Genomic DNA, 113,916 nt, shown 5'->3' with positions numbered 1-113,916 from the left:
GATCGGCAGCATCGATGATTCCGGCACCGAGCAGCTTCCCTGGTTGCCCCAACTTGCCCAGCAGTTCACCGATGTGAGCGTGGACCCGCGTGTGGTGCTCGGTGCCACAATGAAGCTGCATTCGGCCCGCAAGGATTTTGCGGACTCGGCCGACGGCGAGCAACAAAGACACCAGCTCGAATCCCAAACCGTTCAAATGATCCGCGGCGAACCCAAGTCGGCCCGCAAACATATCGGCGATCTCATCGCCCAACTCAAAGCGGGCAAACGCCCGCTCAAAGCGTTACTCGACGAGGTTGGGCTTTTCCGCCGCGGAGTTCGCAAGGGACTAATTGAGTACCACCTTCGTGTCCTGCCCTCTCAAGCTGAGGTCATCGAGTCCTATTTTGCGGCTCTGGCCAACCCTTCGACGCTGGCCGGCAACCGGGACGCCCTAGCTGAAACCGAGGCTGCTTTCACCGGCGAGCACACCGCCGACTGGGATAACGAATCCACCAAACCCGACTGGGCCAGCGAAGAAACTGATCCGGAACACGGAGTCGGAGAGGATCCAGCCCCGGAAAATCCCGACACAGCCGAGCCGCCAGATCCTGATCCGTTCGACCCGGATGAGACCCCGCCGGCACCTCCTCCTGCATGGGAAGACCTGAAGCCCGAACGTCGGCGACTGATCGGACTGATGGCATTGTTGATGGCCGATCATTCGGCCAGCACGGCGGGCACGACCGGCACCACCGGCACCAACGGCACCAACAAAAACCGAGCCGGTTTGGCAACAGGTCAAGTCAGCATCATTTTGGACGACGAGAAAATGCTGGCCCGCGCCCCAAGCTACGCGGTAACCTCATCAGGCTTCGCCCTCTCACCCGGCGAGGTGCGCGCAGCGATGTGCTCAGCCGGAATCTACCCGGTGATCCTTAATGGCGACTGTCTACCGCTGGATTTGGGCCGCGCCCAACGCTTGTTCTCCAAGGCCCAGGGCCGAGCCCTGCGCGCAGCTTATCGCGGCTGCTCCTATCCTGGCTGCTCCATGCCTGCCGCGCGCTGCGAGCTCGACCATCTGGATGCGTGGGAAAAGGGCGGCTGCACCGACATCACTTCGGCCGCGCTGGGCTGCCCGGTCCATCACGTGGAGCGTCACTGCGGCCTGTTCCACGCAGTGAAAATCCCGGGATGTCGACCGATGGTCTTACTGCCACGTTCGGTAGACCCAGAACAAAAATTGCGGGTCAACACCTATTTCATGAGCCCCGATGAGGCGATCAAGGCAGATCAGCACGCCGATCGCATGACGGAATTATGGAAAGCGGGCAAACTCGACGTGGAAATCGTTGCCCCCTAGCTGGCCGTACCCTCGGCATTACAGCGCATGCAGATGCCCGCGAGCAACCTCACCGGCATCGCGCTGGTTCTCACCGGTCAGCAACACAAAGGCCTGCCCAAAAGTCAGCTCGTGAATATGCCGCTCGGTCAACCCTAATTCGCGGGCGATCCGGGCAGTACTGGCGCGGTGATCGAACTGCAGTGAGGGGAAGACCAGCGAGAAAACGCGCGAGCACTCCGCCTGGCCAGCCCTGGCCGGCTCCAACTGCATCTCTTGGGACAGCCACGTGTAGGCGTTTTCGCCTAGTGCGCCGCAAGCGCGTGCATGAGCCAGTATTATCATCGCCGGCACCCCGTAATGTTCTTCGAGCGCGAGCAGTTGCGGGATCTGCAATAGGTCCGAGACGCGGATCTGCAACGAGACCGAAGGCATGAGAAGGTGCGCAGCAAATTGATCGGCTTCAAGTTCAGCGTGGGCGATCTGCTCCGCATGATGCCCCAAGGCCGAATGCAGCAAGAGGTGCCCCAACTCATGGGCCAGTGCGAAGCGCTGTTCAGCAGCTGATCCGTTGGCAAGGAAAATGAAGGCCTGGCCTTCCTCCCAGAAGCTAAAGGTTTTCACCGTCTGAAGTTCTGGGGGCAAGCTGAGCACTCGCACGCCGTGGGACTCCAACAGGTGCAGTACCTCGGGCACCGCGCCGCACCCCAAATCCCAGTCCAAACGCAACTGCACGGCGGCATCGGCCGGGGCATAACCAGTTAACTCCGGCACCTCGGTAGTAGGCAAGGCAAAGTTTTGTGTGATCAGGCGGTAGAGTTCCACCCCGGTCCGACCAGCGGCGGCCGCAGCCAATTTCTGCGCATTACTAGTGCGCCGCGGACTGCGGAAGAAAATACGTTCGGCGTCGATGCCGGAGGCGGCAGGAAGCCGGAAAAATTGCTCGGCACAGCCCAGCGTCTTGGCCAGGGCAAAACTCAGTTCTTCCGGGGCCTGAGCAAGCTCTCGCTCGCAGACGCCCAGTGACGCGGCCAGCGCTGACCGGCTCAGCGCTACACGTTCGCGTGCGAGCCTGATCCGAGTCGGTTCCAGAGTCATGAGGTTCCTGCTTCCAAGGCGATCTTGATCGTCCTAGACCACAGACTAGTGGCCTATGACACAAAGCACCAATTGAGCGACAAAGCATGAAGATCGACCCTGCCAGATGACGCTGACATGCAGATTTATGGCCCGTGGAACTTCCCACGGGCCATAAGTGCTAGATCTTGTTGGCGGCCTGACTCAGCACGTTGCGCAAGATGGATTCGATCTGGTCAAATTCGGGCTGACCGATGGTGATCGGCGGGGCCAATTGGATCACCGGGTCGCCTCGATCGTCGGCTCGGCAATACAGCCCGGCCTCCCACAAGGCGGGGGAGAGGTAGCCACGCAGCAATCGCTCGGACTCTTCGTCGTTAAAGGTCTCTCTACTCGCTTTGTCCTTAACAAGTTCGATCCCGTAAAAATATCCGGCCCCGCGTACATCGCCCACGATGTCCAGATCCTTCAGTTTCGAGAGCGTCGCCTTAAACGCGTCTGCATTGTTCTTAACGTTCTCGTTCAAACCCTCGCGTTCAAAAATGTCTAGGTTGGCCATGGCTACGGCAGCTGCCACAGGATGCCCGCCGAAGGTATAGCCGTGGTAGAACGTCGTATCGCCCTTAGCAAAGGGTTCGAAGAGTTTGTCTGACACCACCATCACGCCCAGTGGGACGTATCCGCTAGTCAGCGCTTTGGCGGAGGTGATGATGTCGGGCACATAACCAAAGTCGTTGCAGGCGAACATCGAGCCGATGCGCCCGAATGCGCAGATGGTCTCGTCGGAGACCAGCAGCACATCGTATTCGTCGCAGATTTCGCGCACCCGATCGAAGTACCCCGGTGGTGGAGGGAAACAGCCGCCGGAATTCTGCACCGGCTCTAGGAAGACCGCCGCCACGGTATCGGGTCCCTCAAATTCGATGGCTTCGCGGATTCGCTCAGCGGCCCAGAGCCCGAAGTCTTTCTCATTTTCAGCGAACATTTCCGGCGCGCGATAGAAGTTGGTATTCGGCACGCGGAACGTGCCAGGTACCAGCGGCTCAAAGGGCGTTTTCATATCCGGCAACGAGGTGATGGCCAGCGCGCCCTGTGGGGTGCCGTGGTAGGCCAGCGCACGAGAGATGACCTTGGTCTTGCCCGGCTTACCCTTGAGTTTAAAGTGTTGTTTGGCCAGTTTGAAGGCGGACTCCACCGCTTCACCGCCGCCGGTGGTGAAAAAGACACGATTCAGGTCGCCCGGCGCGTAGCTGGCTAGGCGTTCAGCCAAGTCAATTGCCGGTTCATGGGCGTAGGACCAGAGCGGCATGAAGGCGAGCTTTTCGGCCTGTTTGGCCATGGCCTCGGCTAGTTCGGCCCGGCCGTGACCGGCGTTAACCACAAACAGTCCGGCCAGCCCGTCGAAGTACTCACGGCCGGCATCGTCGTAAATTTTGTGCCCCTCGCCGCGCGCAATGATCGGCACATGGGCGCCATCAAGAATCGAAGAGTGTCGGGCCATATGCATCCAAAGGTGATCGCGGGCAGCTTGCTGGCGATCGGTACCACGTGGTGTGTTCATCGGGTTCCCCAGTTGTATTCCTGTTTTTTCAGCGAAAGGTAGGTGAAGGTGTTGGTGCTGAGCACCCCGTCGATCCCGCGAATGGTGCCGATGACGCGCAGTAGATCCTCGTCGTTGGAGCAGATCACTTCGGCGAGGATATCGGCTGTACCGGTGGTGACTACGCAGTAATCCACTTCAGGCAGTTCGGCGATCCGGTCCGCTGCGCCGCTGATGTCTTGATCGGCCACGACAGAAATCATCGCCTGGCGGGTGAAGCCCAGCTCCAGCGGGTTGGTGACGGCGACTATTTGCATCACGTGACTCTCGACCAGCTTCTGCACGCGCTGGCGCACAGCGGCTTCACTCAGGCCAACTGCCTTGCCGATGGCGGCGTAGGAACGTCGTCCATCCTCCTGCAATTGTTCGACGATCTCCTTGGAAATGTCGTCGATCACCGGCGCTGAGTTCGAGGGTAACGTCATATCGACCTCCTTGTTCTGTTGGCTTTGAACCGACCCTACAGGCACTGAATCAGTTGCGAAAGAGGTATTTTTGTAAGTTTCTCGTTTCCAATTGGTTAAATTCGCGGGGAATCTTTTGTTTAACTCTTGTTTGCCCCTTGTTGAGCTGACAGGATGAACGTCATCAGTTTCCTATGTGGCCGATCACATTTTTGATGTAAGGACGGATGCCATGTCGCACTCGCAACGACGACTACCGCAAGATCCACAGATCCGCGCATTGGTTCAAGCCATGGGCCAACGCAGTTTCTCCCGACGCTCCGTGCTCGGTGCCGCGGGGGCCTTGAGCCTTAGCGGATTGTTGGCCGCCTGCGGCACCGGGGGTTCCAAATCCGAAGCATCCAAGCCGGCCGTGAATGATATTTCAGCCGAAGACCAAAGCTTGAACTGGGCAAACTGGACCCTGTACCTAGATTACGACGACAAAAAGAAGACCTATCCGACTCTGGATGCCTTCACCAAGAAGACCGGAATCAAGGTCAACTACGCCGAAGATATCGATGGCAATGACTCCTACTACGGCAAAGTGCAGGGCCAACTGAAGTCCGGCCAGGACATCGGCCAAGACATCGTTACGCTCACCGACTGGATGGCAGGGCGGCTGATTCGTCAGGGGTACACCCAGGAGCTGAACCGCGATAATATCCCGAACGCTGCCAACCTGCTGCCAAGCCTGCAGAACGTTGACTTCGATCCAGGACGCAAGCACTCGCTGACCTGGCAGACCGGCTACGCGGGCATCGCCTGGAATAAGAAGGCATTCCCGAAGGGTCTGAAGAGCGTTGAGGATCTGTGGGATCCGGCGTTGAAGGGCAGGGTGACCGTGCTGGATGAAATGCGCGACACCATGGGGCTTTTGATGCTGCAAAATGGCGTGGATGTGGCCGGGCAATGGGGCGAATCCGAGTTCTCGGCGGCCACCGAGGTGCTGCGCAAAAACATTGATAACGGTCAGATCCGCCAGGTCAAGGGCAACTCGTATAAGCAGGACTTCATTTCCGGTGACGCGATCGCCGGCATCGTCTGGTCCGGGGATATGGTGCAGATGAATTTTGAGAACGATGACCAATGGGAGTTCGTGATCCCAGAAGCCGGCGGCACTCTGTGGAGCGATAACCTGCTGGTGCCGGTGGCCTCGCCGCGCAAGACTAACGCAGAGAAACTGATGGACTTCTATTACGATCCGGCCGTCGCCGCGCAAGTTGCCGCGTACGTCAACTATATCTGCCCGGTCACAGGTGCCAAAGAAGAGATGGAAAAGATCGACCCGGAACTGACGGAGAACCCGCTAATCTTCCCGACCGACGCGGACCTGGCTAAGGCGCACGTGTTCCGTTCGCTGGATGCCGACGAGGAAGCGACCCTGGCCAGTGCGTTCCAAGACGCGATCGGCGCCTAAAGCAGATGTGCAGGCAAAAAAAGGACGTGATAGGGGCATGACCACCTTGGCAGAACAAACTCAAGCTGAACGAACCTCCGGTGCTGACCTGTTACTTTCAGGAATTACCAAGCGCTTCGCGGCCTTCACCGCGGTGGAAGATCTGGACCTGCTAGTTCCTTCCGGAACATTTTTTGCGTTGCTGGGCCCCTCGGGCTGCGGTAAATCCACCACATTGCGCATGATCGCCGGACTTGAAGCGCCCAGTGAGGGCAGTATTTCGATCGGCGGTGTAGAGGTGACCTCGCTGCCAAGCCACCGGCGTGAGGTCAACACCGTTTTTCAGTCCTACGCATTGTTCCCACACCTTTCGGTGCTGGAAAATGTGGCCTTTGGGCTCAAGCGCAAGAAGGATAAACAGGCCATTCAGAAGGCTAGGGCCGGGTTGGAATTAGTCGAACTGGCACACCTGGCCAATCGAAAACCAGCCCAACTCTCCGGTGGGCAGCAGCAACGCGTGGCCCTTGCCAGGGCGCTGGTCAACCGCCCACAGGTGCTCTTACTTGATGAGCCGTTGGGTGCGCTGGATATGAAACTGCGTCGCCAAATGCAGCTGGAACTGAAGAAGATTCAGACCGAGGTAGGGCTGACCTTCATCCACGTCACCCATGATCAGGAAGAGGCCATGACCATGGCCGATGTGGTCGCGGTGATGAACGGTGGGCGGATCGAACAAATGGGTCCGCCGCGCGAACTCTACGAACTGCCACGCACCGCGTTTGTGGCCAATTTTTTGGGCAAATCCAATCTGATGCGCGGTACGGTGAGCGGGCAGTCCGACGGAATGCTCAGCGTTGATGTTGCCGGGCGCACCATCTTGCTGCCGGCGCAGCGCGCGGTGCACACCGAGGGGGAAGTGGTCCTTGGGGTACGCCCGGAAAAGATCACCATCGATCGTGCGCCATTAGCCGGCGAAAATCAGCTCTCGGGCACCGTCGTGGATGTTTCGTTCACCGGTACCACCACCGAGTATCTGGTGCAGGTTGAGGGGATCGGGCTGATCGGAACCTTCTCACAGAATCGCGGACAGCAGCCGGCCGCCGAAGGTGACACGGTGTTCCTGGCCTGGGAGGCGGAGCACTCGTTCGGGCTTGCGGGGGATGAAAGCGTGAACGCCGGGGTGCCATCATGAGTTTGGACCTGCGCAGCAAAGCCGAGCTGCGGGCCGAAAAGCGCAAGAACCGCACCGGGGTTTATCTCGTTTCCCCGGGACTGTTGGTCCTGGCACTGTTTTTTGCCCTGCCTGTCGTGATCTTGTTGGCGATGAGCTTATACGTGAAACCGCCAGGCGCGGAGGTCGGCGAATTTGTGCCGGGCTTCGAAATTAGTAATTATGGCACGGTGCTGACCGCCTATTGGCCAGAATTACTGCGCTCCTTCTTCTTTGCGCTGATCGCCACGGTCTTGGCACTACTGATCGGATTTCCGATGGCCTACCTGGTGGCCGTGCGACTGCGCGAGAAAACACTGTTGCAAGGCATTTTGCTGGTGCTATTGATCGCCCCGTTCTTCTCCAGCTTCATCCTGCGCACCCAAGCGTGGAAGCAGATCCTGGCCGATGAAGGGTTTGTGGCGCAGGCGCTGAAATTCATTGCGATCCTGCCCGCAGACGGTCACCTGACCGCCACGCCTATTGCGGTGGTGGCCGGTCTGACCTATAACTTCCTACCTTTTATGGTGTTGCCGATCTATGCGAACCTCGGCCGACTTGATACGCGGTTACTGGAAGCCTCTGGAGACTTGTACGCCTCTCCGATCGTCGCTTTCACCAAGGTGACGCTACCGATGAGCGCGCCGGGCGTATTCGCAGGCACCTTGCTCACCTTTATTCCGGCGGCCGGTGACTATGTGAACTCGGCACTGCTGGGCAATAACCGCGACACCACGATGATCGGCCAAGTCATCGATTCGCGGTTCTTCAAAATTATCGATTACCCCGGGGCTGCGGCGCTCAGCTTCGTCTTGATGATTTCGATCCTGATCCTGGTCACCATCTATATTCGCCGCTTTGGTACCGAGGAGTTGATGTAGCGTGAGGCAGAAAATTGGACGCTGGCTGATCCCGGTGATCGGCGGGGCTGCATTTATCTACTTGCTGGTGCCGATCGCCTATATTTTTGTCTTCTCCTTTAATGACGGAGGCCGAGCCAACCTGCAATGGCAGAGGTTCACCATGGATAACTGGTTGAATCCCTGTGGGGCGCCGGCGGTGTGCGAATCGTTGGGGCACTCACTGCAGATCGGTGTGGTGGCGACGGTTATCGCCACGGTGTTGGGCACGGGGATCGCCATCGGGTTGGTGCGCTACAAGTTCCGCTTCCGTAAGCTGACCGACGTGCTGATCATCTTGCCGCTGGCCACCCCGGAAGTGGTGCTCGGCGCATCATTGTTGGCGCAGTTCTTGAATCTGGGGTGGGAGCTTGGCTACGGCACGATCGTCATCGCGCACGTGGTCTTCTGCATGTCTTTTGTGATCGTGACAGTTCGAGCTAGGGTTTCCTCCCTAGACTCGCGACTAGAAGAAGCTGCCGCGGATCTTTATGCCTCGCCGGTGGCTGCCTTCTGGAAGGTGACCTTCCCACTTCTGCTGCCCGGGATCATTGCCGCGGCCTTGCTCTCCTTCGCGATGAGCTTTGATGATTTCATCATTACGAACTTCAACTCGGGGGCCTATCAAACCTTCCCGAAGTTCATTTATGTTTCGGCCACCCGCGGCATCCCCGCCCAGGCCAACGTGATCGGTTCGGCGATGTTCATCGTTGCCCTGTTAGTGGTGGTCACCGGCCAGGTGATCAGCTATCGGAAGAATAAGCAGTTAGAAAATTCCTAAGCTATTCAAGGCTTGCACCACAAGGTGAAAGCCTTGAGTTTTCCCCTTGAAATCTTCAGGTTCCGGCCGGTTGCTTGCTCGACAATGTATCCTCTAACCCGTTGATACTCGCATTTCCTGCATCGCAGGCGACGAACGATTGGACATTTGATGAGCGACGAGCCAGTATGGCTGAACCAGTCAGAACGTGATGCCTGGCTGGGACTACAAACAGTCATGACCCTGCTCCCGTCGGCATTGGATTCCGATCTTCAAGGGCTCGATGGCATTACGCTCTTTGACTACCACATGCTCGCCATGCTTTCCGAGGCGCGCGATCATCAGATGTCGATGACGGACCTGGCCTCACGTACAAGTGCCTCGCTCTCTCGGCTGTCGCACGTGGTCAAGAAGCTAGAAACTCGAGGATGGCTGTTGCGGGTGCAATCACCGGACGACGCACGTGTGAAAATCGCCTCATTAACGAATGCTGGCTACCAAGCTGTGGTCAACATGGCGCCGCATCATGTGGCCTCGGTTCGAGCATTATTGTTCGAACCCCTCAATGACAAGGACGTTAAGGCTCTGGCCAGGGTGACGCGGAAAATTACCGCCTCGCTACAGAAGGATCATTGGATCTTAAAACCGGGTGCCACCGATTTGGAAGACTGAGGAATTCTCGATAAGCTAGGTAGGCGTTAATCGCGTGTGTTGTTGTGCCGTTGGACGGTGAAACAACTGCGCGTTGCCCGTAATACCGAATATCGTGACCAACTGAGTACGGGGACATTGCTCGACCGGTTACGAAGTTCACCGACTTACATACTTTAAGGCTCTTCGGTTGGTTCTCACCCAGCCTGGTTACCTTCCTAGTGTGCAGTATTAACGGTGTTTCACTGGTTGGCGGGACTCATAACGCACTTATGCGGTGCTGATATTTAGGTATGGGCACTGTGCGCGAGTACCGCCGAATTTTACTACTAACTAACTGAGGAGTGATCATGGCAGCTGTTTGCCAGGTAACCGGTACTACTCCGGCCTTCGGACATAGCATCTCCCACTCGCATCGCCGCAACAAGCGTCGTTTCGATCCGAACATCCAGAAGAAGACCTACTACGTGCCTTCGTTGCGTCGCAAGGTGACCCTGACCCTTTCGGTCAAGGGCATCAAGCTTATCGATGCTCGTGGAATCGACGCTGTTGTAGCAGACCTGATTGCGAAGGGTGTGAAGCTCTAAGATGGCAAAGAAGGATAAGGACGTACGTCCGATCATCAAGCTGAAGTCCACCGCTGGTACCGGTTTCACTTACGTAACCCGTAAGAACCGTCGTAACGACCCAGACCGCATGGTTCTGAAGAAGTACGATCCAGTAGTCCGCAAGCACGTCGAATTCCGAGAGGAGCGCTAAGACATGGCCAAGAAGTCCAAGATCGCAAAGAACGAACAGCGCAAGGTCATTGTCGAGCGTTACGCTGAAAAGCGCCTCGAACTGAAGAAGACCCTTGTAGATCCAAACGCTACCGACGAGGCTCGTGAAGCAGCCCGCGTAGGCTTGCAGAAGCTGCCACGCGACGCTTCCCCGATCCGCGTTCGTAACCGCGACTCGATCGACGGTCGTCCACGCGGTACCTTCCAGAAGTTCGGTATCTCCCGTGTTCGCTTCCGCGACATGGCACACCGTGGTGAGCTTCCGGGCATCACCAAGTCTTCCTGGTAAGAGACACAAGTCTTCTGACTTAGCAAAAGCCGCCTTCCTTTGGGAGGGCGGCTTTTGCCGTTAAGTTTGTTGTTAAGGCATGCCCGGCTTTGAATTGCGCTGCCACCAACGACGCTTGGTAGGTGGGTTGGGCGGGAGTTCTTCGGTAACGCGGGCGCGACGATTTTGCCATGCCAATACCTCAGCGGTGGCATCACGAAGCGGCGTAATCACCGGAGGTCCGCCCAAGAGCTGACGACGGGCTTCGATGATACGGGAGTTAAAATCCTCGATATGCTCTCGCACCGCCCGCTGCGTGGGCAAGCGGTCTAGGGTTTGCGCCAATTGTTCGTCTTCCACCCGCAAGGTCAACGCCGGTGGACCCAAACCAGTTATCTGCTCGCGCCGCATCATCGACTTCAGCCACCAGTCGGGGTCATTGTTGCTGGTCAGGTGGTCAATCTTTTGGCCGGCTAAGGCCAGATGCTCAAAGTCGCCACGGGCGAAAGCCTCATCGAGCGCCGAGTTGGCGACCTCCCACGCCTCATCCTCAGCGTGTAGCTGGAGGGGCGTCTTTTGCTTTTGGACAGGTGCCATGCCGGTGGCTTGGGCGTACTCATCCACCGGTAGGGCAATATCCTCGCTGGCCTTGCCCATGGAGTAGCGCGCAGCATTCAGCGCAGCGTCGTCTTTCCGGTCTTTCATACTCCTATGGTCGCACTACCGGGTACCTAGGACAAAGACTTGGTGAAGGGCAGGTGCCCGATGCTTTCTGGGTCGGCGTTAAGATCAAACTGGGGTGCGTAGCCCGCGTTGAGATAAAGCTTAAGCGCTTCAGGCTGACGAGGGCCGGTGGTGAGGTAGAGCTGTGCATAACCCAGCTCGATAGCTGCCAACTCTAACTCGTGCAGAACCCGGCGGGCCAGGCCTCGGCGGCGGTGATCCTCATGAGTCCAAATGCGTTTGAGCTCCGCGGTGTACCGATCGTAGCGACGCAAAGCACCGCCTGCCACCGTCTGACCATCCTCCTCAAGGATCACAAAACGGCCTAGTGGGTCAGTAAATTCGTGGGCGGGGAAGCGGTCGAGCTCCTTGGCAACACCGCCATCACGATCTCCATATCGCGTGGTGTATTCCACGGTGAGCCCGGCAAAGAGCGGGGCAAGACGTGGATCGCCGATCAGTACGGCATGCGCGGTGATCAGCGGGGATTCTTGCTGTGTAGTCATATGTGGCCTCGTTATGCGATGGACCGGTGCGAATCTGCGATGGCCCTGGCCAATTCCCAATGGCTCATGGTTGCTGGCGCGGAGAGTATTTCACGGGCCAACGCGTCTGAATCGGCAAAGGGCGCGGAATTGGAATTCGGCCGGGAGAAAGCGCCAGCTTGGAAACGTCCCACCGTGGCTCCAACGGCAAAGAGCCACCGGTGGATGTTGCCTCCGCGGCCGATGACCTGGCGCAGTGAAGTAATGTGCATTTTTCCTGAACCTCCAGGTTCGTCGGTGATTATTCCTCGGGCCAGCAATGCCGCCAGCAGGGGATCGGTGCTCGTGGAAATGGTGGTGTGTGGAAGTCGGGCTTCGATCAACCACGGCGCGTGCACGGGACCGGCCAAGGTCTGAGCCCTGAATAGCTGACGTTCGCGGTCAAAATCGAAGCGAGTTTCTGGTCCCAAAAAGTCAATGAACCCAGCCTGATGCAGGGCGAGCAATTCACGCAGGCGATGCGCCGGTGGGCCGGAATCAACAAAGCTGAAGAAGCCCTGCCACCAGGCGGCCTGTTGAGCTTGCCCGGCGAGGCTGAGTTTGTCGTGGATCTGCGGCAGCAGGACGTAGGAGCGCAAGAGCCCAAAAAACAGCGCCTGGAATTGTGGATGATCCGCTGAATCACGAACCCTTAAGTCTTCTTCGATGTGCTCACGCACCAAGGCGCCAAGCTGATCACGCGATCCTTGTAGAGACAGTGGACGAACGATGGGCAACGGGAATTCGAGATCCTCAAATTCCAACCGATCTTTGGTGGCAATAAACCTGGCCACCAAACTGGTGCGTTCGGGGCTGTACCAGTCGAGGTGGTCGTAGGCTGACTTGAATTCTTCGAAACTTCCGCGCACCGCTTCGGGATGCGCGGCGAAAAGTTCGCGGTAGTAGAAAAAGCCGGTTTCCTTGGCCAGCAGCGGCCACACGTGAGCGAAGAAATCCAGTTCGCCATGCTGCGCGTAGAGCGTGTTGATGCCCTGCTCGGTGAAGTAGGCGGTCGTCAACTCGGCGGTAGTAGTGCTGCGAATCTTGCTGTGATAAGGAACGCCGCGGCGAGAACCGGCAAGAAGTCGTGGCTCCGCACCGCTGGGCACATAGCGCAAGCCGCCATGCTCGGCCGGTTCAAATCGACCTCCGCGCCCCTCGAAGAGCAGAACAAAAAGGTCGGTGAAAGCCAGCCCCATGCCGGAAACCAAAACCTCGGTCCCGGGTCGCAGGGCGCTGAAATCGATGTCGTTGGTATAGCCCGGGGCAACGTAGCCAAGGTTTTTCCCGGCCGCGGCCTGGGCTGCCAATTCCACTGCCCGCGGATCGGAAGGCAACCGGGCATCGAGGTGGCCTTGGGCCATTACCACCTGATCGGCGATGATCTCACGCCCTGATGCCAGCAGCACCCGATGCGATGGCGATTCATCGATGAGATCGACCGCGGTGTCCTGATAAATGGTGATCGTATCCGGGGCGGTGATGCTGGCCTGCACGCGAGCAAAGAACCAGCGCAGGTAGCAGGACTGCAAACGACGGGTGGGGAAGTCACCAGCAGCCAGCGTGGCGATCTCTTGTCGCAGTAGTGGGTCGGTGTGCACCAAGGACGGTGCATCGGGCAGTTGAGAATCGCGGATCAGCTGCACCCACTGATCAAGGGCCGGGCCATGATGGGCCGGGCCCAAGCACTGTACCGAATCGTCGGTGAACATCGTGACATCGGCGGCCCGGGAATTGAGTTTGAGCAGCGGGCTTTGATCTTCGCGCCAAATTCGTCCGGCACCCACCGGAAATGGATCAACCACGTGAAGATGTAAGGCGTCTTGGGCCAGCTGGTCCCGGTTGGCGTTGATGCGCTCCAGAATCATCGCGGTGCGTGGCCCGCCACCGATAAAAACGATGTGCCGCTCGCTCATTTTTCTCCTTTACGCAGCTGGCCTGTGCAGGCGTTCAATGTGGTGTTAGCGCCAGATTAGGAGTGCGAAGTGGGAAGAAGCGAGGCGAAAAGTCGCGGAAAGTCGCATTGGGGGATCGAGTCACCGCACAGGAAATATTTCGACTTATGCGCAGTGAAAATCCACGTCACGAATCGTCATTGAGGCGTGGCGTGACTTTTGGTGAACCAGGGTGAATATCCCAGATGCGCCAGCTGGTTGATCGGCTCTAGCGTGATGCCCAAGAGCAACGAACTTTTCAAGGAGCAGCGCAATGCCGCCGATCACCACCCCGGTCACCGACGCAGAACCCGATCAGCACCCAGCACCCGAACAGGGGCAGCCTCAAACGAGGCAGCAGGGGCACAAGCCGGCGGAGAACAGCCTGGCCGCACCTAGCCAGGAGCAGCTCGCCGACTACAAAGTGGTCGCAGCGACGCACCCCTGGCGGTGGGTCGGCACCGTGATTGTCGCGGCCATCGCCGCCGGCATCCTGTATTCACTACTGACCAACCCGCGGTGGGAATGGGGCGTAGTTGCCCAGTGGTTTACCGCCGAATCCATCCTTCGCGGGTTGGGACAGACGTTGAAACTGACCCTGATCTCCGGTGCACTGGGTTTTGCTTTGGGCTTCATCTTGGCGCTCATGCGGTTATCTAGTTCGCCGTTATTCAGCTCGGTGTCGTGGACCTTCTCCTGGATCTTCCGCTCCACACCATTGCTGGTACAACTACTGCTTTGGTACAACCTAGGTTATCTCTACGAGACCATTCGTTTGGGCGTGCCTTTCACCTCGATTACCTTCGCCGAATTTCAGACTACGAGCCTGATTAGCCAGTTTGCGGCCGCGGTGCTCGGACTGACGCTGAATCAGGCGGCCTACAGCGCGGAAATTATCCGCGGCGGCATCCTCTCGGTAGACCAAGGTCAGATCGAAGCGGCCACCGCCCTGGGCATTCCGCGTTGGCGCCGATCCACCAGGATCGTACTCCCACAGGCCATGCGAGCAATCTTGCCAACCGCCTTCAACGAGATCATCGGCCTGGTCAAGGGCACCTCGATCGTTTACGTCTTGGCTTATTCGGAGCTGTTCTACACCGTGCAGGTGATCTACAACCGCACCCAACAGGTCCTACCGATGTTGCTGGTGGCCACCATCTGGTACATCGTGATCACCTCGGTGCTCAGCATTGCCCAGTACTACATTGAGCGTCACTACTCCCGCGGGGCACTGCGCACCTTGCCACCGACCCCGCTACAAAAACTCCGTCGCTTCTTGGCCACCCACGCCGTGACCAAGACTGCCGCCACCTCCCCGAAGGGACAGTTATGAGCCTGGCAACCATTGAAAAAACCACCCGCGGAGCGGTTGCCGTCCGTTCGGTTGATAAGAGTTACGGCACCCAACAAGTTTTGCACGAGGTCAATCTGGATGTGGCCGAAGGTGAAGTGTTGGTAGTCATCGGGCCCTCGGGTTCGGGAAAATCTACCTTGCTGCGCACCATCAACCATCTGGAAAAGGTCGATCGTGGCACCATCAGCCTGGATGGCGAACTGATCGGGTATAAGGCCCGCAATGGCAAGCTGCATGAGCGCCGCGAAGCAGAAATTCTGGCGCAGCGCACCGAAGTGGGCATGGTCTTCCAAAACTTCAACCTCTTCGGGCACCTCACCGCCTTGCAGAACATTATTGAAGCGCCGATTCATGCCAGGAAGATTCCCAAGGCCAAGGCGGTAGCCCGAGCCAAGGAACTTTTGGCCCGTGTCGGGCTGGCAGATAAGGCGGACGCTTACCCGCGACAGCTTTCTGGCGGTCAACAGCAACGTGTAGCCATCGCACGGGCGCTGGCCTTGGATCCCAAGGTGGTGCTCTTTGATGAGCCGACCAGCGCACTAGATCCCGAGCTGGTCACCGAGGTCCTGGAAGTGATCAGGGACCTGGCTAAATCCGGGACCACACTAATTATCGTGACCCATGAAATCGGGTTCGCCCGGGATGTGGCTGACCGAATCATCTTTATGGATGGCGGGCGAGTGGTGGAGCAGGGGACTCCCACCCAGGTCCTGGGCAATCCGCAACACGAACGCACCAAATCGTTCCTTTCCAAGGTCATCGAACCAGCCTTCAATATCTAAAAGCAGCACACTCAAGGACTCGCATCATGAAGAAGTACGCAGTAGTTTCAACCCTTACCGCCCTAGGCCTACTCTCCTTGGCAGCTTGCGCCGACCCAGGAGCCGCCGCACCGGAAGCTTCCACTTCTACCGAAACCAGCAACGCTGAAGGCAGCACCTACAACACCTCACCTGAGCAGAACCGCATCCGTACGAAGGTCGATCAGAAGCTTGCCGACGCGGTACCAGAGAACATCAAGAAGGACGGCAAGCTGACAGTTGCCACCACCGCCGGATCGGTGCCACTGTCCTTCCACGCTACCGATGAAAAGACCGTGATCGGCACCGAAGTTGATCTGGCCCAATTGGTGGCCGACAATCTCGGACTAGAACTGGACCTGCAGATCACCAGCTGGGAAAACTGGCCGTTGAAAACCGAGTCCGGAGAATTTGAGGCGGTCTTCTCCAACGTGGGAGTGAACGCGGACCGAGTCAAAAAGTTCGACTTCGCCACCTACCGGGCTGCGTACATGGGCTTTGAAGCGAAGGCAGATAGCGATATCACCGTGAAGGGCGCCGCGGACATTGCAGGCAAGAAGATCGCGGTGGGTTCGGGAACCAACCAGGAAAAGATCTTGCTGGCATGGAACAAAGAGCTTGAAGACAAAGGTCAGAAGCCGGCTGAGTTGCAGTACTACTCCAGCGAAGCGGACACCATCCTGGCGCTGTCTTCGGGACGTATCGACCTGAATATCGCCCCCTACCCTTCCACGGTGTACCGCGAAAATCAGCGCGATGATCTGAAGGTCGTAGGCAAGATCAACGCCGGCTGGCCCAATGAAACCCTGGTGGCCGCCACCACCAAAGCCGGTAACCATCTAGCCGAACAGATCACCGCCGCGTTCAACGAGACGATCGAAGACGGTAGTTATGCCAAGGTACTGGACCGCTGGAACTTGAGCGAAGAAGGCCTCAAGAAGTCCGAAACCATCACCGCGTCGAACTACAAGGGTAAATAATGCGCTTTCAAGTTCTCGACATCATTCCGCATCAGGATGATCCGATCACCGGGCTTCAGGTAGATACCGCGCAGCGCTTTGAACAAGTGATTGAATCCGCAGTGCGCGCCGAAGAACTCGGTTTTGATTCTTTCTCCGTAGGCGAGCGTCATGCCGGGGCGTTCATCTCTTCCTCGCCGGCGGTAGTCCTCGGAGCGATCGCAGCACGGACGAAGAAGATCCGTCTGCATACCGGGGTCGTTGTACTTTCCATTCTTGACCCGGTTCGCGTCGCCGAAGACTTTGCGACCGTAGATCAGCTGAGCAACGGCCGATTGGAACTGGGGATTGGCAAAGGCAACGAAGTAGCTCACTTCCCACTGTTCGGTAAAAATGTGGATGACCAATGGGATCTGCTGGAGGAGAACTACGAGTTGCTTGCCAAGCTCTTTGGCCGGGCACCCGTGGATTTCTCCGGACGCTTTCGCACACCATTGGAACAGTTCACCACCAGCCCGCGTCCGTTCCAAGAAAAGGTTCGGATTTGGCACGGTTCGGCCACCTCACTGCGGTCGGCCGAGCTGGCGGCCAAACACGGTGACCCGTTGTTCTCGGCTAATGCGATCCAGCCCAAGGAAAACTACAAGAAGCTGATCGACCACTACAAAAATGCCTATGAGCAGGCGGGACACGATCCTGCGGCCAGATACGTGGGTTCGGGCAGTGGAGCCGGCGGGGTCTACCTGGCCGACAGTACCAAGGCAGCGATCAAAGAATTCGGCCCGGTTTACGAGGCACTGACTAATCGCCGTGACGTGCCGGGGAACAACACCCCTTACCGCAGCATCGAGCACGCGGTGCAAGAAGGTCCATTGCTGGTAGGCAGCCCAGAGTTTGTGGCCGCCAAGATCCTGGACTATCACCAAAGCTTCGGGCACGACCTGCAGTCCATCTCGCTGCCGACCACCCAGCCCTTTGCCGCACAAATTCAGACCCTGGAACGCTTCGCCAAAGAAGTCATTCCCCTGGTGAATACCCAAACCACCCTGTGGACCGATAAGGATCCGCAGTTTAAGAACACCTTAGAAAAGGAGTATGCAGTATGAGCGAACGCTCCTTGTTGCTGGCCCTGAACCTTGATGGCGCCGGTAATGATCCGATCGACTCGGCTACCTATGCACAACAGGCCGAGGAGGCAGGTTTCCATGGGGTGAGTTTTTCCTCTGACGGGCTACTCGACGCGGTACAACGTGCTAGCTTCACAGCGCCGAAGACTAAGAAGATCTCACTGATTCCGGTGATCGATGCACTGTTCACCGAACCGTTCCATACCGCCACCCAGCTAGCGAGCCTCGATATTATTGCTCAGGGCCGTGCCGGGTGGATTCTGGAAACGCTCAATGACTCTGTGCAGGCACAGGCCGTGGGACGCGAAGTTTTGGCCGAAGAAGAACTAAGCGACGAAGCCAAAGATGTGGTCACTACCCACCGTCGACTCTGGGATAGCTGGGAAGACGACGCGGTGATCCGAGATCAAGAAACCGGACGCTATCTGGATGCCACCAAGTTGCACTACGCGGATGTGGAAGGCAAAAACTTCTCGGTCAAGGGTCCATCCATTACCCCGCGGCCACCGCAAGGACAGCTTCCAATTATCGCCCCGGCGCCTCTTTTCACCGAGCACGGTTTGCAGCACTGTCGGTTGAACGGTGCCGATGTTATCAAGGTGAACGCCGCAAGCCTCGATGAGCTGCTGGCCCAGGCCAAAACGGCCAGCCCCAAGGGCGCGGTAGCAATCGACGTGGATATCTACCTGGACACTGCCACACAAACCGGGGCGCAGCGTGCGGCAGCGCAAGCAGTTCAGCGCACTGAACGTGCTGAATTCACCGGGAGTGTGCAAGAACTTATTGCCTTCCTTGGCCAGTTCGCACAGGCCACCGCCAACCCGGCAGACCAGCGCCGTCACCTAGTTCACCTGTACCCGGGAGATCTAAAGATCGACTCGGCGGTGTTGATCAATGAAGTAATACCAGAATTGCAGCGCAGCAATCTGCTTGCACCCATCGGTGACACCCTACGCGAGTCCTTCGCATTGCCAGTGGCACAAAATCGCTTCCAGGAGGCATCATGAGTACCCAGCACCAACTACGATTCGGCGTCTTCTTCCAAGGCGTGAACTCATCGACCGTATGGCGTAGCGTCCTATCTGGTTCGCAGACCGATTTTGCCTCCTTCAAGCAACTTGCCCAGACCGCAGAGCGAGGCCTGTTCAGTGCGTTCTTCCTCGGCGAAGGATTACGTCTACGAGAACACCTCGGCAGTATCCACGAGCTGGATGTGGCCGGCCGACCAGATGCACAAACCATGCTTGCCGCCTTGGCTGCGGTGACCAACAAGATCGGTTTGGTCGCAACCCAGAACACTACCTATAACGACCCGGCCGATTTGGCTCGACGGCTCTCTTCGCTGGATCTGATCTCAGAAGGTCGTGCGGCATGGAACATCGTCACCACCCATAACGCATGGACTGGCGCGAACTTCCGACGTGGGGGCTATCTAGAACACCACGAACGCTACAGCCACGCAGAAGACTTTGTGCGTACCGTACGTCAGATCTGGGAAGGCTCACCGGTGCATCACCGAGGCAATCACTACAACGTTGATTACACCGGGACCATCCCGGCCAGTGCGCAGCACCGCCCGGTACTCTTCCAAGCCGGTGACTCGGCGGAAGGCCGTGACTTTGCAGCACGCCAGACCGACGTCATTTTCTCAGCCCACGTCGGTTTGGACGATGCGCTGGCCTTCCGTCAGGACATCAATGTGCGTGCAGCGAAGGTGGGACGCGCCGAAAACTCGGTAAAGATCATGCCAGGTGCCGAGTTCATCGTTGCCGAAACTCCTCAAGCAGCCGAAGAAAAATACCACTGGGTGCGTGAACACCAGATTGGGCCGCAGCAGGCGTTGGCGTATCTCGAGCAATTCTGGGGCACCCGTTTAGAAAGCGTGGATCCTTATGGACCATTGCCGGACTTTGACCCCGTAGTCGAAGAGAGCTCGGTGACTCGTGGCAGTGGCTTCCAAGGCGCCAAGTCCCTGGAATTGGCCAACGCATGGCGTGCCGAAGCCGCAGATAAAGGACAGAACATTATTGAATTTGTCCGTTCGCGCTCTCACCGCGCCGATCACACATTCACCGGCTCCTATGACCAGATCGCTGACCGGTTAGAACAGTACGCACAAACTCGTGCCGTGGACGGCTTCAACATCACACCGTGGCTGGTTCCTACCGGGTTGGACGACATCGTCGACCATCTGGTACCTCGTCTGCAGGAGCGTGGCATCTACCCCGAGACCTACGCAGATACCTTGCGCGAAAACCTCGGCCTAACCATTGATGAAAACCATGAACAGCAGGCGGTCAAGCGCCTTGCAACAGTGCAGGAAGTGTCATGAAAACCCAGAAAACCCGTTACACCTTCACTGCTCTAGCGCTGGTCGGTTTGGTAAGCCTGAGCGCTTGCGCTGACCCGTCCCAGGCCAAAGAAAGCAAAGAATCTCAGGCACCGACTGATGCTGCCACCGCTGCACTCTCAAGCCCGGACCAAGAACGCCCGAAAGTCGCAGTCAACAAAAAAGCTGAGAAGCTCGTTCCGGAAAAGATTGCGGCCGATGGCAAACTTACCGTGGTCACCGCCCCGGGATCGGCGCCCCTGAGTTTCTATGCAACGGATAACACCACACCGGTAGGTAATGACGCGGACCTCGCCGCAGCGCTCGCCGACGCACTGGGACTGGAGCTAGAACTCGTTCCAGTGTCATGGGCAGACTGGCCATTGGGCATTGAATCGAGCAAGTACGAGGCGGCCATTAGCAATGTGACGGTCACCGAGGAACGCAAGAAGAAGTTTGATTTTGCCACCTACCGTGAGGACCTGTTGGGCTTCTACGCCGATAAGGATTCAAAGATCAGCTCGATCAAAAAGGCAGACGATGTTGCGGGCCTGAAAATCATTGTTGGTTCGGGGACTAACCAGGAGAAGATCTTGGTGGATTGGGATAAAGCCAACCAAGCCAAGGGGCTGAAGCCGGTGGACTTCCAGTACTACGATGACGACTCGGCCTCAACCCTTGCACTGCTTTCTGGGCGCGCCGATGCCAGCTTCGGACCCAACGCATCGGGTGCCTACAAAGTAGCCACCGCCGATGAGCTCAAGCAGGTCGGTTCCTTCCCCGGTGGCTGGCCCGATACTGCACAGGTAGCGGTGACGACCAAGAAGGGTAATGGTTTGGCCAAGGCGGCTGAGGTGGCTATCGATGGGCTGATCGAGTCGGGCGCCTACGAGCAGATTTTGGATAAGTGGGGTCTGAGCGAAGAGGGAATTACCGATTCCAAGCTGAACCCACCAGGTCTGGCGGACTAAGGGTTGTAGTAGCGTTGGTGGCATGAATCGTGCAGTGCGTTTGGGTTCCTTAGAACAGTTGGGGCAGTCGGTGCCCGAAGCCAATATTCATGCCAACTTTGAGCGTTGGAAGTCGTTGGGCGAGGGGAAAACCGCGATGGTGACCGGCGCCAACGCCGGCCTGGGATTCTTTGCATCACTGGGGCTGGCCGCGGCTGGTGCCCACGTGATTCTGGCTTGTCGTAACCAGTCACGCGCCGAAAAGGCGATGGCAGCGATTCAAGCCCGGGTACCCGGAGCCAGCGTCGAATTCATGCAATTTGACGCTGGCTCGATGCTCTCAGCCATGTCTTTGGCTGCCGAACTTCGTAGCCGACAGCTCGATATTCTGGTGGCCAATGCCGGAATGATCCGCACCCCTGCCCAACGTGAGGAGGGGGCGTTGGGCTATGAGAAAACCATGACCACTAATGTGCTTGGACACGCCCGACTCATCGGGGAATTGGCTGAGAAGTTCAAGGTAGGAAACTTGCGACTGATCAGCTTGGGATCTATGTCGACGTTGCTGATGCGCACCGATCCTTCCAACCTTAAACTTGAACACGACTACAACCCGTACCGCGCCTATGTTCAGTCCAAGGCTGTTCTGCAGAGCATGGGGATTGGTTTGGATCATCGCCTGCGTCAGCTTCAATGGCCGGCCAGATCGGTTGCCGTGCACCCGGGCTACTCGATTTCCGGACTTACCCCAGAGATCGAGGGAATAAACGAACCAGACTTTGCCCAACGCTTCGCGGGCCGATTGCAGGGCAGTTTCGCGCAGGGCAAACACGAAGGTTCGGTGGCAATTGTCGAAGCAGCCTTGAACCAAAGGCTAGACCGTTGTGCACCCGGGGTGTTCTTTGGTCCGCAATGGACCTCCAAAGGCAGAATTTCGCTAGCCAGACCCGCAAATGTCACCCGTAGCAAGGTACTTCAGGATGCGGCGTGGGAGATATTGATACAGGCGAATGAAGGACTAGATCCATTCGCTTTGTAGAGCGATGGTGAAGTTTCACACCATGAATCTTGGCGAAAATTGAGCAGATTCCGCATGATGATGCTCTTTTTGTCGCCAACAACTGGTAAGTTCAACACTGATAAGTCCGTGCGACCGTGCGGCATTCGGAACCCGAACCCGGGTTTTGAGTCACTAGTCCAGGAGGACAATACATTGGCTATGAACCGTAGCGAACTTGTTGCTGCTGTTGCAGCGAAGACCGAAAACTCCCAGGTTGCCGTTAACGGTGTTCTGGATGCTGTATTCGAAGTTTTCGTCGACCAGATTTCCCAGGGCGAAAAGGTAACCATCCCAGGTTACTTGGCTGTTGAGCGCACTGACCGTGCAGCTCGCACCGGTCGTAACCCACAGACCGGCGAAGCAATCCAGATCCCAGCTGGCCACTCGGTCAAGCTGACCGCTGGTTCGAAGCTGAAGGCTGCTGTTGCCAAGAAGTAAGCTTCTTTAGAGCTTGAACATGGCCCATCTTCCGACGCCGGAGGATGGGCTTTGTTTCTTTAACGGACGTACCAGAACTGGGCGTTGAACCCAAAAATGGTGCCGTTAGCCCAAGAATTCTGTAAGAACATGAAAAAATCCCGGTATTTCGCCTGTTTTCGGGCATTTCGGGGCTCAAGGTTTGATATGTTCTCACTGATAAGTCCGTGCGACCGTGCGGCATTCGAAGTCCGGAACCGGGTTTTGGATCACTAGTCCAGGAGGACAATACATTGGCTATGAACCGTAGCGAACTTGTTGCTGCTGTTGCAGCGAAGACCGAAAACTCCCAGGTTGCCGTTAACGGTGTTCTGGATGCTGTATTCGAAGTTTTCGTCGACCAGATTTCCCAGGGCGAAAAGGTAACCATCCCAGGTTACTTGGCTGTTGAGCGCACTGACCGTGCAGCTCGCACCGGTCGTAACCCACAGACCGGCGAAGCAATCCAGATCCCAGCTGGCCACTCGGTCAAGCTGACCGCTGGTTCGAAGCTGAAGGCTGCTGTTGCCAAGAAGTAAGCTTCTCTAGAGCTTGAGGTAAGACCCGATGTGTAGTCCGGAATTTTCTGGACTACACATCGGGTCTTCTTCTTTTCTAGCGTTTGAGCGTGTCTTCTACTTCGCGTAGAATCAGGCGTGCTCGACATCCATCATTGAGGAACAGGCTGCCCATCGTGCCACACAAACCCGCAACCCGCGTAATACGCGGATGGTTGGCGGCCAGCGTGTGTACTTGGACAGCCTTTGCAGCTCACGCGCATAGTGCGCCAACCAAAATGTCGTTGGTGGCGATGCTGCTGATCACTTGTGTTTCAGCCGTGATTGCATTGCTGTTGATAGGCAAAAAGTTCTCCCTTTGGGCCACCAGCCTGGTGGTACTTGCCAGTCAAGGTTTATTCCACGTGGGATTGTCCGTGATGAGCCATGGGGATTCTGGTGTCTCCGGAATGGAACATATCCAGCACACCGGGCGCAGCCTTGAGCTGGCCCACGACATCAGCGCCCATTACGCAGATGTGCATTCAGAGTCGATGCTTTATGCACACGTGCTTGCAGCAGTGGTCAGCATCCTTGTGCTCAATCAGGGCGAGCGGTTGCTAAACCTCTTAGGTTCTTATCTCACCCTGTCCTCGGCTCGGCGAATCCTTTCGTTGATCCGGGTGCAGGTTCCTGAAGCCCCGGTCCTTCCGGCGTACTTCCCCTTGCGTTTTCAACTCAAGCTTGCGCAATTGGGGAGATTGCCAGAGCGCCGCGGCCCTCCTTGCTTCGTTCTTGCCGCCTAAGACAAAAACGAAGTTCCCCCGCTTTTGGGGGATTGGAAGGAAAACAATGAAGAGCATGACCTTATCCGCAACGACCCTGACACGTATGGTTGCGGTGATCGCGCTGTCGATCTTGGCACTATTCACCTCCGTGAGCGCTGCCTCCGCCCACGATGAGTTGGTGAGCTCCGCTCCGAAAGACGGCGCAAGCTTAAAAGAAGCGCCTAAGAAACTGACCCTGGAATTCTCCGGTGAACTGCAAACCATGTCGGGCGTGGAATCGACCAAGGTAGTGCTGAAGCAGGACGGCGAAGAGGTGGACGCTAAGGCTGACACCAAGGGAACAACCGTTACGGTCACCCCTAAAAAGCCGCTGGAAGATGGTGCATACGAATTGGTCTTCCGTGTGGTCTCTTCTGACGGACACCCGGTAGAGAACAAGCTGGATTTTTCCATTCAAAGCGCCGCGAAGCCAACCCCATCGATGATCAGCGCTCCTAGCGAGTCAGCACAGCCAAGCGAGTCAGCACAGCCAAGCGAATCAGCGCAGGCCAGCGAGTCAGCACAGCCAAGTGAGTCGGCACAGCCAAGCGAATCAGCGCAGGCCAGCGAGAATCCGGTGCAGGCCGCAGGTAGCTCAATGAACCCGCTGATGTGGGTAGTCATTGGCGTTGTCATCCTCGGCGCAGTGATTGCCGTGCTGGCCAAGTTCATGCGCAATACAAAGTAGTAGCCACTTTATTCTGGTGCGCCATCGGGCCACCGTGGCCTTTGGCGTGCCCGCACCTCGTGTGCGCACACCACGAAAGCTTGAGACGATGAAAACAAAAATGACCACCTCCCTGTTGCTCGGTTCCGCGCTGCTTCTAACCGGCTGCGCCCAAAGTACCGATGCTTCCAGCCAGAGCCCCGCAGCCTCATCCTCCGCGGAACAAAAGAGTACCCAAGCGCAGGGACTCACGACCAGTGATACCTGGGCCAAGGCCGCTGAATCTGGAATGAGCGCGGCCTTTGGAACCCTGCACAATACCTCGGATATTCCCTTGGAACTGCATCGGGTGACAAACGCGCAAGGGGATGAAATTCAGCTACATGAAATGACCGGAAGCGGGCAGAACATGAGCATGAAAGAACTCGAAGGAGATCTCGTAATTTCTCCCGGCGCTGATGTAGAACTGGCACCCGGTGGAAATCACCTGATGTTCATGGACCTGAAAAAGCCGTTGGTGGCTGCCCAAACCGCTACGTTGACCCTGGAATTTTCCGACGGTTCGAGCACCAACGTGGATTTTGCGATCCGCAACTTTGACGGTGCCAAGGAAAATTACGATGAGCATGCCGGACACTAGCGTTCCTCGCCGCCTGCTGCTGGGCAGTACCGCTGCCGCCGCAGCAGGCGGTCTGCTCACCGGTTTTGGCGCTGGAAGGATGCGTGCTCAGGCGGCAACAACCGAACAAGCACCGACAGGGCCGGGCTTCCGCTCGTTCCACGGTCAGTACCAATCCGGGATTATTGATGATCAGCAGCAGCACGCGGTATTTGTTGGGTGGGATCTGAACTGGCGTGAGGGCTCGAAAAAACAACAGCTACAAGCCTTGCTACAAATGCTTTCAGATGATGCTGCCCGGCTGATGAGCGGTCGGGGAGTGCTCGCGGATACAGAACCGGAAATGGCACTGCCACCGAGCGAACTGACGCTCACGGTTGGACTTGGCCAAAGCCTGCTCGATGTGACCGGATACGGAAAGGTCGGGGCAATGCCGGCTTTCGCCGGTGATGAGCTAAAGGAGCAGTATCCGCAAAGTGATCTGCTGATTCAGTTCTGTTCCCAAGATCCTACGGTGCTGCATCATGCGGTGCGGGCGGTATCTAAGAACTTGCGCGAATTAACCAGCCAACGCTTTGTGCAGACCGGATTTATGCGCCCGATGCCTGGAAAAGAAACCTTCAGGAATCTGTTTGGGCAGGTAGACGGCATCAACAATCCGGCCGATCAAGTCCGTGAGCAAGCGGTATTTGGCGACGGACAGAATAGTTGGATTCCCAACGGGACCACGCTGGCGTTGCGCCGATTCGAAATGGATCTGGACCGATGGGATGAGGTGGATGTGGCTGGCCGTGATTTTGCCTTGGGCCGACGGCAGAGCGATGGCTCACCGCTATCGGGCAGCAGTATCGATGATGCGGTAGATCTGAGCGCAGAGAACGAGTTGGGTTTGCCGAGCATCGCCGCCAATGCCCACGTGGCCTTGGCTAAACCTGGCCATGGGGGAGAAACGATCCATCGTCGAGGCTATAACTTCGATGATGGGCAACACTCCGGATTGCTGTTTGCCAGCTACCAGCGCGATGCGCGCAGTAGTTTCATCCCGGTGCAGCACCGGTTGGCGGCTGCCGATGCCTTGAACACCTGGCTCACACCGGTAGGTTCGGCCCTCTATGCGATCCTCCCGGGTATCGCCGAGGGTGGTTATCTGGGTCAGCAACTGTTCGGTTAGTACCGGGTATCACCTCGCTACGGTGTGAGATGCACCGTAGCGGGGTGGTCCTGGCCCCTGATATCTGACGGGGCGGGGCAAAAATGAGATGATAAGTAGGATATGGATACAGCACAGCGCACGGTTTCAGTTACCCGCTTCATCCTGCCCGGACTGCTCGCTTCAGCGGTAGTTTTCTTGGCTGCGGTGATGTTCACCGGCATCGCTCGTCCGGCCGAATTGGCCGACCCGGGTGCCTTTGTGCGCTGGAGCCTTCCGATCGCCCGCGCGATTCACCATAGCTCCATGTCGGTGGCCATTGCCGCGCTAGTTTTTGCTGCCGTAATCCTACCGCGCAGCACCAAAACTACCCGCGACGTTCAAGGAGCCGATCATCCGGCCTTTAGCCGCGCGATGAATATCGCCGCCGGGGCAGCGGTGTTGTGGACCTTGTCCGCAGCGACCGTGATGGTACTGACCTTCTGGGATCTGGCTGGTCTTCCCATCAACCTGGACGCACAATATTCGGCGGCGATCCTTGATTACATTCTTTCCATCACCACCGGCCGGGCTTGGGCCTGGATGGTGGTGATTGCCGCGGTGATCAGTTCCTTGGCCTTGGCGGTACGTTCCAAAACTGGGGTGGGCGCCACCGCGTTCTTATCCCTGTTTGGCATCCTGCCCTTGGCCTTCATCGGACACGCGGCTGGGGGAGATGATCACTTTGCCGCGGTGAACTCCATCGGCCTTCACTTATTAGCAGTGGTGCTCTGGTTCGGCGGAATCATCGTCTTGGCGTTGTTGGCTCCTACCTTGGAAGGTCAAGCACCAGGACGCAAACGTGGCCAGGTTCTGGCCGGCGTCGTGTTGCAACGCTATTCGGCTCTAGCCGCCTTCGTGGTCTTTTTGATGATCGGCTCGGGGCTAGCTTCGGCGATTATCCGCATCACCAACTTCTCCCAGTGGTTCACACCCTATGGCACCTTGGTGATCGTCAAACTGCTGATTACCTTGGCACTGGGCGCACTGGGACTGGTGCACCGTCGCAAAGTGATCCCGCAGTTGCTGGCCGGTAAGTACTCGGCGCTGCGTGCTGCTTGGCAGGTTGTGCTGGTAGAGGTCATCTTGATGGCTTCGGTGATGTCAGTAGCTACGGTACTGGCTCGAACCGCCCCACCAACCTCCGATGAGGCCCCAGCAAAAACCACCCCGGCGCGCCTTTTGACCGGTTATGATCTGCCACCAGCTCCGGACACCGCCAGCTGGTACACCACTTGGCGGATGGACTGGATCTGGGTGGCAGTATGTCTCTTCGGTCTGGCTGCCTATCTCTTTGCCTTCATCAAGCTAGCTCGGCGCGGGGATAAGCCCAGCGTACTGCGACTAATCAGTTGGATCGTTGGCTTGTTCGCGCTGTTCTATGTCACCAGTGGTGCTGTGGCGGTATATGGCAAGATCCAGTTCTCCACCCACATGGTCGATCACATGTCGCTGACCATGATCGTGCCGATCTTCTTGGTGCTCGGCACCCCGGTGACGCTTCTGCTGCAGGTTCTGCCAGCCCGCGTTGACGATACCCGCGGGCCACGCGAATGGATCCTCTTCCTGGTTCACTCCCGCTATTCGAAGGTCATCACCCACCCAATTTTTGCGGCGGTGAACTTTGCCGGATCGATCGTGATCTTCTACTTCACCCCGATCCTCGAACCAGCCATGCTCTACCACGCGGGACATGAGCTGATGAACCTGCACTTCCTACTCACCGGCTACCTCTTTGCGCTGTCGCTAATCGACGCTGATCCGGTGCCGAAGCGTTACCCATACCCGATGCGCCTGGTGGTGCTGCTAGCCACCGTGGCCTTCCACGCCTTCTTCGGCGTGGCCCTGATGAGTACCGAAACCCTGCTGGCTCCGGACTACTTCGGGAACATGGGTCGCACCTGGGGCGGCACCGCGCTGGAAGACCAAGTGGTGGGCGCCGGAGCTATGTGGGCTATCGGCGAAGTACCAACCTTAGTCTTGGCCATTTTTGTGGTGCTCTCTTGGCTCAAACAAGACAAAAAAGACACCAAACGTTATGACCGTCAAGCTGACCGCGACAATGATGCGGAGCTGGAGGCCTATAACGCGATGTTCGCCAAATACAAGCAGGCCGATAAGAGGAACCCGAATGCCTAAGAGAATTAAGCTGATCAGTGTCCCGCTGCTGTTGGTCACCGCTTTAGCTTTGAATGCCTGCTCCTCGGGACAGGCAGAAATGCCGCAGGATCAAACGCACAAGATCGCCTCCGAAGCGACGGCCAGTGCCAGTGCGAGCCCCTCTGCCTCAGCAGAAGAGCTGACCACAGCACAGCTGGCTACGGCCGCAGGCTCGGTGATTGCTTCGCAGCTTGGCTTCCCGAGCAGTGCCAAGATCCAAGGCAAAGACCTTGAATCCTTGGCCACCCCGCCCACCGATACGCTTAAGGGCATTGTAGTGTTACCTTCCCAATGTTCGACTCCGATCAACGACCTGAACTGGTCGCCGGTGCAATTGGGTACCGAATCTGCGCGCACTGACTTCACCAATGATTCGCAATCCATCACTGGGTCGGTAGAAGTAGCTAAGTTGGGTTCAGACGGTGCGAAATCGACGGATCAGCATACGAAGAATGTGAAAAGCATTCTTTCTGAGTGCAAGAGCGTGAAACTGAACACCAGTGAGTACACCGAAACTTTGAAGTTCTCCGATCCCGCGGTGGACTCGGTTGATTCGGCGCTGTACTACTCACGCAATGGCGAATATGCACAGAACTCCTTAGTGCTGATCAAGAAGAGCAAGGAGTATGTAGCGATGGTTTCTTTCGTCTCGGCCAAGTCATTAAAGGATGAAAAGTTCAACAAGGTCGCGACCAGCGTTATGGACGCAGCATTGTCCCAACTGCCGTAGCGATTAAATTCAGGAATAGATCTTCGGTGCAACAGGTTGCACCTCAATGTTCCTTAACACCGTTTAGTACTGCACCACGCCGTGGCCGATAATAGAGATCTACCTGCCGAGCCGCGGCACTTGCGAAAGGATGAGCATGAGCGCAACAGAATCCGTACGCACCAATTACAAGGTGCGTGCCAGCGAGCTTGAGGGCCGCAACTGGCTGAATACAGGTGGTCAACAGCTGGACCTCGAAGCGTTGCGTGGCAAGATCGTGCTTCTGGACTTCTGGACTTTCTGCTGCATCAACTGCCTTCACGTCCTTGATGAGCTGCGCCCGCTAGAGGAGCAGTACTCGGATGTGCTGGTTACCGTAGGTGTGCACTCACCAAAGTTTGAGCACGAAGCTGACCCAGATGCTTTGGCTGCGGCCGTGGAACGCTACGAAATCCACCACCCAGTACTTGATGATCCAGAACTCGTGACCTGGCAGGCCTACGGTGCTCGCGCCTGGCCAACCTTGGTGGTCTTGGATCCAGAAGGTTACATCGTTGCTCATCTTTCCGGTGAAGGTCACGCACAGGGCTTGGGCTCGCTGGTTGAAGAATTGATTGCCGAGCATGAGGCCAAGGGAACCTTGCACCGCGGCGACGGCCCTTATGTTGCACCGCCTGCCTGCGAGGGCGATCTGCGCTTTCCGGGTAAGGCTACGGCGCTGTCTAACGGGAACTTCCTTATTGGGGATTCCGGCCATCACCGCCTGGTTGAACTGGCACCAGATCTCTCCACCGTTGTGCGCACCATTGGTTCAGGAACCAAGGGTTATGCCGACGGTGAGGTACAGAGCGCACAATTCAACGAGCCACAGGGCCTGACTACTTTGCCAGAAGACGTGGCGGCCAAGGTGGGCTACGACGTGATCGTGGCCGATACTGTGAACCACCGCCTGCGCTCGGTGAACCTAAGCACCGGGGTAGTGGGCACCCTGGCAGGCAACGGAATCCAGCGCCTGTTGGATACCGAAAGCGCCCGGCAGCAGACTCAGCCAACCGAGCTGGGTACCGACGCGTTGAACATTTCCCTATCCTCCCCATGGGATGTGGTGTTCCATCCATCGGGCAAGGTCATCATCGCTATGGCCGGCACCCACCAGATTTTTGCCTTTGACCCACTGACCAATGCGGTGTCGGTCTTTGCCGGTACCGGGTTGGAAGGTCTGAACGACGGCAAGGCCGATGAAGCGTGGTTCGCCCAGTCTTCAGGCTTGGCACTTGATGGTGACAACGTATGGATCGCTGACTCCGAGACCAGTGCGTTGCGCTGGATCGAAGTTGAAAACGGTGAAGCAAAGAGCGTGAATACGGCTATTGGTACTGGCCTGTTCGACTTCGGCTTCCGTGACGGTGACGCTGAACAGGCACGTCTGCAGCACCCACTGGGTGTAGCGGTGCTTCCTGACCGTTCCATCGCGATTGCTGACTCCTACAATGGGGCGGTTCGCCGTTATGACCCAGCAACCAAGACGGTTTCCACCCTGGCTAAGGGCCTGAAGGAATCGGCTGATGTTCTGGTTGATACTTCGGTTGAAGGAGATCCAGTACTCCTAGTAGTCGAAACCAATACCCATCAGCTGGTGCGTGTACCTATTCCGGCCGAAGCCTTAGTTATTGATGAAGGCGCAAGCCAGACTCAGCGACCTAAAACTTCGGTGAAGGCAGGTAACCATGAGATCGTGGTTCGCTTCGCTGCTCCTAAGGGACAGAAGCTAGATGACCGTTGGGGTGACCCAACCCAGCTGAAGATCTCCTCCAGCCCAGAAGACCTGATTTTGGAGGGTGGCGGAACTTCGGTGGGGCTCAAACGAACCTTACAGCTGAACCCCGAGATCGCTGATGGCGTGCTACACATTACCGCTCGTGCGGCGGCATGTGATGGTGAGCCTGGTGGAGAGATCCCAGATCATGCGGCCTGCCACCTGTACCAGCAGGACTGGGGCATCCCGGTAATCCTAGATCCAGAAGGCGATGATGAATTACTGTTGGACCTTCGAGGCGTCAACTAACGAGCAGAAATTCTTTAGACGTCGCTGATACATAGCTTGAACCTCACAGCGAGGAATGCAGAGGAAACCTCAGCATTCCTCGCTGTGTCGCATTAGACTGAAATGCGGGAGGCATCGGAGAGATCCGGTAGATGTTTATGGCAACGAAGATGTTTAGGGCTCTGGAAATACCCAACTACCGTTTGTGGATCGTGGGTGCTCTAGTTTCCAACATCGGAACGTGGATGCAACGAGTGGCCCAGGACTGGCTGGTGCTCACCGAACTCACCAACCATGACGCAGTAGCTACTGGTATCACGACCGGCCTTCAATTCCTCCCCGTTCTTGTACTTGCCCCGTATGCGGGACTTATCGCCGATCGCTTTAACAAGCGCCACGTGCTCATGGTGACCCAAAGCTTTATGGGCTTGTGCGCCCTGATCCTAGGGCTACTAGTGGTTATCGACTCCGCACAACTCTGGCAGGTGTACGTGCTGGCCGGCCTTTTAGGAATCGGTGCCTCCTTTGACGCTCCAGCCCGACAGGCATTTGTCTCTGAAATTGTGCCGGGATCTCATTTAGCCAACGCGGTGGCGTTGAACAGCGCCAACTTCAACCTTGCACGGTTGGCAGGTCCAGGGGTTGCCGGTGCAGTCATCGCGTTGGTGGGCACCGGTCCGGCCTTCTTACTCAACGGCGCCTCATTCCTCGCAGTTATCACCTCGCTGGTATTCATGCGCAAAGACGCGCTACATCCATCCACTCCAGTAGTACGTGGTAAAGGACAAGTCAGGGAAGGATTTAGTTATGTCAAAGGACGCAAAGATCTGCTTCTGATCTTTTTCTTGGCATTCATTATCGGAACCTTCGGGCTGAACTTCCAACTAACTAACGCATTGATGGCTACCGAAGTGTATGGCGTCGGAGCAGGGGAGTACGGAATTCTTGGCAGCATTATGGCCGTGGGTACCTTCGCCGGTGCGCTCTTAGCTGCACGACGCTCAGCACCCCGATGGCGCTTCTTAATTGGTGGCGGTGTGTTCTTCGGGCTAGCCGCATTGGCCAGTGCGTGGATGCCTAACTACCTGCTATTTGCGCTCATGCTCATTCCAGTGGGGCTGGGGGCGTTAACGTTCCTAAACAGCTGCAATACGATGGTGCAGATGTCCGTGCCGGCGCAGTACCGTGCTCGTGTGTTGGCCTTGTACCTGATGGTTGTCCAGGGTGGCACGCCTATAGGTTCACCAATGGTTGGCGGGTTTGCTGAACTGTTTGGAACGCAGATCGCCGTGACTATCGGCGCGGTGCTGTCCTTAGGGGCAAGTTTGTTGGCACTGTTTATGTGGCAGAAGTTCAAGACCAATGCGGTACCACTGCGCAGTCAATTTCGAGAACTGTTAGGACGCTAGCAGAAATCTACTGGGCTACCTGTTGCCCACCGGCCACGGGAACGACAGTGACATCATTGGTGCTCGTGGTCAGCTGCGCGGTGAAGGAATAGGTGTCCTTGACGGTCTTCTTTTCTTTGGCACCGGTACGCAGATCCTGCTCGGTAAGCGTGAGTGAAGCGGAGGTCTTCAGCGGGGCGAGGACCCACGATCCGTTGTAGTAGCTGACCTTGATGCTCGGGTACCGGGTGATTGCCCAGTCAATGGTCGACGAATCTACGCGGGCCGAGGTGTTGTACGAGAAGGGGCAGCCCGAAGGCATAAGTACCTTTTGGCTAGCACAACCATCAAGGTACTTCTTGACCTTGGAATTGATCGCCGAGATGAAAGCCTGCGTTGGTTCAGTCTTCAGCGAGATCTCTACCGGCTTTTCGGCAGGTTCTGTGACTACCACGCCACGGGTGTCAGCAGCGAAGTTCTTAGTGCTAAAGCTTGCATCGAGGACCGAAGGATAAAAAACCGGGAGAGTAGAAACGCCAGCTTCCAACGGGATCTTCTGTTCGTTGACCGTGACCTCGTTGACGGTGTTGGCCTTGATTTTTACGCTTGGCAGCGTAGAAGGTTCAAAGGCCCAATTGTCAAAGAAAAGCCAAGATTTGCCGGTGTGACGTAGCGTGTAACTCGACTGCTTATCAACACCATCAACCTTGTAGCGTGCGGTAACGGTGCGCAGTTCCTCATTGCCCTTCACCGGCTCGGCCTTCTCGGTGGTGAAGTCGCTAACGCCCTTTTGGGTACGCTTGAGAACTTCGCCATCTAAAGCGATCGCATCGCCTTGAGGAACGGTAGCTTGCATCAGGCCAAGAGCTTTGGCGCCCTGACCGTCAGCTAGCTCGCGCTGAAGCTCTTTGACTTGATGCGCAGCGGAGAACACGGTGCGGTTAGCAATCATCACGCCGGCTACGGCCACAACGAGCACCGCCACCGCGGCAACGGTCCATCGAAGGGCCAGGGCGGTGGCGGTGATCGGAGTGGAGTTATGAGTCTTCATCAGTAGCTAGGCTATCTGGTTTCGGGCTCTAAACTCTAACCGAACGGTGTTTGGTGGCGGGTATTACCAACGGCGGCGACGCTTACGGTTGCCAAACATGCCATGGATGAGCTCGCGACCAATCATGGTGGCAGCATCAACAGCCATATCCATCATCGGGTTCTGCTCTGCCTTAGGCGCACGCTGCTGGCGTGGTGCTGATTGCTCATGCTGTTCGGCCGGTGCCTGCTCTGGAGCACTCTCCGGAGTCGCGGCAGGAGGAGCAGCCTTGGCATCTAGCATTTCACGAGCGGATTCACGATCCACGGCCGCCGCGTAACGAGCAGCAAGCGGCGACGCTTTCAGATTTGCATCCAGTACCTCAGGCGAGGCAGGACCAATATTTGATCCTGGCGAGGACATCTTCGTCCAAGCCACCGGAGTCGGTGCGCCCTTTTCGCCCAGTACGGTAATGACCGCTTCGCCTACACCGGCCTGAGTCAGCGCCTCCTGCAGATCAACACCGTTGGTCGGGAAAGTCTGAATAATCTTCTTCAGCGCGCTTTGATCCTTGGCAGTGAAAACGCGCACGGCGTGTTGAATGCGGTTACCCAGCTGCCCCAAAACCTCGTCAGGTAAGTCAGTAGGGGACTGAGTGATGAAGAACAGGCCGACACCCTTGGAACGAATCAAACGTACCGTATTGATGATGGAGTCAGTAAAGGCCTTGGTGGCGTCCTTGAACAGCAAGTGCGCCTCATCAAGGAAGAACACTAGCTTTGGTTTGTCTAGGTCGCCAGCTTCAGGAAGATCCTCAAATAGGTCAGCCAGAAGCCACATCAGGAACGTCGAGAACAACATTGGCTGCGAATTCACTGAAGGCAGTTCGAGCACGTTGATCACGCCACTGCCATCTTCACGCACCTGCAGGAAATCTGAGGTATCAAATTCTGGCTGGCCGAAGAACTGATCCAAACCCTGAGACTGCATGATGGTGATGCCACGAAGGATGACCGAAGCCGTAGCTGAGGAGACTCCGCCTAGGTTCTTTAGAGCTTCTGCGCCCTGATCGCTAAGCAGGTAGCTGATGACTGATTTAACATCACTCAAGTCATCAAGTGGGAGCTTGTTGGAATCGGCATAGTGGAAGATCAGTTGCAGGCATTCCTCCTGAGTCTCATTGAGCTCCAAGACGCGAGCGAGCAAAATCGGGCCAAAGGCATCCACGCTGGCTCGTACCGGAGTACCGTGCGTTCCTTCGCCAAGGGAAAGGAACTCGACCGGGTTAGCACGTGGTTCAAATTCTTTGCCCTGCTCGGCCAAGCGTGCAGTCAGCTTCTCAGAGGCAACTGCTTCTTGTGCCAAACCGCTCAAGTCGCCCTTGATGTCAGCGAGGAATACTGGAACTCCAGCCTTGCTCAGCTGTTCTGCCATGAGCTGCAAGGTCACGGTCTTACCGGTGCCGGTAGCACCGGCGACTAATCCGTGACGGTTGAGCATCTTCAGTGGCAAGCGAATCGGCGCGGTGGGTTCTACCTTGCCATCAATGAGGGCCACGCCAAGATCTAAAGAATCCGAAGTGAAGTTATAGCCCTCGACAAGGCTGGTCAGCAATGCATTTGTATCCTGGGTCATACCATTACCTTATGCTTTCTAGAACGGGTGCAAAAGACGTTGAACAAAGGCTTGCGTTCGGGGATTGGTGGGAGCGGACAAAACTTGGGCTGCTGGCCCGGTTTCAACCACCACTCCGCCGTCCATGAAAACCACCGTGTCGGCCACATCCCGGGCGAAGGCCAATTCATGAGTCACCAGAACCATTGACCAGCCTTCTTGGGCTAGTTCCTTAATGACAGTGAGAACTTCGCCAACCAATTCTGGGTCCAACGCACTTGTTGGTTCATCAAAGAGCAACAAGTCGGGTTGTTGCATCAAGGCGCGCACGATGCCCACTCGCTGTTGCTGACCGCCGGAGAGAGAATTCGGGTACGCATCGGCCTTGGCCGCCAGTCCAACTCGGTCTAACAACTTGCGAGCTTCAGCCAAGACCTGATCTTTAGCTCGTTTTTGCACCTCGATAGGACCAACAGTCACATTCTGCAACACCGTCAAGTGAGGGAAGAGGTGATGGCCTTGGAAGACCATGGCTGAACGTTCACGCAATACTTGTGCGGTCTTCGGCTTGGTTTTCGCTTCGAAACTCACCGATGGTCCACCGTCAAAACCGACGGTTCCTGAGTCAGCGATTTCTAGTCCATTCAGGCAGCGAAGTGCTGTGGTCTTGCCTGAGCCGGAGGGGCCAATCAGGGCAACTACCTCACCGGAATGAACGGTGAAATCAATGCCCTTGAGCACTTGATTCTCGCCGAAGGCTTTGTGCAGGGAATCGACACTGAGCAAAGTCGTGTTACTTGGTGACATACTTTTCAAGCCTTCCTTCAACGGAGTTCTGTAGCGCCGAGAGCACCAGGCAGATGATCCAGTAGATTGCCGCTGCTTCGCAGTACAGAAGCATGAACTCATACGTTGAGGCGGTAATTTCCTGCGCCTTGCGGAACATCTCCGTGACCAGAATGGTCGAAGCTAGCGAGGTGTCCTTCACCAACGAAATGAAGGAGTTAGACAACGGTGGAATAGCGACGCGGGTGGCCTGCGGCAAGATCAACCGGTAGAGACTTCGTGTGCGAGACATGCCCAGCGTGTAGCCTGCTTCCCACTGTCCTGCCGGGACCGAGAGAATGGCCGCTCGGATAATTTCCGCAGCATAGCCACCGATATTCAAGCTGAACGCAATGATTGCGCTGGGCCATGGGTCAATGGTGATGCCTAGCGAGGGCATGCCATAAAAAATGACAAAGAGCTGCACCAAGAGGGGTGTGCCGCGAATGATGGAGATGTACACACGCCCGATGGCTGAGAGGACCGGGTTCTTGCTGATGCGCATCAACGCAATGAACAAAGCGATCACCAAACCCACAATGAAGCTAATCAGTGCTAAGGGAATGGTCGCGGTGATTGCACCCTTGGCCAGAGGCCACAGCGAATCAAGTAATAACTGCCAATTCGAATCCATGAAGCTACCTTTGAGACAAACGAGACTGGCTCCACGCTGGGTGCGTGTGGAGCCAGTCTACTGTTTCACTTGGGGAAGTATCGGTTATTTGCTGACGTCTTCGCCGAAGTATTTCTCGGAGATGGTTGCCAGTTCGCCGTCCTTGCGCAATTCATCCAAGGCGCCATCGATGGCTTCTTGCAGATCTTCAGATCCCTTGCGCAGGGTCACCGCCGACTCAGACTTGTCTTCGGACTCTGCCGCGATCTTGATGCTGTCGTCCGGATTGGTCTTCTGCGAGTCCAAGAACGTCAGCTTGTCATTCACGGTTGCGTCGACACGGCCTTGCTTGAGCAGGGTGACCGACTGGGCCCAACCCTCAACTGGTTCGATGGTGGCACCGGCTGCCTTGGCAGCCTCATAGAAGCTACTGGTCAGTGACTGTGCAGTTTTCTTTCCCTTGAGGGAGTCGAAAGAGGTGATGTCGTTGTTATCGCTCTTGGTGACAACCACTCCAGTGGAAACGGTGTATGGCTCGGAGAAGAGGTACTTCTTTTCGCGGTCAGGGTTGATGGCCACCTGGTTGGCGATCACGTCAAAACGACCCGCATCAAGACCGGCAAAAATTGCATCCCACTGGGTTTCTTGGAACTTGACATCTACGCCCATCTTCTCGCCGACGGCCTTGATGACATCCACGTCGTAGCCGGTCAACTCGCTTCCTTCGTGGAAGGAGAAAGGACGGTAAGTGCCTTCGGTACCAACGGTCAGCACACCGGCATCCTTGACCTTCTGCAACGCCGAACCGCTCTGAGTGGAGCCCGACGCAGAGGAATCACCGGAGCCGGAGGAAGATCCACACGCGGTCAGGGACAGGGCAAGAATTGCGGCAGATGCCAGTAGGGGTACGGTGCGCTTCATAGTGACCTCATTCAAAAAGGGGTTGATAATGCTCTAGTCCTAACAACAGTCTAGAGACATCCACTTATTCCGAAGCCCAAAAGTTACACTAAATTCCCAAAAATAGTGCCAGCACCATCATCAGTGGTATGGCGCAGATGGTGGTGATCAGGACCGTATCTTTGGCTACGATGACACCTTGTTCATAGCGCGAAGCACTGACAAAGACGTTTTGTGCCGTGGGCAGACCAGCCATGATTACCGAGGCCACCAACATCTCACCACGCAATTGGAAAGCGAAGTAAGCCAGCGCCCAAGCGAGAGCAGGATGTAGAACCAATTTGGCGATAGATCCGATCAATACGTCGGCGCGTCGCCCTGATTTCTTCTCCAACGGTTTGGAACCGACCAACGAGATGCCAAAGGCCATGAGCATGCAAGGGATGGAGGCGCCTGCGATCAGTTCGATTGGTTCTAACGCTATCGCTGGCACCTTGAACCCGGTCAGTGCCACCACCAAGCCGAGCATGGAACCGATGATCATCGGATTTTTCACCGTGGTCAGCAGCAAAGCCAGCGGGGTGGTGCGGTGACGTGAAGTCGTGGCGTCGAGCATGGCCAAGTTGATCGGCTGGTAGAGCGCGAGCTGGAACAGAATGATCGGAGCCGCGTAGGAAGCATCACCCAAGACATACAAGGCGATGGGCAGTCCGAGGTTAGCCGAGTTCACGGTGGAAGCCGACATGGCAGAGACGATGCGTTCGGAGCCGGAGCGTTTGAGCCAACCAGCGGTGACAGCGTGAAAAGCCAAGGCGGTCAAGGCAGCCGAAATAGCGGCGACCCACAGTAACGGGCCGAGCACCGAGGCAGGATCGGAATCTGCCAGCGTGGTGAATAGCAGTGCTGGGCTGGCGACAAAGAAGGTCACTCGGCTAAGCACATGGCGGCCTTGCGGACCCAGCACGCCGGTGCGCCCAACAAGGTAGCCGACGGCGATAACCACCCAAATGATGGAGAACCCTTCGAGGACTCCGGTCATCGTGCTCCTTGGGTGTTAGCCTGACAAAACTAAAACGTCGGGGCACCTGGTGGTACCCCGACGTCAGTGCGAGCGGGCGACGGGAATCGAACCCGCGTATCGAGCTTGGGAAGCTAGCGCTCTACCATTGAGCTACGCCCGCAGTGCTCCGAGCGGCCTATTGACGGCTCGGGCATCAAACAGCATATCTCACGAATTCGACGCTTCGTTAAACGGCGCGAATAATCGTGGGAAAAGTTACGCCTGATCATCCTTTTTTTGCTTGAGCATCTGTTCCTGCAAGATGACCACGCCATCGGCAGGAACCTCGAAGCTCAATTCATCGCCAGGATTCACCACAAAGCCGGTCTTATCCAGAGCGCGCACCACGGAGGCTCCCTGAACCTTGATACCAAAAGGCGCCTGATCGATGTAGGTGGAAGGAATGCGCTCCAAGGACGTGAAGAGTGCGACAACTGCTTCACCGCTAGGGTTGGTCAACAGCATTGGCTGAGCATTCTTGTTTCCTTCCGTAACCTCTTCGCGGGAGAGGAAATACACTTCGGTGCTCATAAAGGCACCGATGACCGAACCCGAGAGCTCAGGCTTGTTCAGGCCAGCTTGCAACATCATTTCGAAGTGCGTTTTAGGCTTGGCGCGGTGCTGGTCCATCGGAGTTTCGATGATTGCGTGTGGCCCCTGGGCAGGATCTTGTCCATCGTTTGCTGCCGGGGTGTTCTCGGTGCTCATGTACTACAGCATGTCGCGATAAAGCCGCAGGTGCAAACGGCGAATGCGAGTTTTTGGGGTCAAAGGCATAAACTGGCAGATGAGCATCCACGATTGAATCAAGGACAGAGCATGCCTGAATTCCGTTATGAGGATCTTCTGCCAATTGGCGAAGATACAACCCCATACCGCAAGATTTCCTCCGAAGGCGTCGAGGTCGTCGCCGGTCCGGATGGGAAGAACTTCCTGAAGGTCGCCCCCGAGGCACTTGAGCAGTTAGCCGAAACTGCCCTGCACGATATCTCGCACTACCTTCGCCCGGCCCACCTGCAGCAGCTGCGCAACATCCTCGACGATGAGGAAGCCAGCCCGAACGACAAGTTTGTGGCACTGGATCTGCTGAAGAACGCCAACATTGCTGCCGGTGGCATCCTGCCAATGTGTCAGGACACCGGTACGGCCATCGTTATGGGTAAGCGTGGCCAGCGTGTGCTTTCCGAAGAGCAAGATGAAATCTCGCTCTCGCGCGGTATCTACAACGCGTACACCAAGCTGAACCTGCGCTACTCGCAGCTTGCCCCTCTGACCACGTGGGAAGAAAAGTCCACTGGCAACAACTTGCCAGCACAGATCGACCTGTATGCCAATACGAAGGACGGCGCTGACACCAGCTACAAGTTCTTGTTCATGGCCAAGGGTGGCGGCAGTGCCAACAAGTCCTTCTTGTATCAGGAGACCAAGGCCATCCTCAACGAGAACTCCATGTTGAAGTTCCTCGACGAGAAGCTGCATTCTTTGGGTACTGCTGCGTGCCCTCCGTACCACCTGTCCATCGTCATCGGTGGTACCTCCGCTGAAATGGCGTTGAAGACCGCAAAATACGGGTCGGCTAAGTACCTGGATTCGTTGCCTACCGAAGGTGCGATGACCGGTCGTGGCTTCCGCGACACCGAGCTAGAGGACAAGGTCTTGGAACTGACCCGTCACTTTGGCATCGGTGCACAGTTCGGTGGCAAGTACTTCTGCCACGACGTACGTGTAGTTCGCCTGCCGCGCCACGGCGCGTCAATGCCAGTAGCCATCGCAGTGTCCTGCTCGGCTGACCGCCAGATGCTGGCCAAGGTCACCGAAGAGGGACTATTTGTTGAACAGCTGGAAACTGATCCAGCACGCTTCATGCCAGATGAGAATCACCCTGCCATCGCAGCTCACGATGACGAGACCGATGGTGTCTCGGGCACCGGCGGTAGCTCGGTAGTGAAGATTGATCTGAATAAGCCAATGGATGAGATCCTGGCTGAGTTGACCAAGTACCCGGTCAAGACTCGCCTGTCTCTCACCGGTCCACTGGTGGTAGCTCGCGATATCGCGCATTCCAAGATCAAGGAACGACTGGACGCCGGCGAAGAGATGCCACAGTACCTCAAGGACCACCCGGTCTACTATGCAGGTCCTGCTAAGACACCAGAGGGCATGGCTTCGGGCTCGTTCGGCCCAACTACTGCGGGCCGTATGGACTCCTACGTGGACCAGTTCCAGGCGGCCGGCGGTTCCATGGTCATGCTGGCCAAGGGCAACCGTTCAAAGCAGGTCACCGATGCATGCAACAGCCACGGTGGCTTCTACCTGGGTTCCATTGGTGGCCCGGCAGCACGCCTGGCGCAGGATTGCATCAAGAAGGTCGAAATCCTTGAATACGAGGAATTGGGCATGGAAGCAATCTGGAAGATTGATGTTGAGGACTTCCCAGCATTCATCGTGGTTGATGACAAGGGTGAGGATTTCTTCGCTGAAACACTGAAGCCAACGTTTACTGGCATTCCGGTTCGCGCTAAGTAGTCTTTGCAACGCACTACCAAAAACCGTCAACAGATAGTTCTTTTATGGAGCCGATCTGTTGGCGGTTTTTTGTAATTCTTAGGCGATGCACAGGCGCAGCCTTGGGCAAAAGGCCATGTATCGGTGGCTTGGTTCGGTAGAATTTTTGGTGCCTTGCACGCTTGGAGGCGCAAGGCTGGATTAAGGGGAACGCTGTGAGACGACTAGGCGTTGTGAATCTTCTGCTCGGCATTCCCGGAATCATTTACTATTGGATGCTTTGCGTAGTTGTCATGGGGAACCCGATCAGCTCATGGGGTCGAAGTGTGCGCGACCTGTTGGAAGAAAGCTCGATCTTCCCATTACAAATGATTCTTGGTCCGCCCTTGGCCATTGGAACCATCATTTGGGTGATTGCCAATGTGAATCTGATCTACCGCAGGAAACGTGCCGGAGCCTGCCAGAAGACCAGCAGCAAGATCACCCACTGGGTGATTGCTTTGGGCGCCTCGCTGGTTCCGTCCTTGATATTTCTCGGCGTTGCGAGCTTCTTCTAAAACGTCAGAGAGTCGTTCAAAAGCTATTCGGTGAAGCCAAAGCTCCAGTCCCGGTACGGCGGTAGGAAACGTAAGACCAGTAAGTCTTCTTCCTTGAGCACCCCATGGCCGGTTTTCTGAGAGCTGATCTCGGTGCCGTCCTTAGTGGACTTTTCCTCCACCGCGTCAACCTTTGCCTGCTCCTTAGCAGCTGGCGTTGCTTCGGTCTTCTTCTCTTTCAACGACTCGGCAAGCATTTTGACGTACTCTTCGTAGGTGTCGGCTCCGGATTCGGCCAACGCCTTGGCATGCTCTTTACCGATGTAGCGTACGTGCCATGGTTCGTACTTGTAGCCGGTGATCTCTTCTTGGCCATCGGGGTAGCGCACGATCAGCCCGTAATCCACCGCATGCTCCGCGATCCAGATGCCTGCTGGAGTCTGCCCGAATGAGGCCTTCAATTCGGAGAGGCTATTGGTGTATCCAAGGTCTGCCGCCAAACCCAACTGATGTTCGCTGGTACCTGGGCGGGCAGAAATTCGTTCGGCATACGCCGTTCCATATTTACCTTGGTACTGATTGAATAGTGCCGCCTGACGATCATATGAACGGTAAGCGCTGAGAATCTTGATTGAATGTCCAGCCGCCCGAGCATCAGCAAGCAGATCCTCGACGGCTTGAGCCGCTTCACTTCGTAGCTGCAGACCGGTCCCGGCGACGTCGACCAGTTTGGAGGGCGTGTAGTTTTCTGGAGAGAGCTTCGTGGTGGGGTTAATCAGCGCCAACATGCTCGAAGCCTCGGTAAGCTGTGTGCTACTAACTTCTGGGAGGTCTTTAGTCGGTGCGCCAAAAGCTGCTGGAACAGTGGAGAACAGCAGTGCCGAAGCAAGTACGGTGCCAGTCAGCGCAGTGGCAAGACGCATAATATAAACCCTTAACAGATGAAGCGATGAACGAGAATGACTCCCTCTCTAACGATAACTGCAAATCTGGGGAAAATAATGGGAAGTGCATCACCGCCTCGAAGAGCCAAAATGAACTTATTTGCCCACGGAGTTCATTCCGAGGCACTTCACACGATAAGTTTGTTCACGTGTTGTATTCAGATGGTGACATTCGTCGAGAAATAGCGTCCGGAGAGATTGGGCTCGAGCCCTTCGACCCGAACATGGTCCAGCCCGCCTCAGTGGACGTTCGAATCGACCGGTTCTTCCGGCTCTTCGACAACCACAAGTACGCGCACATCGATCCTTCGGTGGAGCAAGATGAGCTGACTCGCCTGGTCGAGGTCGCTCCAGACGAACCGTTCATCCTCCACCCTGGTGAGTTTGTGCTTGGCTCCACTTACGAAGTAGTTACTCTGGGACACTCCGTGGCAGCACGACTTGAAGGCAAAAGCTCGCTGGGACGTCTGGGCCTGCTCACGCACTCCACCGCTGGTTTCATCGATCCGGGCTTCTCTGGACACGTGACATTGGAACTTTCCAACATGGCGACCTTGCCGATCAAACTGTGGCCAGGTTCGAAGATTGGCCAGTTGTGCTTCTTCAAACTCACCTCCGCTACCGAGCACCCCTATGGTTCGGGTCCTTACGGAAACCGCTACCAAGGTCAGCGTGGCCCCACAGCCTCGCGCAGCCACCTGAACTTCCACCGTACAGATATCGACAGCTAATAAGTTCTAAATAGTTTGAGGACCAGCCCATTGGGCTGGTCCTCAAACTATGTGCGCTGGGATTCTCAGATTTCTTAGCGCGATTCCTTTCGCGGTGAACGAATAGGCAGGAGCAGTACTAGTCCAAGGGCCAGCACCACCAAGATGCCCAGAATGCCAAATCGCTGCGCACCCCCGGAAGCAACGAGGGGAGAGGCGATAGCAATGGCGGCACCAAACAGTGCTGGAGCTAAGAACGAGACCGCTCGACCCGTCGTGGCATACAGCCCGAAGAGTTCACCTTCGCGGCCAGCCGGAATAAGCCGGGCTAAATAAGACCGTGAAGCCGCTTGAGCGGGGCCAACGAACAGGCACAGCAGTAAGCCGAAGATCCAGAAGCCGCTGGCACCAGGGGAAAGGAAGACTCCCGCGCCGGCAATCAGCAATCCAACTAGCGAGCCACAAATCACCATCTTGGGCCCCAGCACGTCATCGAGCCGACCACCAATGACTGCACCGGCGGCCGCTACGAGGTTACCTACGATGGCGAAGATAATGACTTCGGATGCTGCAAAACCAAAGGTACCGGCAGCAATGACGCCGCCGAAGGTGAAGATCGCGGCCAGTCCATCACGGAACACGGCCGAGGAACAGAGGAAGAAGAGTAGGTTGCGATCGTTACGCCACAGATTTTTGATGGTTGCGAATAAGACCTTGTATGAGTCCTTGAGCGGGATCTTCGTCGCCGTAGCCGGTGGGGCTTCAGGAATGATGAAGAATAACGGCAACGCAAATACCAGGCACCACACCGCGGAGAAGATGGCAATCAGCCGAAGATTTAGTGATCCCTCGGTGCTAGCACCTGGCCACTGAACAATAGGTTCTACAAATCCGAAGAGAACCAGCGCGAGGGCGAGAATGCCACCGACATATCCCATGCCCCAGCCGAAGCCGGAGACTTTGCCGACGGTAGCTTTGGTTGAAATCTGGTTGAGCACGGCGTTGTAGTTCACGCCGGCAAACTCACTGACCACCGACATGAGCGCTATGAGTATGGCGCCGAGCCAGAGGAACTTGGGGTCTGGGTAAACAAAGAAGCACCCGGCGCACACGAGGACCAAGATCAGCGTATTGACCACGATCCACAATTTCCTGCGACCGGCTGCATCGGCACGCATCCCAGTGACGGGTACCAGCAGTGCAATGGTAAGTCCACCGACGGTGAGTGCTTGGGAGAGCACTAACGAGGCATGGTCTTTGTCTCCGAAGAGGTCACTGGTCAGATAAACGGTGAAAACGAAGGTGATCATCACCGCGTTGATCGCTGCCTGCCCCCAATCCCAGCTGGCCCAAGCCCAGGTGTACTTGTTGAGCCACTTGTCACGGGCTGGAACAGACGCAGGTCGAATGATTGACATGCTCGAATCGTACCCGGAAGAAAGGAACTGTGAGTGAACCCCAAAACGAATTTTTGATAATCCTATGCAAAACCGGAAAATCAGCTGATCGCGGAAACAGAAGAAAATATTCCTCCAAAGACACATTGCGCGAAAGGCTGGAGAAGCCGGCTGATAAAATAGCTACTGCGGACTATTTTTGTGGTCAACGCACTCTGCCCAACCATCAGTCGACAGAGGAGACAAGTGCTAGTAATTCTCACTGCGCTGTTTGTGACCGCCCTATTGTGCCCGCTTTTGTTTCGGGTACTCAAACGAAACGCCTTCTACGTGGTGGCCGCTGTCCCAGCAGTGGGATTTATTTGGTTGTTGACGCAGTTGCCGGTGGTTCTTGCTGCCGATAATTCGCTGGCCAATGGTGCGCCTAATGCACCGCCGTCCATAAATTTTGAGTGGATCTCTGGTCTTAACATCGGATTGAACTTCCGGATGGACACCTTATCCGCCACAATCCTTCTGTTAATTCTTGGCGTGGGCGCGCTGGTCCTATTCTATTGCGCGAGATACTTCAAGAACGATGATCCTCAAATTGGTGGCTTCGCTGCCAAGATGGTGGCCTTCGCTGGTGCTATGACCGGATTGGTCACGGCAGACGACGTGATCATCATGTTCATCTTCTGGGAAATTACCAGCGTCCTTTCTTACTTGCTCATCGGCTTTAACCAAGCCTTGATTACCGCACGCCGTTCGGCCATGAATGCCCTGATCATCACCACCTTGGGTGGCTTGGTCATGCTTGCCGGAATCTTGATGATCGGCACCGAAGCCGGCAGCTACCAACTTTCCGAGATTCTCGCTGCGGCAGACCACCTCGTTTCACTCGGTGCCTACACTGACGTAGCCATCGCGCTGATCATTGTTGGGGCGATTTCTAAATCAGCACTGGTGCCGTTCCATTTCTGGCTACCAGGAGCCATGGCAGCCCCGACGCCGGTCTCGGCCTATCTTCATGCTGCGGCCATGGTTAAGGCAGGCGTCTATTTGATTGCCCGCTTGGCTCCAGGATTCGCTGAAACCAACCTCTGGGTTCCGATGACCGTGGGCATCGGTATCTTGACCATGATCATTGGTGGATACCGAGCACTGAAGCAACATGACCTCAAACTGATTCTTGCCTTTGGTACAGTTTCTCAGCTGGGTTTCATCATTGCGATTTTCGGCTTTGGAACCCCGGACGCTGCCTTTGCTGCCCTAGCAATGACATTGGCCCACGGTTTGTTCAAGGCAACCCTGTTCTTGAGCGTCGGCATCATTGACCACAACACGGGTACTCGCGACATCCGCAAACTTAGTGGCCTGCGCCGTAGCATGCCCATCCTGACCACTACCGCGGGCATCGCTGCAGCATCGATGGCCGGTGTGCCACTGACCTTTGGGTTTGTGGCCAAAGAAGCCGTGTACGAATCTGCCTTGCACCTAGAAACTGGGTGGGGCATCTTCGCCCTGATCGGTCTGGTACTGGGAGCCGGCTTGACTATGGGCTATTCGCTGCGCTTCTTCTTCGGCGCCTTTGGGGTCAAGAAGCATTCGGTACCACCGCTGACCTGCAAAGCGCCAACCCTAATCTTCTTGGCTCCATTGCTGGTGCTCTCGATCATGACTCTCACCTTGGGTCTCTACCCGCAGTTTGTCGAACCATTGATGCACCAGTGGTCCGCCGAACAAGGTGGACCAGGGAAAATGCATCTATTGGCCTTTGCTGGCCTAAACCCAGCATTGGGTCTTAGCGCCATTTCCATCAGCTTGGGCATTGCCTTCTACTGGATCCGTCGCCGAACCGATACCGGTGCTCGTCCACGAAACCTCATGATTTCCGCTGAGGAAATCTATCGTATGTCGGTCAACGGTCTAGACATGGTTTCCATTTGGATTACCGGTCGAACCCAACGTGGTTCGTTGTCCTTCTACTTGGGCGTAATTCTAGGCGTCGTGCTCGTGGTGCCATTAGGCATTGCGTTGACAGTAGCTACCCCATGGCCAGATAACTGGGTGGTCGCTGACCACCCAGCCCAGTTGCTGATCGGCGCGTTGATCATTGCCGGCGCGCTGGTCTCAGTGACTGCTCCTAAGCGTTTTATGGCTGTGCTGATGGTTTCGGTCACCGGCTACGGCATGGTCGCAATTTTCGCGCTACAGGGTGCGCCTGACTTGGCGTTGACCCAGTTACTAGTGGAAACCATCATTTTGGTCTCCTTCGTTTTAGCGCTACGCGCGCTGCCTAAGCGTTTGTGGGGAGGCGTTGCCAAGATCAAGTGGGGCCGCGCAATATTGGCAATTGCCCTAGCCGTGATGGTGATTTACATTGCCATCGCGATGATGGCTGCCAGGGACCAAAGCAGAATTTCTCTTGCCTGGCCGGATCTGGCCTACTACGAGGGCTACGGCAAGAACATCGTGAACGTTGCCCTCGTAGATATGCGTGTTTGGGATACCTTCGGGGAAATTACGGTGCTGGCGGCTGCTGCCACAGGCGTCGCCTCGTTGATCTTCGCTGGTCGTAGCTTCGGTAGTCGAGTGCGCGTGCACGAAGTAGAGCCGGGCAGTATCGATTCTGGTTCCGAAGCCATGGGTGGCAAGGATTCAAAGGACGTTGAACTACGAATTGCCCGTCGCTTTGCTATGAGCGGTAATCAAGACTGGCTGATGGCCGGAAGCACCCTGGTTGCCGAACGCCGTTCCATTATCTTTGAAGTGGTCACTCGCTTGATGTTCCACTCGGTGTTGATCCTTTCGGTGTACACCCTGCTCGCCGGGCACAACACTCCTGGTGGTGGATTCGCCGGCGGTTTGATTGCCGGACTGGCCTTGACCATCCGCTATCTTGCCGGTGGCCGCGTTGAACTCTCAGAGTCGCTACGCATCGCCCCTGGCTTGCTGATCGGTGGTGGCATCGCGTTGGCGGGTCTGGCCGGAATTGTTCCGTTGTTAATGGGCGATGAAATTTTCACCATGTACGCCGTGGAATTCTGGTTCTTCGGCGATCAGAAGTTCGTGACGTCTACGATCTTCGACATCGGCGTGTATCTGGTGGTCTTAGGACTGGTACAGGACGTGCTGCGTTCACTAGGTAGCGAAATTGACTCACTTTCCGAAGGACGTAGCCCAGTGGACCGACACGACTTTGTAGAAGCATCACAGACAGGAGTTGGCCGATGAGCGTGAACATCACCTTTCTCGTGATTACCGGAGTGCTGCTTGCCTGCGGTTTCTACCTGGTCCTTGAACGAACCCTGACTCGTGTCTTGCTTGGCATTATGCTTCTAGGTAATGGCGTGAATCTGCTGATCTTGACCACCGGTGGTCGACGCGGTGTGGCACCACTATTCCAGTCAGGACTGGACCCTGAGGAATATTCGGATCCGTTGCCTCAAGCGCTGATTCTGACAGCTATCGTGATTACCTTCGCGGTGACAGCATTCCTGTTGGCAATGATCTATCGTTCATGGACGCTGACCAGCGCCGATGAACTAGCCGATGACACCGAAGATATTAAGGTGTCGCAGAAGACCGCCTACGACGAAGAGGAAGACTCGCCCGTGGCAGAGGATACGACCGAATTCGTTGACGAAGAAGGCCGCCCAGTGCGAGAGGGGGAAGAGTGAATTTTCTAGACTTAGCACCCTTGGCTGTAGTCCTTCCCATCATCGGCGCCGGAGCAGCCTTCCTCGCCCGCCAACAAGTCAAGACGCAGCGACTGATCACCATCGGTATCCTGTGCCTGACCCTGTCATTGGAAGCAGGAATGGTGGCCGCCGTCTGGGGTGGAGAAAGCTACGCCATCCACATCGGCGGCTGGGAATCGCCGTTCGGTATTTCATTGATGGTTGACGGATTTAGCTCCTTCATGTTGCTGATTTCCACCTTGGTGTCACTGGCTGTGTTGCTCTTCGCGACGAGCCAGGGTCTAGCAGATGGTGATGAACCCGGCCCGGTCTCGGTTTTCCACCCTGCTTATCTGATTCTGCTCGCTGGAGTGTCCAACGCGTTCTTGGCCGCCGACTTGTTCAACTTGTACGTCGGTTTCGAAATCTTACTGACCGCCAGTTACGTTCTTCTCACCTTGGGTGGGACTGCTGAACGTATCCGGGCTGGTACCACCTACGTTGTGGTTTCGGTGGTTTCCTCGGTGATCTTCTTGATGTCTATCGCCATGATCTATGCAGCGACTGGAACCGTGAATATGGCGGACCTTGCGGTGAAGCTGCCCGAGCTTGATCAAGGGCCACAGCTAATTTTGCATGTGATGCTGTTGATTGCCTTTGGCATCAAGGCTGCTGTGTTCCCTCTATCATTGTGGCTTCCAGACTCTTACCCAACCGCTCCTGCACCGGTCACCGCTGTGTTTGCTGGCTTGCTGACCAAGGTGGGTGTGTACGCGATTGTGCGTACGGAAACGTTGCTCTTCCCTGGTGGAGAAGTCAGTGCGGGTCTGATGGCCGTTGCAGCACTGACCATGGTGATCGGTATTCTGGGTGCGCTGGCGCAGACCGACTTCAAACGTATGCTCTCCTTTACGCTCACCAGCCACATCGGCTACCTGATTTTTGGTGTTGCTATCGGTAGTCCGCTGGCCATCGCGGCGACCATTTACTACGTTGGCCACCACATTATTGTGCAGACCTCTTTGTTCATGGTGGCTGGTTTGATTGAACGCCGTGCCGGAAGCTCAAATGTCACCAAGCTCGGTTCGCTGGTCAAACTCTCCCCGGCTCTTTCGATCCTCTTCTTCATTCCGGCAATCAATTTGGGCGGCATCCCGCCGTTCTCAGGATTCTTGGGCAAATTTGGATTGTTGCACGCCGCAGTTCAGAACGCTGGTCCACTGACCTGGGTCGTGGTTGGGGCCGGATTGCTCACCAGCTTGCTAACCCTGATGGCCATCATTCGTGTCTGGGCTCGTGTATTTTGGCGCCGTGCTGCTGATGCTGAAGTTCCTAACCAGGAGTTGGTTGATCAGGCAGCATCTGTGGCAATTGAGAACGCTGCCGGCGGCGCGCAGAATCCTGCGTTAGGCCTGAAGCTAGCTAAGGAACTTGAGGCTGAGTCATTGCCTTGGGGCATGCGTTATTCCACTGCGTCGCTGGTTATCGCCGGTATCGCTTTGACTGTATTTGCCGGACCGATTTTTGAATTCTGTGAACGGGTCGCCGCCGAGCTTATTGCTCGTGAACCGTATATCACTGCGATCTTGCCTTTGTGATTGGAGGGGACGATGCCAACTAAGAACATGAAACATAGAGATCAACGTATCGACGATGCGCTTGATACATCTGGCGTGCGCCACCGGGCGACACTCAAACAGGAATGGCCGCTTCTGGCGTTGCTGATTTTTGTCTGGGCAGCACTTTGGCAAGATTTCTCGCCGGCAAATCTGATTTTCGGTGTCATCGTTGCTCTGATCATTGTTACGCTCTTTCCACTACCGCCGGTCGTCCTGTCGGGCCGGATAAACATCTGGTTCTGCTTCGAATTGTTCATTTGGTTCATCGGCCAAGTATTCGCGGCGAGCTTCCAAGTGGCTGGTTTAGCGATCTTCAGAGGAAAGAAAACACGTAGTGGAGTCATAGCTGTCGAGCTGCGCACCGATTCGGATTTGATCGTTACCGCTGTGGGCCACGCGCTGACGTTGATTCCAGGATCTTTTGTTATCGATGTGGACCGCCGCTCATCAACTCTGTACTTGCATTACATCAACATTGAATCGCAGACGGATATGGAACGAGCCCGTGAAGCGGTGCGAGACATTGAACGTCGAGTGATCATGGCTATCGGTAGCCACGATGAATTTGAAGCGATCAAGCACGAATGCGGTCCGATACTTGGTCGAGTAGGAGGCAAAAAATGATGAACATCGTGATGTGGGTTTGCGGAGTCATGTTGGGGTTGGCGACCGTGGCGTGCCTGATTCGAGTCGCCAAGGGGCCTTCTATTCTCGATCGCGTGTTGGCCTTGGACGTCATGTTGATCATTATTTCTGTGGCGTTGTGCTTAGAAATGGTTTACAACCGACATTCTGACTACCTATTGTTTGTGGTCGTTGCCTGTACCTTAGGGTTCATTGGCTCGGTCACGGTTTCGCGTTACGTTTCCGATCAGAGGAATGCCTGATGGATATGTTCCTCGATGTTCTTGTAGCCGTCCTGCTGATCACAGGCTGTCTCATGTCGCTGATTGCCGGTATTGGTCTGCTGACTTTTCCGGATATGCTCACGCGAATGCACGCGGCGACCAAACCTCAGGTATTGGGCTTCCTGCTCATTTTCACTGCAGTAGCGATTCATCTACGCAGTTGGAGCGTCGTACCTCTGTTGTTCTTGGCATGGGGAATGCAGTTGCTGACCGCACCAGTATCAGCACACATGATTGGACGCGCCGGATACCGAACAAAGCACGCAGTCAAAGGATCTCTTTACGACGATGAACTGCGACAAGTTGTTGATACGGTCACCAAGAAACAGGCCGTTGAAACCCCAGAAGTCCCAGCTGAGCAATCAAAAGATTCAACGTCGTAAAGCACCATAGATGCACACAGCAAAAAGGAGCAGCCCACCACTGTGGGCTGCTCCTTTGCTATTAGCTACTTGCTAAAACGTGCGACGACCTTGTTGGTGCCGCGGTCAGCCAAAACCTGAATCGTGGCGGCAACAATAGATGAGAAGATTGCGAATCCGAGTGCCTGCCGGAATGAAGCCTCTGCAGCTTCTTCGCTACCCTTGCGGGGAGCTTTATTTCCGGTGAAGCCCTTCCACAACTGATCAACTAGCTTGCTACCGACAAAACCGGCGCCGATCGAAATTCCGGTGGTGGCAAGTTTCTGTACTGTGTTCATTTTTGCCCTCGCTTCAACGTCGTGACTTATCGTTCCTCTGCCCAGCATACCTGCGGTATGGTAGGTGAGCAGTAATTTTTCCGACAGGGGAGCGTCAGACTTCAAAAATGAAGTCCAAAGACGCTGAGAGTGCGATAGATCGCAGACCCTCGAACCTGCTCCGGCTAGTACCGGCGAAGGAAGTCGAGCATCTCGGATGCGGACAGGTGTGGCACTATGCCCATGTGGTCCGTACATCTCCCCTCCTAAATATAGGGGGACCATCAATGAACCAAGCAGTCGCACAACAACGAACCAGCTGGCGCGTTGTCGACATCGTCGTCGCCTCAGTGATCGCAGTTGCTTCCGGTGTCATCTTCTGGGCGTGGAGCGCTGGGTACGGGCTCTTCTCCCTCGCATTCGTAGCCTTCCCGCCAGCAGCAGCACTGCTCACCGGCGTATGGCTGTTCCCAGCAGTGCTCGGTGGACTGATCATCCGCAAGCCGGGCGCGGCACTGTACTGCGAATTGCTGGCAGCAGTCATTGAAGCTTTGCTCGGATCGCACTATGGGCTGACCGTCTTGTTCTCTGGCCTCGTCCAGGGTCTTGGCGCCGAACTGATCTTCGCAGCAGTACGCTACCGTAAATGGAACTTGGGTGTTTCATTGCTCGCTGGGTTGTTCTCCGGTCTTTTTGCCGGCATCTCCGAAGCCTACATTTTGGCTTACTACGTTGAGTACACCCCAGCGTTGAAGCTGTTCCACGTGATCGCGACCGGCGCCTCGGGCTTGATCGTCGCGGGCTTACTGTCCTGGTTTGCCACCCGGGCCCTGGCAAAGACCGGCGCACTGAGCGCACTGGCCAGCCGCCGGGCTCACCTTGAGACCGGGAAACTGGCCGGCAAATGAGTTCGCTGGCCAATCGTGGTGCTGAGGCACAAGTTCAGCGTGGTGCGGAAATTTCTGCGCGAGGTTTTGGCTGGCAGCATGCCGATAGGACAGCCCCGGCCGTTGCTGGTCTAGATCTTGAAATTCAGGCTGGCCAAAAAGTACTGCTGGTTGGTCCTTCGGGGGCAGGAAAATCGACGTTACTGCATGCATTGGCCGGATTGTTGGAAGTAGACGACTCCCAGCCAATGCTCGGGGAGCTATTGATTGACGGGGCAGATGCCTTTGCACGTGAGCGTCCTGTAGGACTCATGCAGCAAGATCCTGAGACCCAAGTGGTGCAGAGCCGAGTATCTGATGATGTTGCTTTCGGCGCAGAGAATCTCGCAGTAGACCCAGAAAACATTCGCGCCCGCATCCCTGAAGTTTTGGATGCTGTGGGCTTGGGGATGTTATCTTTTGATCACCGGACCCAAGAACTCTCCGGTGGACAAAAACAGCGGCTAGCCCTGGCGGGTATTTTGGCCATGCGTCCGAGTTTGATGCTGCTTGATGAGCCAACGGCCAACGTGGATCCTGAAGGTGTTGGCCCGTTGCGTGATGCTGTGCTCAACGCGGCTACGCTCAGCGGCGCCACCTTGCTGGTCGTTGAACACCGGCTGGAAGTATGGGCGCAGCATATGGACCGCATTATCGTCCTTGAACCAGGTGGCGGGGTCGCCCATGATCTAGCCCCGTATCAACTCATGGAAGACGACAAGCTGCGTGCTGAACTTGCCGAGGCCGGACTATGGATCCCCGGCGTCCTCCCACAGGTTCGCCAGGTCACTGCCCAGCCCGGCGCTATCTTGCTTCAAGCCACAGGCTTGGTCAGCGCCCGAGGTAAGCAGGCGCCGCGTACCCGATCCGTAGACTTGCAAGTGCGCGCGGGAACGGCAACGGTGATCCGCGGAGAAAATGGTGCTGGCAAGTCCACGCTGGCTTTGACCCTTGGCGGACTACTGACTCCTGCTGGTGGACAGCTTGAAGCCAGCGAGGAACTGGCCAATGGGCTGAACAACTCCCCGTTTAGTTGGAAAGCCGGTGCCTTGATTGGCCGGATTGGTTCAGTGTTCCAGGAACCTGAACATCAGTTTGTAGCGCAAACGGTCCGTGAAGAATTAGCATTTGCTCCGTTACGAGCTAAAGCCAATGCAGGCCAGGAACTGAAATACGATCCAGATGAAGTTGATCAGCTGGTGGAATCGTTATTGCAACGATTGGGTCTGCAACATCTGGCTGAGGCGAACCCCTTTACCCTTTCTGGTGGGGAGAAACGTCGACTCTCGGTTGGTACAGTTTTGGCGGCCTCTCCAGCGGTGTTGATCCTCGACGAGCCAACCTTCGGGCAGGACGCCAACACCTGGCGAGAGCTGGCCCAGTTGCTGGTGGAACAGTTAGAGCATCAAACCGCCATTATCGCTGTCACCCATGATGAACACCTAGCCAGTGTTTTGCAGGCCGAACAAATTCATTTGTCCGCATCAACTGGCGGAGAAAAATCCGAACCAAGGGGGCCAGTGCTTGATGCCCCTGTGGGGCACAGTTGGTTAGCTCAGGTGAATCCCTTGGCCAAACTTGGTGCGGTCGCCGCAGCGACGTTGCCGTTGATTAGCACCTTGGATGCGGTCTCTGCCTCGGTCATTATCGTTTTTACCGCTTTGATCTTCCCGCTGGCCGGGCTCAGCCCGCTGAAGTTCTTCAAGCGTGCATGGCCGCTTCTGGTAGCTGGTGTTTGTGCGGCTTGGGGTATTGCCCTGGTCGGTCAAGATAGTGGTGCGGTCTATGCTCAGCTGGGCCTGTTCAGCATCACCGAAGGGTCTGTGCAAGGTGGTATCGCAACCGGGCTTCGGGCCTTCGCCTTAGCTATTCCTTGCATTTTATTGCTGGCGACGACAAACCCGAGCGACTTGGGCGGGGCACTGTCCCAGCAGCTGAAGGTCCCACATCGCTTTGTGCTCGGCGCCTTGGCCGGCATGCGGTTATTGGGTTTGATGATTGAGGAGTTTACGACTCTCACCTTGGCTCGAAGAGCACGTGGTGTCGGAAACTTTGGCACGCCGCTTCAGCGGATCAGCGCAACCCTTGGGCAGAGTTTGGCCCTGTTGGTGCAGGGGATACGTCGTGCTGGCCGGCTGGCAACAACTATGGAAGCCAAGGGTTTCGGGACAGCCAAGCGCACCTGGATCCGCACCGCAACCTTTAGCAAAACCGATGCCGCGGTGCTGCTCGCGGGCCTTGTTATAGGTGCCGCTGCCATAGGTGCGGCCCTGTGGGCCGGCACCTACAACCTCGTCTGGAATTAGCGAATTGCTTCGCTCAGGGCGCTGAGTTCTTCATGGAGCTCAGCGTCCAAGCGCAACGGCTTGGCATCAAGAGTGCGCACCGGGGTGAGTAGACGAATCGAAGAGACTAGCCAAACGCCGTCGGCCTGGTAGAGATCTTCAGGGCGCAATGGACCATAGCCCAGCTCCCAGCCATCCTGGGCTGCAGCATCAAAGATCGCGCTCTGCGTGGTGCCGGGAAGAATCCCGGTCTCCAGCATTGGGGTGAGCAGACGTTTGGTCTCACCATCGCGCTGGGCCACTAACACGGTGGAGGTAGGGGCTTCCAATACGATGCCATCAGCGGAAGTGAAGATGACGTCCTGTGCACCGTGCTTGCGGGCGTAACGTAAAGCGGCCATATTGATTGAGTACGACAGCGTCTTCGCGCCCATCATCAACCACGGTGCACGTTCGGCAAGCTTGGAGTCGTAGCCACGATCCAATAGAAGTACGTCCACTCCGGTTTCACGCTGTTCTTTGCCAGCTGCAGGAGCAGGAGTCACGGTAACCCAACAGATCGCCGGATCATCATCGTGCTCACCACGGGCAGCGATCAATTTGACCACGGCTTCCTCGGCGCCGCCGGTGGCGTCAAAGTCAGCTACAGCAGTATCAACTGCCGCATACCAGGTGCGAGCATCCGGGATGATCAGGTCTGAAAGCTCTGCCGAGCTAGCAAGGCGGGCCAGATGCGCCTCAAATTTGCGAACCGCTTGGTTGGTGTAGAGCATCGATTCGAAGATGCCGTCTCCGCGGGTGACTCCCTGAACGGTGACTGGAAGTTGTGGTGCGGAAATGTCGGCTAAATAGCCCGCCGGATAGGCCGGATCCAAGAATACAAGAGAACTCATAGTTACAGATTATCGAACCTATAGCCCATGTGTGAGCTTTAGACCGGGTGGAGTTCAGACATCTTTGTAAAACTTAGATAAGCTAGGCGAAGGAATTTGAGCTGTATTACGCAGATCAGTGCCGGAATTTTCGACCATCATCATGCGTAACGAAGAGGTGTGCCACAAATGTTACCGAGTAATGAAGTGCTAATGCAGATCGGTAGTGTGCTGTGGAGCATTCTTGTGGCCATTGAATTGGTAGTTCGGTACTTCATGATCGGCATTGTTCCCGGAAACCGACGACCCACCACAGCGATGGCGTGGCTTTTGGGAATTTTCTTCCTGCCTGTAGTCGGTCTGTTGGCGTACTGGCTCTTTGCCAACCCACGCCTCTCGCGCAGCCGACTGGAGAAACAGCAACGTGCTCGTGAGCAAATCATGGATGCAACCAAGCACCTGCAGTTGCCCGAAGAATTTCACTCGCAAGAAGAATGGGTTGAATCTGCGGTCAATCTGAACCGCAATTTGGGCGCCATGCCGTTAGAAGGCGGCAACAGCGTTGAGGTCATTTCTAATTACCGTTACTCCATGGAGTCGATGCGTCGAGAAATCGACAAAGCAACCCGTTACATCCATATCCAGTTCTACATCATGGGCGACGATGAAGAGTATGTGGGCCCAGTCCTTGATGCTCTAGAGCGCGCCGCAGACCGCGGGGTGCACGTGCGTCTGCTCTTTGACCACCTGGGTACCTTGCGCGTCAAGGGCTACCGCGATCTGAAGAAGCGACTGAAAAAGTCAGGCATCAACTGGCGCCCCATGCTACCTATCGACCTGATCGGTCGTCGCTGGCGCCGCCCAGATTTGCGTAACCACCGCAAGATTTTGGTGATTGATGGTGAGGTCGGATTCACCGGAAGTCAGAACCTGATTGAGCCTGGTTACAAGCGCAAGTCTTCACATAAGGTCGGACGCGAGTGGGTCGAAATGATGCTGCGCGTTGAAGGTCCGCTGGTACGAAGCTTAGACGTAACCTTCGCTATCGACTGGTGGCAGGAAGAAAACGACGAAGAAGTACTGATGGACATGAACGAGGCCAGACACCCACTGGCCTATGAAGAACGTCCAGGTTCAACATTGGCTCAGTTGCTTCCAAGCGGTCCGGGCTTCGGTAAAGAGAACAATCTGCGACTGTTTAATACACTGATCTATTCGGCTTCCGAACGCCTAGAAATCACCAGTCCATACTTTGTACCCGATGATTCCATGCTGTACGCGATCACCACTGCAGCCCAGCGCGGGGTAGAGGTAGAGCTCTATGTCTGTGAAGAAGGGGACCAGTTTTTGGTGCACCATGCACAGCAGTCCTACTATCAGCAGCTGCTCGAAGCAGGGGTGAGGATCCACTGTTACCCGGCTCCGATGGTTCTGCACACCAAGTGCTTCACCGTCGATGATGACGTCGCGGTGGTGGGCTCCTCAAATATGGATATGCGCTCGTTCAGTTTGAACATGGAAATTTCGGTCATGCTCCTGGGCAAGGACATGGTCAATGCAGTCAACGACGTGCAAAACCATTACCGAGAAATTTCCACGGAGATCACGTTGGGTCAGTGGCGTCGTCGTCCGCGCATGCAGCGCTGGATCGATAACGTGGCCCGACTGACCGCTACACTGCAGTAGTCGTGTGCGGGAAGCTTGCTCCGAGGGACTGGAGCACTCCGCGAGATTTGGTAATGACTTCATCCCATTCGTCCTGCGGATCCGAGTCGGCAGTAATCGCTCCACCGAGCCCAAGAGATAACCGCCAAGACTGATCTTCGAGCCGGTCACAAACTAACGTGCGGATCACTACGGAAAAGTCGGCCGCGCCGTCTGCCCCAAGATAACCTACAGCGCCCGAATACAGGCCACGGGCTCGATGCTCTTCAAGCTCATCAAGGATATTCATCGTGGAGAGCTTCGGAGCGCCAGTCATTGAACCGGGCGGGAACGCCTCGCGCAGAGCCGCGGCAGCCAGTTGAGGATCGCGCAGCGTGGCATCAATAGTGGAAACCATCTGATGAACTGTGGCGTAACTTTCCACCGAACACAACCGCGTGACCCTCACCGATCCAGGGACTGCGAAATGTGAGAGATCATTACGCAGAAGATCTACGATCATGATGTTCTCTGCACGGTCCTTTGGATGCGTTGCCAGATCATGCTTGAGCGCTAAATCGCTGTCTTCATCCATGCCACGTTTTCGTGTGCCCTTGATGGGTTCGGCACGAAGTTGCGCATCTTGCGATAAAGCTAAGAACCGTTCGGGGGACATGCTGGCCACTTCGAGATCAGCGATACGCAGATAATGTGCGAAAGGTGCAGGGCTGGATAATCGCATTCTGCAATAGGCTTCAAAGGGATCAAAGTCGTTGACCTTGGCTGTTAATTCAGTGGTTAAACAGACTTCGTAGGTGTTGCCCTCATAGATCTCGTGTTGGGCGCGAAGAATTTTCTGCTGATATCCCTCGGCCGAATCAGCACAAGTAAAAGTGGGCACTGGCAGCATGCTGCTCTCTCGATCCTCAGGCGGATTGCCCAACAGAATCGAGATTGGCGCTGCTGGATTATTGATGCTGTGTAGGTGCATCTGATTGAGCTGATGATCAACGACAACAATGGTGTCAGGTGCGAAAAATTGTGCATCAGCTCGGGTAGTTCCCGCAGCGATCACCGCACTGATATTTGAGGCGCGCACTTCACGTTTGAGCTCGTAACCCAGATATCCAACCCATAAAGGAAGCGGGTAGGCAGAGAGCAACTGGTGATTGGTAGGCCATAGAGCCCCCAGCGAGTCAAAGAAATTTTGGCCCAATCTAAGACGCGCTGAACCTAAAGCGATAAACGTTCCGGATTGTGTCGCGGTGAGAGTTGGTGGGTGAGATTCGGTGGAAAAGGCCAAGATGGAAAAGCGATTTCGGCCCAGTGGATCATCGAGGTGTTGGCTGGTCGATTCCAAAAGAGCAGCGTGTGGAAGATGCTTGGTGAGCTGTTCAAAGAGCGCCGCGACGTCCATGGGTGCTTGGTAACTCTGTCGCCATACGGGACGATGTGGGGCCGTTTCTTCCCAGCCAAGGCGCTCGGTGAGCTTTTGCGGAAGAAAATGACCAAGCGTTCGAAGGGTCAGCAATGGATCGGAAATTTCTGAGGTATTCACCTGCAGATCTGCGTTGCTTGCAGGTGTATTGCTTTGCAGGTACGCCTGTTCTTGTTCTGCCCAAGTGGACCAAAAAGGTCGGTAGGTTTGACCGTCTCGGGCTAAAGCTCGTTCGCGCCGAAAGTCCTCCGGGGCTTCTAGCCAGATACCGAAATCAATGTATTCACGTGCTTGGTCGTTGAGTGCTCCTACGCCTTCAATGATCAGGATGTTTGTTGGAGTGAAGCTACGTTCGGCACCAACCGCGTCTGCGGCCCAGTCCCACGTTGGATAGGCGACCGTTTGACCGGCGATGAGAGCGGGCAAGAATTCGGTGTACAGCAGTTGTGCATCGGCTAGCCCATGCCAACCGTGATAGAGGTCTTCAAGGCGCAAAATAGCTACAGGAGATGATTCTGCAAGGTGCTGCGCTAGAGATGTTGCGAAGGTGCTTTTGCCTGATCCGGAACGTCCGTCAATGGCAATAAGTGTTGGTCTAGCGGTTTCCACGAGAAGCGATATTACTCCGCACGTAATCTACAAGGGCTGGCAGGGCTGCTGAGATGAGCTTCCATGACTCACGGAAATCGCCGGCGTCTCCGTACCAAGGGTCATAAACACCTTGGTTTTCGTGCGGCTCATTGGCGGTGTCCGGGTCAAAGGAACGGAACATGCGAAGCTGGGGGCGCTGGCTCGGATCAATCTCGGCCAGTTCGGGTACTAGTTCCTCGAAGTGGTCGGTGTCCATAGCTAGGACCAGATCCATGTCAGCTAGTTCATGTGAGTCAACCTGGGCGGCCACATGTTCGGAGGCATCCAGTCCGTGACTGTGTAGGATGCTCGCGGCGCGCTCATCGATACGGTTGCCGACTTCACCATCTGTGATGGCTCGTGAGATGACCTGCACCTGCGTGACATCAGCAGTGTTAAGGGCATCTTTGAGCATGTATTCGGCCATCGGTGAACGACAGATATTTCCCGTGCAGACGATCATTATCCGGAACATGGCATAAGTCTATGGGCATCTCTTGGGTGGAAGCGATACCTACGCGCCCGAAAGTCGACTCTAAATCGATAACGATTTATAGTTTTGGTTCCTTTTTAGTGCATGAGCAGTAGCAGTGCCGCCACAAGAATGAAGAGAATGCCAAAGATGATGTTCAGTAGTTTGGCACCGCGATAGGTGGCGGTGAACTTCTGGAAAGTGCGTGCGGTACCAGCGAAGAAGAAAAACATGACCAAAATATCTACGGCGATCACGGTACCGATATATACCGCGTATTGTCCCAGTAGAGGTTGATCGGTGTTGATGAACTGAGGTGTGAATGCCAAGAAGAAAACAATGGCTTTGGGATTCAGCAAGTTCACCAACAGGCCGCGACGTATCATCGAGCGGCGGGTGAGCCGTTGGCCGGTTGAGGTCCCATCCGAGGCGACCTCTGGTTTTGAGAGCAACATGCGGATGCCAAGGTAGACCAGATAGGCGGCACCGGCGTAACGAATGGCAGCAAATAGCGTGGGGGAGTTCGCGACAAGAATTCCAACACCCGCAGCCACAATCACCACGTGGATGAGTAAGGCGATCTGCTGTCCAAGAATCCCCCAGATGGAGGTGCGCCATCCCTGACGCATCGAGTTATTCATGGTGTTGATGGCACCGGCACCAGGGGTGAAGCTGATGACAACACAAGCGGTCAAAAGGGAAAGCCACAGCGATAAGGTCACCGGATAAGCTTAGTTTCTCGGCGCGGGGTCGGACTAATTTCTTGGACTTGAAGCGACAAATTCTTCACGTGCTTCATCCACGCCGACAATCGCTTCGCTGAGGAACCGGGCGAGCAGTTCCAGCTCTTGGGCGCTGTAGTTCTGGCTCACCTCCATCATTTTCTTGGCCAATGGCCCAAACATTCTTTTGCCCATGGTTCGTGCGTCAGTGGTAGGTCGGATCAGCACGACTCGTCGATCTAGAGTTGAACGCTCTCGTTCAATGAGGTCAAACCGTGCCAGCCTGTCCAGCATTGCCGTGGTGGCGGGGGCGCTCAAATGTAGCTCGGCGCTCAGGTCTTTGGCTGAGGGGAGGGTACCGCTGCGTTCGAAGTTGACGATGATAGCCAACGCGTTCATGTCGGTTCGGTGAGTTCCAAATTGTGCTCCGGTGAATTCAATATAGCGGTCGGTCGCTTGGCTGAACTGTTGTAGAAGTACTGCTAGGTGCTGATCATCACGTGCGTGCATAGGCGACATACTAGTCCCGTGTAGTTACTAGAGAGTGAAAATACTTCCATCGTCGAACTATCTCAAGTAATGTTGGGTACGCATCACTGCTCAAGATTTGAGTGTGCGACAACCGATGGGGATCCACACAGTGCGACAGGTAGAACTCGATAGAAGCCAAGCACGTCCAACAAACAACAAGAAAAGTTTCGCCATCAGAATAGGGATCTACGCAGTACTTGTGCTGATGTGGCTCGGTGTTGCAGGCGTCGGCGGACCAACCTTCGGGAAGCTTTCCGATGTTCAAACCACTGACCAGACCGCCTTCTTGCCGGCCACCTCTGAAGCCACCAAAGCCCTTGAATGGCAGAACAAATTTCAAACCTCCCAAGCCATACCCGCGGTGGTCGTGCTCACCGCTGGGAATCAACTAGCTAGCACGCCAGTGAAAGCGCTCGCCGAGGAGCTCCAAAACTTCCAGTATCTCGATGGGGTAGTGGTTGGCCCCTTTATTTCGCAGGATGGTTTGGCAGCCGAACTGTTGGTTCCGCTTTCTGGTGACGTGAAGGTCAAAGAAAGTGTTGAGGCGCTCAGGACATGGCTTGATGCGGGAAAGCCTGACGGCACTACTGCGTATGTGACCGGACCCGCCGGTTTTAGCGCCGACTTATCAGAGGCATTCGGCGGGATTGACGGCATACTGCTGGGGGTAGCACTCGGTGCAGTCTTGATTATCCTGCTGTTGGTTTACCGCTCGTTGCTATTGCCGCTGGTGGTGCTCATGACTTCTATGGTCGCTTTGTGTGCAGCGATCCTTTGCGTCTATTTCATGGCACGCGAAGGCTGGATCCGGTTGGATGGTCAGGCCCAGGGAATTCTTTCAATCTTGGTCATTGGTGCTGCTACGGACTATTCACTGCTATTTGTTGCCCGGCACAAAGAGGCATTGGTTCACGGTGCTGATCGGTGGAAGGCAGTTTCTACCGCCTTTAAAAGTTCGTTGGAACCGATCGTCGCTTCGGGCGGAACGGTAACAGTAGGTTTATTGTGCTTGCTGTTCTCTGATCTGAACTCCAATAAAGCGCTGGGACCGGTAGGTGCATCGGGAATAATCTTCGCGGTAATCGCTGCGCTCACCTTTTTACCTGCAGCTTTAGGTCTTCTGGGGCGGGCCGCCTACTGGCCTTTCATGCCCAAGGTTAGCCACGGCAGAGAGGTAGAAAACGGCGTCCATGGATTATGGGGACGGATAGCCAGCTTCGTCGCAAAACACCCCCGACCCATTTGGATGATCACCGTTGTGGTCCTTGCCGCCGGCGTAATAGGAGTTACTCAACTCAAAGCCCACGGCGTACCGCAAAGTGAACTTGTCGTCGGTGGCTCAGAAGCTCGCGATGGCCAGCTCGCGTTAGGTGAACACTTCCCGGGTGGAACCGGTTCTCCCGCCACGGTGATTGTGAGAGCAGAGAACGCCCAAGAGGTCTTGGCCACGGTCAACAGCGTGTCTGGTGTGGATTCTGCGTACTTGCAGGCTGAAAACGGCGGACCAGCCATGAAAGCAAGGGGAATAGCAGCATACGAAGTTGACGGGCGGAATCTGATTTCGGTGACCCTGCGAGATGCCGCTGATTCCGAGCAAGCTAAGGCAACCATTCTCGCGCTACGAGAAAGTGTTCACCTCATTGATCACCAAAGCCTCGTCGGTGGCACCACAGCGACTCAGTTGGATACCAACGCGACGGCGCAAACGGACTTGTACAAGATCATTCCCATAACGTTAGTGGCGATCTTTGTGATCCTCATGTTGCTTCTGCGCTCGGTACTAGCACCCTTCTTGCTCATGCTCACTACCGTACTGTCCTACGGTACCGCGCTGGGCGTCAGCGCCTTGGTCTTTAACAACGTATTCAACTATGTGGGCGCTGACCCCTCGGTGCCGTTATTTGGGTTCGTTTTCCTCGTGGCGCTCGGGGTGGACTACAACATTTTCTTGATGACCCGCGTGCGTGAGGAATCGCTGAAGCTAGGGACCCATGAAGGGATGCGACGAGGCCTGCAAGTCACTGGCGGGGTCATCACCTCGGCAGGTGTGGTGCTGGCAGCAACCTTCGCGGCCTTAGGCGTGGTACCAATTATGTTCCTCGGTCAGCTCGGCTTTATTGTTGCCTTTGGTGTGCTTTTAGATACCTTCATAGTGCGCAGTCTCTTGGTTCCCGCGCTGGTTGAAGACATCGGACCCAAGGTGTGGTGGCCTTCCAAACTGGCCAACACGAAGGGTGCTAGTCGTTGATAGAAATGATTCACGCGCTTACGACAAAGTGGTGAAACTCTCCGGATTTCTGCGAATGAAGCGGGCTGACTCACAGACCTGAGGTGTTCAAGCACTGTAGAGTAGATACTTGTGCGATTGGCCAGAAAGGCCGGACGCATGCGTCGACAGTTTAGATTTCCCCTCCAGATGATCCCCGGATTAGATCCGAGTTGGTTCACCGGTGCCCGCAGATCACCCTTGGTGATGTGCGGTGCGGACTTCCTCCTGGCTCGGCGAGACCCAGCGCCTTAGCTAAGGCGTGCGAATCAGAGAGAAAGTTTTGAATATGTCCGTAACTTTTAGCGCCCTTGGCGTGCCTGCACATCTAGCCAACGTTCTTTCCGAGAGCGGAATCGAAACTCCCTTCCCGATTCAGGAAGCCACCTTGCCATCCACTTTGGCCGGCGGCGATGTTCTCGGCCGTGGCCAGACCGGCTCCGGCAAGACCTTGGCTTTCTCCTTGCCGTTGGTAGCCCGCCTTTCCGAGCGTCCGCAGCGCCGTAAGGCCCGCTTCCCCCGCGCATTGATCATGGCACCAACCCGTGAACTTGCCACCCAGATTGCCAAGACTGTCGACCCACTGGCAAAGGCCAGCGGCCTGCGCACCACCGTCATCTACGGTGGCGTGGCGCAGAGCCGTCAGGAAAAGGCCGTGAACGAAGGCGTAGACATCGTCATCGCTTGCCCAGGCCGCCTTGATGATCTGATCAAGCAGAAAATCGTTGACCTCTCCCAGCTGGAAATCTCCGTGCTGGACGAAGCTGACCACATGGCCGACATGGGCTTCCTGCCCGTGGTGCGCCGCATCATGGACCGCATGCCAACCGGAATCCAGCACATGCTGTTCTCGGCGACCTTGGATAATGGCGTGGACAAGGTAGTCAAGCGCTACCTGAGCAACCCAACCGTTCATTCCGTGGATGCTCCTGAAGCTGCAGTGAACACCATGGAACACCACGTATTTGTGGTCCCTAACGATGATAAAAAAGAACTGATCCGCGTCCTGGCTCAGGGTACCGCTCGTCGCATCATGTTCATGCGCACCAAGCACCATGCCAAGAAGATGGCCGTCACCCTGTCTAAGGCTGGTGTTCCAGCAGTAGACCTGCACGGCAACCTGTCGCAGAATGCCCGTGACCGTAACCTGGCTGCTTTCGCTTCCGGTGAGGCCAAGGTGTTGGTGGCAACCGACGTGGCAGCCCGCGGCGTGCACGTTGATGGCGTGGAACTGGTTGTTCATATCGATCCGCCAGCAGAGCACAAGGCTTACACCCACCGTTCGGGTCGTACCGCACGCGCCGGTTCCGATGGCACCGTCGTGACCATCTGCACCCCGGATCAGCAGGGTGACGTGGCCTCGTTGCTCAAGCAGGCTGGCTTGAAGGTTCCTTTCGAAAAGGTCACCCTTGACTCGCCAGTGGTAGCCAAGGTTGTTGGCGAAGTTGCCGAGCACGTTCCTTATGTTGCTCCAGTTCAGCAGAAGCGCAACCCGGCCAAGAAGAAGCCAGCAGGCGAATCGTCCAACGCACGCGGCAGCCGCAATGGTGGACGCAATGCACGCGGTGGTAACTCTTCCGGCGAAGGCCAGGCCCGTGGCGGCGAACGTCGCCGTTCGGATCGTGAAGGTGCCCCGCGTCAGTCCGAGCGCACTTCGCGTGAAGCACGCGGTGCCAGCGCGGGTCGTCCAGCACGTTCGGCACGTGGTGCAAACAGTGAACGCCCTTCGAACTCATCGCGTGGCGCACGTACCGGTGGACGTAATGCCGGCGCTGCTGCCGGTGGCCGTTCGCGTGGTCCACGTCGTGCCGCGAGCCCGGCGAGCAACGGTCGCTAAGAATCAATTCTGAGTAGAAGCCTCGGCTATTCCATTACTGGAACTAGTCGAGGCTTCTGTCGCACCTACGGCTGAATGCGCTGATCAGATTTAAGATCTGCAAGCGCTTTCTGTGTAAAAGTGTGTAAATATCAGCCGCGAAACGGTCAATTAGCCCTTATTAGTTGTAAATCATGTAAACGCTTGCATTTGAAGGAATCGCCTCACTAGTGTGGTCTGGGTCACTGGCGTGCCGCCTCGTGTGTCCCGCCGCAAAGCACCTTCGAATTCAATGGAGCATTTCGTGAACAGCAATTCAGCTGACTCCTCTGCGCACAGACGCAGTCGGGAACCGCAATCTCGTGAACGCAGATGGAGACGTTGGGCAACTGCCCTGAGCGCCACCCCAATGTTGGTCTTAGCGCCGATGGCGCCCATCGTGTCTGCACCAGCGGTAGCAGAGGAAACTACGGTCAATCTTGCCGGGTCGTTCCAGAAGGCGCTGGGGTGCTCAGCCGACTGGATGGCGGATTGTGAATCAACCGAACTGAAGGCTACTGATCAGGACGGGCAATACAGCCTCGATGTTCAAGTTCCGGCGGGTAGCTACGAATACAAGGTGGCACTGAATAAAAGTTTCGATAAGACGTATGGACTAGATGGCGGCGATCAGAACATCCCACTGTCGCTGGGGACCGAAAGCAAACTGCGCTTTACCTTCGATACCGCCACCGGACTGACCCAAGTCGTTCCGTTAGATCTCCGCGGTGATTATTCAGAGAATGACGCTGACTTGGTCTCCGCGCCAGTACGACAAGCAGGGTCCGGCGAGCAATTCTATTTCGTCTTGACCGATCGTTTTGCCAACGGTTCTGAGGCAAATGACACCGGCGGTCTGGATGGTGACCGGCTCTCCTCTGGCTATGATCCTACGAATAAAGGATTCTACCAGGGCGGCGATATCGCCGGACTGCGGTCCAAACTCGACTACATCCAGGGTCTAGGTACCAGTGCAATCTGGCTGACCCCAAGCTTCAAAAACATGCCTGTCCAAGGCAACGGCGAAGACGCCAGCGCCGGATATCACGGCTATTGGGTCACTGACTTTACCCAGATTGATCCGCATCTGGGAACCAATGAAGAACTCACTGAACTCATCAATGAGGCGCACGAGCGCGGCATCAAAGTGTATTTCGATATCATCGTCAACCACACCGCGGACCTGATTGATAACGAGGAAAAGAAATACTCATACGTCGAACAGTCTTCCGTTCCGTACAAGGATGCTCAGGGCAAGGCCTTTGACCCTGCCGATTATGCAGGCAGCGATACCTTCCCGGAAATGGACGCAACCTCATCCTTCCCGTACACCCCGGTCGTCTCGCAGCAGGCGACGAAAGTTCCGGACTGGCTGAATGATCCAACGCTCTATCACAACCGCGGTGACTCAACTTGGGAAGGTGAATCGGTTACCCACGGCGATTTCCAAGGCTTGGATGACCTGATGACTGAAAACCCAAAGGTGGTCAACGGCTTCGCCGATGTCTACAAGAACTGGGTGGACTTCGGAATTGACGGTTTCCGCATCGACACTGCAAAACACGTCAACTTCGAATTCTGGGAACAATGGACCAAGCAGGTCCAGGACTATGCCAAGGCCCAAGGCAAAGACGACTTCTTCATGTTCGGTGAAGTTTATGATGCCGATGCCAAGAAACTTTCCCCTTATGTGCGCAAGACGGACATGAATTCCGTCTTGGACTTCACGTTCCAGTCCGCCGCCGCCGGGTTCGCGGGAGGAAATTCTGCCAAGTCCCTGAGCAGCTTGTTCTCGGCGGACGATTACTACACCACGGCCACAACTTCAGCTGATGCACTGCCGACCTTCTTAGGCAACCACGACATGGGGCGCATCGGATACTTCCTGAACAACAGTAGCCAGCCATTGAAGCGAGACGAACTGGCTCACGAACTGATGTTCCTCACCCGTGGGCAACCGGTGGTGTACTACGGCGATGAGCAAGGATTTGCTGGTTCAGGCAGCGACAAAGACGCGCGACAATCACTGTTCGCTTCGCAAGTAGCGGATTATCAAAACCAAAACTTGATCACCGGCGAAAAACTTGGATCTCAAGACCGCTATGACAGCGAAGCACCGCTATATCGTCACATTGGTGCCCTGTCGAAACTCCGTGAGGAGAATAAGGCACTCAAGAGCGGGTCACAAGTGGAGCTGTATGCGCAGGATTCCAAAGGTATCTATGCCTTCTCCCGTGTGGACCGTGATGAGAAAACCGAGTACCTAGTGGCATTAAACAACTCGGAAGAAGCAGCTGAGGTAGAGCTGTCAACGCTGACTTCTGATGCAAATTACTCTGCACTCTATGGGGCCGAAGGGACGCTGAGCAGTTCCGCCGATGCAAAGCTCACCCTCAGCGTACCGGCGTTATCGGCTGTGGTTTACAAAGCGGATAAGACCGTGAACAGTGCACAATTCACACCAGAGGTTTCAGCACCAAAATCAGGTGCAGGTCTGAGCGGGATTTCACCCGTTTCGGTGGACCTCGGGGAACAAGCCTGGGCCGAGACAAGCGTCTCTTGGCGTGAAGTCGGTAGCGACAGTTGGCACTCGTTGGGCACCGCAGAAGACAGTAGCCCACGCGTTTTCCACGACGTCTCGAAGCTGCCTCAAGGCGCCCTGGTTGAGTACCGAGCAGTGAGCACCAACGCGGACGGTGAGCACGTTGCCACTTCCACCTATGCTTCGGTGGGTAACGACGTGTCCGGATTCACGAAGGAAAAACCTGTCGAATCGGATATCTCCATGGTCACGGTGCCCGGAAGTCACAATACCGAAATGGGCTGCGTGACCGACTGGGATCCGGCCTGTGAAGCCGCCAAGCTCACCGAACAACCCGGCGGAGTCTACGCCGGCGAATTTGATGTTGCTGCCGGAGACTATGAATTCAAGGTTGCCCTGGACGGATCTTGGGATCGCAACTACGGGGTCGGGGGAGTCGCTGGAGGCGACAACCTGAAATACTCACACGACGGTGGAAAAGTGAAGTTCTACTTTGATCCACGAAGCAAAATCGCGCAAAGCGACAAACAGGGGCCAATGATCACCCTGCCCGGTAGCTTCCAAGACGAATTGGGGTGCGACGCGGACTGGGAACCAAGCTGCCTGGCAACGCTTATGGCAGATGCTGATGGCGACGGGACGTACGAACTGACTACCGACAAAATCCCTGCTGGAACTTATGAATTTAAGGTTTCCCATAACTTTGGATGGGAAGAGAGCTATGGGGTTGACGGCGCCGCCGGGGGAGCTAACTACAGCCTGACGGTCACTGAAGGAAAGCCAGTGAGCTTCAGCTATGACTCGGAGACTCACAAGTTGCAGATCGGTTCCGACAGCCAGACAGTTGCCGGTGTTGGGCAAAGTAAAGCTCAGTGGATTTCTGCAGATACGATCGTCGTTCCTCGTGATCTGGGAAGCGGAGAAAGTTTTGCGCTGTACTCTTCTGCTGACGCCAGCCTGAAATTGGATGGGGAAGAAATTTCCGGAGCTGAACCAATCGAGCTCACCCCAGTTGTTGGCGGATTGACCGAAGCACAACTAAAGAGCTTCCCTCATTTAGCTGACTACCGGGCATTGCGTGTGGATCTGAACCGTGAAAACGTGGCTTCGGCCTTGCGCTCACAACTAGCACTGGCACGCTACGAGGTTGATGGCGACGCTAAGAAACTCACCGCTTTTACCGCAGTGCAAACCCCAGGGGTCATTGATGATCTCTATGCCCAAGCATTAGAAGATATCGAACTGGGAGTGAGTTTCACCGGAAAACGTCCAACCTTCCGACTGTGGGCCCCAACTGCCCAGCAGGCGACACTGCTAATCACGGATAACAACGAAAAAACCACGCGCTACAAGGCTACCTACAAAAAAGAAAGTGGGGCGTGGGCGGTGAAGGGCAAGCCTAAGTTTGCTGAAGCCAAGTATCGCTGGGAGGTGCAAGTCTTCGTTCCGGAAACCGGAAAGATCGAAACCAATATTGTCACCGATCCCTACTCAGTAGCGTTGAGTACCAACTCATCGCACTCCGTGGCCGTGAATTTGGATGATCCCAAGCACCAACCAAAGCAATGGCGAAAAGCCGAAGCCAACCACGTTGAAAAAGATGTGGACCGCAGCATCTATGAACTGCAGATCCGCGACTTCTCGATTTCCGATAAATCAGTGCCGGAAAATCAACGCGGACGCTACGGAGCTTTCGGCGTGAATGGCGCGGGAACTAAGCAACTTAAACAGTTATCAGAAGCTGGGCTGAGTACCGTTCATCTATTGCCGAGCTTCGACATTGCCACCATCGAGGAAGACCGGGCCAAACGAGTTGAGACGGACTGCGATTTGACCTCGATGCCGGCAGCCTCAGACCAGCAGCAAGAGTGCGTGAGTGCTCATGCTGAAGCGGACGGTTTCAACTGGGGATATGACCCGTTGCATTTCATGGCTCCAGAAGGTTCCTATGCCACCAACCCTGAAGGGGCCAACCGCGTCGAAGAGTTCCGCTCAATGGTCGGTTCCCTGCACAGTATGGGGCTGGAAGTGGTCCTAGATCAGGTCTTCAACCACACCGCAGCTGCTGGCCAAGCTGACCGCAGCGTGCTGGATAAAATTGTGCCCGGTTACTACCACCGTCTTGATGCCGCCGGCGCAGTTGAAACCTCTACCTGCTGTCAGAATCTTGCGACCGAGCATGCTGCGACAGAGAAGCTGATGGTTGATTCATTGGTGGTGTGGGCCAAGCACTACAAGGTTGATGGTTTCCGCTTTGACCTGATGGGCCACCACTCACGCGAAACTATGGAAGCAGCCCGAGACGCACTTGATCAGCTGAAGCTGCGGCGCGATGGTGTGGACGGAAAATCCATCTACCTCTACGGCGAAGGCTGGAACTTCGGCGAAGTGGCCGATAACGCCCGTTTCTATCAAGCGACACAAGGCCAGTTGAACGGCACCGGAATCGGTACCTTCAATGACCGACTGCGTGATGCCGTGCATGGTGGTAGCCCGGTAGATTCATCCTCAACTTTCCGTCAAGGTTTCGGTACAGGATTGGGTACGGACCCCAATGGCAACGAGGTTAATGGCAATACTGAGGAAGCGTTGAAAGACCTAGGTCGTGAAACCGACCTGGTGAAACTTGGCTTGGCTGGCAACCTAGCGGGATTTGAGTTCCTTGCTTCGGACGGCACCGTCCACCGTGGTGACGAACTGGACTATCGCGGTTCTAAGGCAGGCTACGCGTCGCAGCCGGGGGAAGTTATCAACTATGTTGACGCGCACGATAATGAGACGCTGTATGACCTGACAGTGCTGAAGCTGCCTCGTGATACTTCCATGGAAGATCGCGTGCGGATGAATACGCTGTCGCAAGCGACGGTGATGTATTCGCAGGCCGTACCGTTCTGGCATGCCGGAACCGAATTATTGCGTTCTAAGTCATTGGACCGAAATTCCTATAACTCAGGGGACTGGTTCAACCGTATTGACTTCTCGGGCAAGGAAAATACCTTCGGCTCAGGTTTGCCGCCCAAGGCAGACAACGGCGAGAAGTGGGATCTGATGGCTCCGTTACTGGCGGATCCGGAACTGAAGCCAGATGCTAAGGCCATGTCCCAGGCCGAAGGAGCAGCCTTAGACCTGCTGCGGACCCGTAAGGAAGTTGGCTTGTTGCGCTTGGGCTCAGCCGAGCTGATCGAGCAGAAGGTGAGCTTCCCGCTCAGCGGCACAAAGGCTGATCCGGGAATTATCGTGATGCGCATCGATGACACCGTGGGCAAGGATGCTGATGCAAAGCATGATGGCGCCTTGGTGGTCTTCAACGCCTCGCCGGATGACTACTCGAAGTCCGTCGAGGAACTTATCGGGCACGACTACGCTCTGGCCGAAGCCTTGGAGCAAGGTAGTGACCCGACTGTGAAGTCCACGTCCTTCGACAGCGCTTCTGGCAAGCTGACGATTCCTGCGCGAACCGCTGCTGTTCTCGTCGAATCAGAACATTAGGAGGCCAAACCCTCTGATTGATCGGCTTAGCTGCTCAAGCTCATAGCGAACAACGCACCCTCACCATCGTGAGGGTGCGTTGTTTTTGGGGTCGCAAGCATCACTGAATTTGCTTGCGACGCCCGATCGTAAAGTAGGAAATTGTCCCGAGCATGTTCAGGCACGAGATCACCGCCCAGAGCGGTTTGGGTCCTCGGACTAACTGTTTGGGGCGCTGTCGCAGATCCCGCAGAGCAGCAATCATCAAGGTCACCTCGATAATTCCATAGACGAAGACAGCGATCTGAGTGCCGCGCGATAGTTCTTTGAACGACCGCTTCGTCGCTAGCGCAGGGCGCTCATTATTTTGTGGCTGAAAATTCTTTCTCGGCATGGGAATCATTCTCGCACTTGAGCCGTTGAACAAGGCAGAACGCAAAGTTGAGTGATGTTGGCTCAAGTTAATTTGACAGTCGAAATCGACCGAGTAAACTTGAGTCCAGAACGCTCAACGGGGATAAAAATCCTCAGCGTTAGTACTTTCAACCAAGGCAAAGGAGAGCCATTATGTCGCGTGCCGTAGGTATCGACCTAGGAACCACCAACTCCGTAGTTTCCGTGCTCGAAGGTGGTGAGCCAACCGTTATCGCAAACGCGGAAGGCAACCGTACTACCCCGTCGATCGTTGCTTTCTCGAAGAGCGGCGAAGTTCTGGTTGGCGACATCGCCAAGCGCCAGGCCGTCAACAACATCGACCGCACCATCTCGTCGGTCAAGCGCCACATGGGCACCGACTGGACCATCAACGTTGATGACAAGAAGTACACCGCGCAGGAAATCTCCGCACGTACCCTGATGAAGCTGAAGAACGACGCCGAGGCTTACCTGGGAGAAAAGGTCACCGACGCAGTGATCACCGTTCCTGCATACTTCAACGACGCTGAGCGCCAGGCGACCAAGGAAGCCGGCGAGATCGCAGGCATGAACGTGCTGCGTATCGTCAACGAGCCAACCGCAGCAGCTCTGGCTTACGGCCTGGAAAAGGGCAACGAAGATGAGCTCATCTTGGTCTTCGACCTCGGTGGCGGTACCTTCGACGTCTCCCTGCTGGAAGTTGGCAAGGACGATGACGGCTTCTCCACCATCCAGGTTCGCTCCACCGCCGGTGACAACCGCCTCGGTGGCGACGACTGGGATCAGCGCATCGTTGACTGGCTGCTGGCCCAGGCCAAGGCCAAGGGTGCCGACCTGTCCAAGGACAAGATTGCCCTGCAGCGTCTGAAGGAAGCTGCTGAGCAGGCCAAGAAGGAACTGTCCTCGGCGACCAGCACCAACATCTCCCTGCAGTACCTGTCGGTCACCCCAGAAGGCCCAGTGCACCTGGACGAGCACCTCTCCCGTGCCAAGTTCCAGGACCTGACCAAGGACCTGCTGGAGCGCACCCGCAAGCCATTCAATGACGTTATCGCTGAAGCAGGCGTCAAGGTTTCGGACATCGCCCACGTGATCCTCGTTGGTGGCTCCACCCGTATGCCAGCTGTTGCTGAACTGGTCAAGGACCTGGCCGGCAAGGAAGCTAACAAGGGTGTGAACCCAGATGAGGTTGTCGCCGTTGGTGCAGCTCTGCAGGCAGGTGTACTGAAGGGTGAGCGCAAGGACGTTCTGCTCATCGACGTCACCCCACTGTCCCTGGGTATCGAAACCAAGGGCGGCGTGATGACCAAGCTGATCGAGCGCAACACTGCAATCCCTACCAAGCGTTCGGAAACCTTCACCACCGCTGAAGACAACCAGCCTTCGGTATCGATTCAGGTCTTCCAGGGCGAGCGCGAGTTCACCCGTGACAACAAGGCTCTGGGCACCTTCGAGCTGACCGGTATCGCACCAGCACCACGCGGTATCCCACAGGTTGAGGTCACCTTCGACATCGACGCCAACGGCATCGTGCACGTCTCCGCTAAGGACAAGGGCACCGGCACCGAGCAGTCGATGACCATCACCGGTGGTTCCTCGCTGTCCAAGGACGACATCGAGCGCATGGTTCAGGAAGCTGAAGCACACGCCGAAGAGGACAAGGCACGCCGCGAGGCAGCTGAGACCCGTAACGCCGCTGAGCAGGCTGCCTACTCCGTAGACAAGCTGATCAAGGACAACGAAGACAAGCTGCCTGAAGAGATCAAGACCGAGGTTCAGGGCGACGTTGACGCGCTGAAGGCTGCCCTTGAGAAGCAGGACAACGACGACGAGGTCAAGGCCGCGTTCGAGAAGTTGCAGGCTTCCCAGACCAAGCTGGGCGAGGCTATCTACGCTAACGCACAGGCCGAAGGCGCTGAAGCACCTGCCGGCGAGCAGGCTCCAAACGCTGATGAAGACATCGTCGACGCCGAGGTAATCGACGAAGACGAAGCCGACAAGAAGTAGGGAGTTAGGGAATATGTCCGAGGCAAAAGACCAGAACGAAAACTTCGACCCTGAGTCGGAGAACCAGCCAGAGGCTGCTAACGAGCAGCCAACCGCTGACGCCCTGGGTCAGGCCGAGGCGATCCTGAACGAGGCTGGCGCCGACGTTGACGAGACTGCGGAACAGCAGGGCGAGGCGAGCGCGACTGAAACCGAGCTACGCAACGACCTCCTGCGCCTGCAGGCTGAGTACGTCAACTACCGCAAGCGCGTTGAGCGTGACCGGGCCGTGGCGCGAGAAAGCGCAGTTCAGTCGGTATTGACCACCATCCTTCCGGTACTCGATGAAATCGATGCCGCAAGGGCTCACGGTGATCTGACTGACGGACCGTTCGCTGCGATCGCCAATAAGCTGGATACCATTTTGGTTCAGCATGGCCTGGAACGCATCAACGAGGCCGGCGTGGAATTTGATCCGAACATCCACGAAGCACTGCTTCGCCAGGCTGTTCCGGAAGTTCCAGCCGACCACGTGGGCCAGGTGTTGCGTAACGGTTACCGCAAGGGAACCACCGTCCTGCGCGCAGCGCAGGTACTGGTAGCAACCGGCGAATAGCCACGAATAACACAATTGAAACTGCCCACTGCCGAGGAATCGTCAGTGGGCAGTTTCGAATTGGCACTGAAAGGATGGGGCCCTGATGGCAAGTCAGGACTGGATCGAAAAAGACTTTTACGCCATTTTGGGCGTCGCTAAGGACGCCAGCGAGGCGGACATCAAAAAGGCGTACCGAAAACTAGCACGCAAGTACCACCCAGACACCAACCAGGGTGATGCTACCGCTGAACAGAAGTTCAAAGACATCTCTGAAGCGCACTCGGTGCTGGCAGATAAGGAGCAGCGCGAGCAGTACGATGCGATCCGCGCCATGGGTGGCGGGGCACGCTTCTCGGCCGGCGGACCTGGCGGATCACCTGGCGGCCAAGCTGGTTTTGAAGACATCTTCTCCAACCTCTTCGGCGGTGGAGGCGGAGCCCGCGGACGTGGCGGACAGCCAGACTTCTCCGACCTATTTGGTGGTGGCGGTGGATTCGGCGGAGCCGGCGGTTTCGGCCAAAGCGCGCCACCGCGCAAGGGCCAGGACCGTACCGCGAACACCTCGATCTCCTTCGCTGGATCCATCAAGGGAACCACCATTGGCTTGCGCGAACAGAACGGTGAAGTCATCGACGTGCGCATCCCTGCGGGCATCAAGGACGGCCAGTCCGTTCGAGTGCGTGGCAAGGGACACCCTGGTGCAGCGGGCAATGGAGACCTGCTGGTCAAGGTGAAGGTCAACGAACATCCGTTCTTCAAACGCGAAGAAAACAACATCCGTATCCACGTGCCGGTCACTTTTGACGAAGCCGTGCTGGGCGCAAAGATTCACGTGCCGACCTTGGATGGCGAAACCGTCGCGGTGAAGGTACCTGCAGGTTCCAACTCCGGTCGGACCCTGCGGTTGAAAGGTCGTGGGGTAAAGACTTCCAAGGTTACTGGCGATCTGTTGATCATCTTGGACGTTGTGATCCCGCAGAACCTGAGCGACGCAGCTAAAAAGGCCGTTGAGGACTTCGCAGCTGCCACCGAGGGTGAAGATCCGCGAGAGGATTTGGCTGCCAAGGCCAAACTCTAATTAGATAAGTACTATTTCTTCCCTGCCCTGCACTCGAAGTCGCACGGCAGGGAAGATAGACTCGGTGACTAGAGTCTTAGGAGCAAGCAAGCCATGGATGAAAGGTGGTTGAAACAACGTGAACGGTGAGTACCTTCGGCCTGTATTCGTCATTTCCGTCGCCGCTCAATTGGCAGATATGCATCCGCAGACCCTGCGCCAGTACGACCGTATCGGATTGGTCTCGCCAAGCCGTCAGTCGGGCAAACAGCGCCGCTATTCACAGCGTGACGTTTCATTGCTGCGCCAAGTGCAGACTCTAAGTAAAGACGGCGTCTCCCTAGAGGGGATCAAGCGGATCTTGGACCTGCAAGACCAAGTCGCTTACTTGCAAACTGAAGTTAATGATCTTCGAAATGAACTCAGCGCCGTGCGTGCCGGGCAATCGCGAATCTTTGCAGCTGGTACGTCCGGTGGCGACGTGGTGTCGTTGGCTCGCGGTATGCGCCCTGAACGTCGCGAACCAACCGTCACGTTGTTCACTGCGCGTCGGGCTATCGGCCGCTAGATACGGTTGTGTTTAGCTAGACGTGCCTCAAGTTGGGTCCGTACAGCAGGCCATTCGTGCGGAAGAATCGAGAAGACCACGGTGTCCCGCAGCGTACCGGTGACCGGATCATATTTATGATTGCGCAGCACCCCATCTTGCTTTGCGCCGAGCCGCGCGATGGCTGCCCGTGAGGCCTCATTATGCCAGTGCGTGCAGAAGGCGACAGAGTAACACTCCAATTCTTCAAAGGCTCGTTGTAGTAGCAAGTACTTTGCTGCCGGGTTGATCCCTGTGCCCTGGACCGCCGGGGACAGGTAGGTGGAGCCGATTTCAACGCGTTTGTTCGGTTCATCGATATTCAAGTACGTCGTTGCCCCCCACCGCCTTGCCGGTGGAGCGATCAATGATGGCAAAGGGCGCCATCGCCCCTCTTTCCTGCAAAGCCAAACGCTTCTTGATATCGCTAGCCATATCCTGCGCCGAGGGAATCGAGGTGTACCAAATTTCATCCAGATTCCCTGCTGTGACGATCTCGGCCAGGTCTCCGGCATGGTTCAAGGAGAGCTGTTCTAGTCGAACTCCGGCATATTCCATCGTCGGTGTCTGAGCGAACTTACTGATTTTTGATGCAGAAAGGGTCATGGCATCCATCCTATGGATGCCATGACCCTTCAGTTGCTTTTTGACGACGAAATTAACCGATGCGAGTATAAGCCAAGTCAAAGACGAGACGACCGGCCTTCAGCGCCTTACCTTCAAAGCTAGTGAGAATACGGCGCTCAAAACGGGGCGCCCATCCACCCTGCTCATCAATGAAATCAGGCTCAGGCTCAAAGCCTTCCATGCCATCTCGGCGGACCTTGGTCAGGTTGCTTTCTTCACCAGCAAGGTTGCCCGGGTGTTGATTTTCAAAGTCGGCGTGCGCTTCGAGAACTTCGCGCATCTGCTCAGCGTAGTTGGACCAGTCAGTGGCAAGACGCAGGGTTCCGCCCGGCTTGAGCACACGAGAGACCTTGTCGAGGAATGACTTCTTGATCAGGCGGCGCTTGTGGTGGCGTGGCTTGTGCCAAGGATCAGAAAAGAAAATCCAAATCTCGTCAGCACTGTTCTCATCAAGCATGACGTCCAAAACTTCTGGAGCATTAGCCTGAACAGCTCGGACGTTGGTGATCTCAAAGGACTCAACCTTGAGCATCAGCTGCGCGAGGCCCGGGCGATAAACCTCGACGGCGAGGTAATTACGTTCTGGATCATCTTTAGCGGCGTTGGCGATGCATTCACCAAGGCCGGTGCCAATTTCAACGATCAGTGGAGCGGGACGTCCGAAGGCCTGTTCAGGAGCCAACTTGAAGTCATCAGCCACCGAGGTGTCGGCAATCTTGCGCGGTGGGTCAATGACGTACTGCTCGGCATTGCGTTCCCAAGCACTGGCTCGGCGGCCCTGAAGACGATTGCCGCGGCGTACAAACGACACTGGCTCTGCACGGAAAAGATTAGGGTCCTTGGGCGCAGTTCCTTCGGCAGGGCGCTGCTGATCGCTTGATTCGCTCATGATTATTAATCCTAGCGGAGCCAAGGTGTGTGCTGCTTGCCGGAAAGTAGGGGATTGAACACCCTAGGGGGAAATCCGGGTGATCACCCATGGTAGATAAGCCGTGGAACACGGAAGATATAACCATGACTGATTTAGTGCGCGGTATCCTCAACGTTATTTGGTTGGTGTTTGGTGGGTTGTGGCTAGCTCTCGGTTACGTTCTTGCTGGCATCATTTGCTGCGCACTGATCGTAACGATTCCGTTTGGCATCGCCTCGTTTAGAATCGCAGGTTATGCGCTTTGGCCGTTTGGCCGCACCGCAATTGACCGCGGTCCTGTGGGTGCCTTCTCCACCCTGGGAAATATCATTTGGGTCTTGGTTGCCGGTATCTGGATTGCCATTGGTCACGTAGTGACGGCTATTCCAATGTTTGTATCCATCATCGGCATACCGCTAGGCATCGCCAATCTGAAGATGATCCCGATTTCTCTAATGCCTCTTGGCAAGGTCATCGCTGATTCGGACTACTACATTGGAGGCGTTCGCCGCTAAGTAGTTGCAAGAGTGAATTCGGCCGCCACCTCTGAATTGAGATGGCGGCCGATTCGTTGATATTGATGAGTTACCTAGCCCTTGAGATACATATCGTGCTGACGATGGGCCTCTGCGACTTCATCGCGGATCTTGTCCACGTCTTTCGCCTTGTCGCGGTATTTCTTGTCCATTGACTTCACGTACACTTCTTCTTCAAGCAACGCCTTGTAGATGCGTTCACGCTCATTTGGATCTGAAGTGTAGGTCAGATCGGTGTAGCTACTGGCATGGCGACCAAGATTCCCGATTGCTGTCTGAGCTTTGCCTGCTTTGCTAAAGAGCGAAGCAAGTACGGTGATCAGCAGTACTCCAATGATTACGGTTAGCGACAGTCCAGTACTGATTTCAATTACCTGCACGTGTTCGCCGTCGTTGATGAACGGCAAGTTGTTTTCATGCAGGGCGTGCAAGATCAGCTTGACGCCAATGAATGCCAAGATTGTGGCCAGACCGTAGGACAGGTAGATGAGACGATCAAGCAAGCCGTCTAGCAAGAAGTACAGCTGGCGCAGACCCATCAGAGAGAATGCCGTCGCGGTAAAGACAATGTAGACGTTCTGGGTTAGACCGAAGATCGCGGGGATCGAGTCCAGGGCAAAGAGAATATCGGTTCCACCGATAGCAACCATCACCAGGAGCATCGGTGTTAGTACTTTTTTGCCGTCAACTTTGGTGAAGAGCTTGTCGCCGTCGTAGTTGTCGGTGGTGTTGAAAAGCTTCTTCGCCAGACGAATGATGAAGTTGTTCGCTTCGTCTGATTCGTCGTCTTTTTTCAAAAGGTTGCCTGCGGTGAGCAGCAAGATCAAACCGAAGAGATAGAAGACCCAAGCGAATTGGTTGATCAGGGCGGCACCGACAAAGATGAATCCGGTGCGAGCGATCAGTGAGAAGACGATACCGAAGAGCAGTACCTTTTGCTGGTCCTCGCGGGGGACGCGGAAGCTGGCGATGATAATCAGGAAGACAAAGAGGTTATCAACCGATAGTGCTTTTTCGGTGATGTACCCGGCGAAGTATTCGGCGCCCATGTCGACGCCACCGAATATTAGAACGATGACGCCGAAGACCAGAGCGATACCTACATAGATGCTGGACCAGATGGCTGCTTCACGCAAGCTTGGAACGTGAGCTTTGCGAATGTGGAAGAAGTAATCAAATGCCAAGAGGCCAAGAATGATGACCACCGTGATGGTCCAGATCAAAGGAGTGACTTCCATAAAGGAGACCTGCTTTCGTGAGGCGCGATAAAAACGCTGTTGAGTAAGTCTCTTCGCCTGCTTATCTGCTGGCCGTAAAACCCGGTAGGTCTATCAAGTCCTACGTATTGACGGGTGAAACGCTTATGAATACTCCCTTACGTACTCCAACCCTATCGTGGTTATGGCGATAGTGGGAAGAGCGTCCTAGATTAACGGTTGGTGATCTAAATCCTAGTCAAAGTCGTGAGCAGGCGAAAGATGTCGAGACGAATCCGCTGGCGGAGCTCCTAGAGTGTCTTGCGCATTTTGACGCTTGTCGTTTCGAAGCCCAGCGATTCGTACAGTCCGCGCGCGACGTGATTGAACCCGAAAACATTAAGACCAAGGGTCCGTGCACCATGGGATTTGGAATAGTCTTCGGCAAGTTGCATTGCTTGCTTTCCGAATCCAAGGCCTCGGTGCTCTGCGTCCACAACGATGTCCCATACCCACCAGGAAGTTGGATCCCCCGAGGTGTCGTGGCCGATCCAGAGATACCCGACGTCGCCGAGCTCTTGATGTTCTAAGACGAAAACAGTGTTGGTCTCGGTGGGCTGTGCAGAAGGGAACGCGTCAGCCATAGTTCGCTCGGCTTCATTTTCCGCCTTATCTGGCGTTACGCCGGTGGCGACAAGGTCGGCAACGTATTCCGCGATGCTACGTTTCATCCACAAAGGAAATTGTTCGGCAGTCAGGGGTAAAAGAGTCAGCGGCATAATGGCCCTTATTCGTTGTTTGTGATGGCGGTTTGGCGCGCATCCATGATGTGTTCACGAAGGATATCTGCGTGCCCGCAGTGTTGGGCAAGCTCCCGAAGCACGTGTAGCTGGACCCAACGCAAGGGCAGCGGGCCACGCCGATTTCCAGGGAAGATATCTTCTCCTGTTTTTCCTTCGACTGCTTGCTGTGAGTGCGCCACGGCTTCATCGTAGTCGCGTATGACCGAAACAATGGTCTCTGATGCTGAAAGATCAAAGGAATCATCGGGGCTGGCTGGAATTCCAAGTTCGGAGCGCGATATGCCAGACGCGGCTTCACCAAACCATACGCGTTCAACAAAGATCGCGTGTTTGAGCAATCCGAGCAGGGTGGTCTTGGAATTGACCATTTGCGCGCGTGCTTCGGATTCCGTGAGTCCGTCGAGGCTTTCACGTAGCATCCGTCGGTGTTGATCGATGAAAATTTGAACCATTGCATCGTGGTCGACGTTGTATACGTCGCTGACGCCGGGATTAGGCATACTCCATCCTAAGTCTTAGGTCTCGATCGAAGAGCGGAGATCCGGGATGCAGGAGACCAAAGAAATTTTTCTTTACCCTCGTTCTAGCCGGAATAAAGTCACCTACAGTAGAGTTGAGTTAAGTACACTCAAGTTTATGGGTTCACCCAGTAGTAGAAAGGACGAACGTGGACACCAAACTCACCACCAAAAGCCAAGAGGCTCTCTCAGCATCCGGTATGAATGCCTCAACGGCAGGCAATGCGCAGATTGAACCAGCGCACCTGCTCAAGGCACTTCTGGATCAGCGAGACTCCGTCGCTGTTGCTCTGCTGAAAACGGCTGGGCTTGATGTCGATGCGTTATCCGTCAAAGCAAGTGCTGCAATCAACGCACTTGCCTCAAGCTCGGGTAGCTCGGTTGCGCAAGCCCAGTTCTCACGCCAGTTGCTCCAAGTAGTAAGTAATGCGCAGGAAACTGCAACGGAAATGGGGGACACCTATGTCTCCACCGAGCATCTGCTTATTGCCCTGGCCACGGACCAAACCAAGGCTGGTCAGAGCATGCGAGAATCCGGCGCTACTCGGGAACTTCTTGTTGCTACCCTGCCTGCCATTCGCGGTGACAGGAAGGTCGATAACCCTGACCCCGAAGCAACCTTCCAGTCTCTGGAAAAGTTCGGTACCGACATGACGGAACTGGCGCGCTCCGGAAAGCTGGATCCTGTCATTGGACGAGACCGAGAAATTCGTCGTGTGGTCCAGGTGCTCTCACGCCGCACCAAGAACAACCCAGTATTGATCGGTGAGCCCGGCGTAGGTAAAACCGCAGTGGTTGAAGGCCTCGCTCAGCGAATGATCGCTGGCGACGTGCCAGAATCCCTGCGTGGCAAGACGCTGATTTCATTGGACTTAGGCGCCATGGTTGCCGGTGCAAAGTACCGCGGTGAATTTGAAGAGCGTTTGAAGTCTGTCCTTGAAGAAATCAAATCTTCTGATGGGCAGATCGTGACGTTCATTGATGAGATCCATACCGTGGTGGGTGCTGGGGCTTCCGAAGGAGCCATGGATGCTGGAAACATGCTCAAGCCAATGCTTGCTCGTGGTGAGTTGCGTCTGATTGGTGCCACCACCTTAGATGAGTACCGCGAAAACATTGAGAAGGATCCTGCTCTAGAGCGTCGCTTTGCCCAGGTTTACGTGGGGGAGCCCAGCGTGGATGACACCATTGCCATCCTGCGTGGGCTCAAAGAGCGCTACGAAGCTCACCATAAGGTGTCTATCGCAGACTCCGCTTTGGTGGCAGCATCCTCGCTGTCTAACCGCTACATCTCCGGTCGCCAGCTGCCAGACAAGGCCATTGACCTTGTTGACGAAGCTGCCAGCCGGCTACGTATGGAGATCGACTCGGCACCGGAGGAGATCGATGAGCTGCGCCGTGAAGTGGACCGACTGACCATGGAAGAGCTAGCTCTTTCGGATCAGAGTGACCCGGCCTCGGTGGAACGCTTAGAGGCCTTGCGTAAGGATATGGCCGATAAAAAAGAAACGCTTGATGCCTTGAATGCTCAGTGGGAATCGGAAAAGGCAGGACTGAACCGAGTGGGCGACCTCAAGGTCAAACTTGATGAGTTGCGTGGACAGGCAGACAAGGCCCAGCGCGAGGGTGATCTGGAGAAGGCATCACGACTGCTCTACGGAGAAATTCCAGCATTGCAGAAGGAACTGGACGCTGCCGCGCTCGCCGAAGCAAATCGAAGTACTCAGGCAAGTATGGTCGCTGACGAAGTCACGGCCGATGACATTGCTGAAGTCATTTCAGCATGGACCGGCATCCCGGCCGGGCGCATGTTGCAGGGTGAGAGCCAGAAGCTGCTGGATATGGAGCAGATCCTTGGCCAGCGACTGATGGGACAGAAACAGGCAGTTGCGGCAGTCTCCGACGCCGTTCGTCGAACCCGCGCCGGCATAGCCGACCCTAATCGGCCTACCGGATCATTCCTGTTCCTCGGCCCGACCGGTGTTGGCAAAACTGAGCTGGCTAAGTCCCTGGCTGACTTCCTCTTTGATGACCCCCGTGCCATGGTGCGAATCGACATGTCCGAGTATTCGGAGAAGCATTCTGTGTCTCGACTGGTTGGTGCTCCTCCGGGATATGTCGGATATGAAGAAGGTGGACAGCTCACTGAAGCAGTCCGTCGTCGTCCGTACTCGGTGATTCTGCTTGATGAGGTAGAAAAGGCTCATCCTGAGGTCTTTGACATCTTGTTGCAGGTACTCGATGACGGTCGGCTGACCGACGGCCAGGGTCGCACGGTGGACTTCAGGAACACCATCCTGATTCTGACCTCCAACCTTGGTTCGCAATTCTTGGTGGATCCAAATATGGAGGATTCTGAGAAGAAGAGTGCGGTGATGAACGTGGTCAATGCTTCGTTCAAGCCTGAGTTCTTGAACCGTCTCGACGAGGTGATCCTCTTCGATCCGCTGAGCCTTGAAGAACTAGGAAGCATTGTGAAGCTTCAGATCGATCTGCTTTCCGAGCGGCTCTCGGAACGACGGTTGAGCTTGGATGTGGATCAGGCTGCCAGCGAATGGCTGGCGCTGACCGGATACGATCCGGCCTATGGTGCCCGTCCTTTGCGCCGGTTGGTGCAACGAGAAATTGGGGACCGGCTTGCTAGGGAAATCTTGGCTGGAACGGTTCAGGACGGTGACACCGTCAAGGTGCTTCTTGATCAGTCTGGAGACCAATTGCTGGTGAAGAAGAGCTAGGTCAAAAAGTAGGGAGTGAGCAGAATTAGTTTCTGCTCACTCCCTATTTATCCGGAAAAAGATCTGGCTAGCTCTCGGTGGTCTCTTCGGCTTTAGAACTTTCCTCTGTGGACTCTCCGTCCATAGGGGCATCGGAAGCACCCTCAGGCAAGAGTGAAGAGCGCACGTTGCCTTCTGAGACGCTCAGAAAGCAAGAGACTGTCCGGTCGCCTTGTCCCCAAGTGCTCTCGGACGGACGCGAGAAATGGTAAGTCCATGTCGAGTCCAACCCTGCACTGGGATCCAACGAGACAGACTTACACATGTCTTCAGACTGGGTCAGTAGTTCATTGGCGCCGGGGTAGTCGGTGCCTGATACCTCAAAGGAGCCGATCATCTGGGCATTATGTGCTGAATCGCAGGTGACCACAGTTTGTGGGTCTAAAGGCGAATCAAAGTCGCGTAGGCAATCTCCGAGCTCCAACTGTGCTGGAGGCATTTCAGTCGCAACTATGCCATCAAGACCCGGGGATTCATTACGTTCAACGTTGTTCGCAACGGGGGAAGCTGGGGGATCTATGATTCGAAGCACCACAAAGACCACGGCAGCAGCCAGAGCTAAAACAGCAATGATCATCAGAGCCCATTGACCGCCACGTCGTTTAGGCTTCTCTGGTTCCGGCTGCAATGGCGGTAATGCCGCCTGCGGCTCGGGCAGATTCTTTTCCACCACCTGCTAGGCTCCTTCATGGTCGGGTCTTACGAAAATTCACCGGCTCAATACATAGTCGTTGGACTAATTGACAGTCTAGCGGTTTCGGAGGGTGTTGCGTTCAATGCTCGCCGGTGAATCATGTTAACCTTTAAATACGAAAGAACTGATCACATATTCGGAGGCCTCCATCTAACTAGGTGGACCACCTTCCGACTCTACTGAAAAGAGGGGGTCACGCCATGGGGCGCGGCCGTCAAAAGGCTAAAGCACAGCGTCAGGCGCGAGACATTAAGTACTACTCGCCGTCCACTGACCTTTCGGCACTAGAACGCGAGTTGGGCGTTCAGTCCGATCATCATGCTCAAAAAGTTGAGCGTAATGATTCAACGTATGACGATGATTATTCGGATTACGACGAGCTGACGAAGAAGTATTCGCTAGACGACGACGAGGATTAATTTCCTTTTCAGCGATCGAGTGTTCTTGACTCTCAGTGCCACACCTTAAGCACCAAGTGGTACGGCTCTTCAGTACATTTGCGACAAGCCGCAGGGACTAAGCTAGATTAGCTTATAGTCGCTGCGGCCTTTGTCGTGCCTAACAAGCTTGAGGTGGAATTTGAGTAGCAAAGAAGAGCTATCAATTCAGATGGCGCATCACTCTGCCATTCGCTCTATGCAGCGCATCGTAGAAGAGCAGGCCCCGCCGACACCGGAAGATGAAGCTCGTGCCGGCGTGCAACAGATCCTGGATGCAGGCAACGTACTTGTTGTTACAGGTGCAGGGGTTTCTACAGATTCAGGTATTCCTGATTATCGTGGGCCCAACGGTTCACTGCAGCGTCACCGTCCGATGACCTACCAGGAGTTCCGCTACCGGCCCGAAGCACGCCAACGTTACTGGGCACGAGGCTATGTTGGCTGGCGACATATGGACAAAGCTGTACCAAACCAAATCCATCAACGCCTGGTGCAGTGGGAGCAGGAAGGTCGCGTCAGCGGAATTATTACGCAGAACGTTGACGGCTTGCATCAGCAAGCAGGTTCGAAGCGTGTGATCCCAGTGCATGGCGACCTGTCGACAGTGCGTTGCTTGAACTGTGGATTTAGCGAAGACCGACGGGAATTTGACCTTAGGCTTGAGGCTGCCAACAAGGGATACATTGAGGCTGTAGAAATTGATCCTGCCGCGGTGAACCCCGATGGTGACGTGGAGCTTCCGCAATACCTCATAGACCAATTTGTCATGGTTCGTTGTCGGAACTGCGATTCCTACGCATTGAAGCCAGACGTAGTCTATTTTGGTGAAAGTGTGCCAGCCGAACGCAAAGAGCTGATGACCGCCCTGGAAGAAGAATCCAGTTCGCTACTGGTATTGGGCTCATCCTTGGCAGTGATGAGTGGTTACAAAGTTCTGCTGAACTTCGTCAAACGTGAATTGCCTGTTGCCCTGATAACTAACGGGCATGTGCGCGGTGAGCAGAAGGCTACCTGGCGCTGGCGAGTGCCATTAGATGTAGCACTTGGCCAACTGCACTAGGAGCGTCGACTAGGCCCAGAAACAAATAATGCGCCGCACTGAAAATCAGTGCGGCGCATTAGTTTGCTACAAAGCTCTCTACTTGGCGTAGGCTCCGGTGAGCAACACGGCGCCACCGTCAACGCCCTTAGCGCCCTGAACGAAGTCCAGACCAGCTTCGGCGGCAGATGGATCAAGGTTCTCAACCTCACCCATAACCCAAGCACCCATCCCGGCCTTGTTCAGCAACTGAACGGCACGATCAGCAACACTTTGATCCACGATGGCCACCATGCCAACGCCCAGGTTCAAGGTGCGCTCCAAATCCGGCTGTGGCACGTTGCCCAGGGAAGCGATGGTGGAGAAGACAGCTGGCAGCGCCCAGGTCGAGCGGTCCACGCGAGCCATCAGGCCCTGTGGCAGCACACGAGCCAGGTTAGCGGCCAAGCCACCACCGGTGACGTGGCTGAAACCGTGGACACCGAAGTTTTCCCCGTCGTTCAGATCCCCGATCAAATCCAAGCAAGCACTGGTGTAGATACGGGTTGGAACCAGCAGTTCTTCGCCCAGGGTCTTGCCGAACTCGGCAACCTCACGGTCCAGTTCCCACTTGGCGTGAGCGATCACGCGGCGCACCAACGAGTAACCGTTGGAGTGGATGCCAGAGGAAGCCATACCGATGACTACGTCACCGGCCTGAACGCGTTCTGGGCCGAGCAACTGATCGGCTTCGATAACACCGGTAGCCGCGCCGGCAACGTCGTATTCATCTTCAGCTAGTAGGCCTGGGTGCTCAGCGGTTTCGCCGCCGACCAATGCGGTGCCAGCGAGCTTGCAACCTTCGGCGATACCGCGAACGATGTCCGCAATGCGCTCTGGGACTACCTTGCCGGTAGCAATGTAGTCGGTCATGAACAGTGGCTTGGCGCCCACTACGACGATGTCATCCACGACCATGCCAACGAGATCCTGGCCGATGGTGTCGTGGATATCCAGCTTCTGGGCGATAGCTACCTTGGTACCAACACCGTCGGTGGAGGTCGCCAGGTAAGGCTTCTTGTAACTGGTCAGGAACGAAACGTCGAAGAGACCAGCGAAACCGCCTACCCCTCCAACAACTCCCGAGGTGTGGGTAGCCTTGATCGCACCCTTCATCAACTCAACGGCACGGTCACCGGCCTCAACGTCAACGCCGGCACCGGCATAGGTGATGGAAGTTGGCTGATCATTGCCGCTCATGGCAGAGGTTTCCTTTTCTGTCGTGAGCACCGGTTCTCCGGTGCCGCTTGCAACGCGTTAGGTGGGCAGATCCCAGGTATTTAGCTGACGTTTTCGAATTCGGAGTCGGGGCCTGGCTCGCAGCCTGGCTTGTTGACTCGCTCCAGCAGGTTCTTTCCGCGACGTTCTTCCAGAGGAAGGGCAATCGGGTAGTCACCGGTGAAGCACGCGGTGCACAAGCGCTCACGTGGCTGCTGGGTAGCTTCGATCATGCCGTCTTCGGAGATGTAGGCCAAGGAGTCAGCACCAATGGAGGTAGCGATCTCGTCCACGGCTGCACCATTAGCAATCAGCTCTGCACGGGAAGCGAAGTCGATGCCGTAGAAGCATGGCCACTTCACTGGAGGCGAGGAGATCTTCACGTGCACCTCGGAGGCGCCGGCTTCACGCAACATGCGAACTACGGCGCGCTGGGTGTTACCGCGAACGATCGAGTCATCCACCACCACGACGCGCTTGCCGCGCAATACGGTTTCCAGAGCATTGAGCTTGAGCTTGATCCCCAACTGGCGCAGGGTCTGTGAAGGCTGAATGAAGGTACGACCGACGTAGGCGTTCTTCACAAAACCGTGGGTGAAAGGAATGCCAGATTCTTCGGCATAACCAATAGCTGCCGGGGTGCCGGATTCCGGAACAGGAATAACGATGTCTGCTTCGGCGCTGTTTTCGCGGGCCAGCTGGCGGCCCATTTCTACGCGGGACTCGTAGACCGAACGGCCCGCGATGGCAGCATCGGGACGTGCCAGGTAGACATACTCAAAGACACAGCCCTTGGGGGTGGCCTCGGCGAAGCGGGTGGAGCGTACCCCGTTTTCATCGATGGCGATCATTTCGCCCGGCTCGATTTCACGGATAAATGATGCACCAACGGTGGCCAAGGCTGGTTGCTCGGAGGCAACTACCCAGCCACGGTTCAACCGTCCCAGAACCAGTGGGCGTACGCCGTGTGGGTCGCGAGCTGCGTAGAGGGTGTCTTCATTCATGAAGACGAAGCAGAATGCGCCTTGGATTTTTGGTAGTAGTTCCAGCGCCGTTTCTTCCAGCGACTGACCTTCAACACCGGCCAATAGATTGGTGACCAAAGCGGTGTCGGTGGTGTTGCCCTGGGCAATCTCGCCACGAACCTTGCCACCTTCAGCCTGTTGCTTGGCAACAACCATGTCTGCCAGATCGGCAGAGTTGGTCAGGTTACCGTTGTGTGCCAGAGCGACGGTACCGGCCTGAGTTGGACCGAGGGTTGGCTGCGCGTTGGCCCAGTGGCTGGCACCGGTGGTGGAATAACGACAGTGGCCAACAGCCAACTGTCCGGTCATGGAATTCAAGGTGTTCTCGTCGAAGACCTGCGAGACCAAACCCATGTCCTTATAGACATTGATGCGCGCGCCGTCACTGGTCGCAATGCCAGCTGACTCCTGCCCGCGGTGTTGCAAAGCATACAGACCGTAATAGGTCAGCTTTGCTACTTCTTCGCCTGGAGCCCAAACGCCGAAAACGCCACATTCATCCTGCGGCCCCTTCTCGCCTGGAAGTAGGTCGTGATTTAAGAATCCATCGCCACGCGCCATGTCAGTTATTCTCTCATGTTCTGGTCTGGTCGACACCGACCGATTGTGTGTGGTTGGTGGCGGCCAGGTGCGCGGCCGCCCGCTTTTCAGTGGAAGGGAAAAGCTGCCTAGCCTTGTTGTGTACTGGAGTCAGTGTCCTCGGCCAGAGGTACTGCCAGATGTTTGGTGGACTTCTTGGAGGAGACGCGATCAATGATCACGAACACCAGTGCCCCGATACCTGCGCCTAAACCGGCACCGAACATTGCGAAGAACCCTGAGGCTGACGCCCGGGTATATTCCTGCGAAGGTTCGCCGAGTAGGCCAATGACCAGACCGATCAGCGCACCGAGTACGACGAAGGTTAAAATGAATGGCCAGAATTTAGGTGCCGAGTGAATTTGCACTTCGACACTTTGCTCTGCAGTTTTCGGTGTAGCGGGGTGTTGCTCCATACCCTTAAGGGTACTCAATAAGTGGTAGGTGCGCGGACAAGTCTGCCCTAAGTCCCGAGGCATGCAGCTGACCAGTCTGCTGTGCTTCAGCCCAAGAGGTTCGACCGGTAGCTAGCTGAAGCCAGAGTTCGGCAGACATTTCGACCACATTTGGTGGGGTCCCACGGGTATGCCTAGGCCCGGCTATGCACTGAGTCACACCGAAAGGTGGAATGCGCACCTCAACTGAATTTCCCTCGGCACGAGAAGCTAATTCTTCCAGCAGGTAGCGAACAGCCATGGCTAGCACTGGACGCGCTATCTTTGTTGGTCCTTGAGTACTTGTAGCCCACTCGCGTACCGCCGAGCGTCCGGCGGTTTCATCTACGCGCCGCTTGATTGCCATGAGTGATGTATCTCCTTGATTCAATGACGTAAAACTGTCACATTCGCCCCGGAACTGGTCCTCGCCAGCAGCGCAAAACTAGAAATCGGTCTCAGCTAACTGTAGATCAGCTGCTTGCGCACCGGCCGTGATGGCTGGTGGCTGAAGTAGCTCTTGCAGAGTGCGGTACTCGTTTTCTTCGATTGCAGAGAACTTATGCAGCAGTGACAGGGCGAGCAGATCCGTTCCTCGCGAGGATCCATCAAGCATTTTTAGTGCCACGGTAACCCCATTGGGTGCCGCCATCGCCAATACACCTTCTGCTCCCAGCTTGGCGATGATTCCAGCTTGCCTGATCACTTCGGTATTGGGCTGACCAGCACCCCTTACAGCCCAAGGATGATCTAGCATCGCCCTCACCACTTTCTGAGCCTCGCGCTGCGTTGAAGTGACCAACTGATGAAAGCCGTCAGCTAGGCTGCGCAAGGACATCTGTATCGCAGGGGCACCACAACCATCGACCCCAGTGAAAGGTATCGGACCGCAATACTCTTCAAGAACACCGCGTGCAGCTTCTTGTACCGGATGCCGCGGATCGAGGTAGCTTTCGGTTCTGGCACCCATGGCCTTAGCTGCCACGAGGAACGCGGCATGCTTCCCCGAACAATTGAAGGCCAGCCGAGTCTTGGGTAAATGCTCGAGGATCATTTGGGTGCGCGTTGCTGAATCTGCGGGCCAGGCTTCTGGGCACTGCAAATCGGACGCGGAGAGCCCCGCCGAGTCCAACAATTGGTGAGCCAAATTTTGGTGGGCAAAGCTTCCCACGTGACTTGCGCAGGCTAGAGCTAGCTGTTCTGCACCCAAATCGGCGCCACAGCGCAAAGACGCGAGTGCTTGGAATGGCTTGATGGCTGAACGCGGAAAGATTAACGCTTGTGGATTGCCCAAAGCTAAGAGCTGCGAACCATCGGATCCGAGCACCACCACAGCGCCGTAATGTCGGGATTCAACAACACCATTGCGTCGGACCTGAACCAACTGCGCGCAATCGGAAATTTCCAAAGAACCATCCATACAGCTCAGTTTATGTGTTGGGCTTGTCTTGAAATACACATGTTCGGGCGAAGTCATAGACAGCGTTAGCTCCCTGAATCTCCGGTAAACTCGGGCGGGTGAAGGTACTGGTTATTGGCCCAGGTGGCCGCGAGCATGCAATTGTCCGAGCACTCAGTGCAGACCCCTACGTCAAAGAAGTTCATTGTGCACCCGGCAACGCCGGCATCGCACAAGACGTCACCACCCACGAGATTGACGCACAGAACCCGGCCGCAGTTCTGGAACTGGCCCGAGAGCTAGCTAGCGACCTGGTCGTTGTTGGTCCCGAAGCCCCCTTGGCCGCTGGTGTATCCGATGCCCTGATTGAAGCTGGCATCCCAGTCTTCGGTCCAACCAAGGCCGCCGCCCAGCTTGAAGCCTCTAAGGCCTTCGCCAAAAACGTTATGGCTGCTGCTGAAGTGCCCACCGCGATGGCCCATGTAGCGACCAACCGTGAGGAAGCCGCTAACGCACTAGATGACTTCGGCGCACCGTATGTGGTCAAGGATGATGGACTGGCTGCCGGCAAGGGCGTAGTTGTCACCTCCGACCGCGACGAAGCGTTGGAACATGCTGAAGTTTGCTTTGCAGCCGGTGGCACCGTAGTTATCGAAGAATTTCTCGATGGCCCAGAAGTTTCACTCTTTGTCATCTGCGATGGCAAGCACGCCGTTCCGTTGTCTCCAGCCCAAGACTTCAAGCGCATCTTCGACAATGATGAAGGTCCGAACACCGGTGGTATGGGAGCGTACTCACCGCTTGAATGGCTCCCGGAGAACTTCGTTGACGAAGTCATGGAACGCGTCGCCTACCCAACCCTGCGTGAAATGGAAAAGCGTGGCACTCCGTTCACCGGCGTGCTCTACTGCGGTTTGGCAGTGACCAAGCGCGGTATCCGCGTCATTGAATTCAATGCACGCTTTGGTGATCCAGAAACTCAAGCCGTGCTCGCTCGCCTGAAGACTCCACTCGGTGGCATCTTGCTGGCTGCTGCCAAGGGACAGCTAGATGACGCGGAGCAGCTGAACTGGTCCTCACAGACCGCGGTGGACGTAGTAATCGCCGCCGAGAATTACCCTGACACCCCGGTGAAGGGTGCAGTTATTTCCGGTTTGGACGCCGCCAACGCGCTGGAGAATGTGCACGTGATGCACGCAGGAACTTCCGCAGATGCAGACGGCAACATCATTGTTTCCGGTGGACGAGTGTTGGCGGTCGTTGGGCTTGGCGATGACCTTAGCGCGGCACGTAAGGCCGCCTACGCAGGAGTCGCCGAGATCAGCTGGGACGGCGCACAGTCACGCACTGACATTGCACTGAAGGCCGAACGCGGCGAAATCGTCATCACGAAGCAAAGCAAGTAGAGGACCAGATAGCCATGGCAGGACTACAGACTGAAGTACTCGACCTTGAGGGTTGGGACCATTTCTATTCAGGTAAGGTACGCGATCTTTACGTACCAGCCGGCACCAGCTTCGATGACACCGACCGCGTACTGGTTGTTGCCTCGGACCGCATCAGTGCCTATGACTTTGTGCTCACCAGCGAGATCCCGGATAAGGGTAAAGTTCTGACGCAGCTAAGCCTGTGGTGGTTCGAACAGCTGAGCGACTTCGCAAACCACGTGATCTCCACCGAGGTTCCAGAAGCCGTGGCCGGCCGTGCCATGGTTTGCAAGAAGCTTGAGATGTACCCCATCGAGTGCATCGCTCGCGGATACCTTACCGGTTCGGGCCTGGCCGAGTACAAGGTCTCCAAGACCGTGTGCAGCTTGCCATTGCCTGAGGGCCTAGTAGATGGCTCCCGGCTGGAGCCTGCATTGTTCACACCTTCGGCAAAGGCCGAGGTCGGAGAGCACGACGAAAACATCACCTACGAACAGACCGTAGAACGCGTCGGCACTGAGGTTGCCGAGGCGCTGCGCGAGAAGACTGTTGCGTTGTACGAACAAGCAGAGCAGATAGCGCGTGCCCGCGGCATCATCTTGGCGGATACCAAGGTTGAATTCGGTGCTGATCCAGCAAACGGTGAAGTGACCTTGGGTGATGAAGTACTGACTCCAGACTCCTCTCGCTTCTGGGATGCAGCTGCTTACGAGCCAGGTCATGCACAGCCGAGCTTTGACAAGCAGTTCGTTCGTGACTGGCTGACCAGCGAAGCATCTGGCTGGGACAAGAACTCCGGCCAGGAGCCACCGCAGCTTCCGGCAGAGATCGTTGAGAAGACGCGCGCTCGGTACATCGAAGCTTATGAGCGTCTAACCGGTCAAAGGTTTAGCGCTTAGTAGCACCAGTAGTCATAGGCAAGCCCCTGTTGGGCCGGAATGCGTTTCCGGACCAACAGGGGCTTTGTTGATGTATCAGCAGATAGATGGTTTAGACCAACGAGTCTTTCCACGCCTTGTGCAAGGCAGCAAAACGGCCCTCGCTGGCGATGAGTTCCTGCGGCGTGCCATCCTCGGCGATCTTTCCATCGTGGACTACCAGGACACGGTCAGCGATCTGCACCGTGGAGAGGCGGTGAGCGATGATCAGCGCCGTGCGGTTACCCAATAGCGTCTGTAGGCCGCGCTGGACTGCTCGCTCTGAAGGGATATCCAAGGAACTGGTCGCCTCATCCAGAATCAAGACTGCAGGGTCTGCCAAGAAAGCTCGGGCAAAGGAGATCAGCTGACGTTGTCCGGCGGAGACGCGTCCGCCACGCTTATTCACATCTGTGTCGTAGCCTTCTGGAAGATCCATGATGAACTCATGCGCGCCGACTGCTCGTGCGGCGCTGTGGATGTCGTCGAGGGATGCTCCAGGACGTCCTAAAGCGATGTTCTCGGCAACTGAGCCTGAGAAGAGGAACGCTTCTTGTGTCACCATGACCACGTGCTGGCGTAATTCCTTGTTAGATAGTTCGTTGATAGGAACTGAATCCAATTCCAAGGTGCCAGAGCGAAGGTCATAGAAGCGGGCGATCAACTTGGCCAGCGTCGACTTGCCCGCGCCGGTCTGTCCGACCACTGCCACCGTTTGGCCCGCTGGAATATGCAGATCAAATTTGTCCATGATGATTGGCCCATCACCGTAACCAAAGACCGCTTCCTTGAAATTCAAGTCGCCAGCCACAGCGGAAATCGACTTTGGTTGGGCTGGTTCGCGAACGGTAGGTTCTTCCTCCAATAGACCTGAGACCTTTTCTAACGCGGCCGTTGCAGACTGTAGCGACGAGTAGAACATCGCAATCTGTTCCACAGGCTGGAACAAGCGCTTGGAAGCCAGCAAGATCGCCACCATAGCTCCAACGGCCATCGTGCCACCAATGATTCGGAACCCACCATAAGCCAGAAGCGCGGCGACCGTCAGGTTGCCAATCAGGACCAGGCCCGGCTGCAGAATGCCAAAAAGGTTGAAGGAGCGGACCGAGTTGTCCCGGTACTTCTCTGCAATCTCCTGATAGTTCGTATCGTTGGCCCGCTCGCGCCGGAATGCTTTGACTGCTCGGATTCCCGTCATGGTTTCCACGAAAGTGGAAATGACCTTGGCCGAGACAACACGGGACTCACGGTAGAGAACTTCGGAACGGCGCTGGTACCAGATGAACAAAATAGTTACAGGTACCGCAGCGACACAGACCACCAGACCACTGCGCCAGTCGAGGAAGAAAATGGAGATCAAGGTGAAAACGACAAAAACACAAGAGGATGCAAGCTCTGAGACACCCTGATCGAGCAGTTCGCGTAAGGTTTCCAAATCAGATGTCTGACGGGAAATGATGCGACCAGAGGTGTAGTTTTCGTGGAATTCTAGGCTTAGACGCTGGGTATGGCGGAACACCTGTTGTCGCAGATCTAACAACATCGCCTGGGAGATTCTAGCTGCAGAGTTGATGTACCACGATAGTAAGAAGCCACTGAGGATCGCGCAGATGATGTATCCGGCACCGGTTACTCCCAACGCTGACCAGTTGCCCTCACGTACCTGTGGCAGGGTCCAGTCGATAGCAAAAGCAATGAGCACCGGAAGCAACACGCGAGCTGCATTGGAGAGCAACACCAATACGACAGTGAGAATGAACTGCTTTTTCTGCGGGAGCGCGAGCGAGCCCAGTAACCGGAAGGACCGCTGGCGCACGATCTTGCGGTCAGCAGCACTGAGCTTGATTGCGTCTTCGTTGGAGACACCTAACGGCTGGCTCATCGGGTGGCCTCCTGCGTTGCTGATTCTTCTTCGTCATCAAGACTGGCGATGACAAATCTATAGTGTTCGTTGGTACTGAGCAGGTGGGTGTGGCTTCCTACAGCATCTACGCGGCCATCACGCAGTAAGGCCACACGGTCGGCGAGCATCACCGTTGAAGGCCGGTGCGCGACGATAAGCGTGGTAGTTCCGGCCAAGACTTCACGAAGCTTTTCGGTCACCAGTTCCTCGGTGCGCACGTCCAATGCCGAGAGAGGATCATCAAGAACCAAGATGCTCGGGCGCGCAGCAATGGCGCGGGCCAAAGCGATGCGTTGACGCTGCCCACCTGAGAGCGACAGTCCCTCTTCGCCAATCAGCGTGCCTACGCCCTGTGGCAAGTCGTAGGTGAAGTGCGCCTGGGCTACGTCCAAGGCTTCATTCAGTAGCGCTTCGCGTTGTTCGTCGTTCAGCTCTTCTGGTGCGCCGAGCAGCACGTTTTCCCGGATGGTGTTGGAGAACAACGTAGTGTCCTCAAAGGCCACCGCGATTTCGGTACGAAGTTGATCTAGGTCCCAATCCTTGACGTTCTGTCCATGGATGAGGACCTCACCGGCGGTGACCTCGTGCAGGCGGGGGATCAAGTTCAGCAGAGTTGATTTACCGGATCCGGTGATGCCCACCAAAGCCATGGTTTCACCGGGACGAATTTGCAGATCAATGTCGGCAAGTATCGGACGGTGCGTGCCGGCGGTATCTGGATAGGCAAACCGGACGTGACGAAGCTGAACGCTACCGTCCCTGGTCTCCGGAATTGTCGGAGTTTGGGGAGAGATGATGTCGTTAGCGGAGTCCATGACTTCAAAGTGTCGGTCTAGTGCAGTCTTGGTACTCAAGGTCATACCCAAGAGCATGCCCATGCCTTCCACTGGACCGGCGATAACCGCAGCGATTGAGAAATACGCAACCAGTGCTCCAACACTCAACGTGCCACCAGCCACTTGTGCGATACCGATGATCAGGCCAATACCGAGAATGGTTTCTGGCACGGCAACTACAGTGAGTAGGAAGCTGGCCAGCGTTTTAGCTTTGGCGATTTCGGTTTCTTGTAGGGACTTTGCCTGAGTATTAAAGCCTTCATAGATGTGCGGGCCACGGCCGAAGGCCTTGATCACACGGATGCCATGGACGGATTCTTCAACGGCCGTTGCCAAATCGCCGGCTTGGTCTTGACTGAGCCGACTTGCTGCGCGGAATTCGTTGCGGAAACGGTAGGCCTTGATCGCAATGGGGATCGAACCCAGTAGGTAGAGCAAACCCAGAATCCACGAGTGAGTGAACATCAAGATCAGACCGGTGATCACGGTAACGGTTTCCACCACCAGCATCATGGCGCCGAAGGCCAGCCAGCGACGTAGCAACGACAAGTCTGACATAGAGCGGGAGAGTAGCTGTCCCGAGCCCCAACGCTCGTGGAAAGCTACAGGCAAGCGCTGAAGGTGCTTGTAGAAACGAATGCGCATCTGGGCTTCTAGCCCGGCAGCCGGATTCAAAACGAACTGTCGTCGAAGGAAGATCAGCAATGCTTCAACAAATCCGAGAGCGGCAATGATGGCCACCGAAATCCACACTTCGGAGGTAGCTCCATCGCGGTGCAAAACAGAGTTGACCAACCAAGCTAGAACTTGTGGGATGGCTAGTGCGACGATGCCGGCACCTAGTGCGCACAGGAAGCCACAGAATAGTCGAGGAAGAATCGGCTTGACGAACGGATACAGTCTCTTCAGAGTTGCGGAGAGGGGAACTGGATCTTTAGTCTCGACCTTTTTTGCTTGAGCCACGGCACCCCGTATTCATCCAGAAATTCGACAGAGCTTCAGCTTACCGTCACTGGTTGAGAGAATTCAATCATTTTGCAAATAATGGGAAAGAAATGCTTCACATGCAGGAAAACAAAGATCCCGGCTTCTCGCGTTGGTGCGAAATGCCGGGATCTTGACGGAGGAAAAGAGGGTTTAGCGACGCGCCTTTAGCGTCACCAGGATTGCCTCGGGTGGGCAAGCGAATCGAATTGGTGCGAAGCGTGAGGTGCCCAAACCTGCTGAAACGTTTAGCGGAACGCTCTTACCCGCATACTCCCAATCGCTGAGGCCGCGAGCACGCCACGTTGGCAAATCGCAGTTAGAAACGAGGGCTCCGTAGCCCGGAATGCACACTTGGCCGCCGTGAGTATGACCAGCGAAGATGACATCGGCACCCGCTTCGGTGAACTGATCCAACACACGTTGATATGGCGCATGAGCCAAAGCGATGCGAACATGTGGAGCCTGGTCGCTGGTTGTAGAGCCACGAGTCCAGCCGGCAAAATGGTCTCGGTTGATGTGCGGATCATCAACACCGGTCAGATCCAAACGTAGTCCGTTCAGCACAGTTGAGTGTGAGCGGTTGGTCAGGTTGGACCAACCGGCTGCCCCGAAGGCACGGTGCATTTCTTCAAATGGCAACTGGTCCTTAGAGGAGGGGCTGGGGGAGCTATCAGAGCGGGAGAAGTACTTAAACGGGTTCTTCAACTTTGGTGCGTAGTAGCAATTGGATCCGGGAACAAAAGCTCCAGGGAATGCCATGAGCGGTTCCAAGGCCTTGATGAGTGACGGCACACCATCACGGTGGCTGAGGTTATCGCCTGTATTGATCACGAAGTCTGGCTGAAGCTCAGCAAGTTCGCGAATCCACTGAATCTTGGTTTCCTGGCCGGGGACCATGTGAATGTCAGATAGGTGCAGAACCTTGATGTCGTGTGAGCCTCGGGGCAAGACGTGCAGAGTTTCACGGCGTAGCCCAAACTTCTGGGTCTCCAACATTCCGTAACCGAACAGAGCGCCACCAAGAGCCAGTGCTCCGCCTGCTGCTAATGCTGTTGTACCCGCTGCGTGGCGCAATGCAGCACCAAAATTATTGTGTTCAGCCATGACGTATTTGCCATCGTCCTTTCATGCCCGGGTCAACTTCTCATGAATTCCGCTATTGCCAATCTAAACCGAAAGGCCGCGTTCAACCAAAGTTGAACGCGGCCTTTGCCTGGCAGCTAATCAGTGAGCGGGCTAGTCCGAAGAATTCGAGGGCTTAGAAGATGATGACTTTTGAGCCTTTTTCTTCGCGTCTTCAGCCTTCTTTTTGGCTTCCTCGGCTTTCTTCTTAGCCTCGGCTTCAGCCTTCTTTTTGGCTTCCTCTGCCTTCTTTTTAGCCTCTTCAGCCTTCTTCTTGTCGGCTTCAGCCTTCTTCTTGGCTTCTTCCGTCTTCTTTTTAGCCTCGGCCTTCGCCTTAGCTTCTGCTTCCTTCTTAGCTTCGGCAGCGCGCTGTCGTGCTTGTTCAGCTGCCTTTTCAGCGGCAGCCTTTCGTGCAGCCTCCGCGGCAGCCCGAGCACGAGCCGCAGCTGCTGCGGCAGCTGCGTCTTCCTTCTCACCGTCGGTCTTTACTTCGGTTTCAGGAATCTTTGGATCCGGACGGTCACCGGCCTTGCCGAAGCCCTTGCGCTCGTACTGCTGTACGGCTTCCTCCATGAAGGCCACCCACAACGGTGCGGCATAGGTGGATGAGTCAACCATGGCTGGTGCTTGCTTGTCGTTGATCATCGCGCCGTGCAACGAGTTTTGTTCCGTGGATGCTTTTCCATCCAAGCGGCCAACCCACGAAGCGGTGGCGATGCCGGTGGTGAAACCAACGAACCAGGTCGACGTGGCGTAGTTGTTGGTACCCGTCTTACCTGCGATTGGACCTTCAACCCGTCCCTTTGAAACACGCTTGGTTGCAATCTTCTTCAAGGTACTGTCAAGGTCAGCAACGTAGGTCGGGTCAATCTCCTGTGAACAAGATTCACCGTCAACCTTGTATTCATTGCCGGTTACATCGGTGACACCGGTGATAGCGCGTGGCTTGCAGTACTCGCCCTTGTTAGCGAAGGTTGCAAACGCAGCTGCCTGGGACAGTGGGGTGATGTTGGCCGAACCAATGATGAAGGATGGGTTTGCTGGGCTGATTGGGCCTGGCTGACCGTTATCGGCATCCTGATCCAACACACCAAGGCGCTTGGTGTAGTCAGCAATGGTGCACAAGTCGGTGCGGTACGCTTCCTGAACGGTCGCGGTGTTGATGGACCAGTACAGGCCGGTATCAACGGTCATACGGCGGTAGAAACCACGCGAAGCGTTCTTTGGTTCCCATTTAGAACCAACGGTCGCGGTGCCACCTGGAAGACAAGATGCACGGAACTTAGTTCCAGGTTGGAAGACCTGCTTCTTGGCGTTGATGGTATCGGTCATACGCTTGCCTTCGGTGAGCCAACCAAGTGTGGTGTAAGGCTTCATGGTGGAACCACCCTGGAAACCGCCGGCGCCACCCTTGGAGCGTTCAACAGCGAAGTTGTAATAGGTGCTTGAACCTTCGCCTTCCTTCTCTGGACCGTACTCGGTGTTCTGAGCCATGGTCAGGATATTGCCGGTACCTGGCTGGACCGAAACAATTGCGGAGTGGATGTCCTTGTTGGACTTGGCGTTTGGATCAATCGCGTTACGAGCGTCCTTGGCAGCCTTCTCGTTCAGCTTGCTGTTCAGAGTGGTCTTGATGGTCAAGCCACCACGGTAGAGCAGACCTTCACGGTCTTCCTTGGTCTTACCGTAAGCGTCGTCGCTCAGGATCGTATTAACCACGTAGTCGCAGAAGTACGCATTGTCCTTAGCTGACGAACAACCCGAAGGTGAAACGCTTGGCTTGAGTTCAAGGTCCGACTTCACGGCCTCTTCGTACTCTTTTTGGTTGATGACCCCGGTGCGGTACATGTTGCCAAGTACCTTGTTACGGCGGTCCAGCGAGCGTTCTGGATTGTTGATTGGGTTGTAAACGTTAGGCAGCTGAACCATACCGGCAAGCATGGCCGACTGCTGGACGTTCAGATCCTTGGCATCAATCGAGTAGAAGCGTTGCGCCGCAGCTTCAACACCGTATTCGCGACCCGAGAAGAGTACGAGGTTCAGGTAGCCTTCAAGGATTTCGTCCTTAGACATTTCCTTTTCAATAGCTACCGCGTACTTCAGTTCGCGAATCTTTGCGGCGTAATCTTTCTGCCCGGAAATAGTCGACTCTTGTGAACCGGTGAGCTCCTGGTTGTTCACCAACAGGTTGTTTACGTACTGCTGGGTCAGGGTCGAAGCACCGGAACGTGAGGATGAGGTCAGGTTGCCGATGACTGCGCGGGCAATACCGCGCGGGTCAACGCCCTTGTGCTCGTAGAAGCGTTCATCCTCCACCGACACAATTGCCTTACGCATGTACGGGGAGATGTCATCAAGTTTCACCGGTTCACGGTTCTGCTGATAGAAAGATGCGAGGGTCTTTCCATCAGCATCCAAGATCCTAGAAGGCTCCGAAATTGGAAGCTTTTCAAAGGTGCTTGGAAGCGCGCTGACAATGCTATTTCCAGTTGTCAGACCGGTTTTCGCTAGAGCTGCTACGGGTACGAGCATACCTGCTGCGAGCACACCACACAGGGCGCTGATTCCGAAGAACGCAACGACTTTCCCTAAGGTGGTGGCGGTGTCAAAAATGGGGGACTTCTTGGCTGCCATACCTATTAGTTTACAAGGACGCGATAACGTATCGAGTATGACTAAATGGGAATACGCTACTTTGCCACTGTTGATCCACGCTACGAAGCAGATTTTGGACCAGTGGGGAGACGACGGTTGGGAGCTGGTAACAGTCGTTCCAGGCCCCAACGGCTCCTCACCAGTGGCTTACATGAAGCGCGAAAAAGCATAATAAACGAACACTTCCTCAAGGAGACAAACCCCATGCAAGAAGCCACTTCCTCGCGTGTCGAAGCACGCCTGGCTGAACTCGGTCTCACACTGCCAGGCGTAGCAAAACCAGTCGCTGCTTACCTGCCAGCGGTCACCACCGGCAACTATGTCTACACCTCCGGTCAGCTTCCACTGATTAATGGTGAACTCTCAGTTCTTGGAAAGGTTGGAGCAGAAGTTTCTGCCGAAGAGGCCAAGGCGCAGGCTCAGGTTGCGGCACTGAACGCACTGGCTGCTATCAAGTCACAGATCGGTGACCTAGATCGCATTAAACGAATCGTGAAGGTTGTCGGATTCGTGTCGTCGGATCCCGAGTTCACCGGACAGCCCGGCGTCATCAATGGTGCTTCCGAATTCTTCGGTGAAGTACTTGGCGAGGCTGGCCTGCATTCACGTTCGGCTGTTGGTGTAGCCGTTTTGCCTCTGAATGCACCAGTTGAGGTTGAGGTCATCGCTGAATTTGAGTAGTTCATTTTCTTCGCCTGCTGCGCGGCCTGCAAGGTCTTTTCCTTGCGGGCCGCGCAGTGGCATGGTGCGTCGGATCTTTGAGATACCTCCGCATCAGATCACCACGGCAGAAAACTGGGTGACCTTCGGAGCCCGAACGCCCAGGAGTCCACGCCGTGCCTCCTCAGTTGCGCTGATACGAGACAGCGCCAACGGCGTTGAAACATACCTGACCTACCGTCCCGGCGGTTCGCCTCTGGGCAACGTAGCCTTCCCTGGTGGCAGCCACGAAGAAAGCGACCGAGCAACCTATCACTGGTTCGGTCCCAATCTTTCGCAGTGGTCCAAGCGCATGGATGTGCTGGACCAACGACTGGTTCAGGCGCATATTGTCTGCGCTATCCGCGAGCTCTTTGAAGAGACCGGCATTCTGCTGGCTGGGACCGATGAACAGTCTGTGGTCGAAATGACCGACGCCGTGGACTGGATGAACGCCCGCGAAGCGATCGCCGTCCAAGACCTATCTTTTGATGAGTTTCTCCGACGCCGTGGGCTCGGTCTACGCACCGATCTACTACGCCCGGTGTCGCACTGGCTGAACCCGAACTTTGCGTTGCGAAGATTTGATACCTGGTATTTCGCAGCCACCATCCCCAACCGTCAGGAACCCACGTTGCTTCGTGGCAAAGGGAAGTGGGGGCGCTGGAATGTGGCCAAGCAGGTCCTCGCCGAGCGTGAAAGCAGTGTCCTTGGAGACTTAGTAGGGCAACCCAACACCGTGGGACTGAAACTTTCGCAGATTAGCTACCCGGCGGTGGAGATGATTCTCGAGGCCATGTCCGATGCCAACGGGGTCGTGGCCTATCTCTCGCGGGCGAGAGCTTTGGATTTGAAGCATCCCGACTTGTTGGTGCGCGACGGCCACTACTATCTGGAAGTACTCGGTTCGATGAGTGCTGAGTCTTCGCGTCCCTGGCAGAGCCCAGCTGGACGCTAAAACTAGATATAAAACACTGAGGGCCGAATTTCCATAACGGATATTCGGCCCTCAGTTTCAGTTGTCTTTAGCGTGAACGCTGACGCAGACGCTGGATGTCTAGAATCACGACAGCGCGTGCTTCTAGGCGGAGCCAGCCGCGCTGTACGAATTCAGCCAAGGCCTTGTTTACGGTTTCACGCGATGCGCCAACCAGCTGAGCCAACTCTTCCTGGGTGAGCTCGTGAGCTACCAGGATTCCGTCGGTTGCTGGGCGTCCGAAGCGGTCAGCCAGATCCAGCAGTGCCTTAGCCACACGGCCAGGAACGTCGGAGAAGACCAGGTCCGCAAGAGACTCATTGGTGCGGCGCAAACGAGCAGCCAGAGCCTGCAACAGCTGGATCGAGACCTCAGGGGAGTTCACGATTGCCTTGCGCATGTTCTCGTGGCTTAGACCTGCAAGTCGGGTTTCCGACACAGCAGTTGCCGTTGCGTTACGTGGGTGTGGATCGAAAAGGGCCATCTCGCCAAACAGTTCACCTGGGCCAAGAACAGCAATCAGGTTTTCGCGACCATCCGAAGAGGTGCGACCCAACTTGATCTTGCCCGAAACGATGAAGTACAGACGGTCGCCTTGATCGCCTTCACGGAACACCGATGCACCGCGGGACAGATCAACCTCGGTCAATTCTTCGGTGAGCGCGGCAAATACTTCATCACCAAGCGACGCAAACAGTGGCGCGCGACGCAGTACCTCGATATCCATTAAATCTCCTGTCAACAGTAGTGGGCGCTTACTTCATTGTGCCGTATTCAGTAACAATGTGACAGTTTCCACACGTGGTTTTACCAAGAAAATGTTGAACGTCACGCGCATTAGGTCAAAACGCGCGATTCTGCTCGCAGAAATCCATCAGCTTCTAAGGGTACCTTGGGTTAATACAAAGTAAATGAACGCATTGGAGTCTTGGTGCTCGGAATTTTCAGCTGGCTCGACGTGGTCATCTGTGCAGTTTTGCTGATCTTTTTCATCTTCGGACTCCGTCGGGGCTTCCTGCTGACCGTCGGGGACATGGTGGGTCTCATCCTTGGCGGTGTGGCCGCATTCTTTGCGATTCCTCTTGTTTCAACCTTTGCCACTAATCCATGGTGGCGTGTGACGCTGATGGTCGCCACCGCAGCACTGCTGATCATCCTTGGCCAAGCCCTAGGCAGGGTCATTGCCACGCGCATCAGACATTGGATGAACGTGGACTTTTTGCGTTCGGTTGACCGCATCATCGGCGGTGTTCTCTCGGTGATCATTACCGCCACGATCATTGGTGGTCTGGCGTTTTCCGCCTCCAGCATGGGCATCCCACGCCTGTCCATGGAGATCGGTAAGTCCACGATGATCAAGACCATTCGTTCGCTCACCCCAGAGTTCGTGAACTCGGCAATTTCTAGCGCGCGTTCCAAAGTGATCGCCGAAACCCTGCCGGCGTTCTTGGAGCCTTTCGCGCCGCAGATCGATCAACCGGTGGACCAGAATTGGCAGGCCAGTGACTTGCAACGCGCGTCTGCAGAATCCGCAGCGAAAATCTCTGGCACTGCGGTTCAGTGCGGTGTGAACTTGACCGGTTCAGGCTTTGTTGTGGCACCCGAATTGGTGATGACAAATGCCCACGTGGTGGCCGGTTTAGGCTCGGCAACAGTAGAGACCGGTCGTGATGAAGTTCACCGCGGAAGCATCGTTTACTTCGATCCAGACACCGATATCGCACTGCTTTATGTCGAAGGTTTACAGACTCCTGCGATCGACTTGGCCCCCGACGAGCTAACCCGCGGTGATTCGGCCGCCTTCATTGGGTACCCAGCCGGCGGTCCACAACAAATACGTAGCGCCGTGATCGCTTCACGAGCCAATGTCTCTATTGCGAATATTTACGGCGAGGATCCGGGGCGGATCTCGGTATACCAGCTCAGCGCGCAGGTAGCCCAAGGTAATTCCGGTGGGCCACTACTTGATGACCAGGGCGAAGCCGTGGGACTAATCTTCGCCAAGTCGCGTAGCGATGATCAGGTCGGCTTCGCGCTGAGCTTGAGCGAAATGGAAAACGCCATGAACACCCTAGGTACTAAACGTAGCTCGGTGAGCACAGGGGACTGCATCTCCGACTAGGGGTTCCTACTTGGAGAGCAAGTGGACCAGTTGCTCGACGGCCAGTTTGTAGCCGTTGACGCCAGCGCCCACAATGATCGAGCTGGCCACCGGTGAAACATAAGAATGATGGCGGAAGGCTTCGCGCTGGTGAACGTTGGAAATGTGGACCTCGATCAGCGGTAATTCAACGCCGCTGATTGCATCGGCGATGGCCACTGAGGTGTGGGTGAATGCTCCAGGGTTCATGATGATCCCGGCGGCCGAACCACGGGCCTCATGAATCGCATCAATCAGCACACCTTCGTGATTGGACTGCAGTGCGCGTAGCTCGTAGCCATTGGCTGCTGCGGTGTCACGGGCTAGCTGTTCAACATCAGCCAAGGTGTCATGTCCATAAATCTGTGGCTCACGAGTTCCCAGCAGGTTCAGGTTCGGTCCGTTGAGCAGCAGGATGGTGCGTGTCGCGTTCTGGGTCATGGACTCAAATCTATTACAAACTTGGCCGATCCACCGCCAATGTTTATTGTTCAACGAGAAAACGCCACCGCTGTAAGAGGACTCAGAAAGTGTTCTCTTACCGCGGTGGCGTTATTGCCTATGGGTTACTTGCCCATGGACTGCGCGATCTGACTCATAACTGTCGAATCCGAGAGCGTAGTTGCATCGCCGACCTCGCGGCCCTCAGCAACGTCCTTGAGCAAACGACGCATGATCTTGCCCGAGCGGGTCTTGGGAAGTTCAGGAACCACCAAAACATGCTTCGGCTTAGCGATCGGACCAATATCCTTGCCAACATGGTTGCGTAAGGTAGCAACCACATCTTCACCATCGGCAGGCTCGGTCTGCAGGATCACAAAGGCAACCACGGCTTCACCGGTGGTGTCATCCTTGGCACCAACTACTGCTGCTTCAGCCACGTACGGGTGAGCCACCAGAGAGGACTCGATTTCGGTGGTGGATAGGCGGTGACCGGACACGTTCATCACATCGTCCACGCGGCCGAGCAGCCAGAGGTCGCCGTCATCATCCTTTTTGGCACCGTCGCCGGCAAAGTACGTGTTCTCGAAGCGGGACCAGTAAGTTTCCTTGTAACGTTCCATGTCGCCCCAGATGCCGCGCAGCATCGAAGGCCATGGTTCGCGGATGACCAGGAAACCGCCTTGGCCGTCGTCCACCGAGGCACCGGTTTCATCCACCACGTCAATGCTGATACCCGGTACGGCGACCTGAGCCGAGCCTGGCTTGGTTGCGGTCACGCCAGGTAGCGGGGTGATCATGTGAGCGCCGGTTTCGGTCTGCCACCAGGTGTCAACGATAGGTGTCGGGTTCTCCTTGCGCTCACCGTTCTTGCCGTTATTGCTGCCGATGACCTCGCGGTACCACATCCATGCTTCGGGGTTGATCGGCTCACCGACCGAACCGAGCACGCGCAGGGAGGAAAGATCATAACCATCAGGGATCTCACGTCCCCACTTCATGAAGGTACGGATGGCAGTCGGTGCGGTGTAAAGGATCGAAACACCATACTTTTCTACCAGTTCCCACCAGCGACCCTGATGTGGGGTGTCAGGGGTGCCCTCGTAGATCAGCTGGGTTGCACCGTTGATCAATGGGGCATAGGTGACATAGGAATGGCCGGTGATCCAACCAATATCCGCGGTGCACCAGTACACATCAGATTCTGGGTGCAGATCAAAGGTGTCGCGGTGGGTCACCGCACCCTGGGTCAGGTAGCCACCGGTGGTGTGAACGATTCCCTTGGGTTTGCCAGTGGTGCCCGAGGTGTAGAGCACAAATAGTGGGTGCTCGGAGTCGTGAGCTACCGCGGTGTGCTCTGCAGGGGCTGTCTCAACGACCTCATGCCACCACTTGTCCAGGGGGCCGAAGTCGGTCGGCTCGCCGTTGCGCTTGACCACCAGTACGTTTTCCACGGTGTGACCCTCGGCTACGAGCGCGGCATCCACGGCAGGTTTCAGCGACGAAGGTTTGCCACGGCGCCAGGTGCCGTCGGCGGTGACCACCAGTTTGGCGTCGGCATCATCGATTCGGCTACGCAATGCGTCGGCGGAGAAGCCACCGAAGACCACCGAGTGGATCGCACCAATGCGGGCGCAGGCGAGCATGGTGATCACGGCTTCGGGAATCATTGGCAGGTATACCGCCACACGATCTCCCTTGGTCACACCCAAGGACTCAAAGGCATTGGCCGCCTTCTTGACCTCTTCGGTCAGCTGAGCATAGGTGTAGGTGCGGGTATCACCGGGTTCGCCCTCGAAGTAAATGGCCACCCTCTCGCCCAGACCGTTTTCAACGTGGCGATCCAGGGCGTTGTAAGCGGCGTTAAGCTTGCCACCGACAAACCACTTGGCCACCGGAGCTTGGGACCAGTCGAGGGTCTGCGTGAAGTCGGTGTCCCAAGTCAGAACATTGCGTGCCTGATCGGCCCAGTAGGCCAGACGGTCAGCGCTGGCAGCTTCATAGCTAGCAGCGGTGGCAATCGCCTGATTACTGAACTCTTTGCTCGGGGCAAAAGACCGGTTTTCATGTGACAGGTTGTCCAAGGTTTTCGAATCGCTCACGGGCTTCGCGTCCTTCCGTGTGAAGATAAATATTCCCTGTGATCAAAGTTACATCCTCTTTGCTCCTTGGTTGTGCTTTGTGTCACCAATGGGGCTGAAAGTGGTTGACTTCTGCGCTGAGCGGTTAGTTCATTGCGATGAACAGCAGTTGTTGACGGTGTCAGGGAATGAAAAGTTGGCCGGCACATGAAACGATCTATGCGTGGCGAAAAAACCAAAAGAGGAAACAGAGCTGGGCCTGAAACGTCGGGCGCGCAAGATCAATCGGATACTGGCCCAAACCTATCCGTATGCGGTTCCAGAGCTGGACTTTGAAAATCCCTTCGAGCTGCTGGTGGCCACAGTGCTCTCAGCGCAGACCACAGATGTGCGGGTCAATGCGATCACGCCGCAGCTTTTTGCCCGTTTTGGAAATGCGCTAGCGATGAGTCAGGCGCCGCGCGGCGAGATCGAGGAATTGATCCGGCCCACCGGGTTTTTCCGTGCCAAGACCGATTCCTTGCTCGGACTTTCCGCAGCGCTAGTCGAGCGCCATCACGGTGAGGTCCCGCCCACATTGGAGGAACTAATTAAGCTTCCCGGTGTGGGGCGCAAGACCGCCAACGTTGTTTTGGGCAATGCCTTTGGTGTCCCGGGAATTACCGTAGATACCCACTTTGGGCGACTAGCCAACCGCTTTGGGTGGAGCGAAGAAACCGACCCAGTGAAACTGGAACATGAAGTCGGCGCGCTGTTCGAAAAACGCGATTGGACCATGCTTAGCCACCGCGTCGTTTTCCATGGTCGCCGAATCTGTCATGCTCGCAAACCCGCCTGTGGCGTGTGCCCAGTGGCGAAGTTGTGCCCCTCCTATGGCATCGGCGAGGAAATACCTGCCAAGGCTGCGAAGTTGCTTAAGTATGAGCTCGCCCCGGGGCGCGAAGACTTGCTAGCAAAAATGCAGGCCGGTGCCACTCGTCGGCAGCTACGCGAGCAAGGATATGGATTGGACGCATGAGCGCACGCAGTGAACTGAAACAGGTTATCGCCACAAAACAAGCCAAGGTGGGCGCAACAACAAAGCTGCCTAAGGAATGGATCGAAATGGATCTCCAAGGCAGCCCAGCCCGCAAGGCTGCCGTCTTGATTCTCTTTGGGGCCGCCGGTGAGCATTCGTTGAGCGAAAATGCACAAGCCAAAGACCTGGACGTACTGTTTGTTGAACGGGCCACAACCTTGCGTAAACACGCCGGGCAAATCGCCTTCCCTGGAGGCGGGGTTGATCCCGAGGACTCTGGCGTCACCGATGCGGCGTTGCGTGAGGCATGGGAAGAAACCGGGGTGAAAACCAGCGGCATCGAAGTTCTTGGAGACCTAGGGGAAACTGAACTGCCGGTATCTAATTTCCTGGTGACACCGGTGGTGGGTTGGTGGCATACCGAGTCTGCGGTACATGCGGTGGACCCGGGGGAAAGCGCCGGGGTTTTCCGGGCACCCGTGGCCGACTTGTTGAATCCTAAAAATCGGGTGACCGGGGTGGTGCAACGCAATGGTCGAAGTTTCCGCTCACCGGCTTTCAGATTTGGTGAACGGATCATCTGGGGATTCACCGCCATCGTGCTAGACCGGCTCTTCACCGATCTGGGCTGGACTCATTCTTGGGACACCGCGCGCGAAGTACGCATGAATTAGTAGCCGAGCCTCTACTTCGCTTCACCATAGTTGGCGTTGATGGCCACACTGACCGGGAAGTACGGCGAAGAGGCCCCAAAGAGGGTGCGTCCGGCCAGCATCGCCGCGTGCCGGATAAGGTCTTGAAGCTGCTCAGCGAGTTCAACAGGGCATTCAAAAACGATCTCGTCGTGCACAAAAAAGACCTGCTGGCATACTTCGCCCCAGCCGGCGGTGCGGATCAGGTGCCTAGCATGCCCCATCCACACCAGTGCCCACTCGGCCGCGGTTGCCTGAACCACAAAGTTTCGGGTGAACCGGCCCCTAGCTCGGGCCGCCATGTCAGCTGCGCGCTGCGAAGCTTCATCTGAGGTGTCGCGTTGGGCGCGCATCCAGACCTCATCGGCTGGCGGGCAACCACGACCCAAAAAGCTGCGTACCCCCAAGCCTTGTTCTCCTGCCTGGGCTGCTTGCTCGACAAATTTCATGGCGGTCGGGAAGCTGCGGGTCAAGGCGGCGCCAACGTTACCTGAAGCGCCACCACCACCGCCGTAGATCACCGAAAGCATGCCCAATTTAGCCTCCTGGCGCGTGGAGACCAGCTTGGCGTCCAACAGCCACTGGTACAGGTCATCTTGCTGACCGGCTCGTTGTAACTGTTGGTCATTGGAAATCGCCGCCAAAATGCGCGGTTCTAATTGTCGCCCGTCGGCGACCACAAAGGTGCGCCCGGGAGCGGTTCGTACAACCTGACGAATGGCATGGGGAAGCTGCAAAGCGCCACCGCCGGAGGCAGCCCAACGGCCAGAGGCCACGGTGCCAAGCACGTAGTGCGGGTGGAAGCGCGAATTTTTCACCCATTGGTCAAGCCACGCATCGCCGTGAGAGCTGGCAAGCCTGGAAAGTTTTTTATACTCCAGCACTTGGTTGATCAGTGGATGCTTGATCTGCTCTAGTTCCCATGCCCGCACCGAACGCACCGCGAATCCTGCCTTGTGCAAGGCACGAAGTAGCTCCTGCGGAGAATCGGGGTTCAACCCTGGCGTGCCCAATGCAGCCGCTAATTCTTGTGCCTTCGCCACAAGCTTAGGCGGACGCGAGTAGTCCGTGACCCGCTCACCTAATTGCTCGCGCAACAGTGCCCGGTGTTCAGATTCGTCCCAGGAAAGCCCGGCTTCTTCCATTTCACAAGCAATAATCGCGCCCACCGACTCTGCATGAATCAGCAGTTCTAAACGCCGACGCGCTATCTGATCCGCTGGCATCGCCTTTTGCTGCTGGGAGTAGAGTCCAACCAAATCCTCGAGGGACTCGCCTGAGCTAGGAGCTGCAAAAAGCGCATCCTGATTGAAGCGGTCGGGAACGGAGAGCGGACGTTCAAGATCAAAATCGGCGACAGGCTCGCTGGCTAACGGGGTGCGATGCATGATGCGTTGAGCTAAAGACACAATGTATGCCTTGGCCAAGAAAACACCAGAAGACACCAAGGGTTTCATCCACGGGTCAGTACGCAACATGGCCCAGCGCGGTTGAACCTGCGCCTCCATCGTCTCGATAACACTGACAAAGTCTTCGCGTGAGACCTGCTGTATTTCCTTAAGCGACTGACCTGTTTGAGCTTCGCGAAGATCGATTAGGGCGTAGCCATCGGGATCGGAAGCTATAAAGGCGATGGCACTCATACCTCCATTGTGCCGTGCCACTCTCAGATATCCCCAGTTGGCACCCTACCGGTAATGAACTCGAGCACCTGATGCCACGCTCAATAGATGAAATGGCTAACTGACACCTCAATAGGACCGCAGTCTCACACAACCGATCGCTTCATCATGACCCAACTTGAAGACCCGGTAACAAGGCCAGCGACAAAGCTGGTGACAGGATCGGTACAAACCCAGGGACAAGCAGCTCTGGGGGATGTGAGCAATGAACCAGTATGCACCATCGTGAGCGGGGACCCACGAATCATTGAACTCTGTGCCGCAATTGCAGTGGGAGCTGCGGTACGCATTGTTCAATGCACCCAACCTGACAGCATAAGTCTTGGCATCTCAGGTCCGGTGCTCTGGGGAAGTGACATGGCGGCGGCCGCGAGTAATCAAAACTATCCGGTGGACGTGCTGGTGGGACCAGAATCCGAGGCGTCGCAGCTTTGGTCTCTAGCAAGTCGTATGCCTAAGGCTCGGGTTGCACTGCTACCCTCAGCAGGCCAATGGTTGGGAGAATATCTCGGATTGTGGGCCATGCGAGCTGGTCACGGACACACCTTGGCCATCTGCGCCACTGCAGGTGGATTGGGCACGACCACGATGGCCATGCTGTTGGCCCATGCCGGAACCTTGAGCGGCCTGCGCAGCGTGCTGATCGATGTTGACCCACATTCACGCAGTTTGTGGCCCTGCGTTACTTCCAAAGCACCGGTTGGTATCGGATGGGAAGAACTGGCAAAGTCTGGCGGCGCGTTGGCGGCACACCAACTGGCGGAGACACTGCCACAACTACGGGGAACCTCGGTATTGACGTGGACACAAACACAAGAGCAAGAGGCCTTAGAAGAACAATTACTAATCCGACTCCTCGCCTCAGCTCGTCAGGGTTTCGACTTTCTTGTGCTGGATACCGGACGTTCGTCGCATCCACAGCATCAGGTCATCAACCAATTTGTTGACCGTCACGTGTTCACCGCAAATAACGCCACCGTCCCTTCGACCGGTGACACGGTGTTATGCGGTGAGCAGCGTCTGCACAGATCCTCCCCGGATCAAACTCGGATTATTGGGACTTTTCCGATCAACAGTCGCATTATCAAAGCCACCGGACGTGGTGAATTACTCGATAGCTTCAAATCCCGAGCATTGCGTCAAGGGCTATCGGACCTTTGCTTACTTCCACAAGGTCAGGAGCAACACCGATGAGTTCAGGACGACACAGCAAAGACGGCACCACAGTTATCGCCGGACAGACCCTTGATGTAAAGATCCTCGAATCAGTGCGTGAACGAGCACTTCTATCCGGTGGAGAACTTGATGCCATCGCACTGGCAGGAGCAGTCCATGATTCCGGAGCGGCGTTGGGAGCACAAGGAGCAGCGCACTCGTTGGAGATCCTGCAACACGAAGTGGCAGGCCTTTCAATTCTTGAACCATTTGCGCGCATCCCCGATGTCACCGATGTCCTGGTAGATGGGCAAGGCCAAGTTTGGACCGATTCTCCACGGGGTTTGGAACTAACGGACTTCAAGTTTTCCTCACCTGAACGGGTCCGTGAATTGGCCGTTCACTTGGCAACCTTGGCTGGTCGACGGCTTGATTCGGCGAGCCCATTTATGGACATGAGCCTGAAAAATTATCGAGTTCACGCTGTCCTTCCACCCATCGCGGTCGCCGGCCCGCTCATTTCGATACGAGTTAAACACGGCAGTGCGTTGGGGCTTAGTGAAGTACTACAGCACTCCCTGGGATTCTGGGACTCACTGTTGCGCACCATTATTAACGAACAAATGAACTTTCTGATCACCGGAGGCACGGGCAGCGGAAAAACTACCTTGCTGCAATCGATGCTGTCCGTAGCCGGTGGACAACAGCGGTTAGTCATCGTTGAAGACTCCCAGGAATTACAAGTGAACCATCCGCATGTCGTTTCTCTGCAAACTAGGGCAGCAAACGTTGAAGCCGCGGGGCTTGTAGAACTCAAAGATCTGGTTGTTCAAGCTCTTCGAATGCGTCCTGACCGGCTAATTGTAGGGGAGTGCCGAGGCGAAGAAATTAGAGATTTTCTCGCGGCCATGAATACCGGACACCAAGGAGCGGCCGGAACGCTACATGCCAATAATCCAGAGTCAGTCCCAGCCCGACTAGCTGCCCTGGGAGCGCTGGCAGGATGGAGCGTTCAAGCCACCTCGCTGCAGGCCTCCAGCGCTCTTGATCTAGTGATCCATCTGAGTCGTGGGGATCAAGGTCGCCGCGGACCGGTAGCACTAGGAACCTTGGAGACGGACCAATCAGGGCGCATGATCATGCACACGCTAATTGATCTGCACTCCGCGGATCCATTCACGAAACATGCCCAAGAAGTGATGGAGAAAAAATTTGGACCCGAGATAATCAGCCAGATCGTCGCAGAGCTAGGCAACAGTACAGACAGGAATCAAGCACCATGCTGATACTTATCTGTTGCGCACTCGCGTTAGCTTTGTGGATCCCCGGCAACCAACGAACAGATATCCCAACCATCCCAGGGTGGAGTCGGTGGAAAAAGTCCGGGAAAACTGGGCAACAAGAGCATCTGGCCATGAATGAAGATGCACGAGTCATCCGAGAACTCTCAGCACTTCTACGCAGCGGCGTGGGGTTTTATCCAGCGCTTGAAGCACTGCTCGCCGTGGAAGAACACACTGGACCAGTCGCAAAAGCTCTCCACGAGTTACAAGCGACGCATCGTCTGAATAATCAACCGGGCAATGAATTAGTCTCCCTGCTTCACAGCGAATATCAGGCGGTGCAAAGACTACATTGGTGCCTAAAAATCTCGGAACACAGCGGTGCTAGTTTGGCTGAGGTTCTTGAACGGCTGGCCGAGGACTTAGAAGCAGCCCTGGTCGCCCAGCAATCCTTTGACGCTGCCATGGCCGGCCCGAAAGCCACGACAAAGTTACTCACTTGGCTTCCCCTGGTGGGCTTCGGGTTTGGACTATTGGTTGGTATCGACGTGATTGGTACAGTCATTTCCTCTTGGGTCGCCCAACTAAGCGTGGCTATCGGCGCAGGCCTCTGGGCAGCGAATAGATTCTGGTGCCAGCGACTCATGCGTTCAACCTCAGAGCAAGCACTGTCATGAACACGCTCATCCTGTTAGCGGCTGCGCTCGCCGGAATTCTCAGCCTAGGCAAAGGGTTTACTACGCGGTTTCCGTCTTTGGCGGACCACGCGAACGGTTCAGCCAAGCGTCATGCCAGCGAGCAACCAATCGAATTAGTTCTTGATCTGGGCGCTAGCCTGTTGGATTCAGGGATGCCTATAACCCAGATCCTAGATTTGCTCGGAAGCAGCATTGAACAGTGTGCAGTTTTGCGAAGCGTCGCCCGCTGCCTGGAAATGAACCTTGCCTGGGACAAAGCATGGGAAGCTGCACCACAATGGCTTGCACCTTTGCGCAAGGCGTTGCTTTTTGCCCACACCACTGGCGCACCTGCGGCCAATCTTCTACGCAATACAGCTGCGCTTCAGCGTCGCGAGCATGCCCAAAAAGTTGCTCGACTCGGAGCACAATTCGCAACAAAACTCGTTCTGCCCTTAGGAGCGTGCGCCTTGCCGGCTTTCATCGCTTTAGGCGTGGTGCCGTTGATCATTGCGCTGTTCCCCAGCATGTAGTTAGTTGGCAGAAGGTGACATGAGAGTTATACCCAGATCGCGGGAAGCTGTCTCGCACCACTACCCAACTAGCTGAAAGTGAAGATACACCGTTGGTTGCGCCAATGCCACCAACAACTATCACTGAGAAAGGTGAAAACGATGAACGGACAGTTCCGCGAAATCATGGAGCAACTGAAGGATGATCAGGGTTCCACCACGGCCGAGTTTGCGATGGTCACCCTGGCCGCCGTGGCATTCGCCGGCTTACTCATCAGCATCCTCTCCAGCGGCGATGTACGTGGAATGTTGATGGGCCTAATCAGCAAAGCCTTGTCGTTGTAGGTCATGAAATTCAACGATGAAACTGGAAGCAGCACCGCAGAATTTGCGGTGCTGCTTCCGGCAGTGGTGTTGATGCTTTCCCTTCTTCTCTGTCTCGGTGTTCTTGGTATCCAACAGATC

106 protein-coding genes, 1 tRNA gene and 1 riboswitch (2 of these 108 cut by a window edge) are annotated in these 113,916 nt (G+C 55.8%); of the genes, 64 read left to right on the top strand and 43 right to left on the bottom strand.

Annotated features, from left to right (window positions below; all coding sequences use genetic code 11):
* Positions 1 to 1,342, top strand: partial view of an HNH endonuclease signature motif containing protein gene (locus FJV47_RS09030; RefSeq protein WP_159612166.1) — the 3' portion only. The gene continues 392 nt to the left of window position 1, outside the view; only the last 1,342 of its 1,734 coding nucleotides appear in the window; its start codon lies beyond the left edge, outside the window; the stop codon is at positions 1,340 to 1,342.
* Positions 1,343 to 1,360: 18 nt separating this feature from the next.
* Here FJV47_RS09030 and FJV47_RS09025 read toward each other — a convergent pair whose 3' ends face one another.
* The 3 genes from FJV47_RS09025 to FJV47_RS09015 form a co-directional block, all read right to left on the bottom strand.
* Positions 1,361 to 2,419, bottom strand: a complete 1,059-nt coding sequence (locus FJV47_RS09025; protein WP_159612164.1) for an ImmA/IrrE family metallo-endopeptidase — start codon at positions 2,417 to 2,419, stop codon at positions 1,361 to 1,363.
* A gap of 160 nt (positions 2,420 to 2,579) precedes the next feature.
* Entirely contained in the window at positions 2,580 to 3,959 is a 1,380-nt protein-coding gene (locus tag FJV47_RS09020) for an aspartate aminotransferase family protein (protein ID WP_159612162.1), read from the bottom strand.
* Positions 3,956 to 4,423, bottom strand: coding sequence for an Lrp/AsnC family transcriptional regulator (locus FJV47_RS09015; protein ID WP_159612160.1), 468 nt, complete (start codon positions 4,421 to 4,423; stop codon positions 3,956 to 3,958). Before FJV47_RS09015 ends, FJV47_RS09020 begins: the two co-directional genes overlap by 4 nt.
* A gap of 211 nt (positions 4,424 to 4,634) precedes the next feature.
* Between FJV47_RS09015 and FJV47_RS09010 the strand changes: the two genes are divergently transcribed.
* The 8 genes from FJV47_RS09010 (at position 4,635) to rpsN (ending at position 10,428) form a co-directional block, all read left to right on the top strand.
* A complete protein-coding gene (locus FJV47_RS09010) occupies positions 4,635 to 5,861 on the top strand; it encodes a PotD/PotF family extracellular solute-binding protein (RefSeq protein ID WP_159612158.1) in 1,227 nt (408 codons plus the stop codon).
* Between the two features lie 37 nt (positions 5,862 to 5,898).
* The gene (locus tag FJV47_RS09005) at positions 5,899 to 7,032 is read left to right on the top strand and encodes an ABC transporter ATP-binding protein (protein WP_200831981.1); all 1,134 of its coding nucleotides are present in this window, start codon (positions 5,899 to 5,901) and stop codon (positions 7,030 to 7,032) included.
* Complete coding sequence (locus FJV47_RS09000) at positions 7,029 to 7,931, top strand: ABC transporter permease (protein WP_159612156.1); 903 nt, start codon at positions 7,029 to 7,031, stop codon at positions 7,929 to 7,931. Before FJV47_RS09005 ends, FJV47_RS09000 begins: the two co-directional genes overlap by 4 nt.
* 1 nt (position 7,932) lies before the next feature.
* Entirely contained in the window at positions 7,933 to 8,730 is a 798-nt protein-coding gene (locus FJV47_RS08995) for an ABC transporter permease (RefSeq protein ID WP_159612154.1), read from the top strand.
* A gap of 150 nt (positions 8,731 to 8,880) precedes the next feature.
* The gene (locus tag FJV47_RS08990) at positions 8,881 to 9,381 is read left to right on the top strand and encodes a MarR family winged helix-turn-helix transcriptional regulator (RefSeq protein WP_159612152.1); all 501 of its coding nucleotides are present in this window, start codon (positions 8,881 to 8,883) and stop codon (positions 9,379 to 9,381) included.
* Positions 9,382 to 9,710: 329 nt separating this feature from the next.
* On the top strand, positions 9,711 to 9,947 hold the full coding sequence (rpmB, locus tag FJV47_RS08985) for a 50S ribosomal protein L28 (RefSeq protein ID WP_022874360.1): 237 nt from the start codon (positions 9,711 to 9,713) through the stop codon (positions 9,945 to 9,947).
* Position 9,948: 1 nt separating this feature from the next.
* On the top strand, positions 9,949 to 10,119 hold the full coding sequence (rpmG, locus tag FJV47_RS08980) for a 50S ribosomal protein L33 (protein ID WP_022874359.1): 171 nt from the start codon (positions 9,949 to 9,951) through the stop codon (positions 10,117 to 10,119).
* A gap of 3 nt (positions 10,120 to 10,122) precedes the next feature.
* Positions 10,123 to 10,428 carry a 30S ribosomal protein S14 gene (gene rpsN / locus FJV47_RS08975; RefSeq protein ID WP_060702423.1) on the top strand — a complete coding sequence of 102 codons (306 nt, stop codon included), beginning with the start codon at positions 10,123 to 10,125 and terminating at the stop codon, positions 10,426 to 10,428.
* 72 nt (positions 10,429 to 10,500) lie between these two features.
* Here rpsN and FJV47_RS08970 read toward each other — a convergent pair whose 3' ends face one another.
* Genes FJV47_RS08970 through FJV47_RS08960 form a run of 3 tightly spaced genes read right to left on the bottom strand, consistent with a single transcriptional unit; the run spans position 10,501 to position 13,570 of the window.
* Positions 10,501 to 11,112, bottom strand: coding sequence for a DnaJ family domain-containing protein (locus tag FJV47_RS08970; protein ID WP_159612150.1), 612 nt, complete (start codon positions 11,110 to 11,112; stop codon positions 10,501 to 10,503).
* 26 nt (positions 11,113 to 11,138) lie between these two features.
* Entirely contained in the window at positions 11,139 to 11,636 is a 498-nt protein-coding gene (locus FJV47_RS08965; protein WP_159612148.1) for a GNAT family N-acetyltransferase, read from the bottom strand.
* An 11-nt stretch (positions 11,637 to 11,647) separates the two neighbouring features.
* Positions 11,648 to 13,570, bottom strand: a complete 1,923-nt coding sequence (locus FJV47_RS08960; protein WP_159612146.1) for an FAD/NAD(P)-binding domain-containing protein — start codon at positions 13,568 to 13,570, stop codon at positions 11,648 to 11,650.
* A 292-nt stretch (positions 13,571 to 13,862) separates the two neighbouring features.
* On the opposite strand from FJV47_RS08960, the gene FJV47_RS08955 reads away from it, so the two are divergent.
* The 18 genes from FJV47_RS08955 (at position 13,863) to FJV47_RS08870 (ending at position 32,744) form a co-directional block, all read left to right on the top strand.
* Entirely contained in the window at positions 13,863 to 14,921 is a 1,059-nt protein-coding gene (locus FJV47_RS08955) for an amino acid ABC transporter permease (RefSeq protein ID WP_159612144.1), read from the top strand.
* Positions 14,918 to 15,724 (top strand): amino acid ABC transporter ATP-binding protein, encoded by an 807-nt coding sequence (locus FJV47_RS08950; protein WP_159612142.1) that lies wholly within the window; start codon positions 14,918 to 14,920, stop codon positions 15,722 to 15,724. Before FJV47_RS08955 ends, FJV47_RS08950 begins: the two co-directional genes overlap by 4 nt.
* Before the next feature lie 26 nt (positions 15,725 to 15,750).
* Positions 15,751 to 16,722, top strand: a complete 972-nt coding sequence (locus FJV47_RS08945; RefSeq protein ID WP_159612140.1) for an ABC transporter substrate-binding protein — start codon at positions 15,751 to 15,753, stop codon at positions 16,720 to 16,722.
* The gene (locus tag FJV47_RS08940) at positions 16,722 to 17,807 is read left to right on the top strand and encodes an LLM class flavin-dependent oxidoreductase (protein WP_159612138.1); all 1,086 of its coding nucleotides are present in this window, start codon (positions 16,722 to 16,724) and stop codon (positions 17,805 to 17,807) included. Before FJV47_RS08945 ends, FJV47_RS08940 begins: the two co-directional genes overlap by 1 nt.
* Complete coding sequence (locus FJV47_RS08935; RefSeq protein ID WP_159612136.1) at positions 17,804 to 18,835, top strand: LLM class flavin-dependent oxidoreductase; 1,032 nt, start codon at positions 17,804 to 17,806, stop codon at positions 18,833 to 18,835. The genes FJV47_RS08940 and FJV47_RS08935 overlap by 4 nt, the downstream gene beginning before the upstream one ends.
* Positions 18,832 to 20,160, top strand: a complete 1,329-nt coding sequence (locus FJV47_RS08930; RefSeq protein WP_159612134.1) for an LLM class flavin-dependent oxidoreductase — start codon at positions 18,832 to 18,834, stop codon at positions 20,158 to 20,160. The genes FJV47_RS08935 and FJV47_RS08930 overlap by 4 nt, the downstream gene beginning before the upstream one ends.
* The gene (locus FJV47_RS08925) at positions 20,157 to 21,128 is read left to right on the top strand and encodes a transporter substrate-binding domain-containing protein (RefSeq protein ID WP_159612132.1); all 972 of its coding nucleotides are present in this window, start codon (positions 20,157 to 20,159) and stop codon (positions 21,126 to 21,128) included. The genes FJV47_RS08930 and FJV47_RS08925 overlap by 4 nt, the downstream gene beginning before the upstream one ends.
* Before the next feature lie 22 nt (positions 21,129 to 21,150).
* Positions 21,151 to 22,146 carry an SDR family NAD(P)-dependent oxidoreductase gene (locus FJV47_RS08920; RefSeq protein WP_159612130.1) on the top strand — a complete coding sequence of 332 codons (996 nt, stop codon included), beginning with the start codon at positions 21,151 to 21,153 and terminating at the stop codon, positions 22,144 to 22,146.
* Positions 22,147 to 22,320: 174 nt separating this feature from the next.
* On the top strand, positions 22,321 to 22,605 hold the full coding sequence (locus FJV47_RS08915; protein WP_159612128.1) for an HU family DNA-binding protein: 285 nt from the start codon (positions 22,321 to 22,323) through the stop codon (positions 22,603 to 22,605).
* Between the two features lie 272 nt (positions 22,606 to 22,877).
* Positions 22,878 to 23,162: an HU family DNA-binding protein gene (locus FJV47_RS08910; protein WP_159612128.1), complete on the top strand. Its 285-nt coding sequence runs from the start codon at positions 22,878 to 22,880 to the stop codon at positions 23,160 to 23,162.
* 155 nt (positions 23,163 to 23,317) lie between these two features.
* Positions 23,318 to 23,926 carry a hypothetical protein gene (locus tag FJV47_RS08905; protein WP_159612126.1) on the top strand — a complete coding sequence of 203 codons (609 nt, stop codon included), beginning with the start codon at positions 23,318 to 23,320 and terminating at the stop codon, positions 23,924 to 23,926.
* 46 nt (positions 23,927 to 23,972) lie between these two features.
* Positions 23,973 to 24,635 (top strand): copper resistance protein CopC, encoded by a 663-nt coding sequence (locus tag FJV47_RS08900; RefSeq protein ID WP_159612124.1) that lies wholly within the window; start codon positions 23,973 to 23,975, stop codon positions 24,633 to 24,635.
* An 88-nt stretch (positions 24,636 to 24,723) separates the two neighbouring features.
* Entirely contained in the window at positions 24,724 to 25,254 is a 531-nt protein-coding gene (locus FJV47_RS08895) for a copper chaperone PCu(A)C (protein ID WP_159612122.1), read from the top strand.
* Positions 25,235 to 26,404, top strand: a complete 1,170-nt coding sequence (locus FJV47_RS08890; protein WP_159612120.1) for a Dyp-type peroxidase — start codon at positions 25,235 to 25,237, stop codon at positions 26,402 to 26,404. Before FJV47_RS08895 ends, FJV47_RS08890 begins: the two co-directional genes overlap by 20 nt.
* 102 nt (positions 26,405 to 26,506) lie before the next feature.
* On the top strand, positions 26,507 to 28,561 hold the full coding sequence (locus tag FJV47_RS08885) for a cytochrome c oxidase assembly protein (RefSeq protein WP_159612118.1): 2,055 nt from the start codon (positions 26,507 to 26,509) through the stop codon (positions 28,559 to 28,561).
* On the top strand, positions 28,554 to 29,312 hold the full coding sequence (locus FJV47_RS08880; protein ID WP_159612116.1) for a hypothetical protein: 759 nt from the start codon (positions 28,554 to 28,556) through the stop codon (positions 29,310 to 29,312). Before FJV47_RS08885 ends, FJV47_RS08880 begins: the two co-directional genes overlap by 8 nt.
* 136 nt (positions 29,313 to 29,448) lie before the next feature.
* Positions 29,449 to 31,356, top strand: a complete 1,908-nt coding sequence (locus FJV47_RS08875; protein WP_159612114.1) for an NHL domain-containing thioredoxin family protein — start codon at positions 29,449 to 29,451, stop codon at positions 31,354 to 31,356.
* Between the two features lie 131 nt (positions 31,357 to 31,487).
* Positions 31,488 to 32,744: an MFS transporter gene (locus FJV47_RS08870; protein WP_235026397.1), complete on the top strand. Its 1,257-nt coding sequence runs from the start codon at positions 31,488 to 31,490 to the stop codon at positions 32,742 to 32,744.
* A 7-nt stretch (positions 32,745 to 32,751) separates the two neighbouring features.
* Here the strand turns inward: FJV47_RS08870 and FJV47_RS08865 are convergent, their stop codons facing one another.
* The 8 genes from FJV47_RS08865 to FJV47_RS08830 form a co-directional block, all read right to left on the bottom strand.
* Positions 32,752 to 33,774, bottom strand: coding sequence for a hypothetical protein (locus tag FJV47_RS08865; protein WP_159612112.1), 1,023 nt, complete (start codon positions 33,772 to 33,774; stop codon positions 32,752 to 32,754).
* A gap of 63 nt (positions 33,775 to 33,837) precedes the next feature.
* Positions 33,838 to 35,388, bottom strand: a complete 1,551-nt coding sequence (locus FJV47_RS08860) for a helicase HerA-like domain-containing protein (RefSeq protein WP_159612110.1) — start codon at positions 35,386 to 35,388, stop codon at positions 33,838 to 33,840.
* An 18-nt stretch (positions 35,389 to 35,406) separates the two neighbouring features.
* Positions 35,407 to 36,174: an amino acid ABC transporter ATP-binding protein gene (locus FJV47_RS08855; protein ID WP_159612108.1), complete on the bottom strand. Its 768-nt coding sequence runs from the start codon at positions 36,172 to 36,174 to the stop codon at positions 35,407 to 35,409.
* The gene (locus FJV47_RS08850) at positions 36,161 to 36,826 is read right to left on the bottom strand and encodes an amino acid ABC transporter permease (RefSeq protein WP_159612106.1); all 666 of its coding nucleotides are present in this window, start codon (positions 36,824 to 36,826) and stop codon (positions 36,161 to 36,163) included. The genes FJV47_RS08855 and FJV47_RS08850 overlap by 14 nt, the downstream gene beginning before the upstream one ends.
* 84 nt (positions 36,827 to 36,910) lie before the next feature.
* Positions 36,911 to 37,726, bottom strand: coding sequence for an amino acid ABC transporter substrate-binding protein (locus tag FJV47_RS08845; protein WP_159612104.1), 816 nt, complete (start codon positions 37,724 to 37,726; stop codon positions 36,911 to 36,913).
* Positions 37,727 to 37,814: 88 nt separating this feature from the next.
* Positions 37,815 to 38,744, bottom strand: a complete 930-nt coding sequence (locus tag FJV47_RS08840) for an AEC family transporter (RefSeq protein WP_159612102.1) — start codon at positions 38,742 to 38,744, stop codon at positions 37,815 to 37,817.
* Between the two features lie 71 nt (positions 38,745 to 38,815).
* Positions 38,816 to 38,886, bottom strand: a tRNA-Gly gene (locus FJV47_RS08835).
* Between the two features lie 95 nt (positions 38,887 to 38,981).
* Positions 38,982 to 39,473 carry an SseB family protein gene (locus FJV47_RS08830; RefSeq protein ID WP_159612100.1) on the bottom strand — a complete coding sequence of 164 codons (492 nt, stop codon included), beginning with the start codon at positions 39,471 to 39,473 and terminating at the stop codon, positions 38,982 to 38,984.
* A 111-nt stretch (positions 39,474 to 39,584) separates the two neighbouring features.
* Between FJV47_RS08830 and FJV47_RS08825 the strand changes: the two genes are divergently transcribed.
* Both FJV47_RS08825 and FJV47_RS08820 read left to right on the top strand, forming a co-directional pair.
* A complete protein-coding gene (locus FJV47_RS08825; RefSeq protein WP_159612098.1) occupies positions 39,585 to 41,291 on the top strand; it encodes a fumarate hydratase in 1,707 nt (568 codons plus the stop codon).
* Between the two features lie 194 nt (positions 41,292 to 41,485).
* Positions 41,486 to 41,827 carry a hypothetical protein gene (locus FJV47_RS08820; RefSeq protein ID WP_159612095.1) on the top strand — a complete coding sequence of 114 codons (342 nt, stop codon included), beginning with the start codon at positions 41,486 to 41,488 and terminating at the stop codon, positions 41,825 to 41,827.
* 23 nt (positions 41,828 to 41,850) lie between these two features.
* Here the strand turns inward: FJV47_RS08820 and FJV47_RS08815 are convergent, their stop codons facing one another.
* Positions 41,851 to 42,729, bottom strand: coding sequence for a D-alanyl-D-alanine carboxypeptidase family protein (locus FJV47_RS08815; protein WP_159612093.1), 879 nt, complete (start codon positions 42,727 to 42,729; stop codon positions 41,851 to 41,853).
* A gap of 170 nt (positions 42,730 to 42,899) precedes the next feature.
* Here FJV47_RS08815 and dcd point away from each other — a divergent pair, with 170 nt between their 5' ends.
* A complete protein-coding gene (gene dcd / locus FJV47_RS08810; RefSeq protein ID WP_159612091.1) occupies positions 42,900 to 43,481 on the top strand; it encodes a dCTP deaminase in 582 nt (193 codons plus the stop codon).
* A gap of 74 nt (positions 43,482 to 43,555) precedes the next feature.
* On the opposite strand, the gene FJV47_RS08805 is transcribed toward dcd, so the two are convergent.
* Positions 43,556 to 44,878: an MFS transporter gene (locus FJV47_RS08805; RefSeq protein ID WP_159612089.1), complete on the bottom strand. Its 1,323-nt coding sequence runs from the start codon at positions 44,876 to 44,878 to the stop codon at positions 43,556 to 43,558.
* A 225-nt stretch (positions 44,879 to 45,103) separates the two neighbouring features.
* On the opposite strand from FJV47_RS08805, the gene FJV47_RS08800 reads away from it, so the two are divergent.
* Genes FJV47_RS08800 through mnhG form a run of 6 tightly spaced genes read left to right on the top strand, consistent with a single transcriptional unit; the run spans position 45,104 to position 51,429 of the window.
* A complete protein-coding gene (locus FJV47_RS08800; protein ID WP_159612087.1) occupies positions 45,104 to 48,073 on the top strand; it encodes a Na+/H+ antiporter subunit A in 2,970 nt (989 codons plus the stop codon).
* The gene (locus tag FJV47_RS08795) at positions 48,070 to 48,519 is read left to right on the top strand and encodes a Na(+)/H(+) antiporter subunit C (protein ID WP_159612085.1); all 450 of its coding nucleotides are present in this window, start codon (positions 48,070 to 48,072) and stop codon (positions 48,517 to 48,519) included. Before FJV47_RS08800 ends, FJV47_RS08795 begins: the two co-directional genes overlap by 4 nt.
* Entirely contained in the window at positions 48,516 to 50,117 is a 1,602-nt protein-coding gene (locus tag FJV47_RS08790; RefSeq protein ID WP_159612083.1) for a Na+/H+ antiporter subunit D, read from the top strand. The genes FJV47_RS08795 and FJV47_RS08790 overlap by 4 nt, the downstream gene beginning before the upstream one ends.
* Positions 50,118 to 50,144: 27 nt before the next feature.
* Positions 50,145 to 50,762, top strand: a complete 618-nt coding sequence (locus tag FJV47_RS08785) for a Na+/H+ antiporter subunit E (RefSeq protein ID WP_235026396.1) — start codon at positions 50,145 to 50,147, stop codon at positions 50,760 to 50,762.
* On the top strand, positions 50,759 to 51,025 hold the full coding sequence (locus FJV47_RS08780; protein ID WP_159612079.1) for a monovalent cation/H+ antiporter complex subunit F: 267 nt from the start codon (positions 50,759 to 50,761) through the stop codon (positions 51,023 to 51,025). The genes FJV47_RS08785 and FJV47_RS08780 overlap by 4 nt, the downstream gene beginning before the upstream one ends.
* Complete coding sequence (mnhG, locus tag FJV47_RS08775; RefSeq protein WP_159612077.1) at positions 51,025 to 51,429, top strand: monovalent cation/H(+) antiporter subunit G; 405 nt, start codon at positions 51,025 to 51,027, stop codon at positions 51,427 to 51,429. The genes FJV47_RS08780 and mnhG overlap by 1 nt, the downstream gene beginning before the upstream one ends.
* 65 nt (positions 51,430 to 51,494) lie before the next feature.
* Here mnhG and FJV47_RS08770 read toward each other — a convergent pair whose 3' ends face one another.
* Complete coding sequence (locus FJV47_RS08770) at positions 51,495 to 51,746, bottom strand: DUF4235 domain-containing protein (protein ID WP_159612075.1); 252 nt, start codon at positions 51,744 to 51,746, stop codon at positions 51,495 to 51,497.
* A 75-nt stretch (positions 51,747 to 51,821) separates the two neighbouring features.
* Positions 51,822 to 51,945, top strand: a riboswitch (TPP riboswitch).
* Positions 51,946 to 52,012: 67 nt separating this feature from the next.
* Here FJV47_RS08770 and FJV47_RS08765 point away from each other — a divergent pair.
* Together FJV47_RS08765 and FJV47_RS08760 are read left to right on the top strand one after the other, a co-directional pair.
* Positions 52,013 to 52,633, top strand: coding sequence for an ECF transporter S component (locus FJV47_RS08765; RefSeq protein WP_159612073.1), 621 nt, complete (start codon positions 52,013 to 52,015; stop codon positions 52,631 to 52,633).
* Complete coding sequence (locus tag FJV47_RS08760) at positions 52,630 to 54,957, top strand: ATP-binding cassette domain-containing protein (protein WP_159612071.1); 2,328 nt, start codon at positions 52,630 to 52,632, stop codon at positions 54,955 to 54,957. The genes FJV47_RS08765 and FJV47_RS08760 overlap by 4 nt, the downstream gene beginning before the upstream one ends.
* Here FJV47_RS08760 and FJV47_RS08755 read toward each other — a convergent pair.
* The gene (locus tag FJV47_RS08755; protein ID WP_159612069.1) at positions 54,954 to 55,829 is read right to left on the bottom strand and encodes an aminodeoxychorismate lyase; all 876 of its coding nucleotides are present in this window, start codon (positions 55,827 to 55,829) and stop codon (positions 54,954 to 54,956) included. The genes FJV47_RS08760 and FJV47_RS08755 overlap by 4 nt on opposite strands.
* A gap of 192 nt (positions 55,830 to 56,021) precedes the next feature.
* Between FJV47_RS08755 and cls the strand changes: the two genes are divergently transcribed.
* Positions 56,022 to 57,494 carry a cardiolipin synthase gene (cls, locus tag FJV47_RS08750; protein ID WP_200831980.1) on the top strand — a complete coding sequence of 491 codons (1,473 nt, stop codon included), beginning with the start codon at positions 56,022 to 56,024 and terminating at the stop codon, positions 57,492 to 57,494.
* Here the strand turns inward: cls and FJV47_RS08745 are convergent.
* From FJV47_RS08745 to FJV47_RS08730, 4 genes are all read right to left on the bottom strand, one after another.
* The gene (locus FJV47_RS08745; protein ID WP_159612067.1) at positions 57,481 to 59,499 is read right to left on the bottom strand and encodes a chorismate-binding protein; all 2,019 of its coding nucleotides are present in this window, start codon (positions 59,497 to 59,499) and stop codon (positions 57,481 to 57,483) included. The genes cls and FJV47_RS08745 overlap by 14 nt on opposite strands.
* Positions 59,486 to 59,995 carry a low molecular weight protein-tyrosine-phosphatase gene (locus FJV47_RS08740; protein WP_159612065.1) on the bottom strand — a complete coding sequence of 170 codons (510 nt, stop codon included), beginning with the start codon at positions 59,993 to 59,995 and terminating at the stop codon, positions 59,486 to 59,488. Before FJV47_RS08740 ends, FJV47_RS08745 begins: the two co-directional genes overlap by 14 nt.
* A 95-nt stretch (positions 59,996 to 60,090) precedes the next feature.
* Complete coding sequence (locus FJV47_RS08735; protein WP_159612063.1) at positions 60,091 to 60,714, bottom strand: LysE family transporter; 624 nt, start codon at positions 60,712 to 60,714, stop codon at positions 60,091 to 60,093.
* A gap of 33 nt (positions 60,715 to 60,747) precedes the next feature.
* Complete coding sequence (locus tag FJV47_RS08730) at positions 60,748 to 61,224, bottom strand: MarR family winged helix-turn-helix transcriptional regulator (RefSeq protein ID WP_159612061.1); 477 nt, start codon at positions 61,222 to 61,224, stop codon at positions 60,748 to 60,750.
* Between the two features lie 226 nt (positions 61,225 to 61,450).
* Between FJV47_RS08730 and FJV47_RS08725 the strand changes: the two genes are divergently transcribed.
* From FJV47_RS08725 to pulA, 3 genes are all read left to right on the top strand, one after another.
* Complete coding sequence (locus FJV47_RS08725; protein WP_235026429.1) at positions 61,451 to 63,493, top strand: MMPL family transporter; 2,043 nt, start codon at positions 61,451 to 61,453, stop codon at positions 63,491 to 63,493.
* A gap of 307 nt (positions 63,494 to 63,800) precedes the next feature.
* Positions 63,801 to 65,348: a DEAD/DEAH box helicase gene (locus tag FJV47_RS08720; RefSeq protein ID WP_159612059.1), complete on the top strand. Its 1,548-nt coding sequence runs from the start codon at positions 63,801 to 63,803 to the stop codon at positions 65,346 to 65,348.
* A 283-nt stretch (positions 65,349 to 65,631) separates the two neighbouring features.
* Positions 65,632 to 71,397 carry a pullulanase-type alpha-1,6-glucosidase gene (gene pulA, locus FJV47_RS08715; protein ID WP_235026395.1) on the top strand — a complete coding sequence of 1,922 codons (5,766 nt, stop codon included), beginning with the start codon at positions 65,632 to 65,634 and terminating at the stop codon, positions 71,395 to 71,397.
* A 100-nt stretch (positions 71,398 to 71,497) separates the two neighbouring features.
* On the opposite strand, the gene FJV47_RS08710 is transcribed toward pulA, so the two are convergent.
* Entirely contained in the window at positions 71,498 to 71,770 is a 273-nt protein-coding gene (locus tag FJV47_RS08710; RefSeq protein WP_159612057.1) for a hypothetical protein, read from the bottom strand.
* Positions 71,771 to 71,943: 173 nt separating this feature from the next.
* Between FJV47_RS08710 and dnaK the strand changes: the two genes are divergently transcribed.
* From dnaK to FJV47_RS08690, 4 genes are all read left to right on the top strand, one after another.
* The gene (gene dnaK, locus FJV47_RS08705; RefSeq protein WP_159612055.1) at positions 71,944 to 73,797 is read left to right on the top strand and encodes a molecular chaperone DnaK; all 1,854 of its coding nucleotides are present in this window, start codon (positions 71,944 to 71,946) and stop codon (positions 73,795 to 73,797) included.
* A gap of 13 nt (positions 73,798 to 73,810) precedes the next feature.
* Positions 73,811 to 74,392, top strand: coding sequence for a nucleotide exchange factor GrpE (locus FJV47_RS08700; RefSeq protein WP_159612053.1), 582 nt, complete (start codon positions 73,811 to 73,813; stop codon positions 74,390 to 74,392).
* Positions 74,393 to 74,477: 85 nt separating this feature from the next.
* Positions 74,478 to 75,452: a DnaJ C-terminal domain-containing protein gene (locus tag FJV47_RS08695; protein WP_159612051.1), complete on the top strand. Its 975-nt coding sequence runs from the start codon at positions 74,478 to 74,480 to the stop codon at positions 75,450 to 75,452.
* A gap of 118 nt (positions 75,453 to 75,570) precedes the next feature.
* Positions 75,571 to 75,999, top strand: a complete 429-nt coding sequence (locus FJV47_RS08690; RefSeq protein WP_159612049.1) for a heat shock protein transcriptional repressor HspR — start codon at positions 75,571 to 75,573, stop codon at positions 75,997 to 75,999.
* On the opposite strand, the gene FJV47_RS16770 is transcribed toward FJV47_RS08690, so the two are convergent.
* The 3 genes from FJV47_RS16770 to trmB are packed head-to-tail and all read right to left on the bottom strand — an operon-like array spanning position 75,996 to position 77,533.
* Entirely contained in the window at positions 75,996 to 76,343 is a 348-nt protein-coding gene (locus tag FJV47_RS16770; protein WP_370515016.1) for a GNAT family N-acetyltransferase, read from the bottom strand. The two genes, FJV47_RS08690 and FJV47_RS16770, sit on opposite strands and share 4 nt — an antisense overlap.
* The gene (locus FJV47_RS16765) at positions 76,330 to 76,623 is read right to left on the bottom strand and encodes a GNAT family N-acetyltransferase (RefSeq protein ID WP_370515015.1); all 294 of its coding nucleotides are present in this window, start codon (positions 76,621 to 76,623) and stop codon (positions 76,330 to 76,332) included. Before FJV47_RS16765 ends, FJV47_RS16770 begins: the two co-directional genes overlap by 14 nt.
* 52 nt (positions 76,624 to 76,675) lie before the next feature.
* Positions 76,676 to 77,533, bottom strand: coding sequence for a tRNA (guanosine(46)-N7)-methyltransferase TrmB (gene trmB, locus FJV47_RS08680; protein WP_159612047.1), 858 nt, complete (start codon positions 77,531 to 77,533; stop codon positions 76,676 to 76,678).
* 125 nt (positions 77,534 to 77,658) lie between these two features.
* On the opposite strand from trmB, the gene FJV47_RS08675 reads away from it, so the two are divergent.
* A complete protein-coding gene (locus FJV47_RS08675) occupies positions 77,659 to 78,069 on the top strand; it encodes a YccF domain-containing protein (protein ID WP_159612045.1) in 411 nt (136 codons plus the stop codon).
* 74 nt (positions 78,070 to 78,143) lie between these two features.
* Here FJV47_RS08675 and FJV47_RS08670 read toward each other — a convergent pair whose 3' ends face one another.
* From FJV47_RS08670 to FJV47_RS08660, 3 genes are all read right to left on the bottom strand, one after another.
* Entirely contained in the window at positions 78,144 to 79,328 is a 1,185-nt protein-coding gene (locus tag FJV47_RS08670) for a TerC family protein (protein ID WP_159612043.1), read from the bottom strand.
* Between the two features lie 269 nt (positions 79,329 to 79,597).
* Positions 79,598 to 80,065: an N-acetyltransferase gene (locus tag FJV47_RS08665; protein ID WP_159612041.1), complete on the bottom strand. Its 468-nt coding sequence runs from the start codon at positions 80,063 to 80,065 to the stop codon at positions 79,598 to 79,600.
* An 8-nt stretch (positions 80,066 to 80,073) separates the two neighbouring features.
* Positions 80,074 to 80,589 (bottom strand): DinB family protein, encoded by a 516-nt coding sequence (locus FJV47_RS08660; RefSeq protein ID WP_159612039.1) that lies wholly within the window; start codon positions 80,587 to 80,589, stop codon positions 80,074 to 80,076.
* A gap of 167 nt (positions 80,590 to 80,756) precedes the next feature.
* On the opposite strand from FJV47_RS08660, the gene clpB reads away from it, so the two are divergent.
* On the top strand, positions 80,757 to 83,342 hold the full coding sequence (clpB, locus tag FJV47_RS08655; RefSeq protein WP_159612037.1) for an ATP-dependent chaperone ClpB: 2,586 nt from the start codon (positions 80,757 to 80,759) through the stop codon (positions 83,340 to 83,342).
* A gap of 67 nt (positions 83,343 to 83,409) precedes the next feature.
* Here the strand turns inward: clpB and FJV47_RS08650 are convergent, their stop codons facing one another.
* On the bottom strand, positions 83,410 to 84,051 hold the full coding sequence (locus FJV47_RS08650) for a septum formation family protein (RefSeq protein WP_159612035.1): 642 nt from the start codon (positions 84,049 to 84,051) through the stop codon (positions 83,410 to 83,412).
* A 224-nt stretch (positions 84,052 to 84,275) separates the two neighbouring features.
* On the opposite strand from FJV47_RS08650, the gene FJV47_RS08645 reads away from it, so the two are divergent.
* Together FJV47_RS08645 and FJV47_RS08640 are read left to right on the top strand one after the other, a co-directional pair.
* A complete protein-coding gene (locus FJV47_RS08645; protein ID WP_159612033.1) occupies positions 84,276 to 84,494 on the top strand; it encodes a DUF3073 family protein in 219 nt (72 codons plus the stop codon).
* Positions 84,495 to 84,684: 190 nt separating this feature from the next.
* Complete coding sequence (locus FJV47_RS08640) at positions 84,685 to 85,575, top strand: Sir2 family NAD-dependent protein deacetylase (RefSeq protein ID WP_159613095.1); 891 nt, start codon at positions 84,685 to 84,687, stop codon at positions 85,573 to 85,575.
* 78 nt (positions 85,576 to 85,653) lie between these two features.
* Here FJV47_RS08640 and purM read toward each other — a convergent pair whose 3' ends face one another.
* From purM to FJV47_RS08615, 5 genes are all read right to left on the bottom strand, one after another.
* Complete coding sequence (gene purM, locus FJV47_RS08635) at positions 85,654 to 86,793, bottom strand: phosphoribosylformylglycinamidine cyclo-ligase (protein WP_159612031.1); 1,140 nt, start codon at positions 86,791 to 86,793, stop codon at positions 85,654 to 85,656.
* A gap of 80 nt (positions 86,794 to 86,873) precedes the next feature.
* Complete coding sequence (gene purF / locus FJV47_RS08630; RefSeq protein ID WP_159612030.1) at positions 86,874 to 88,397, bottom strand: amidophosphoribosyltransferase; 1,524 nt, start codon at positions 88,395 to 88,397, stop codon at positions 86,874 to 86,876.
* A 107-nt stretch (positions 88,398 to 88,504) separates the two neighbouring features.
* Positions 88,505 to 88,831 carry a hypothetical protein gene (locus tag FJV47_RS08625; RefSeq protein WP_159612028.1) on the bottom strand — a complete coding sequence of 109 codons (327 nt, stop codon included), beginning with the start codon at positions 88,829 to 88,831 and terminating at the stop codon, positions 88,505 to 88,507.
* Positions 88,832 to 88,835: 4 nt separating this feature from the next.
* Positions 88,836 to 89,216 carry a sterol carrier family protein gene (locus tag FJV47_RS08620; RefSeq protein WP_159612026.1) on the bottom strand — a complete coding sequence of 127 codons (381 nt, stop codon included), beginning with the start codon at positions 89,214 to 89,216 and terminating at the stop codon, positions 88,836 to 88,838.
* A gap of 78 nt (positions 89,217 to 89,294) precedes the next feature.
* Positions 89,295 to 90,269 carry an asparaginase gene (locus FJV47_RS08615; protein WP_159612024.1) on the bottom strand — a complete coding sequence of 325 codons (975 nt, stop codon included), beginning with the start codon at positions 90,267 to 90,269 and terminating at the stop codon, positions 89,295 to 89,297.
* 98 nt (positions 90,270 to 90,367) lie between these two features.
* Between FJV47_RS08615 and purD the strand changes: the two genes are divergently transcribed.
* Positions 90,368 to 91,654: a phosphoribosylamine--glycine ligase gene (gene purD, locus FJV47_RS08610; RefSeq protein ID WP_159612022.1), complete on the top strand. Its 1,287-nt coding sequence runs from the start codon at positions 90,368 to 90,370 to the stop codon at positions 91,652 to 91,654.
* Positions 91,655 to 91,668: 14 nt separating this feature from the next.
* Positions 91,669 to 92,574 (top strand): phosphoribosylaminoimidazolesuccinocarboxamide synthase, encoded by a 906-nt coding sequence (locus tag FJV47_RS08605; protein WP_159612020.1) that lies wholly within the window; start codon positions 91,669 to 91,671, stop codon positions 92,572 to 92,574.
* A gap of 91 nt (positions 92,575 to 92,665) precedes the next feature.
* On the opposite strand, the gene FJV47_RS08600 is transcribed toward FJV47_RS08605, so the two are convergent.
* The 4 genes from FJV47_RS08600 to FJV47_RS08585 all read right to left on the bottom strand — a co-directional run bounded on the left by FJV47_RS08600 (position 92,666) and on the right by FJV47_RS08585 (position 100,074).
* Positions 92,666 to 94,474: an ABC transporter ATP-binding protein gene (locus FJV47_RS08600; RefSeq protein WP_159612018.1), complete on the bottom strand. Its 1,809-nt coding sequence runs from the start codon at positions 94,472 to 94,474 to the stop codon at positions 92,666 to 92,668.
* On the bottom strand, positions 94,471 to 96,294 hold the full coding sequence (locus tag FJV47_RS08595; RefSeq protein ID WP_159612016.1) for an ABC transporter ATP-binding protein: 1,824 nt from the start codon (positions 96,292 to 96,294) through the stop codon (positions 94,471 to 94,473). The genes FJV47_RS08600 and FJV47_RS08595 overlap by 4 nt, the downstream gene beginning before the upstream one ends.
* Positions 96,295 to 96,468: 174 nt before the next feature.
* Positions 96,469 to 97,422, bottom strand: coding sequence for a metallophosphoesterase (locus FJV47_RS08590; RefSeq protein ID WP_159612014.1), 954 nt, complete (start codon positions 97,420 to 97,422; stop codon positions 96,469 to 96,471).
* A 132-nt stretch (positions 97,423 to 97,554) separates the two neighbouring features.
* The gene (locus FJV47_RS08585; protein ID WP_159612012.1) at positions 97,555 to 100,074 is read right to left on the bottom strand and encodes a transglycosylase domain-containing protein; all 2,520 of its coding nucleotides are present in this window, start codon (positions 100,072 to 100,074) and stop codon (positions 97,555 to 97,557) included.
* A gap of 37 nt (positions 100,075 to 100,111) precedes the next feature.
* Here FJV47_RS08585 and FJV47_RS16455 point away from each other — a divergent pair, with 37 nt between their 5' ends.
* From FJV47_RS16455 to FJV47_RS08575, 3 genes are all read left to right on the top strand, one after another.
* A complete protein-coding gene (locus tag FJV47_RS16455) occupies positions 100,112 to 100,267 on the top strand; it encodes a hypothetical protein (protein WP_200831979.1) in 156 nt (51 codons plus the stop codon).
* Between the two features lie 32 nt (positions 100,268 to 100,299).
* Positions 100,300 to 100,776, top strand: coding sequence for a RidA family protein (locus tag FJV47_RS08580; RefSeq protein ID WP_159612010.1), 477 nt, complete (start codon positions 100,300 to 100,302; stop codon positions 100,774 to 100,776).
* Positions 100,777 to 100,837: 61 nt separating this feature from the next.
* Positions 100,838 to 101,752: an NUDIX hydrolase gene (locus tag FJV47_RS08575; protein ID WP_159612008.1), complete on the top strand. Its 915-nt coding sequence runs from the start codon at positions 100,838 to 100,840 to the stop codon at positions 101,750 to 101,752.
* Between the two features lie 67 nt (positions 101,753 to 101,819).
* Here the strand turns inward: FJV47_RS08575 and FJV47_RS08570 are convergent, their stop codons facing one another.
* Positions 101,820 to 102,497 carry a Crp/Fnr family transcriptional regulator gene (locus FJV47_RS08570; protein WP_159612006.1) on the bottom strand — a complete coding sequence of 226 codons (678 nt, stop codon included), beginning with the start codon at positions 102,495 to 102,497 and terminating at the stop codon, positions 101,820 to 101,822.
* Between the two features lie 204 nt (positions 102,498 to 102,701).
* Here FJV47_RS08570 and FJV47_RS08565 point away from each other — a divergent pair, with 204 nt between their 5' ends.
* Positions 102,702 to 103,892 (top strand): MarP family serine protease, encoded by a 1,191-nt coding sequence (locus FJV47_RS08565; protein WP_159612004.1) that lies wholly within the window; start codon positions 102,702 to 102,704, stop codon positions 103,890 to 103,892.
* 6 nt (positions 103,893 to 103,898) lie between these two features.
* Here FJV47_RS08565 and aroQ read toward each other — a convergent pair whose 3' ends face one another.
* On the bottom strand, positions 103,899 to 104,351 hold the full coding sequence (gene aroQ, locus FJV47_RS08560) for a type II 3-dehydroquinate dehydratase (RefSeq protein WP_159612002.1): 453 nt from the start codon (positions 104,349 to 104,351) through the stop codon (positions 103,899 to 103,901).
* Positions 104,352 to 104,476: 125 nt separating this feature from the next.
* The gene (gene acs, locus FJV47_RS08555) at positions 104,477 to 106,453 is read right to left on the bottom strand and encodes an acetate--CoA ligase (RefSeq protein ID WP_159612000.1); all 1,977 of its coding nucleotides are present in this window, start codon (positions 106,451 to 106,453) and stop codon (positions 104,477 to 104,479) included.
* Between the two features lie 202 nt (positions 106,454 to 106,655).
* On the opposite strand from acs, the gene nth reads away from it, so the two are divergent.
* Positions 106,656 to 107,450: an endonuclease III gene (gene nth, locus FJV47_RS08550; protein WP_159611998.1), complete on the top strand. Its 795-nt coding sequence runs from the start codon at positions 106,656 to 106,658 to the stop codon at positions 107,448 to 107,450.
* The gene (locus FJV47_RS08545; RefSeq protein WP_159611996.1) at positions 107,447 to 108,124 is read left to right on the top strand and encodes a CoA pyrophosphatase; all 678 of its coding nucleotides are present in this window, start codon (positions 107,447 to 107,449) and stop codon (positions 108,122 to 108,124) included. The genes nth and FJV47_RS08545 overlap by 4 nt, the downstream gene beginning before the upstream one ends.
* A gap of 11 nt (positions 108,125 to 108,135) precedes the next feature.
* On the opposite strand, the gene FJV47_RS08540 is transcribed toward FJV47_RS08545, so the two are convergent.
* Entirely contained in the window at positions 108,136 to 109,785 is a 1,650-nt protein-coding gene (locus tag FJV47_RS08540; protein WP_159611994.1) for a bifunctional 3'-5' exonuclease/DNA polymerase, read from the bottom strand.
* Between the two features lie 147 nt (positions 109,786 to 109,932).
* Here FJV47_RS08540 and FJV47_RS08535 point away from each other — a divergent pair, with 147 nt between their 5' ends.
* The 6 genes from FJV47_RS08535 to FJV47_RS08510 all read left to right on the top strand — a co-directional run.
* Positions 109,933 to 111,018: a hypothetical protein gene (locus FJV47_RS08535; protein ID WP_159611992.1), complete on the top strand. Its 1,086-nt coding sequence runs from the start codon at positions 109,933 to 109,935 to the stop codon at positions 111,016 to 111,018.
* Positions 111,015 to 112,265 (top strand): TadA family conjugal transfer-associated ATPase, encoded by a 1,251-nt coding sequence (locus FJV47_RS08530; RefSeq protein WP_159611990.1) that lies wholly within the window; start codon positions 111,015 to 111,017, stop codon positions 112,263 to 112,265. Before FJV47_RS08535 ends, FJV47_RS08530 begins: the two co-directional genes overlap by 4 nt.
* Before the next feature lie 128 nt (positions 112,266 to 112,393).
* Entirely contained in the window at positions 112,394 to 112,939 is a 546-nt protein-coding gene (locus FJV47_RS08525) for a type II secretion system F family protein (RefSeq protein ID WP_159611988.1), read from the top strand.
* On the top strand, positions 112,936 to 113,472 hold the full coding sequence (locus tag FJV47_RS08520) for a type II secretion system F family protein (RefSeq protein ID WP_159611986.1): 537 nt from the start codon (positions 112,936 to 112,938) through the stop codon (positions 113,470 to 113,472). The genes FJV47_RS08525 and FJV47_RS08520 overlap by 4 nt, the downstream gene beginning before the upstream one ends.
* Positions 113,473 to 113,613: 141 nt before the next feature.
* Positions 113,614 to 113,796: a DUF4244 domain-containing protein gene (locus FJV47_RS08515; protein WP_159611984.1), complete on the top strand. Its 183-nt coding sequence runs from the start codon at positions 113,614 to 113,616 to the stop codon at positions 113,794 to 113,796.
* A 3-nt stretch (positions 113,797 to 113,799) separates the two neighbouring features.
* Positions 113,800 to 113,916, top strand: the beginning of a protein-coding gene (locus tag FJV47_RS08510; RefSeq protein ID WP_159611982.1) for a TadE family type IV pilus minor pilin. The gene runs 231 nt beyond the window's last position; the window shows 117 of its 348 coding nt (coding positions 1-117); its start codon is at positions 113,800 to 113,802; its stop codon lies off the right edge, out of view.

The sequence above is a fragment of the Glutamicibacter sp. JC586 genome (genome assembly GCF_009805585.1).
GTDB lineage: Bacteria > Actinomycetota > Actinomycetes > Actinomycetales > Micrococcaceae > Glutamicibacter.
This window is presented reverse-complemented; position numbering and strand designations above follow the sequence as displayed.

What these genes read in the sequence shown, in the direction of transcription:
- purF (WP_159612030.1), bottom strand. Translation starts at nt 88,397, where the DNA reads ATGGCGCGTGGCGATGGATTCTTAAATCACGACCTACTTCCAGGCGAG.
- FJV47_RS08875 (WP_159612114.1), top strand. Translation starts at nt 29,449, where the DNA reads ATGAGCGCAACAGAATCCGTACGCACCAATTACAAGGTGCGTGCCAGC.
- FJV47_RS08815 (WP_159612093.1), bottom strand. Translation starts at nt 42,729, where the DNA reads ATGCGTCTTGCCACTGCGCTGACTGGCACCGTACTTGCTTCGGCACTG.
- aroQ (WP_159612002.1), bottom strand. Translation starts at nt 104,351, where the DNA reads ATGACCCAGAACGCGACACGCACCATCCTGCTGCTCAACGGACCGAAC.
- FJV47_RS08865 (WP_159612112.1), bottom strand. Translation starts at nt 33,774, where the DNA reads ATGAAGACTCATAACTCCACTCCGATCACCGCCACCGCCCTGGCCCTT.
- FJV47_RS08830 (WP_159612100.1), bottom strand. Translation starts at nt 39,473, where the DNA reads ATGAGCACCGAGAACACCCCGGCAGCAAACGATGGACAAGATCCTGCC.
- FJV47_RS08795 (WP_159612085.1), top strand. Translation starts at nt 48,070, where the DNA reads ATGAGCGTGAACATCACCTTTCTCGTGATTACCGGAGTGCTGCTTGCC.
- FJV47_RS08855 (WP_159612108.1), bottom strand. Translation starts at nt 36,174, where the DNA reads ATGTCACCAAGTAACACGACTTTGCTCAGTGTCGATTCCCTGCACAAA.
- FJV47_RS08970 (WP_159612150.1), bottom strand. Translation starts at nt 11,112, where the DNA reads ATGAAAGACCGGAAAGACGACGCTGCGCTGAATGCTGCGCGCTACTCC.
- FJV47_RS08625 (WP_159612028.1), bottom strand. Translation starts at nt 88,831, where the DNA reads ATGGAGCAACACCCCGCTACACCGAAAACTGCAGAGCAAAGTGTCGAA.
- cls (WP_200831980.1), top strand. Translation starts at nt 56,022, where the DNA reads ATGCAGATCGGTAGTGTGCTGTGGAGCATTCTTGTGGCCATTGAATTG.
- FJV47_RS08700 (WP_159612053.1), top strand. Translation starts at nt 73,811, where the DNA reads ATGTCCGAGGCAAAAGACCAGAACGAAAACTTCGACCCTGAGTCGGAG.
- rpmB (WP_022874360.1), top strand. Translation starts at nt 9,711, where the DNA reads ATGGCAGCTGTTTGCCAGGTAACCGGTACTACTCCGGCCTTCGGACAT.
- FJV47_RS08895 (WP_159612122.1), top strand. Translation starts at nt 24,724, where the DNA reads ATGAAAACAAAAATGACCACCTCCCTGTTGCTCGGTTCCGCGCTGCTT.
- FJV47_RS08890 (WP_159612120.1), top strand. Translation starts at nt 25,235, where the DNA reads ATGAGCATGCCGGACACTAGCGTTCCTCGCCGCCTGCTGCTGGGCAGT.
- FJV47_RS09000 (WP_159612156.1), top strand. Translation starts at nt 7,029, where the DNA reads ATGAGTTTGGACCTGCGCAGCAAAGCCGAGCTGCGGGCCGAAAAGCGC.
- FJV47_RS08575 (WP_159612008.1), top strand. Translation starts at nt 100,838, where the DNA reads ATGGTGCGTCGGATCTTTGAGATACCTCCGCATCAGATCACCACGGCA.
- purM (WP_159612031.1), bottom strand. Translation starts at nt 86,793, where the DNA reads ATGAGCGGCAATGATCAGCCAACTTCCATCACCTATGCCGGTGCCGGC.
- FJV47_RS08845 (WP_159612104.1), bottom strand. Translation starts at nt 37,726, where the DNA reads ATGAAGCGCACCGTACCCCTACTGGCATCTGCCGCAATTCTTGCCCTG.
- FJV47_RS08695 (WP_159612051.1), top strand. Translation starts at nt 74,478, where the DNA reads ATGGCAAGTCAGGACTGGATCGAAAAAGACTTTTACGCCATTTTGGGC.
- FJV47_RS16455 (WP_200831979.1), top strand. Translation starts at nt 100,112, where the DNA reads ATGACTAAATGGGAATACGCTACTTTGCCACTGTTGATCCACGCTACG.
- FJV47_RS08955 (WP_159612144.1), top strand. Translation starts at nt 13,863, where the DNA reads ATGCCGCCGATCACCACCCCGGTCACCGACGCAGAACCCGATCAGCAC.
- FJV47_RS16765 (WP_370515015.1), bottom strand. Translation starts at nt 76,623, where the DNA reads ATGACCCTTTCTGCATCAAAAATCAGTAAGTTCGCTCAGACACCGACG.
- FJV47_RS08960 (WP_159612146.1), bottom strand. Translation starts at nt 13,570, where the DNA reads ATGAGCGAGCGGCACATCGTTTTTATCGGTGGCGGGCCACGCACCGCG.
- FJV47_RS08880 (WP_159612116.1), top strand. Translation starts at nt 28,554, where the DNA reads ATGCCTAAGAGAATTAAGCTGATCAGTGTCCCGCTGCTGTTGGTCACC.
- FJV47_RS08620 (WP_159612026.1), bottom strand. Translation starts at nt 89,216, where the DNA reads ATGGCAATCAAGCGGCGCGTAGATGAAACCGCCGGACGCTCGGCGGTA.
- FJV47_RS08740 (WP_159612065.1), bottom strand. Translation starts at nt 59,995, where the DNA reads ATGTTCCGGATAATGATCGTCTGCACGGGAAATATCTGTCGTTCACCG.
- mnhG (WP_159612077.1), top strand. Translation starts at nt 51,025, where the DNA reads ATGGATATGTTCCTCGATGTTCTTGTAGCCGTCCTGCTGATCACAGGC.
- FJV47_RS08520 (WP_159611986.1), top strand. Translation starts at nt 112,936, where the DNA reads ATGAACACGCTCATCCTGTTAGCGGCTGCGCTCGCCGGAATTCTCAGC.
- rpmG (WP_022874359.1), top strand. Translation starts at nt 9,949, where the DNA reads ATGGCAAAGAAGGATAAGGACGTACGTCCGATCATCAAGCTGAAGTCC.
- FJV47_RS08925 (WP_159612132.1), top strand. Translation starts at nt 20,157, where the DNA reads ATGAAAACCCAGAAAACCCGTTACACCTTCACTGCTCTAGCGCTGGTC.
- FJV47_RS08605 (WP_159612020.1), top strand. Translation starts at nt 91,669, where the DNA reads ATGGCAGGACTACAGACTGAAGTACTCGACCTTGAGGGTTGGGACCAT.
- FJV47_RS08645 (WP_159612033.1), top strand. Translation starts at nt 84,276, where the DNA reads ATGGGGCGCGGCCGTCAAAAGGCTAAAGCACAGCGTCAGGCGCGAGAC.
- FJV47_RS08920 (WP_159612130.1), top strand. Translation starts at nt 21,151, where the DNA reads ATGAATCGTGCAGTGCGTTTGGGTTCCTTAGAACAGTTGGGGCAGTCG.
- FJV47_RS08770 (WP_159612075.1), bottom strand. Translation starts at nt 51,746, where the DNA reads ATGAACACAGTACAGAAACTTGCCACCACCGGAATTTCGATCGGCGCC.
- FJV47_RS08665 (WP_159612041.1), bottom strand. Translation starts at nt 80,065, where the DNA reads ATGCCGCTGACTCTTTTACCCCTGACTGCCGAACAATTTCCTTTGTGG.
- FJV47_RS08570 (WP_159612006.1), bottom strand. Translation starts at nt 102,497, where the DNA reads ATGGATATCGAGGTACTGCGTCGCGCGCCACTGTTTGCGTCGCTTGGT.
- FJV47_RS08755 (WP_159612069.1), bottom strand. Translation starts at nt 55,829, where the DNA reads ATGAGTTCTCTTGTATTCTTGGATCCGGCCTATCCGGCGGGCTATTTA.
- FJV47_RS08930 (WP_159612134.1), top strand. Translation starts at nt 18,832, where the DNA reads ATGAGTACCCAGCACCAACTACGATTCGGCGTCTTCTTCCAAGGCGTG.
- FJV47_RS08585 (WP_159612012.1), bottom strand. Translation starts at nt 100,074, where the DNA reads ATGGCAGCCAAGAAGTCCCCCATTTTTGACACCGCCACCACCTTAGGG.
- FJV47_RS08525 (WP_159611988.1), top strand. Translation starts at nt 112,394, where the DNA reads ATGAATGAAGATGCACGAGTCATCCGAGAACTCTCAGCACTTCTACGC.
- rpsN (WP_060702423.1), top strand. Translation starts at nt 10,123, where the DNA reads ATGGCCAAGAAGTCCAAGATCGCAAAGAACGAACAGCGCAAGGTCATT.
- FJV47_RS08730 (WP_159612061.1), bottom strand. Translation starts at nt 61,224, where the DNA reads ATGCACGCACGTGATGATCAGCACCTAGCAGTACTTCTACAACAGTTC.
- FJV47_RS08990 (WP_159612152.1), top strand. Translation starts at nt 8,881, where the DNA reads ATGAGCGACGAGCCAGTATGGCTGAACCAGTCAGAACGTGATGCCTGG.
- FJV47_RS08535 (WP_159611992.1), top strand. Translation starts at nt 109,933, where the DNA reads ATGACCCAACTTGAAGACCCGGTAACAAGGCCAGCGACAAAGCTGGTG.
- FJV47_RS08940 (WP_159612138.1), top strand. Translation starts at nt 16,722, where the DNA reads ATGCGCTTTCAAGTTCTCGACATCATTCCGCATCAGGATGATCCGATC.
- FJV47_RS08780 (WP_159612079.1), top strand. Translation starts at nt 50,759, where the DNA reads ATGATGAACATCGTGATGTGGGTTTGCGGAGTCATGTTGGGGTTGGCG.
- FJV47_RS08765 (WP_159612073.1), top strand. Translation starts at nt 52,013, where the DNA reads ATGAACCAAGCAGTCGCACAACAACGAACCAGCTGGCGCGTTGTCGAC.
- FJV47_RS08870 (WP_235026397.1), top strand. Translation starts at nt 31,488, where the DNA reads ATGTTTATGGCAACGAAGATGTTTAGGGCTCTGGAAATACCCAACTAC.
- FJV47_RS08590 (WP_159612014.1), bottom strand. Translation starts at nt 97,422, where the DNA reads ATGGCTGAACACAATAATTTTGGTGCTGCATTGCGCCACGCAGCGGGT.
- FJV47_RS08965 (WP_159612148.1), bottom strand. Translation starts at nt 11,636, where the DNA reads ATGACTACACAGCAAGAATCCCCGCTGATCACCGCGCATGCCGTACTG.
- FJV47_RS08640 (WP_159613095.1), top strand. Translation starts at nt 84,685, where the DNA reads ATGGCGCATCACTCTGCCATTCGCTCTATGCAGCGCATCGTAGAAGAG.
- FJV47_RS08670 (WP_159612043.1), bottom strand. Translation starts at nt 79,328, where the DNA reads ATGGAAGTCACTCCTTTGATCTGGACCATCACGGTGGTCATCATTCTT.
- FJV47_RS09020 (WP_159612162.1), bottom strand. Translation starts at nt 3,959, where the DNA reads ATGAACACACCACGTGGTACCGATCGCCAGCAAGCTGCCCGCGATCAC.
- FJV47_RS09010 (WP_159612158.1), top strand. Translation starts at nt 4,635, where the DNA reads ATGTCGCACTCGCAACGACGACTACCGCAAGATCCACAGATCCGCGCA.
- FJV47_RS08805 (WP_159612089.1), bottom strand. Translation starts at nt 44,878, where the DNA reads ATGTCAATCATTCGACCTGCGTCTGTTCCAGCCCGTGACAAGTGGCTC.
- FJV47_RS09025 (WP_159612164.1), bottom strand. Translation starts at nt 2,419, where the DNA reads ATGACTCTGGAACCGACTCGGATCAGGCTCGCACGCGAACGTGTAGCG.
- FJV47_RS08710 (WP_159612057.1), bottom strand. Translation starts at nt 71,770, where the DNA reads ATGCCGAGAAAGAATTTTCAGCCACAAAATAATGAGCGCCCTGCGCTA.
- FJV47_RS08825 (WP_159612098.1), top strand. Translation starts at nt 39,585, where the DNA reads ATGCCTGAATTCCGTTATGAGGATCTTCTGCCAATTGGCGAAGATACA.
- FJV47_RS08545 (WP_159611996.1), top strand. Translation starts at nt 107,447, where the DNA reads ATGAGCGCACGCAGTGAACTGAAACAGGTTATCGCCACAAAACAAGCC.
- FJV47_RS08515 (WP_159611984.1), top strand. Translation starts at nt 113,614, where the DNA reads ATGAACGGACAGTTCCGCGAAATCATGGAGCAACTGAAGGATGATCAG.
- FJV47_RS08785 (WP_235026396.1), top strand. Translation starts at nt 50,145, where the DNA reads ATGAAACATAGAGATCAACGTATCGACGATGCGCTTGATACATCTGGC.
- FJV47_RS08945 (WP_159612140.1), top strand. Translation starts at nt 15,751, where the DNA reads ATGAAGAAGTACGCAGTAGTTTCAACCCTTACCGCCCTAGGCCTACTC.
- FJV47_RS08725 (WP_235026429.1), top strand. Translation starts at nt 61,451, where the DNA reads ATGTGGCTCGGTGTTGCAGGCGTCGGCGGACCAACCTTCGGGAAGCTT.
- FJV47_RS08885 (WP_159612118.1), top strand. Translation starts at nt 26,507, where the DNA reads ATGGATACAGCACAGCGCACGGTTTCAGTTACCCGCTTCATCCTGCCC.
- FJV47_RS08675 (WP_159612045.1), top strand. Translation starts at nt 77,659, where the DNA reads ATGACTGATTTAGTGCGCGGTATCCTCAACGTTATTTGGTTGGTGTTT.
- FJV47_RS08660 (WP_159612039.1), bottom strand. Translation starts at nt 80,589, where the DNA reads ATGCCTAATCCCGGCGTCAGCGACGTATACAACGTCGACCACGATGCA.
- FJV47_RS08530 (WP_159611990.1), top strand. Translation starts at nt 111,015, where the DNA reads ATGAGTTCAGGACGACACAGCAAAGACGGCACCACAGTTATCGCCGGA.
- FJV47_RS08615 (WP_159612024.1), bottom strand. Translation starts at nt 90,269, where the DNA reads ATGGATGGTTCTTTGGAAATTTCCGATTGCGCGCAGTTGGTTCAGGTC.
- FJV47_RS08935 (WP_159612136.1), top strand. Translation starts at nt 17,804, where the DNA reads ATGAGCGAACGCTCCTTGTTGCTGGCCCTGAACCTTGATGGCGCCGGT.
- FJV47_RS08900 (WP_159612124.1), top strand. Translation starts at nt 23,973, where the DNA reads ATGAAGAGCATGACCTTATCCGCAACGACCCTGACACGTATGGTTGCG.
- FJV47_RS08840 (WP_159612102.1), bottom strand. Translation starts at nt 38,744, where the DNA reads ATGACCGGAGTCCTCGAAGGGTTCTCCATCATTTGGGTGGTTATCGCC.
- FJV47_RS08600 (WP_159612018.1), bottom strand. Translation starts at nt 94,474, where the DNA reads ATGAGCCAGCCGTTAGGTGTCTCCAACGAAGACGCAATCAAGCTCAGT.
- FJV47_RS08850 (WP_159612106.1), bottom strand. Translation starts at nt 36,826, where the DNA reads ATGGATTCGAATTGGCAGTTATTACTTGATTCGCTGTGGCCTCTGGCC.
- FJV47_RS08720 (WP_159612059.1), top strand. Translation starts at nt 63,801, where the DNA reads ATGTCCGTAACTTTTAGCGCCCTTGGCGTGCCTGCACATCTAGCCAAC.
- FJV47_RS09015 (WP_159612160.1), bottom strand. Translation starts at nt 4,423, where the DNA reads ATGACGTTACCCTCGAACTCAGCGCCGGTGATCGACGACATTTCCAAG.
- dnaK (WP_159612055.1), top strand. Translation starts at nt 71,944, where the DNA reads ATGTCGCGTGCCGTAGGTATCGACCTAGGAACCACCAACTCCGTAGTT.
- FJV47_RS08540 (WP_159611994.1), bottom strand. Translation starts at nt 109,785, where the DNA reads ATGAGTGCCATCGCCTTTATAGCTTCCGATCCCGATGGCTACGCCCTA.
- FJV47_RS08580 (WP_159612010.1), top strand. Translation starts at nt 100,300, where the DNA reads ATGCAAGAAGCCACTTCCTCGCGTGTCGAAGCACGCCTGGCTGAACTC.
- FJV47_RS08760 (WP_159612071.1), top strand. Translation starts at nt 52,630, where the DNA reads ATGAGTTCGCTGGCCAATCGTGGTGCTGAGGCACAAGTTCAGCGTGGT.
- trmB (WP_159612047.1), bottom strand. Translation starts at nt 77,533, where the DNA reads ATGAGCGAATCAAGCGATCAGCAGCGCCCTGCCGAAGGAACTGCGCCC.
- FJV47_RS08950 (WP_159612142.1), top strand. Translation starts at nt 14,918, where the DNA reads ATGAGCCTGGCAACCATTGAAAAAACCACCCGCGGAGCGGTTGCCGTC.
- FJV47_RS09005 (WP_200831981.1), top strand. Translation starts at nt 5,899, where the DNA reads ATGACCACCTTGGCAGAACAAACTCAAGCTGAACGAACCTCCGGTGCT.
- FJV47_RS08860 (WP_159612110.1), bottom strand. Translation starts at nt 35,388, where the DNA reads ATGACCCAGGATACAAATGCATTGCTGACCAGCCTTGTCGAGGGCTAT.